The sequence below is a fragment of the Nocardioides sp. SRI_004 genome (assembly GCF_057586415.1).
The window spans coordinates 1-113,074 of sequence record NZ_JBYCZV010000016.1; the positions used below are offsets into that span (position 1 = coordinate 1).

Consider the following 113,074-nt stretch of genomic DNA (forward strand, 5'->3'; position numbering starts at 1 on the left):
GCGGGCGGGACGCTCGGCGCGGTCATGGCGTCCCCGCTCGGCGGCCGACGAGCTGCGAGACCACCGAGCTGGCGATGGCGAGGCCACCGACCAGGAGGAGGACCGGCAGCAGGACGTTGCCCAGCGACGACGTCGTCTCCTCCGTCGTGGCAGCCGTGGGCGTCGTACCGTCCGTCGTGGTCGGGGTCGCGCCGGGACCCGCCTTCGACGGCGTTCCCGCCGGCGGCGCGGCGGCGTCACCCGAGGCCGGCGGCGCGGCGTCCGACGGCGGCGGCACGTCCTCCGGGGTCGTCGTACCGGCGCCCTTCTGCGCCTCGATCGCGCTGGCCGTCTGCTGCGCGGCGCGCCACAGGGGTGCGGTGACGCCGGTCTTGCGGATCGGGAGGTAGCCGCCCGGCAGGTCGCCGTTGCCGCGGCCGCGGACCTGTCCCTCGGAGGTGGCGATCCTGATGAAGGACGCGACCTGGCGGGCCTGCGGGCGGGCGAGGCTCTCGAGCTTCGCGGTCGTGTAGACGACCATCGTCCCCGGGTAGGCGTCGCCGGCGGCCGTGACCGCCTCCTGGGTCACGGTGAACGGGCGATGGGCCCCCGAGCGGCGCATCAGGCCGACGGCCGCGGACAGGCTCCGGTCGGTCGGCGCGACGTACCGGCCCTTGCTGGTCAGCAGCGCGGCCGACCGCATCCCGAACCGGTCGGCGTCGCCGAGGCTGACCAGGCCCAGCATGAATCGCGTCCCGTAGTTCTGCCGGTCCTTGCGGCCCAGCTTGTACGTCGACGTGGCGGTGTCGTAGTCGCAGCGGGTCTGCACGTAGGGCCACGCGTCGATGAGCGCGTCGGCGATCGTGCGCAGCGTCGAGACCGGCGACGCCAGCTGGGTGAAGTACACCGTCGGGTTCTGCTTGAGGCACTCGTTCTGCGTCTCGGGGATGTAGCTGTCGAGCAGCGGCCACTCGTCGCGCGGCAGGTCGAGCGACCGGTACGCCGGGTTGACCTTCATCCCCCACGGGTCCGGCGTCCCGGCCACGAAGGCCATCGCGTCCGCGTCCTGGGCGATGTAGGACGTCAGCTGGCGGATCAGGTCGGAGGAGACCGAGAGCGAGAGCAGGGTCGCACCGGCCTCCTGGACGTTGCGGCTGAGGCCGGGGTTGAGCCTCACGAACTCGGGGTCGTCCATGATCGCCATCGGGTTGTCGCCGATGCCGGGGTGGCCGCGGCCGAGGTCGGACCCGAGATAGCTCTGGGTGAGCAGCTTCGCGAGGAGGCGGGGGTTGAGCCGCAGCCGGTCGTACTCGCCGCCGTTGTCGGGCCGGTCGATCGTGTAGCCGATGCTGAACCCGCTGATGGCGGTGGGCGCGTAGCCGACGGGGTCGGCGCCCGCCTGCTGGTGCTCGGAGGACACGAATGCGGCCGGTCCGGCGCCGTTCTCCATGTTCTCCCAGCCCGCGTTGTCGGGCATCTGGCTGAGCGCGAAGTTGAAGCGGTCGTCGCGCAGGCAGTAGGCCGGCGCCCACTGCAGCGCGGCCTGGGCCATCAGCTCGGAGCCGAAGAACTTCGTGGGCGCACGCGGGTCGAGCACGTCGCAGACGCCGGCCGGGAGGCCGAAGGTGACGGGGATGCTGAACCGGTTGCGCCAGTTGGACGCCGACCACCACAGCGACGGCGAGACCGCCTGGTCGACGCCCTCCTCCGCGAAGTTGCTGGAGCCGGCGGCGAAGCGGCCCGCCTTCCGGCAGGCCCGGTCGGTGGAGGTCATCGGCGAGGAGGGCCGGTCGCAGCTGATGCCCAGGATCGGGACCACGACGATCGAGCAGGCCACCTCGTGCGAGCAGCCGAGGGACTCGTTCTCGACGGAGGAGCGCACCTCGAACTGCACGGATCCCTTGCCGTCGAGGTCCGTGTACGCCGCCAGCTCCGAGGGCGGGAACGCCGCGTCCACGGCGGCCTCCGGCGGCATCCTGTCCGCGGCGCAGGCCGGGTAGGTCCGCCCGGCCTGCGAGACGAACTCGGTGAGGTGGGTGTTGGCGACCGTGGTGTCGAGCCCCGGGCAGTCGGCACCGGGGAACGGGTCCATCCCGGACACGGGCTGGCGGTCCGCCTCGTCGGCGTAGCGGTCGACGAGCCAGGTCGACTCGCTGCGCGAGCGCAGCCGCTGCGAGCGCTGGGCGACCGATGACGTCCAGCAGGTCTCGGGCCGGACCCGCTTCGCCAGGGGCAGGTCGGCGTCGTCGGTGCCGCGGCACTGCAGCACCATGACCGGGTACTCCTGCAGGAGCCCCTTCTCGCCGTACGGGTTGCTCGCCCGGCCACCGCTCGGCGCTGCCCCGGTCCAGCTGATCGCGACGCGCTCGCGACCGCGGAGGTCGGTCGTCCGGTCGGCCCTGACCGTCATCCGGTAGGACGTGGACAGGGTGGCGTCGACACCTCCGTCGGCGTCGAGGACCTCGCGGGTGACGGTGCGCGTGCGGGAGTAGCCGCCCTCGGCGGCGGGTGCTGCCGCGCCGGCGGCCTCCGTGGTTCCGCCCGCGGAGGGCGCACCCGGCAGCAGCCCGAGCCCGACCGCCCCGACGGCGAGCGCCAGGGCGAGCCGGCGGCGGGCGCTCATCGGCCCGCCCCTGCTGCGCGGCGCCGGCGCAGGACCGACACGAAGAGCCCGGGCAGCACGACCAGGCCGATCAGCTCGATGACCGCCAGCCAGCCGAAGGTGCGGCTGTCCGCGGGACGGTCCGAGACGAGCAGCGGGTTGGCGTAGACCTCGCCGCCGGCCGTCGACCCGCCGGTGCTGCCGGCGGCGACGACCTCCCCGGTCTCCGGGTCGACCACCGGCGGGGCGTCACCGCTCGCCGGGGCGTCACCGGGGCCACCGGCGCCACCCGTGCCGCCCGTGCCCCCGGTCCCACCGGCTCCGGGCTCGTCCGTGGACGGCGCCCCGGTGCCGGTGCCCGTGGTGCACGGGCCCTGGCCGTCCTTGTCGCACGCCGCCGGCTGTGGCGCCTTGTCGGCCAGCACGTTGTGGTTGAGGTTCTTGCCGTCGAAGGTCGGGTTGTTGCAGCTCTTCACGTCCCGGTTGGTCAGCACGACGGCGGGATCCGCCGCCTTCAGCTTCTTGACCTGCGTGAACCCGGCGGAGACGAGGTTGAGGGTCAACGGCGAGTAGCCGTAGTCGCCCGCGTCGCCCTGGCCCGCGCACAGCGAGTGGTAGAGGAAGTCGGCGAGCGTCTGGCGCTTCGCCGTGGTCATCCGCGGGTCGTCGGCACTGGTCGGGATGATCATGTACGAGTACGACGACAGCGGGTAGGCCCGCGGGTCCGGGTTGCGGTAGACCGCGTCCAGCACCTGCGTCAGCGTGGCCGGGTCGATCTTCGCCCTCGTCAGCGCGACCGCCACGTTGAAGGTCGTCGGCTCCACGTAGTAGCCCGCCTTGTTGCTGACCTTCACGACCGGGTAGCCGGCGTTCTTCGGATAGGCGTACTCGACGTACCCGATCGTGCCGTTGCCGGCGAAGCCCTTGATCGTGTTCATGACCTGGTCGGAGCCGGCCTGCGCGATCTGCCGGCCCTTCTTCGGGAAGTACGACGTCAGGCCGCTCTTGCCGAAGTAGGGGCGCCAGATCGAGGGGTACTCCGCGTCCATCCAGCGGGTGAACTGGGCCGTCGTGCCCGAGCCGTCCGAGCGCACCACGGGCGTGATCGGGATCTTCGGGAACTTGCGTCCGTTGTTGTCCCGCGTGATCTGCGCGTCGTCCCAGCTGGTGATCTGGTTGGTGAAGATCTTGGCGACCGTCTCCCCCGAGAGGCGGAGGTTGCGCACCTGCTGGGTGCCGATCTTGAGCTGGTAGGTGAACGAGGTGCCACCGGCCACGATCGGCAGGTAGGCGTAGTCGCGGTCGCTCTTGTCGGCCTGGCCGCTCTTCTCGTCGACGCCCTGGTAGGGGATCTCGGAGATCGCGTAGTCGACGGTGCCGTCGGCGAACGCCTTGCGGCCCGCGCTCGAGCCGACGCCGCTGTAGACGACCTTCATGCCCTTGCTGTCGACGTCGCCGATCCACTTGTCGACGATGAGCTTCGACCAGGTCGAGCCCTTCCCCTCGATGGTCGCGTACGCCGCCGCACGCGACGCGACGCCGTCGCGCGGCGTCTCCTCGGGGACGCTCGCCGCGGCCGTGCCGGCGAGGACGGACAGGAGTCCGAGGCCGGCGAGGATCGCGAGCGTCGTACTGCGGGCGCGGGACATCATGAGCTGCTCCGGGACGTGGGGATCTTGCGGACGGCGGTGCCGAGCGCGCGGACGAACGGTCGGACGAGGCCGCGCCGGTTGCCGCCGGCGGGTCGGGCGACAAGGCGGGCGATGACGAACAGCACGAGGACGAGGACCATCAGCACCGCGGCGGCACCGAACGCGCGGTCGATCAGCGCCGGCTCCCCGCTGCGGGCGCCGTTGTAGATGTAGAGCGGCAGCGAGTTCATGGCGCCCTCGAAGGGGTTGGTGACCAGGAAGTTGGCCGCCCCCGACGTGAGCAGGACGGGACTGGTCTCACCGATGCCGCGCGCGACGCCCAGGATCACCGCCGTCGCCAGGCCCGGTCGGGCGGTCGGCAGCACCACGTGCCACACGGTGCGCCAGCGGCTGGCGCCGAGCGCCAGGCTGGCCTCGCGCAGGGTGCCCGGCACGACGCGGAGCACGACGTCCGCGGCGCGGGCGATGATCGGCAGCATCATGACCGCGATCGCCATGCCGGCCGCGAACCCGGAGGGCGGGAAGCCGAGGGTCAGGATCAGCACGGCGTAGACGAACAGGCCGGCCACGATCGAGGGCAGCGCCGTCATCGCCTCGACGACGGTGCGGACCACGCGGGAGAACCGGCCGCCGACCTCGGTCATGAAGACGGCGGTGCCGATGCCGAGCGGCAGCGTGATGACCAGCGCGATCCCCAGCTGGATCAGGGACCCGGTGATCGCGTGCGCGACGCCACCGGCGTCGAAGGACGCCTTCGGGTCGACGCCCGCCATGTCGTCGAGGAAGAAGTTGGTGTGCAGCAGGGCCCGCCAGCCGCGGAGGAAGACGAAGGTGATGGTCGAGACGAGCGCCGCCCCGACGACGAGCGCGCCACCGGTGATCACCGCTCCCGCGACGCGGTCCTTCACCTCGACCCAGGTCCCCGTCATGGTCGTGAGCAGCGCGGTCATCGCGACGCCGCCCACGAAGAGGACGATGAGGAACCACGGCAGGCCGGCGAGCGGCAGGAAGCGCTGGGTGATCAGCCAGGCGATCGCGACCGCGGCCACCCAGGCGCCGACGCGCACGAACAGCTCGTCCGCGTTGGGCGCGCCGATCGCGAGGCGCGGCACCGGCGGCGGCGCGTCGTCGTCGCGGACCGGCAGGTGGGTGCGGGGCGTGGTGGTCGACCGCGGCGTGCTGGTCGTCGTACTCGTGCTCATGCGTCGGCGTCCGCCCCGGACCGGCTGCGGTTGACGATCATCGCGGCACAGGTGTTGACGACCAGGGTCAGCACGAAGAGCACGAACCCGGCCGCCAGCAGGGCCGACAGCTGCGACGGGCTCGCCTCGCTGAACTGGATCGCGATCAGGGAGCTCACCGAGATCGCGCCGACCTCGAGCACGTTCCACTTGATCTCGAAGGCGGGCGAGATGATCAGCGCGACCGCGATGGTCTCCCCGAGGGCGCGGCCGAGGCCGAGCATCGTGCCGCCGATGATGCCGCCGCGGCCGAAGGGCAGCACGACGGACGTGATGACGCCCCACTTCGTCGCGCCCAGCGCCAGCGCCGCCTCCCGCTCCCCCGGCGGGGTCTGCGAGAAGACCTGCCGCATGACGGCGCACGCCATCGGCAGCACCATCATCGCGACGGGCACGGAGGCGCAGAACGAGCTGGCGATGTAGCGGGTGGTGTCCCACACCGGGCTGTCCGGGTCGGTGTCGCGGATCTCGAAGAAGGGCACCCAGCCGAAGTGGCGCTGCAGCCAGTACGACAGCTCCGCGACGTGCGGCATCATCAGGAAGAAGCCCCACAGGCCGTAGACGATCGACGGCACCGCCGCCATCAGGTCGACGAGGGACACCAGGAAGGGCTTGACCCGCGCCGGCGCGTACTCCGTGATGAACAACGCGGTCAGCAGGGCCAGCGGGAACGCGAAGACCATCGCCAGCAGGGCGATCGAGACCGTGCCCACGACGACGCCCGCGATGCCGAGCAGGTCGACCTCGGGCTCCCAGCGCGCGGTGGTGAGGAAGTCGAGCCCGTAGTGGCGCAACGTCGGCACGGTCTGCACCGCGAGGAAGACGCCGACGCCGCCGGTGATGACGAGCACGGACGCGCCGATGACGCGGAAGACGTTGACGAAGGCGGCGTCTCCGCCGGACGGCCTGCGCGAGATCCGGCGGGGCTCGGCTACAGGCGCGCCCGGGTCCGAAAGGGGCAGGCTGGTCACTCATCGTCCTCGGTCGTGGCCCACCCGAGAAGGCCGGTCACACGGCGCGCGGGACCGCGCGACCAGAGGAACCGTGACGGCAGTGCGCGTCCGGACGGTGCGAGTCAGGTGAACGACGGCGGAACGCCAGCCCCGCTGCGGTTGAAATACCGCGGCCGGGATCCACCGGCCGGGTGTTTGCCCCGGACGCCAGGCGGAGAGACCGACCTTCGTGTCACGAACCCGCCGCCTGCCCGGCCTGGTCTGCGCCGCCGTCGGCGCCCTCCTTGCCGCGTGCGACGACGGGACGGTGGGCGGGAGCGCGGAGGAGCTCCCCTACGACCCCGGGTCGCACACGGGGACCGAACGCTCGTCCTTCAGCGAGCCCGCGGTCGTCGCCCACGTCGACGACGAGCAGCTCGGCAGCCTCGAGGTGACGCCGACATCGGCGGAGGAAGGCTCGATCGACGACTTCGACAGCGTGCGCGACGACCACGCCGATGCGGCCACCCTCGCCGCCTCCCGCGTGTACTACGTGCGCTTCCGGATCGAGTACGTCGATGGCGTGGCCGCCACCTTCGTGGCCCCCGGCTTCGGACTCGCGTCGGGCAGCACCGACCTCCCCGCACTCCACCCGACGACGTCCGGCGGTCCGTGCACGACGCCTGAGGTGACCGAGCCCTTCGGCCGGGGCTCACGCCTCGAGGGCTGCGTCCCGATCTTCCTGCCTGCCGACTCCGCGGAGCCCGACACCTTGACCTGGAGCGACTCGTTCGAGGGCGTGGTCGAGGTCCTCGCGCGTTGGCCGCTGCCCGGGACCGACTGACCCGCGGCGCGCTCGCGCCCCCTACCTGCAGTGTCGGCTTGCCGCCAGGCGGAGGCGGGACCTACGCAAGGCAACCGCGGCGCGGCAGCGCGGCGCCCCGCGGCGCGCTCGCGCCCCCTACCTGCAGTGTCGGCTTGCCGCCAGGCGGAGGCGGGACCTACGCAAGGCAACCGCGGCGCGGCAGCGCGGCGCCCGCGGCGCAGCCGCGTCGTGCGAAGCCCGCGGGCCGAGCGGAGCGAGCGCCCGTGCGGTGAGCACGACCGGCGACGCGCTCGCGCAATTCAACGCCGGCGCTCCCGCCCGTTACCTGCAGTGTCGGCTTGCCGCCAGGCGGAGGCGGGACCTACGCAAGGCAACCGCGGCGCGGCAGCGCGGCGCCCCGCGGCGCAGCCGCGTCGTGCGAAGCCCGCGGGCCGAGCGGAGCGAGCGCCCGTGCGGTGAGCACGACCGGCGACGCGCTCGCGCAGTTCAACGCCGGCGCTCGCGCCATCTAACGGTGGTAGTTCGGCGCTTCCACGGTCATCTCGATGTCGTGCGGGTGGCTCTCCTTGAGCGAGGCCGAGGTGATCCGGATGAACCGGCCCTTGTCCTGCAGCTCGGGGATGGTCCGCGCGCCGACGTAGAACATCGACTGCGACAGGCCGCCGAGCAGCTGGTGGGCGACGCCGGCGAGCGGGCCCTTGTAGGCGACCCGGCCCTCGATGCCCTCGGGGACGATCTTGTCGTCGCTGGTGACCTCGGCCTGGAAGTAGCGGTCCTTGGAGTAGGACTTCTTGCCGCGCGAGGACATCGCGCCGAGCGAGCCCATGCCGCGGTAGGCCTTGTACTGCTTGCCCTGGTGGAAGACCACCTCGCCCGGCGACTCCTCGCAGCCGGCGAGCATGGAGCCGATCATGACGGACTCGGCGCCGGCGACGATCGCCTTGGCGATGTCGCCGGACTGCTGCAGGCCGCCGTCGGCGATGACCGGGACGCCCGCGGGCTTCGCGGCGAGGGACGCCTCGTAGACCGCCGTCACCTGGGGTACGCCGCAGCCGGTGACGACGCGCGTCGTACAGATGGAGCCGGGGCCGAAGCCGACCTTGACCGCGTCGGCGCCGGCGTCGACGAAGGCCTGGGCGCCTTCGCGGGTGGCGACGTTGCCGCCGATCACCTGGACGTGCTTCGTGGCGGGGTCGGACTTGAGCCGGCGGACCATGTCGAGCAGCAGGGTGACGTGGCCGTGCGCGGTGTCGGCGACGAGCACGTCGACGCCGGCCTCGATCAGGCCGGTGGCCCGCTCCCAGGCGTCGCCGAAGTAGCCGATCGCGGCGCCGACCATCAGGCGGCCGTCGCCGTCCTTGGAGGCCAGCGGGAACTGCTCGGACTTCACGAAGTCCTTGACCGTGATCAGGCCGCCGAGGCGGCCCTCGGCGTCGACCAGCGGGAGGCGCTCACGCTTGTGCTTGCGCAGCAGCGCGGTCGCCTCGTCACGGCTGATGCCGACGCCACCGGTGACCAGCGGCATGGGGGTCATCACCTCGTCGACCTTGGTGGTCGCCCACTCCGCGACGGGCGTGAAGCGCAGGTCGCGGTTGGTGCAGATGCCGAGGAGGCGGTTGTCGGCGTCGACCACGGGGAGGCCGGAGACGCGGTACTCGCCGCAGATCCGGTCGAGGTCCTCGAGCGTCGCGTCGGGGCCGATGGTGACCGGGTTGGAGATGATCCCGGTCTGGGTCCGCTTGACGAGGTCGACCTGGTAGGCCTGCTCCTCCGCGGACAGGTTGCGGTGCAGGATGCCGATGCCGCCCTGGCGGGCCATCGCGATCGCCATCCGCGACTCGGTCACGGTGTCCATCGCGGCGCTGATCAGCGGCGACCTCAGCGAGATCTCACGCGTCAACCGCGAGGTGGTGTCGATGTCGTCCGGCGCCAGGTCGCTATGACCCGGGAGCAGGAGGACGTCGTCGTAGGTGAGACCGAGCGCTGCGAACTTGTCAGGGACCTCCACCACACCATCGTAGTGCGTGATCCGGCTCACCCCCTTGGCCGGTGCCCACTTGTCCGGGAGGCTGGGGCCGTGAGCAACGAGCTTCCCCCACACGTCCTCGTCCTCTTCGGCGCGACCGGCGACCTCGCCGCCCGCAAGCTCTTCCCCGGCCTCTACCGGCTGGCTGCCGCGGGACGGCTGCCGGAGCACTTCGCGGTGATCGGCAGTGGGCGCCACTCCCCCGGCTCCGACGACGAGTTCCGGGGCCAGGTCCGGGCCGCGCTGGACGAGTTCGTCGGCGACGTGGACGCCGAGGTGGCCGACCGGCTGCTCGAGCGGACCACCTTCGTGACCTCCTCCGCCGACGACGGCAGCGCGCTGGCCCAGGCGGTCCGCGACGCGGAGGACCGGCTGCTCGACGAGGGCCACTGCCTGCTCGGCGACGTGCGGCGGCTGCTCTACCTCTCGGTCCCGCCCGGCGCAGTCAAGGGCATGGTCGGGATGCTCGACCGCGAGGACCTCGTCGCCCGCTCGCGCCTCGTCGCCGAGAAGCCCTTCGGCACGGACCTCGCGACCGCCCGCGAGCTGCACGCGGTCCTGTGCTCGGCGTTCGCCGAGGACCAGGTGTTCCGGATCGACCACTTCCTCGGCAAGGAGGCGGTGCAGAACATCCTCGCCCTCCGCTTCGCCAACGGCCTGTTCGAGCCCGCGTGGAACCGCCACTCGATCGAGTCGGTGCAGATCGACGTGCCCGAGAAGCTCACGGTCGAGGGCCGCGGCAGCTTCTACGAGGGCACCGGCTGCCTCAAGGACATGGTGACCACCCACCTCGCGCAGCTGCTCGGGTTCGTCGCGCTCGAGGACCCGCACGCGTTCCGTGCGTCGGCGATCCGGGCGGCGAAGGCGGCGACCTTCTCCGCCGTACGGCCCATCGACCCCGAGCGCGTCGTCTTCGGCCAGTACGACGGCTACCGGGAGGAGCCCGACGTCGCGTCCGACTCCGAGGTGGAGACCTTCGTCGCGGCCGAGGTCTGGATCGACAACGACCGCTGGCGCGACGTGCCCTTCTACCTGCGCACCGGCAAGGCGATGGCCGACGGGCGGCGCACGATCACCGTCCGGTTCCGCGACCCGCGCCACCGCTGGCTCAAGCCGGAGGGCGGCGGCAACCCCGAGCCCAACGAGCTGGTCATCGAGCTCGCCGACCAGCCGCGGATCGCGATCGACGTGCGGGCCAAGCGCCCGGGTCCGGACATGGCGCTGGTCGAGGGCGTCTTCCGGCTCGACCTCGTCGGCGACGCGCCGGGCTCCGACCCGCTCGAGGCCTACGAGCGGCTGCTGCTCGACGTGATGCGCGGCGACCGGACCCTCTTCATCAGCTCCGAGGAGGTCGACCGGCTCTGGGAGATCTTCCAGCCGGTGCTGGACCGCCGCCCGCGGACGCAGCCCTACGAGCAGGGGACGTGGGGCCCGGCCGCCGCGCTCGACCTGCCGATCGGCGGTTGGCGGCTCGGCAACCACCCGCCGGACCCGAGCCTGGGTCACGCCCCGGCGCACCAGGGCTAGCGCGGCAGCGGAATCCGCATCAGGTCCTCGCCGACCACGACCCGGCCGCCGAAGCCCTGCTGTGCGCGCCTGCGCCAGCGGCCGGTGCTGACGATGGAGTGGGCCGCAGGGACGAGGTGGCTCAGGACCAGCGTGTCGACGCCGGCGGCCTCGGCGACCGCACCGACGTCGGCCACCGAGGTGTGCGACTGCTTGAGGTGGTCGAGCGCGGCGGGCGGCAGCTCGCCCAGCGCCTCGAGGTCGATGGCCTCGTGCACGAGGATGTCCGCGCCCCGCGCGAGCGTGACGATGTTCGGAGTCAGCGAGGTGTCGCCTGAGAACACGACCGACCCGTGGTCGGTGTCGAAGCGGTAGGCGTAGCTCGGGAAGGCCGGGCCGTGCGGCACCAGGACGGCGGTGACCCGCACCCGGTCGTCCTCCATCACCAGGAACGGGTCCATCGGCGGCGCCGTGTCGCCCAGCACGTCCGCGGGGACCTCGCTCGGGACCTGGAGCTCGTGGACGTCGATCAGGTCCCTCGGGTCGGGACTGCCCGAGTCCCGGATGAAGAGGTTCGAGCTGTAGGCGTAGGCCGCGACCAGGTGCTCCGTCATGGCGGCGAGGCCCGGCGTCGGGTCCTCGGGCGCGACGGTCGGGACGTCGCCGCCCTTGAACGGCGGTCGCAGCGCGCCGGCCGGACCCGGGCCGTACACACCCACCCGCTGCGTCAGCGCATCGTTGTCGTCGGTGAGGCCCCAACCTGCGAGCAGGAAGACGTTGTAGTAGTCGGCGACATGGTCGGCGTGCAGGTGCGTGATGAACACGGAGTCGAGGTCGGCGTACCGCAGGCCCACGTTGTAGTAGTTCGTCACCGAGCTCCGACCACAGTCGATGAGGTAGTTGCGCCCCTCGATGTGCAGTGCGCTGGCGATCCCCGCCCGATCGGGCTCGGGCGGCGGACCCGCGGCAGTGCCGAGGATGACGAGCTCGGCCGCGCCGAAGCGCTTCGGGGGCGTGATCGGACGGCCCTTGGCGGCCGCGCTCGGCGCCAGCACCGCCGCGCCGAGCCCGACGGTTCCCACGGCTCCACCCCGGAGCAGGCTCCTGCGGCGTACGCCGGCCTCGGAGGCGGTGGGCAGGTCGTCCGGCTTCCCAGTGGTCTGGCACATGCCGGGCATGTTAGTTCGGACCCAAACGATCTGTCGATGGGTTCAGCTTCGGATGTCAGTGGTCGGGACGGGTCCACTCCTCCGACTGCGTGAGCCGGAAGAGATAGGCCAGCGGCGGTACGACGACCAGGACGGCCAGCCCGACCGCGACGAGCAGTCCCTGCAGGGTCGCCGTGGCACCGGCCGCGTCGGTGATCGTCACCTCGTCGACGAGCAGCCACGGGTACTGCCCGACGCCCCAGCCCGACACGACCGACGCGACCGCGAGGACCGCGGCGATCCGGGCGACCGCGTAGCGGCGGCGCCAGAGCAGGTACATCGTGGCCACGCCGGCGATCGCGGCGAGCACGACGAGCGGTGCGGCGCGGCCCTCGAGCCCGTCGGCCAGCGTGGGCGCGTCGTGCTCGATCGGCACCAGCGCGGCGAAGACCAGGGCACCGGTGACCAGGCCGACGAGGAGGGCCCGCACCCGGATCTCCCCCGCCAGGCGGTGGTTGCCGCTGCGCTCGGCGTCGGCCACGAGGAAGGTCCCGGCGAGGAAGGCGCAGGTGCCGACGGCGATCAGGCCGCCGAACAGCGACGTCGGGTTCACCCACGACGACCAGCGGTCGCCGGCGCCGTCCATCGGCACCCGGCCCGAGGCGATCGCCCCCGCGACGGTGCCCAGGAAGAACGGGGTGATGATGCTGGAGGCGGCGAAGACGACCCCGAATAGCCGGGCCTGGCCGAGCGTCTCGGCGTACTTGCGGAAGGCGAAGCTGGCGCCGCGCAGCACGATGCCCAGCAGGGCCAGCAGGAGCGGCAGCACCAGCGTCGACATCGCGGCGGCGAAGGACTCGGGGAAGCCGGTCCACCAGATGACCAGCACGTAGATCAGCCAGACGTGGTTGGCCTCCCAGACCGGGCCGATGCTGTGGTCGACGAGCGTGCGCAGCTCCGCGCCGCGGCGACTGCTGCCCGCGGTCAGGTCGAAGAAGCCCGAGCCGAAGTCGGCACCGCCCAGCACGGCGTAGGCGACGACCCCGACGAAGAGTGCGGCGGCGACCGCGACCTCGATGCTCATCGGCGCTCCCCCTCGCCCGGAGTGGCGGTGGCCGGCGCGTAGGGGCTCGGCAGGTCCACCGCGCCCTCCCGCCAGCGCCGGGCCATCGACCGGAGTACGACGACCGCGCCCACGGTCATGCCGGTGTAGACCACCGTGCTGATGCCGAGCAGCCACCACAGGCTGGCGGTGTAGTCGCCGACCGCGTCGGTGGTGCGCATGACGTCATACACGATCCAGGGCTGGCGGCCGACCTCGGTCGCGATCCAGCCCGCCTCGAGCGCGACCACCGCGAGCGGGCCGGCGACCGCGGCGAAGCGCAGGAACCACCGCTTCTCGAGCAGGTCGCGGCCCCGCCGGCGCTGCACCCAGAAGAACGCGACGACGGCCGCGAGGAGGGTGCCGATGCCGACCATCGTCTGGAAGGCCAGGTGGGTCATGTTGACCGGCGGGTGGTCCTCCTCGGGGATCGTGTCGAGGCCGGACACCGGCTTGTCGGGCGAGTTCATCGCGATCAGGGAGCCCAGGTAGGGGATGTCGATCGAGCCCTTCACCTCGCCGTCGACCAGCACTCCCCCGAGCCGCAGCGGCGACGGGCTCTCGGTGGTCTCGGCGAGCTCGAACGCCGCCAGCTTCGCCGGCTGGCGCTCGTCGAGGCCGAAGCCGAGCACGTGCCCGACGAACGGCTGGGTGACGGCCGCGACCGAGGCGAACACGAACGGCACCATGAAGCCCAGCCGGTGGTGGGCGTCGCGGCGGCCGCGGAGCATGCCGACGGCGTACACGCCGGCGACGGAGAAGCCGGCCAGCATGTAGGCGCCGACCCACATGTGCGCGAACTGCAGGAAGGCGTGGCCGTTGAAGAGCACCTTCCACGGCTCGACGTCGGTCACCTCGCCGTCGACGATCCGGAAGCCGGTCGGCACGTTCATCCAGGCGTTGACCGCGAGCACGCAGTAGGCGCCGATGATCCCGGTGACCGCCATCGGCAGCACCATCAGCACGTGCCGCTTCGGGGGCATCCGGTTCCAGCCGTAGAGGTAGATGCCGAGGAAGATCGCCTCGAGGAAGAACGCGAGCCCCTCGAATGCGAAGGGCAGGCCGAGCACGTCGCCGTACGTCCCCATCAGGCCGGGCCACAGCACGCCCATCTCGAAGCTGAGGACCGTGCCGGAGACGGCGCCGATCGCGAAGAGCACCGCCGACACCTTCGCCCAGCGCTGCGCCAGGCCGAGGGCGACCGGGTCGTCCTTGCGGATGCCGCGCAGGTGCATCACGAAGATCATCGCGGGGAACGCGACGCCGAAGCAGGCCAGGATGATGTGCCAGCCGAGCGAGAGCGCCATCTGCTCGCGGGCCGGGAGCAGGCCGGCGGGCTCGGCCTCGGCGGCGATCCGGCCGGCGACCTGGCTGGCGACCTGGCTGGCGACCTGGCTGGCGTGGGCGAGGGTGGCGGTGACGACGTCGGGGGTCAGCACGTCCCCGACGCTACCGCTTGTGAATGTGTTCACAAAGCCTCCGGGGGTGAGACCATCCTCACCCCCGGAGACCCGGGACTACTCGGAGCCGTCGTCCTTCCGCGCCTCGTCGAGCACGTCGTTCAGCTCGTCGAGGGCGTCGCCGCTCGGGGCGTTCGCCACGCCGGTCCAGTCCGGCGAGGGCAGGACCTGCTCGGTGACCTCGCCCTGCTGGACCCGGCGGATCGCGTCGACGATCTCGTCGATGTTGTTGGGCACCGCGCGCTGGCACGCCTTCAGCTCCGACTCGAGCTTCAGCGTCAGGCGCGGCTTGCCGTCCGCGACCGCCTCGGCCGTCGTACCGCTGGTGACGGCACTCTTCGAGAGGTCCGGGACGTTCGCGCAGACGTGGTAGACCTCGCCGCCGCCGGCCCAGTAGACCTTGTCCTCGCCGAGCAGCTGGACGACGGCCTGCTTCTCCGCGGTGTACTTCTCGATCGACGGCGGGTCGTAGTTCACGCCGAGCGCCACCGCGACGAGCGCGAGGACGACGCCGACGCCGCCGGCCCAGCCCTTCTGCTGCTTCGACATGTCCTTGTTGAGGAAGATCAGCACGATGATCGGCACGAAGGCGATCAGCGGGATGATCGCGCCGAGCTGGCTCTTGAGGAAGAACGAGATGCCGTTGGCGCTCGACGGCGGGTCGAGCTCCTGCGCCTTCTTCCACAGCTGCGAGCCGATGATGGTCAGGATCGCCATCACGACGAGCAGGCCGATAAGCGTCACGAAGGCCCAGGTCGGGAACTTCTCGTCGGCGACGAGGACGCCCCGGTCGTCGACCGAGGTGCTGGCCTCGAGGATCCCCTTGTTCAGGAGCAGCCCGAAGATGCCACCCAGCTCGGCCGCGATCGACAGCGCCCAGAGGACGAGGGCGATGATGCGGTAGGTCTTGGCCTTCGACTTCGCCTCGGGCGTGGCATGCCACGTCCGGTCGTCGGCGCCGTCCGAGCCGGCAGCCTTCTTGCTCGCATTGCGAACCATGGTGTTCTCCCCCGGGATTCTGGATCAGGTGGCAGAACCCTAGGGCCTTTCGTCGCCTACGCGCGCAGGTCGGTGATCGCGATCCGCACCGTGAGCGTGTCGCCGGCCATCCGGATCCGGCCGCGCATGCCCGCCGCGAGCACCATCGGCAGCACCGCCTTGGTGTCCGACGGCGCGGTCAGCACGATCTCGTCGGCGCCGGCGCCGCGGGCGGCGCGGGCGACGTCGGCGAGCAGGCGGGTGCCGACGCCGCGTCGGTGCCAGGCCGGGTCGACCCAGAGGTCCACGGGCCACGGCTCGCCGCCGGCAGGGGTGTACTCCGCGCGGCCGGCGACCTTGCCGCCGGCGAGCGCCGACACGACGGCTCCCGTGGTCACGAACTCCGGGTCGCCCGCGCCCGGCTGCTGCGGCGAGGGGGGTGCCTGCGCGTCGAGGACCTCGCCGACGAGCTCGGCGAGGGCCGCCGCGCGCTGCCGCTCGGTGGTCGTGAACGGCGTGTCACGGCGGATCTGGATGGTCGCGGAGCCGCCGACGGTCATCTCGAGGACGTCGACGTGGGCGGTGCTCGGCGCCACCTCTGCGTCGAACAGGTGCGCCGCGACGTCCGGGAAGGTCGCCGGCTGGGCGACGATCGACCGCACCGCCTGGACGTAGCGGGTCGGCTGGTCCTCCAGCGCCGCCGTCGTGACCGGTACGGCGGACACCGTCTCGCCGCCCGCACCGTCGACCAGCTCGCGGAGCTGGTCCTGGGTCCAGTCGTGAGGGACCTGCAGCACCAGCTCGTCGGTGACCGTCGCCTCGCCGGGGAAGACCTGCACGGTCTGGATGTTCACGCCCGCGCGGCCGCACGCCGCCGCGAGCTCGGCGAGCGCTCCCGGTCGGTCGGGCAGTCCGGCGCGCACTCTCCACAACATGTGCCCACTATGCCGGAGGGATGTGACCGGATGCGATCACGAAGATTTCTTGGGAGGACATCGCGAAGCCCTGCTCCGCGTGCGAATCTGGCCCCGAGCCCGAGGACGAGGACGCCGTCCGGGTGATCATGCTCGCCGCCCCGGCCGTCCAGGCCGGCCTGATGACGCCCGAGCTGCGCCCGATGCGGGTCAGCTTCCTGCGCGGCCGGGACTGAGCCCCGGCCGCGAAAAGCGGACCGGCCCGCCGTACCGGAGCGGTACGACGGGCCGGGCTGCTGCTGCGGAGCGCAGGTCTCAGTGACCGTGCCCGTGGCCGTGACCGTGGCCGGCGTCGGCCTCGGCCTCGTCCTCGGGCTTGTCGACGACGAGCACCTCGGTGGTGAGGAGCATGCCGGCGACCGACACCGCGTTGGCGAGCGCCGACCGGGTCACCTTGACCGGGTCGATGACGCCCTGGGCGACGAGGTCGCCGTACTCGCCGGTGGCGGCGTTGTAGCCGTTGCCGACACCGAGCTCGCGCACCTTGTTGGTGACGACGTAGCCGTTCGCGCCGCCGTTCTCGGCGATCCAGCGCAGCGGCTCGTCGACGGCCTTGCGGACGATCCGCACGCCGACGGCCTCGTCGCCGCTCAGGCCGAGGTCACCCTCGAGGGCCGCGGCCGCGTGGACGATGGCCGAGCCGCCGCCGGGCACGATGCCCTCCTCGATCGCGGCGCGCGTCGCGGAGACGGCGTCCTCGATGCGGTGCTTCTTCTCCTTGAGCTCGACCTCGGTGTGCGCGCCGACCTTGATCACCACGACGCCGCCGGAGAGCTTCGCGAGCCGCTCCTGGAGCTTCTCGGTGTCCCAGTCGGAGTCGGACGCCTCGATCTCCTTCTTGATCTGCTCGACGCGACCCGCGACCTGGGTCTCGTCGCCGGCGCCGTCGACGATCGTCGTGTTGTCCTTCGTGACGACGATGCGGCGGGCCTGGCCGAGCTCCTCGAGGCCGATCTGGTCGAGCTTGAGGCCGACCTCCGGCGAGATGACCGTGCCACCAGTGAGGATCGCGATGTCCTGCAGGATCGCCTTGCGGCGGTCGCCGAAGCCGGGGGCCTTGCCCGCGACGGCGGTGAACGTGCCGCGGATCTTGTTGACGACCAGGGTGGAGAGCGCCTCGCCCTCGACGTCCTCGGCGAGGATGAAGAGCGGCTTGCCGGTCTGGATGACCTTCTCCAGCAGCGGCAGGAGCTCCGCGATCGCCGAGATCTTGCCCTGGTTGATCAGGATGTACGGGTCGTCGAGGACGGCCTCCTGGCGCTCCGCGTCGGTGACGAAGTACGCCGAGTTGAAGCCCTTGTCGAACTGCATGCCCTCGGTGAACTCGAGCTCGGTCGAGGGGGTGTTGGACTCCTCGACCGTGATCACGCCGTCCTTGCCGACCTTGCTGAAGGCCTCGGCGAGCAGCTCGCCGATGTGGCCGTCACGCGAGGAGACCGTCGCCACCGAGGCGATGTCCTTCTCGTCGTCGACCTCACGGGCGGCGTCGCGCAGGGCGTCGCCGAGGGCAGCCGCCGCGGCGTCCATGCCCCGCTTGAGGCCCATCGGGTTCACGCCGGCCGCGACGGCGCGCAGGCCCTCGTGGACGAGCGCCTGCGCCAGCACGGTCGCGGTCGTCGTACCGTCACCGGCGACGTCGTTGGTCTTGGTCGCGACCTCCTTGGTGAGCTGGGCACCGAGGTTCTCGAACGGGTCGTCCAGCTCGACCTCACGGGCGACGGTCACGCCGTCGTTGGTGATGGTCGGCGCGCCCCACTTCTTGTCGAGGACGACATAGCGACCCTTGGGGCCGAGGGTCACCTTGACGGTGTTGGCGAGCTTGTCGACGCCGCGCTCGAGCGCGCGACGGGCATGCTCGTCGAACTCCAGGATCTTGGGCACTGTGTTGCTCCTTGGTGTGGAAAGGCGAAACCGCCCGCGACGTCATGCGACGTGGTCGCCGGGGCGACCGATGCGCATGACGTCCCGGGCGGTTCGAGACTCGAAGGTCAGGCGAGGACCGCGAGGACGTCGCGGGCCGAGAGGATGAGGTACTCCTGGCCGGCGTACTTGACCTCGGTGCCGCCGTACTTGCTGTAGATGACCTTGTCACCCACGGCGACGTCGAGCGGGACGCGGTTGCCGTTGTCGTCGATACGACCGGGGCCGATCGCGAGGACCTCGCCCTCCTGCGGCTTCTCCTTGGCCGTGTCGGGGATGACCAGACCGGAGGCGGTGGTCTGCTCGGCCTCGAGGGGCTTGACGACGATCCGGTCCTCGAGCGGCTTGATGTTGACCGACACGATGTCGACCTCCACTTTCTAGGCTGATGCGGTGAGTACTTCTGTTCGTGGTCCGGTCGCGAGCACCTGGGCACTCTGACCGGCGTTGGCACACTCGGACCGAGAGTGCCAGTGACGAAACTAGCACTCACCGCAAGCGAGTGCCAGAGCCACCCGTCCCCAGGATCTGGAGAGTCCCTACCAAAGTCGGTTGACCCCGCTCCGCCCGACACGGAAGCGTTGGCGCCATGTTCGCTGCGCTCGGCCGCTTCGTGACCCGTTTCCGCTGGTACGTCATCGGGGCGTGGCTGCTCCTGGCGGTGCTCGTCACCGCGACGGCACCCGCCCTGGAGTCCACCCAGGACAACTCGGAGTTCCTGCCCGACCACTACGAGTCGATCCAGGCGCTCCAGCTCCAGGAGGACAAGTTCTCCGACGCCTTCTCACCGGGCGCGATCCTCGTGATCGAGCGCGACGGGGGCGGCAAGCTGACCGCAGCCGACCAGGCCGAGGTCGCGACGATCGCCGAGGAGCTCGCGCCCGAGCTCGGCAGGAAGACCTTCCAGCAGCTGGTCATCGCGCAGGGCGAGGACGGCAGGCCCAACCTCTCGGCCGACGGCACCGTGATGTTCGCGGTCATCCCGCTGGCCGACGGCGCGACCGGCTACGACACGCAGGCGATCGACGACGCGAAGGACCTTCGCGCCGACATCAAGGAGCTGACGAAGGACTCCGACCTCGACGTCCGCGCCACCGGCGCGGTGCCGCAGAGCCTCGACTCCCAGGAGTCCAACGAGGACACGCTGCTGATCGTCGGCATCGCCACGATCGTGCTCATCGTCGGGCTGCTCGCGCTGATCTTCCGCAGCGTGCTGATCTGCGTGCTGCCCGTCGTGGTCGTCGGCATCGTCTCGACGATCGCCACCGGCGCCATCGCCTGGGCCAACGACGTCTTCGACCTCAAGGCGGACGCCTCGGTCCAGCAGATCCTCGTCGTCGTCCTGTACGGCGTCGGCACCGACTACATCCTGTTCTTCCTGTTCCGGCACCGCGAGCGGCTGCGCCAGGGCGCGAGCGTGCGGGACTCGGTCGTCCACAGCCTCGACCGCGCGGGCGAGGCGATCGCCTCGGCGGGCGGCGCGGTGATCGTGGCCTTCATGGCGCTCATCCTCAGCTCGCTCAGCATCTTCCGCGCGATCGGCCCGGCCCTCGCGATCGCCGTCTTCGTGACCCTGCTGGCCGCGCTGACACTGGTCCCGGCCGCGGTCTCGCTGTTGGGCAAGGCGCTCTTCTGGCCCTCGAAGTCGTGGCAGAAGGAGCCGAAGCACGGCACCTTCATCAAGCTGGGCAAGGCCGTCGGCCAGCGTCCGGGCATCACCGCGCTCGTGTCCGGCGGCGCGATGACGGTCCTGGCGATCTTCGCGCTCAGCTTCAACCCGTCCTTCGACTTCAACTCGAGCCTGCCCGAGGGCGTCGAGTCCACGGAGGCGCTGGAGACCTTCCAGGAGCACTTCTCCGCGGGCGCGGCCGAGCCCGTCCCCGTGCTCGTCGACGCCGAGGGCGCCGACGTGACCGACGACCAGCTCGCGGCGTTCGGCAAGGCCCTCGGCGAGGCCCAGGGCGTGGACAGCGTCGCCGGTCCGGTGCCCTCGAAGGACCGCACCGCCTTCCAGTTCTACCTGACCCTGTCCGACGACCCCGTCTCCGACGCTGCCCAGGACAACGTCGCCGGACCGATCCGCGACGCGGCGCACGAGGCGGCGCCCGATGGCACCGAGGCGTACGTCGGTGGCACGCCCGGCATCTTCGCCGACATGTCGAAGGCGATGGCCCGCGACTACAAGGTCGTCTTCCCGGTGGCCGCAGCCGTGATCCTGCTGATCCTCGCGCTGCTGCTGCGCAGCCTGGTCGCACCGTGGTTCCTGATGGCCGCCGTCGGGCTCGGCTTCGCGGCCACGCTCGGCATCACCGTGATCGCCTTCCAGAACATCGGCGGCGAGGCCGGCCTGATCTTCATGCTGCCGATCTACATCTACCTGTTCGTGACGGCGCTGGGCACGGACTACAACATCCTGATGATCGCCCGGCTCCGCGAGGAGGCCCGCGAGGGACGCGACCCGCACAGCGCGGCCGCCCAGGCCGTCACGCACGCCGGCCCGACCATCGCCGCAGCCGGCGTCATCCTGGCCGGCACCTTCGCCTCGCTGATGCTCGGCGGCAACACCCTGATCGTGTCGATGGGCTTCGCGCTGGCGGTCGGCATCCTGATCGTGTCGTTCGTGATGTCGATGTTCTTCACGCCGGCGCTGACCTCGCTGCTCGGCCACGCTGCCTGGTGGCCGGGCCACGGCGACGAGGCGAAGGACGGGGACAACGCCGGCCACGCCGACGACACCGACGGGGTCGTCCTCACCAAGTGACGCCTGCCTGACAGGATCGGGGGGTGGACCTCGCGACCTTCCAGTGGCTGCTGACCGATGACGGGCAGGCGCTGCTGGCCGAGGCCACCGCCCTGGTCGCCGGCGGCGCGACACCGCTCGCGGCCGGCTCCGCCCTCCGTCGTACGACGACGGGCGAGCGAGCCGCCGCCGCGCTCTCGCAGGTGGAGCTCCGGGAGCGGGCCGCGGCGAAGTTCGGCGAGTCCGCCGCCCGGATGTACTTCACCCCCGACGCGCTCGAGCAGGCCACCCGGCAACGGGTGGCGGCCCACCGCGCGGGCCGGGCCGCCGCCTTCGGCGCGCAGACGCTGGTCGACCTCGGCTGCGGCATCGGCGGCGACCTCGTCGCGGCGGCACGGGCCGGCATCATCTGCGCCGGCGTGGACCTCGACCCCGTGCGGGTCGCGATCGCCGCGGCGAACCTCGCGGCGCTCGACCTGCCGGGTGCGGTCCAGGTCGCCGACGCGACGACGGTCGACCACACCGGCTTCGACCTCGCCTTCGCCGACCCGGCGCGGCGCTCGGGTGCCGGCCGCACCTTCCGCGTGGAGGACTGGACGCCGCCGTGGACCTGGGTGGAGGGCCTGCTCCGGCGCAGCGCCTGCGTCAAGGTGGCGCCCGGCATCCCGCACGACCTGGTGCCCGCCGGCGTCGAGGCCGAGTGGGTCAGCGACGACGGCGAGGTGAAGGAGGCGGCGCTCTGGTCCGGCCTGACCGCCACCGTCGCCCGCCGCGCGACGGTCATCGGCGACGGCGGGCTCGCGACCATCACCGACGAGGAGGACCCGGGAGCGGCGGAGGTCGGCACCCGCGAGGTCGGCGGCTACCTCTACGAGCCCGACGGGGCGGTGATCCGAGCCGGACTGGTGACCGCGGTCGCGGCCGGCGTCCACGGTGGCCTGGTCGACCCGAGGATCGCCTATGTCACCGGTGACGAGGCGTTCCGCAGCCCGTTCGCCCGCGGCTACCGCGTCCTCGAGCAGCTCCCCTACCGCGAGAAGCAGCTCAAGGCCGCCCTGCGCGAGCGTGGCGTCGGTCGGATCACCATCAAGAAGCGCGGCGTCGACGTCGTGCCCGAGCAGCTGCGCAAGCGGCTCGCCCTGACCGGGGACGCCGAGGCGACGGTCGTGCTCACCCGCGTCGCCGGCGAGGGCACCGCCCTGCTGGTGGAGCCCTTCTGACCATCGGGCCGGGCACGCCGCTGGACGCCGGACGCCGGGAGTCAGCGGCCGAGGGCGGCCGCCTCCGCACCGATCGTGGTGTCCTCGCCGTGCCCGGTGTGGACGACGGTGTCGTCCGGGAGCGAGAAGAGCGTCGCTCGGATCGACGCCTCGAGGGTCGGCCGGTCGCTGTACGACCGCCCGGTCGCGCCGGGGCCGCCGTGGAAGAGCGTGTCGCCGGTGAAGACGCAGCCGAGGTCGGCGGCGTACAGGCACACGGCGCCGGGCGCGTGTCCGGGCGTGTGCAGGACCCGCAGCGTGGTCCCCGCGACCGGGATCTCCAGGCCGTCGGCGAGGTCGACGTCCCAGAGGTAGCCGTCGGCGTCGTCCGGCCCGCCGTGGACGAGCTCCCAGAGCGGGCGGTCGTCGGGGTGCAGCAGGACCGGCGCCCCCGACCCGCCGTTGACCCGTTCGCGCAGGGCCGGTGCGACGCGGACGTGGTCGTCGTGGGCGTGGGTGCACACGATCGCCACGACCCGCCTCTCCCCCACCACCGCGAGGATGTCGTCGACGGAGTGCGGCGCGTCGACCACGACGCACTCGTCGTCGTCACCGACCACCCAGATGTTGTTGTCGACGTCGAAGGTCTCGCCGTCGAGGGAGAAGGTGCCGCTCGTGACGGCGTGGTCGACCCTGGGTGCGCCGCCCATCAGAGCACCACCACGGACCGGAGTACGTCGCCGTGGTGCATCCGCTCGAAGGCCGCCTCGACGTCGCCGAGGCCGACCTCCTCGGTGACGAAGGCGTCGAGGTCGAGCCGGCCCTGGCGGTAGAGGTCGACCAGCATCGGGAAGTCGCGCGAGGGCAGGCAGTCGCCGTACCAGCTGGACTTGAGGGCACCGCCGCGGCCGAAGACGTCGATGAGGGGGAGGTCCGGCACCTTCATGTCGGGTGTCGGCACGCCGACGAGGACCACCGTTCCGGCGAGGTCGCGGGCGTAGAACGCCTGCTTCCACGTCTCCGGGCGGCCCACGGCCTCGACCACCACGTCGGCGCCCTCGGCACCGTCGTAGGTCGCCGCGCAGATCCGCTTGATCTCCTCCGCCGGGTCCAGCGCTGACGAGTCGACCGTGTGCGTCGCGCCCATCTCCTTCGCCTTGGCGAGCTTCTTGGCGTCGATGTCGACCGCGATGATGGGGTTCGCGCCCGCGAGCGCGGCGCCCGCGATCGCGGCCACCCCGACGCCGCCGCAGCCGATGACGGCGATCGAGCGGCCGCGGGTGATGCCGCCCGTGTTGATCGCGGCGCCGATGCCGGCCATCACGCCACACCCCAGCAGGCCGACCGCCGCCGGACGGGCGTCCGGGTCGACCTTCGTGCACTGCCCGGCCGCGACGAGGGTCTTCTCCGCGAACGCGCCGATGCCCAGCGCCGGGGAGAGCTCCGTCCCGGCGTCCGGCCCGTCGGCCAGGGTCATCCGCTGCTTCGCGTTGTGGGTGTTGAAGCAGTAGTGCAGGTCTCCGCGCCTGCAGGCCCGGCACTCGCCGCAGACCGCGCGCCAGTTGAGGACGACGAAGTCGCCGGGAGCGACTCCGGTGACGTCCGGACCCACAGCCTCGACGATGCCGGACGCCTCGTGGCCCAGCAGGAACGGGAAGTCGTCGTTGATCCCGCCCTCCCGGTAGTGCAGGTCGGTGTGGCACACCCCGCAGGTCAGCACCTTCACGACCGCCTCGCCCGGCCCCGGGTCCGGCACGTTGATCGTGGCGATCTCCACGGGCGCACCCTTGGTGCGGGCGATGACGGCGCGGACCTGCTGCATGGCGACTCCTTGCACGGTGACGGGGGTGTCCCCCGAACCTAGCGAGCCGGAGGTTGGCCGCCGGTCACTTCCACTCGACGCTGGCGAGGATCGACTCGATCCACGCCTCGCCCTCGGCGTCCTTGCGCGGGAACACGAAGTCGATCGTCATGACGAGACCCTGGTGGATCGCGACGATGCCGTAGTAGTAGCCACGGTCGTCGACACCGCTCAGCACGGCGGTCTCGACACCGGCGATGTCGCGGTCCTCGGCCCGCGCGATCTCGGGACGCGGCCCCTGCACGGTCGGCAGGACGGCAGCGACCGCGGTGTCCAGGTCGTCGGCCTTGCCGAGGCCGTGACTCAGGTGGACCTCGTAGGAGTTGCGCGCGTCGATGTCGAGATGTCCGGACAGGCCGCCGCGCCCCTCGGCCCAGGGCTGGCCGGCCGGGAGGTGGAGGGAGGCGAGCTCGCTGCTCAGGACCTTGCCGGTGGCCGCCTCCGGGCCCTCGGTCTGCTCCGCGGAGGGGCTGCCCGTGCCTCCCGACGGATCGCCGGCGCTCGACGACCCGTCCGTGGGGCTCGCGCCCGGGTCGTCGTCGGTCGAGCACCCGCCGAGCACCACGGCGAGCGCCAGCGCCGCCCACATCTGTCGAGAACGCACCCGAGACCCCTCTCCTGATCGGACCGGTGCAGCCTAACCGTTGCCTCCGTCGCCGTGGTTTGCCGACCCGGGCGCCGGGGTACGCGCACCGCACGCAGCCCGGCACTGACCACCTCGGGATCGAAAGGCCACACCAGCGATGAATTTCCCCACGGAGTTCCGCACCGACCTGATGGCGCGACCAGCCGACGCGGAGGCCCTGGAGGGGCTCAAGCTGGTCGAGGAGAAGATCAACGACGTCATCACCGCGATCAACAGGGAGCTCGACCAGTTCGACCCCGCGATCTTCCAGAAGGACGGCGAGATCAAGCCGCAGTCCTTCGGTGACACCGACCGTGCGCCCCTGCTCGCCCTCCACCACCGCCGCGCCCACCAGGTGACCGCGGAGACGCTCTCCGGGGTCCGCGAGGACCTGATCGCGTTCCGCCAGGCCTGCCGTGACGCCCGCGGCTTCGTGGAGCAGGCCGACCAGGACGCGGCCGCGGAGATCACCCTCACCCACAAGGCCGTCGAACGGCTCAACGAGGGGTCGGCCACGTCCCACGGCGAGTCGGCCAACCAACAGGCGCAGCAGGCGGGCGTGGGATCGGAGCCCACGAGCGACGACGGCACGGGCACCCCGAGCGGCAGCACGCCGACGACCGCCGACACCACCGGCACGGACGGAGAGACGTCATGAGCGGGGAGAACATCCGCCGACTGCAGCGAGCCGTGGCCCCGATGAGCCTGGGCGACGTCAAGACGTCGAAGTCGGCCTGGAGCGACGGCGCCACGAGCCTCGGCAAGGTCGAGGCCGCCCTCAACCTCGCCGAGCCCGGCATCATCGCGGGATTCGGCGCAGGCACCGACATCGCCACGGCCGCGCAGAAGGCGATCGCCGGCATGCGCACGAAGGTGGTCGAGCGCAAGACCGACATGACCAACGCCCACGACGCCCTCGACACCGTGCAGGTCGCGATGGAGGACGCCAAGGAGATCGCCCTCGCCCAGGAGGACATCGAGGCTCCGGGCGCCGCACCGACCTTCCCCACCGACGTCGGCCCCGACGAGGACGACCAGATCCGGGCCGTCAAGCAGTTCGGCGCGCAGACGCGGGTCCACAACCAGCGGGTCGCGTCCTACGACCACGCGGACGTGGAGGCGCTCAAGGCGCTGGCCGCCCTCGACACGGCCTATGACCACGCGATCCCGGTGTTCCAGAAGATCCACGGCGAGCCGGTCGAGGAGCCGGGCGGCACGCCGACGGGCACCGGACCGGGCGGCACCCCGCGTGGGGTGCGCCCGCCGACGTACACGCCTCCCCCGGGCGGCCTGATCGGCATCGACGACAACGACCCGCGCGACCCCGACTTCGGCGATCCCGACGACGGCGGCACCGACGACCCCGACTTCCCCGACATCGACCCGGGCGATCCCCGCGACCCCGGTGTCATCGACCCGGGCGGCCCCGGCGGTCCGGGCGGCCCCGGCGGCTCGGGCATCGGTGGCCCCGGTGGTCCCGGAGGCATCGGCGGTCCCGGCGGCATCAACCCCGGACTGGTCGGCGGCGGGCTGCTCGCCGGTGGGCTGGTGGGTCCGGGAGCCATCAACGGCATCCGCGGCCTGCTCTCGCGCGGCGGCCTGAGCAGCGGCGCCCCGGCGATCGGCGCCTCGAGCCGCGCGGGCGGCCCCGGCTCCCTCGGTCGCGGCGGGCTCGCGCCCGGTAGCCAGGTCGGTCGTGGTGCGGGCGGTCGTGGCGCCGGCGGTCGTGGTGCCGGTGGCCGTGGCGTTCCCGGATCACAGGGCGGGCGTGGTGGCCGCGGCGCGGCGGGAGCCGCCGGGGGCCGCGGCGGTCGCCGCAAGGACGAGGAGCGCGACGGCGCCGCCCAGGAGCTGTACGACGACGGGCAGGACTGGCTCGACGACGAGGGCACCGCACCCGGGGTCCTCGGCTGAGCACGCCCGCCGCGCGAGGCAGCGCGGCGGGGCGGGGCCGGTCAGCCCGCGAGCACGTCCGTGACCGGGAGGCTCGAGTCGGCCGGGAGGTCCAGCGACGACGGGGTGCGCCCGCGGGCGACCATCGTGGACCCGAGGGCGGCGACCATCGCGCCGTTGTCGGTGCACAGGCCCGGCCGCGGGACGCGGACCCGGACGCCGAGCTTGCCGGCCCGCTCCTCCGCCATCGCCCGCAGGCGGGAGTTGGCGGCGACGCCGCCCCCGATCATCAGGTCCTCGATGCCCTCGGCGGCAGCCGCGTCGAGCGCCTTGCGGACCAGCACGTCGCAGACCGCCTCCTGGAAGGACGCGGCCACGTCGGCGACGGGCACGGGCTCCCCGGAGCGCTCACGGGCCTCGACCCAGCGCGCGACGGCCGTCTTGAGCCCGGAGAACGAGAAGTCGAAGCGGTGCCGCTCGAGGTCGCGGCGGCTGGTGAGCCCCCGCGGGAAGTCGATGGCGACCTGGTTGCCCTCGCGTGCGGCCCGGTCGATGTGCGGGCCGCCGGGGAACGGCAGCCCGAGCAGGCGGGCGACCTTGTCGAACGCCTCGCCCGCGGCGTCGTCGATGGTCGCGCCCATCGGGTCGACCCCGCTGTCGGTGCCGGTGATGTCGGTGACGCGCAGCAGGCTGGAGTGGCCGCCGGACACGAGGAGCGCCAGGCAGGGCTCCGGCAGCGGGCCGTGCTCGAGCTGGTCGACCGCCACGTGCGACGCGAGGTGGTTGACGCCGTAGATCGGCTTGCCGAGCGAGAGGGCGAGCGCCTTGGCCGACGCGACGCCGACCAGCAGGGCACCGGCCAGGCCGGGGCCGTGGGTGACCGCGATGGCGTCGACGTCGGACAGCGCGATGCCGGCCGTGTCGCACGCACGCTGGATCGTCGGGACCATCGCCTCGAGGTGGGCGCGGCTGGCGACCTCCGGCACGACCCCGCCGAACCGGGCGTGCTGGTCGACGCTGCTCGCCACGGCGTCGGCGAGAAGGGTGTTGCCCCGGACGATGCCGACGCCCGTCTCGTCGCAGGAGGTCTCGATGCCCAGCACCAGCGGTTCGCTCATCACCACCGCCCCATTGTGACGGGTGTGGCGAGGACGAGCGCGGTCGCACCGTCGCGGTAGTAGCGCGCCCGCCGACCGAGCTCGGTGAAGCCGTGGCGCTCGTAGAACATCCGGGCGGCCAGGTTGTCCTCGCGGACCTCCAGCAGGAGCCGCTCGGCGCCGCGGCTCGCGGCGTGCACGTGGACGGCCTCCAGCAGGGTGCGCGCGATGCCCGCGCGCCGCAGGTCCTCGGGGACGGCGATCCGCTGCAGCTCGGCGTCGACGTCGACCACGCTCACCACCGCGTAGCCGACGAACTCGTCGTCCCGCTCGGCAACGAGGACCCCGACGGTGGGCACCGTGCCGTCGACGGCCTGCTCCAGCAGCACCGGCGACCACGGGTCGAGCGGGAACGCCAGCTCCTCGAGCGCGGCGACGTCCTCGACGTCGGCCCGCCCGGCGGCGCGGACCAGGACCCCGGTCACGGCGTCGGGGTCACGTCGGGCAGCACGGCCTTCGGGGCGTGCGGGATCTCCGCGTCCGGGCGGCGCAGGTACATCGGCTCGGGGTCCAGCAGGGTCACCCGGTCGGCGACGACGGCGCGGGCCAGCCAGGCGGCGTCGGGGCGCAGCGGCCCCCGCCCACCGGGGAACGCGTCGGGGTAGAGCGAGGCCCCCTCGCCCACGACGGGGCGGTCGGTCGCGAGCGCCGCCGGCCGGTCGACGACGGGCTCGCTGGTGCGCCGCCCCTCCCCCGAGTACGACGCCAGGTAGACCTCCTTGCGCCGGGCGTCCGTGGCGACGAGGAACTCGCCGTCGACGGCCCCGGTGTCGACGGCCTCGACGGCGAGGGCGTCGAGGGAGCAGACACCGAGCACGGGGACGTCGAGGACGTGGCCCATGGTGCGGGCAGTCACCAGTCCGACGCGGAGCCCGGTGAACGGGCCGGGTCCCGCGCCCACCGCGATCCGGGTGAGGTCGGCCGGCTGCGCGCCCGCCAGGCCGAGGACCTTCGCGATCAGCGGGGCGAGCTGCTCACCGTGCCGCATCGCGACGCCCGCCGTCTCGGCGGCGACGACGTCGGTGCCGTCGTGGAGGGCGACGGTCACCGTCGGGGAGGCGGTGTCGAGGGCGAGCAGCACGGAGGCGAGGCTACCGTCCGCCGCCCCCGGGACGGAGCGCCAGGCTCAGCGCCAGGCCTTCACCCAGTCGACCTCCATGGTCGCGGGCAGGGACACCCGGCCGTCGTACAGGTTGTTGCCGCCGCCGAGGTACTGGCTGATGTTCATGATCATCCGCTTGCGGAAGCTCGGCGCGGCGTGGGTGCTGGTGAGGCAGGTCCGGCCGTCGACCTTGATCGAGAGCTGGCTGTAGCTCCACTCGAGGACGTAGGTGTGCCACAGGCCGCGCTGCGACTTGCAGCTCCACGAGGTGTTGAAGCCGTCGACCGCGCCGTAGCTGTCGGCCCAGTAGTGCAGGAAGGGCACGTTGAGCGAGGGCTGGTAGGAGTAGGTCTCCATGACGTCGATCTCGCCCGTGTTGGGCCAGTTGTCGTCCGAGGAGTAGCGCGTGTCCGGCCACAGCCAGAAGGCCTCGTGCAGGCCGGGCAGGCTCGTGTTCCGCACCTTGATCCGGGCCTCGAACCGGCCGTACTGCTGGCTGAACCGGTAGTAGCTGCTGACCGTCGCGCCGGCGTACTTCGCGCGGGTGCCGTTGGCGCGGGCAGGGCAGCGCACGGTGCTCGTGGTCCTGACGGCGCTGAGCCGCAGCCTGCCCATGCTGACCCCGATGGTCCGCGGGCTGTTGAGCGTGCACAGGTCGCCGGTCCCCGGCTGGTTCAGCCCGATCCACTTCTTGGTGTCGAGCGTCGAGCCGCCGAAGTTGTCGACGAAGGTGCAGGTCCAGTAGCCGCCGGTGCTGCGCGCGACGACGGTCCCGCACGCATCGGCGGCGGCCGCCCGGGGAGCCGGGGCGACCGGTGCCAGCGGCACCGCGAGCGCGGCGGCCAGCAGGCACACCGTGACCAGGGCAGACCTCAACGAGCGCATCGCATCCCCATGTCCGTCGTGAGAGCAGGCGGGCGGGGGGTGGAGCTCCCCCGAGTTCGCAGGTAAAGGTAGCCGTCGCGGGCGACAAGTGGAACCTGTACCAGTTCACAGGTTCGGCACAGGTCCCCCGGGCCGGCCTCCGGTCAGCGCCACACCTTGACGTAGTCGACCTGCATCGTGGCGGGCAGCGGCACCTGGCCGTCGTACTGGTTGCTTCCGCCGCCCAGGAACTGGGTGAGGTTGATGATGAACGGCTTCTGGTAGCTGCTCGCGCCGCGGGTGTTGGTCAGGCAGGTCCGGCCGTCGACGTAGATCGTCAGCCGGTCGGCGAACCACTCCAGCGCGTAGGTGTGCCACTCGCCGCGCGACGACGGGCAGTTCCAGGCCGTGTTGACGCCCTGGACCCCGCCGTACTGGTCGTCGCTGTAGTGCAGGAACGGGATCGCCAGGTCGGGCCGCGACGAGAAGGTCTCCGCGATGTCGATCTCGCCGGACTCGGGCCACGGCGAGTCGGAGGTGTACCGGACGTCGGGCCACAGCCAGAACGCCTCGTGCAGGCCCGGCGCGGAGGCGGCCTGGACCTTGATCCGCGCCTCGAACCGGCCGTACTGCTGGCCGAACCGGCGATAGGTGGTCGCCCATCCGGAGGCGTACGACGCCCGGGTGCCGTCGGCGCGCAGCGGGCACTGCGTGGTCGCGTCGGTCCTGATCGCCGACAGGCGCAGCGCGCCGTTGGACACCGAGATGGTGCGCGGGCTGTTGAGGATGCACAGGTCACCGGTGCCGGGCTGGCTGAAGCCCAGCCAGCGCGACGGCTCGAGGCTGGTCCCGGAGAAGTTGTCGACCATCGTGCAGGTCCAGCTGCCGCCGCCCGGCTTCGCGACCCGGGCACCGCAGTCGAGCTTGGTGGACCCGCTCGGGGCGGAGGAGGCCGCCGGCACCGGCGCCGACGGCGTCAGCGGCACGGCCAGGGCGGCGGCCAGCAGGCCGGCCGCCAGCAGTGCGGCAAGGCGGATCGGACGCATGACTTCCCCCTGGTGGACGTGCGCGAGATCCCGCGTGACGAAGGCTCCCGGGGAGGAAGGTAGCGCCTTGCACGTGCCGCCGGACAGGGGTCTCGGGACCGGATCCGGGTTCAGCGCCAGGCCTTCACCCAGTCGACCTCCATCGTCACGGGCAGGGCGACGCGGCCGTCGTATGCATTGGCGCCGGTGCCCGTGAACTGGGTGAAGCAGATGATGAAGCGCTTGTGGAAGGCGTCGCCGGAGACGTTGTTGACCAGGCAGGTGTCCCCGTCGACGAGGATCTCCAGGCGCTCGGCGGTCCACTCCAGGGTGTAGGTGTGCCACTCGCCGCGGGTCGTCTCGCACCCCCAGGCGGTGTTGACGCCGTTGTTCGGCTTCTCGCCCGCCTCGTAGTGGAGGAACGGGATCACCCGGTCGGGCTGGTGGGAGTAGGTCTCCATGATGTCGATCTCGCCCGACTGCGGCCAGGGCTTGTCGGCGCCGTACCGGACGTCGGGCCAGAGCCAGAAGGCCTCGTGGACTCCGGGGCCGTCGACGTCCTGGACCTTGATCCGGGCCTCGAACCGGCCGTACTTCTGGCTCCAGCGACCGTAGGACGTCACCCAGCCCGAGGCGTACGACGCCCGGCTGCCGTCGGCGCGTGCCGGGCAGGTCGTGGCTGCGTCCGTGCGCAGCACCGACAGCCGGAGGCTGCCGTCGGCCACGGACACCGTCCGCGGGTCGTCGACGGCGCACAGGTCGTCGGTGCCGACGACCTCGGAGACCTTCCAGGTGTCGGGGTCGAGCCGGTCACCGGAGAAGTCCTCGACGAGGGTGCACTCCCAGGCGCCGCCGCCCGGCTTCGCGAACCTCTTGCCGCACTCGTCGCTGCCCTCGATCCGCTCCCGGGTCGCCCACAGGGCCACGCCGACGCCCGCGACGAGGACCACGAGGGCCACGGCGACGACGAGGACGGGACGGGAGGGACGCACGGGGTGCCACGGTAGTGGCCGGTTGGTCGCCGTGAGGGCGGGTGCGAGAAATCAGGACCAGGCCTTCACCCAGTCGACCTCCATCGTGGCGGGCAGCGGGACCGAGCCCGTCCACAGGTTGGTGCCGACGCCGAGCAGCTGGCTGAGGTTGATGATGAACGGCTTGCGGAAGCTGGCCGCGCCGGAGGTGTTGACCAGGCAGGACCGGCCGTCGACGAACACCTCGAGCCGGTCGGCGGTCCACTCGAGGGCGTAGGTGTGCCACTCCCCGCGCTGGGCGCGGCACTTCCAGGCGGTGTTCAGCCCGGGCACCGGCCCGCCGCTGTCGGCGCTGTAGTGGAGGAACGGGATCGCGAGGTCCGGGTGCGACGAGTAGGTCTCGGCGATGTCGATCTCGCCGCTGTTCGGCCAGTCGGCGTCGGAGGAGAAGCGGATGTCCGGCCACAGCCAGAAGGCCTCGTGCAGCCCGGGCAGGTCGCTCGCCTGCGACCTCATCCGCGCCTCGAAGCGGCCGTACTGCTGGCTCCAGCGCCCGTAGGTGGAGATCCAGCCGGCGGCGTAGCTGCCCCGCGAGCCGTCGGCGCGCTGCGGGCACGGCTCCTCCTCGCTCGCCTGCACCACGCTGAGCCGGAGCGTGCCGTCGGCGACGGCCACCGTGCGCGGCCCGGCCGCGACGCAGCGGTCGCCCTGCCCGAGCATGTTCTGGCCGAGCCAGCGGTCGGTGTCGAGGCTGCTGCCGGTGAAGTCCTCGAGGAAGGTGCACGCGTAGTAGCCGCCGGTGCGCCGCTTCGGGCGCGCACCGCAGGCGTCGGTCGGCGGCGCGGGCGGCTTCAGCGGTACGACGCGCCGCACCGTGCTGGCCCGCCGCAGCGAGACCGAGCGGAACGACCGCGTCGTCGCCGGAGCCGGTACGACGACCCGGTACCTCCCGGTGCTCGCGGCGCGGACCCGTCGCACCGTCACCCAGCGGCTGGTCCGCACCTGGACGGAGACCAGGGCACGCGGCCGGGCCCGGCCGGTCAGCACGACGCTCTTGGTGGTCGTGGTCGGCCGGTCGAGGACGGGGGCCGGGGCGCGTCCCGCCTCCGCGGCCGGAACGCCGTCGGGCACGAGGCCCACCGACAGCACGACGGCCAGCACGGCCGTGACCATCACTCGCAGAGCGCGCATCTTCGACCTCCCTGTCCCGATCCGCTGCCCTTCGAGGCTAGGAATCGGGGAGGGGTCTCAGGAACCTGCGCGCGGGCCGACCTGACCGGTCCCGGAGGACCAAGCGGCTGGGACGGGGGTCCGCGGGACCGGGTCCCAACGCGGGGGTCAGGCCCGCAGGTCGACGCCGAGCCAGCGCAGGCCGACGGGGTCGATCTCGACCACCCGCGGGTCGGCCTCCGGGTCGACGTCGGTGGCCGCGGTCGCCCGCATGATCCGCACCTCGAGCCGGGCGTCGGCGAGGCCCTCGGCCAGTCCGGTCCCCCACTCCACGACGGTCACGGCCTCGTCCAGGTCCGTGTCCAGGTCGAGGTCGTCGAGCTCGGCCTGCCCGCCCAGCCGGTAGGCGTCGACGTGCACCAGCGCCGGCCCGTCGCCCAGCGACGGGTGCACGCGCGCGATCACGAAGGTCGGCGACGTGATCCCGCCGCGCACGCCCAGCCCGGCCCCGAGGCCCTGGGTGAAGGTCGTCTTGCCGGCGCCGAGCTCGCCGCTGAGCACCAGCACGTCACCGGCCCGCAGCAGGCCCGCGACGCGCTCACCGAGGTCGCGCATGTCGTCGGCCGACGGGACCTCCACGGCGAGCGGCACGGGTCGCGCCATCTCGATGTACGGCGGGTGGCGGTCGGTCTCGACGAAGCCCATGTCGCGCCAGAAGCCCGCCGTGCGCGGGAGCTCCTGGCGGGCGAGGATCACGGCTCGTCGTACACCGGGACGACGGGAGGCGGCGGCGAGCGCGGCCCTCACCAGCTCGCGCGCGAGCCCGCGCCCCTGGGCGGACGGGTCGACCCCGAAGCGGCGCAGGTAGATCGCGTCGTCGACCGGGTCGAGGACCACGGTGCCGACCGGCCGGCCGTCGTCGAGCGCCAGCAGGCCGCCCCCCGGCGCGAGCATCGCGCCGATCGTGTCGACGGTCTCGGCGAGCGCGTCGGCCGGCGGATCGAGCACGGGGCGCGCGGCGAAGGCGGCCTTGACGACGGCCAGGACGTCGTCGGCCCGCTCGGGGCCGACCTCGATGATCTCGATCACGATGCCGTCGCCCTCGCTGCGGCGGCGGTGATCAGCTGGTCGAGCTCGGCGTTGACGAGCTCGTGCCGCTCCATGATCACCATGTGGCCGGCGCCCTCGCACTCGAGGAGCCGCGAGCCCGGGATCCGCGACTGGAGCTTGCGGGAGTGGCCGATCGAGGTCAGCTTGTCGGCGGTGCCGCAGATGACCGACACGGGCACGGCGCCGAGCGCGGCCACGGTGTGGAACTTGTCGAGGCCGGCGAAGTTCGGGAAGAAGTCGGCGACCACCTCGAAGGGCGTCGCGGCGAGCATCTCGTCGACGAACTCGACGTACCCCTTCGGAACGGCCTCGCCGAAGGCGAACCGGTCGGTCGCCACGGTCGCCACGGCGGACCCGGCGCGGCGCAGGCCGTCGATGGCACGGTGGCCCAGGTGCAGCGTGCGGACCGCGCTGCTCGCCAGCGGTCCGGTCAGGCGGGCGGGCAGCATCGGCAGCAGCATGCGGCCCGGGTCGAGGCCGCCGGCGGTGGTCGAGATCAGGCCGATGCCGACGACGCGGGTGCCGATCAGCTCGGGGAACTGCTCGGCGAACGCCACGATCGACATGCCGCCCATCGAGTGGCCGACGAGGACGACCGGTCCCTCCGGGGCGACCTGGTCGATCACGGTGTGGAGGTCGCGGCCGAGCTGCTCGATCGTGGAGTGCGCGCGGTCGGAGTTGCCGGAGCGGCCGTGGGAGCGCTGGTCGTAGTAGACCGCCCGGACCAGGCCGCGGTAGGCCGCGCGCTGGAAGTGCCAGCAGTCGAGGTTGAGGCAGTAGCCGTGGACGAAGACGACGGTGACCCGCGGCGCCGCGTGGGTACGACGGAGAAGCCGGTCCATCGCGCCGGTCGCCGCCGGCGCCTCCAGCTCGTCGACCTCCACGTGCAGCGCCACGCCGTCGTCCGCCACGACCGTGACCGGCTCCGAGCGCAGGGTGCCGAACGGGATCGACTCCCCCGCCCTCCGGCTGATCTGCCGCTGCTTGCGCACGATCCCGACGGCAGCCGTGCCCGCCGCCAGGCCGAGGGCACCCGCGAGCGAGCCGGCGACCTTCCCTCGGCGGCTCATCGGGTGGGCTCCGTGGCGTCGCCGTCGACGTACCTGCGGGTCATCCGGCCCCCGATCCTCGTCACGATCTCGTAGTTGATGGTGCCGCAGGCCTCGGCCCAGTCCTGGGCGCTGGGCCCGCCGGCGGCGGGCGGCCCGAAGACGATCACCTCGCTGCCCACGGGCGGGTGGTCGCCGCCGAGGTCGACGACGACCTGGTCCATGCACACGGTGCCGCGGATCGGGCGCCGCTTCCCGTCGATGCCGACCTGGGCGGCCGCCTCGGGGGCGTCGCGACGGAAGGCGTGGCGCGGGATGCCCTCCCCGTAGCCGACCGGGACGAGACCGACGGTGGTCGGGCGGTCGGCCGTCCAGAGGTGGCCGTAGGAGACGGAGTCGCCGGCGGAGAGCTCCTTGACCATGACGAGCGGGGCCCGGACCGTCATCGCGGGGACCAGCCCGATCTCGGTGGCCTCCCCGGGCGCCGGATCGAGCCCGTACATCGCGATGCCGCAGCGGACGGCGTCGAAGCGGGACGAGGGCCGCAGGATCGCCGCGGCGGAGTTGGCGAGGTGGCGCAGCTCGGGGCGCAGGCCGGCCTGCTCGGCGAGCGCGAGCGCGTCGCGGAAGGCCTGCTCCTGGCGGTCGTTGGCCACATGAGCGGGCTCGTCGGCGCAGGCGAAGTGCGACCAGATGCCGGTGACCCGCCAGAGGCCGGCCTCCTCCCCCGCGCGGGCGCGGGCGAACACCTCGGCCCAGGCCGCGCGGGGCGCGCCACCGCGGGACAGGCCGGTGTCGACCTTGAGCTGGATCCGGGCCGGCTCGGCGCGGCCCTCGAGGGCGGCCGCGATCGCGTCCAGCTCCTCGACGGAGTAGGCACTGACGTCGATGCCCGCGTCGGCGGCGGCGCGGTGGTCGGAGTGCTGCGTGGTGATCCAGCACAGCAGCGGTCCCTCGACGCCGGCCGCGCGCAGCGCGAGCGCCTCCTCGATCGTGGCCGTCGCGAGCCACTCCGCGCCGCCCTCGAGCGCCGCCCGGGCGCTCTCGACCATGCCGTGCCCGTAGCCGTCGGCCTTCACCACAGCGATCAGCGGCACGCCGGCGGTCTGCCGCAGGAGGCGAGCGTTCGCGCGGATCGCGGCGAGGTCGACGACGATCTCGGCGGGGCCGAGGGGCGGGCGGTGCATGTCTCTCATCGTCCCATCACGGGGTGGTCAGGGTGCGGTCAGGCTCGCGATGAGGTCCGGGAGCGCCGCCGCGACGTCGCCGGCGACGATCGGCCCGTCCTGGGACGCGAGCGTTGCGGCCGCGCCGTGGAGCCACGAGCCGACCGAGGCTGCATCGAAGGGGTCGAGCCCGGTCGCGAGCAGGGCGCCGACCAGCCCGCCGAGCACGTCACCGGCCCCGGCGGTCGCCAGCCACGGGGTGCCCGTCGTGGTCACCCGGACCCGCCCGCCGGGTCGCGCGACGACGGTGTGGCGGCCCTTGAGCAGCACCACGGCGTCGTACCGGTCGGCGGCGGCGCGGGCGTGGGCCAGCGGCTCGGCCTCGATCTCCTCACGGTCGACGCCGAGCATGCGGGACAGCTCGCCGGCGTGCGGGGTGAGGACGGCGTCACGCCCCCGCGCGAGGTCGGCGAAGGCGAGCGCGTCGGCGTCGACGACCACGGGTACGTCGTCGGCGAGGGCGTCGCGCAGGGCCGGCTCGGCGGCGGCGTCGCTGCCCGAGCCGACCACCCAGGCCTGCACCCGGCCCGGCCCGACGACCTCCGGGTGGGCGGCACGGACCAGGTCGAGGACGGACTCGTCGCCGTCGTACCGGACCATGCCGGCGAGCCCGCAGGCCGCGCCCGCGACGCTGAGCAGGCCGGCGCCGGGGTAGGCGTCGGAGCCCGCGCGGATGCCGACGACGCCGCGGGTGTACTTGTGCCCGTCCGGGTCGGGCACCGGCAGCATCGCGGCGACGTCCTCGGGCTGCAGCGCCTCGATCGCGGCCGGCGGCAGGAACGGGTCGAGCCCGATGTCGACGAGGTCGACGGCGCCGCACGCCAGGGCCGCGGGGTCGAGCAGGTGGCAGGCCTTGTGCGTGCCGAAGGTGACGGTCAGGTCGGCCTCGACGTGCTCACCGGGCGTGGCGCCGGAGTCGACGTCGACGCCCGAGGGCGTGTCGACCGCGACCACCGGGATGCCGGCCGCGGCGGCCAGCGCCTCGACGGCGCCGTCGCGCAGGCCCGGGCGCCCGCCGATTCCGACGATGCCGTCGACGACCACGTCGAAGCGCACGGCGGCCCGGGGGGTGCCGACGCGGCCGCCGGCCGTGCGGAGCGCGGCCAGCCCGGCCTCGTGGACGGTCGTGGACAGCAACCACGCCTCGACGAGCGCTCCGCGCCGGGCAAGCACCGCGCCGGCGTACAGGGCATCGCCGCCGTTGTGGCCCGGGCCGACCAGCAGCAGCACCCGGCGGCCGTAGCCGCCGCCGAGCAGGTCGAGGACCGCGTTCGCGAGGCCGTACGCCGCCCGCTGCATGAGCGTCCCCTCGGGGACCGTCGCCATCAGGGCGGCCTCGGCGGCGCGGACCTCCTCGACGGTGTGGGCGCGGAGCACGACGGCCTCAGGACTCCAGGACGACGACGGCGGAGGCGATCCCGCCGTCGTGGGTCAGCGACAGGTGGACCGAGCGGACGCCGAGGCGGTCGGCGACGGCGAGCACCGAGCCGCGCATGACGAAGCGCGGGCGGCCGGTCTCCTCCGACACCACCTCCGAGTCGTGCCAGTGCATCCCGCCGGGCGCGCCCAGCGCCTTGGCCAGAGCCTCCTTGGCCGCGAAGCGCGCCGCCAGCGAGCTGATCGGGCGGTCCCGCTCGGCCTCGACGAAGAGCTTGTCGACCAGCGCGGGAGTACGACGGCACGACTCCTCGAACCGGGCGATCTCGCACACGTCGATCCCGACGCCGACCACGGCCATCGGCTACTCGACCGTGACGGACTTGGCGAGGTTGCGGGGCTGGTCGACGTCGTGGCCCAGCGCGGTGGCGAGCTCGCAGGCGAACAGCTGGAGCGGCAGGATCGCGACGAGGGGCTGCAGGAGCACGGGCACCTTCGGCAGCCGGATCAGGTCGTCGGCGTACGGCTCGATGGAGGTGTCGCCGGCCTCGGCCAGGCAGATCGTGCGGGCACCACGGGCCCGCACCTCCTGGATGCCGCTCAGCATCTTGCCGTGCAGGCTGTCGCGCCCCTTCGGGGGCACGACGCACAGCACCGGCAGGCCCTCCTCGACGAGCGCGATCGGGCCGTGCTTGAGCTCGCCGGCGGCGAAGCCCTCGGCGTGCAGGTAGGCGAGCTCCTTGAGCTTGAGCGCGCCCTCGAGCGCGACCGGGTAGCCGGCGTGGCGGCCGAGGAAGAGCACGGAGCGGGTCGTCGCGTGGGCGCGGGCCAGCTCGTAGACCGCGTCGGCGCCCTCGAGCACCGTCTCGATGTGCCCGGGCATCGCCTCGAGCTGCTCCATGATCTCGTCGATCTCGTCGCCGAAGCGGGTGCCCTTGACCTGCGCCATGTAGAGCGCGAGCAGGTAGCAGGCGACCAGCTGGGTCAGGAAGCCCTTGGTCGACGCGACGCCGATCTCGGGGCCGGCGTGGGTGTAGATCACCGCGTCGGACTCGCGCGGGATCGAGGAGCCGTTGGTGTTGCAGATCGCGAGCACCTTGGCCCGCTGGCTGCGCGCGTGCCGGATGGCCTGCAGGGTGTCGGCGGTCTCGCCGGACTGGCTGATCGCGACGATCAGCGTCGTGGAGTCGATGATCGGGTCGCGGTAGCGGAACTCCGACGCGAGCTCGACCTCGACCGGGGTGCGGGTCCAGTGCTCGATGGCGTACTTGGCGACCATGCCGGCGTAGAAGGACGTGCCGCAGGCGATGATGATGATCTTGTCGACGTCGCGCAGCTCCTCGTCAGCGAGGCGCATCTCGTCGAGCTGCAGCTGCCCCGCCGCCGTACGACGGCCGATCAGCGAGTCTGCGACAGCCCGCGGCTGCTCGAAGATCTCCTTGCGCATGAACCAGTCGTGGCCGTCCTTCTCCGCCGCGGACAGGTCCCAGTCGACGTGGAACTGCTTCGCCTCGACCGGGCGGCCGTGGAAGTCGGTGACGAGGACCTCGTCGCGCGTCATCACCACGATCTGGTCCTGGCCGAGCTCGAGCGCCTCGCGGGTGAACTCGATGAACGCGGCGACGTCGGAGCCGAGGAAGTTCTCCCCCTCGCCCAGGCCGACGACCAGCGGCGAGTTGCGGCGGGCGGCGACGACCTTGTCCGGCTCCTCGGCGTCGATCGCGACGAGCGTGAACGCGCCGTCGAGCTGCTGGCACACGCGCTGCATGGCGGTGGTCAGGTCGACCCCCGACTGGACCTGCAGCTCCACGAGGTGGGCGACGATCTCGGTGTCGGTGTCGGAGAGCAGCACGTGGTCGTCGGCCTCGACGCGCTCACGGAGCTCGATGAAGTTCTCGATGATGCCGTTGTGCACCAGCGCGACCCGGCGGGAGCCGCCGGTGTGCGGGTGGGCGTTGACGTCGTTGGGCGGGCCGTGGGTGGCCCACCGGGTGTGCCCGATCCCGGTGTGGGCCACGGGCAGCGGCGTCTCGTCGAGCACCTTCTCGAGGTTGGCTAGCTTGCCGGCCCGCTTCTCCAGGGCGATGGCCCCGCCGTCCACGACCGCCACCCCGGCCGAGTCGTAGCCGCGGTACTCCAGCCGACGCAGGCCGTCGATGACCGTGTCCGTGGCCGACCTGGGCCCGACATATCCGACGATCCCGCACATGGGCCGACAGTCTAGTTGGGACGCGGCCGTCGGCCGACACGGCGCGACTGGAAGAATCGCCACATGGTCACGGCCACCGAGACGCCGGGGGCCCACGGCGAGGACTCGCCGCGGGAGTCCTCGCCGTACGTCGAGCTCGACCGTGCCACCTGGGCGATGCTGGCCTCGGAGACCGAGAGCCCGCTGACGAGCGACGAGGTGGCGCGGCTGCGCGGCATCGGCGACCAGCTGGACCTCGCGGAGATCCGCGACGTCTACCTGCCGCTCTCCCGCCTGCTCAGCCTCCGCGTGCGCGCCGCCACGGCGCTGCACCACGCCCAGCAGGAGTTCCTCCACGGCCTGACCCCGCCGCGCACCCCGTTCGTGATCGGTCTCGCGGGCTCGGTGGCCGTCGGCAAGTCGACCGCCGCGCGCGTTCTCCAGCAGATGCTCGCCCGCTGGCCCGAGCACCCCAATGTCGCCCTCGTCACCACCGACGGCTTCCTCTACCCCAACGCCGAACTGGTCAAGCGGGGCCTCCTCGAGCGCAAGGGCTTCCCCGAGTCGTACGACCGCAAGGCCCTCATGCGCTTCGTGATCGACATCAAGTCCGGCAAGGACGAGGTCGAGGCGCCGGTCTACTCCCACCTCGTCTACGACGTCCGCCAGGACCAGAAGGTCGTCGTGAAGAAGCCGGACATCGTCATCGTCGAGGGCCTCAACGTCCTCCAGCCGGCCCGCGTCCGGGGCGACGGCCGGGTCGGGCTCGGGCTGTCGGACTTCTTCGACTTCTCCATCTACGTCGACGCCAACACCAACCACATCCGGGAGTGGTACGTCGACCGCTTCCTGCGCCTGCGCGAGACCGCCTTCCGCGACCCCGACTCCTACTTCGCCAAGTACGCCGCCCTGAGCCACGACTCGGCGGTCGACGAGGCCCGCCGGATCTGGGACACCATCAACGGCCCCAACCTGGCGCAGAACGTCCTGCCGACCCGGTCGCGGGCGACGCTCGTGCTGCGGAAGTCCGCCGACCACTCGGTGGACTGGGTGCGGTTGCGCAAGATCTGACGCCGTCGGTGGTCGCGGAGGTCGCGGGTGGTCGAGGAGGTCGCGCAGCGACCGTCTCGAGACCTCTTGCTCCGGTGCACCTGCTGTGCCCTGCGGTTTGTCCGTGGTCGGGTCTTCAAGCGCAGCGACGAGGACAGTGGGCGCGGGGCTGGGTTCCGGCTGTCGGGTGCCGTCCGCCCGGTGGTCGAGGAGGTCGCGCAGCGACCGTCACGAGACCTCTGGCTCCGGTGCACCCGCTGTGCCCTGCGGTTTGTCCACGGTCGGGTTCTCAAGCGGCAGCGACGAGGACGGTGGGCGCGGGGCTGGGTTCGGTTGTCGGATGCGGTCCGGCAGCTCCGCCGTCACTTCTTGCGCCGCCTGTCGTCCACAAGGCCCGGCGGGCGCGCCGTTGTGCACAGGCAAGTCCCGCGCCAACCGGTTGTGTCGGTCCTCCGTGATCCAATACACGTATGGCCACGCAGGACAGACACCACCAGCTCGCGGACATGTCCGCCGACGCCGTGCTGTCCTTCGCCGAGCAGCGCCACGCGGCCCGACTCGATGCCGAGCGCGACATCCTCGAAGCCGCCTACCAGTGGGCCGTCCTCCACTCACCCGACGCACTGCCGCCCGGCGACAAGCGCGGTCGCGAGCGCGCGAAGCCCGCGGGTGCGGCCGGTACGCCGCGGATCACCGAACACGCCGCCGCGACCTTCGGCGCCCGCATCCAGACCTCGCCGTACGGCGCGAAGAGGCTGATCGCCGACGCCGCCGACCTCCACCACCGCCTCCCCAACCTCTGGGCAGGCGTGAAAGCCGGGACCGTCCGCTCCACCCACGCCCGGCACGTCGCCGACGCCACCCGCGAACTGACTGCGGACGAGGCCGCCTGGGTCGACGCCGAGGTCGTGGAGATCGCTGACGGCCGGTTGGCCTGGACCCGGTTCGAAGCCATCGTCGAGGGCAAGGTCGCCGCCGCCTGCCCCGAGCTCGCGAGGGCCAAGGAGGAGGCCGCGGCGAAGGACACCTTCATCCGCCGCTCCCGCGTCGACAAGCACGGCATCATGACGATGACCATCCGCAACCACGCCGCCGTGATCCTCGGCTCCGAGGCCGGCCTCGACGCCACCGCCGACGGGCTGAAGGACCAGATGCCCGACGCCACCAAGACCGAACGGCGCCTGGCGGCGTTCGCGCTGCTCACCAACCCTGAGGCCCACGTCGATCTCTCGGTCGGGCCGGTGAAGCCGAAGGTCCTCATCCGGCTGCACTGCACCCCCGACTCCGCCATCGCCCGGATGGAGGGCCACGGCCCCCTGACGATCGAGTACGTCCGCCACCTGGTCGCCCACTTCGCTAGCCAGGTCAAGGTCCAGCCGGTCATCAATCTCAACCAGGGCGCCGCCGTCGACGCCTACGAGATCCCGCACCGGCTCCGCGAAGCGGTGCACCTGATCCACCCCGGCGACACCTTCCCCTTCGCCGCCAACACGACGAAGAACGTCGACCTCGACCACCAGATCCCCTACGCCGAGAGCGGACCCACCTCCACCGACAACCTCGGCCCCCTCACCCGCACCCACCACCGCATCAAGACCCACACCGGCTGGCAAGTACGACAACCCTTCCCCGGGATCGTCATCTGGCGAGACCCACACGGGGCCCACTACCTGGTCGACCAGACCGGAACACGACGAGTCGACGGCAACCACGCCGCCTGACCGTTGGCTGCCTCGCCCCTCAGGCCCAGAGGCCCTCAGCCGCGATCCGGCGCGGGTCGACGCCGTCGTCGAGCAAGGCGACCAGCCGTGCCGCCAGGATGTCCGGTGCCCCGGGTGGGACCAGCAGGTGGGTCGACCACACCATCCGGTCGTCGCGGTGGTGGATGGTGATGCGATCGCCCTCCCGTGCGGCCCAGTGGGTCGTCGCGGGCCTGAGCTCCTTCATGTGCCGGATCACCGCCCGCGGCCGTGTCTCCCAGCTCCGGTCCGCCATGGCGTCGCGGACCACGGCCACATAGCGGTCGCGCTCGAAGCTCAGGGTGGGCAGGTCGAGAGGTTGCCGCCATTCCGGCTCCAATCCCGTAGCAGGATCGGGTCCGCTGCCGGATTCGGGGAGGGCCGCGTCATAGACCCCCGTCAACGTTCGGAAGTCGGTCCACTCGACCTGCTCGCCTCGTCCGATGACCAGTCCGGCGACATTCGCGCAGCCGAACTCGCCGCAGGCGCAGCCGTAGAAGGCGATCCGGCGCGGCGGATCCTGGGGAAGCAGCGCGCCGCTGTCCAGGATGTCGGCCGGGTCGTTGCCCTCGTCCGCGCCGGACGAGGCGAGGAGGTCCTCACCGTCGACGAGCAGCCGCACGCTCGGGTAGTTGGGGACGCGGGAGTCGATCCGGATGGTCAGCTCGTTCACTCGACCACCACGCCGCGCATCTCCGACGGCGGCCGGAACCGGACCTTGCCCTCGTCGATCGCCTGCTGCGGGTCGGAGCCCTTCCGGACGTACACCGTGAAGCCGAAGCGGTAGTCGATGTACAGGACGGCCAGCTTCTCCAGCTCCTTCGAGGCGTCGTAGTAGCTCCACCGGTAGTACGCCGGGCGGCCGTCCACCTCGACGGTCTCGGGCTCGTCGCCGGACTCCTCGCGATAGTGCGGCAGGCCGCCGGCGTCCTGGCTCCACAACGAGTAGTTGACCTCGACCGGGGTTCCGTCCGACAGGTTGACATTGCACTTCCACAGTGCCGGGCGCTTCACCGCCCCACCGGCGTCGTAACAGGGACCCGAGCGGGTCAGCTCCGGGTACGCCCAGAACAGGCCGGGCAGGCCGAACGGCTCGGTGCAGGTGTCGAGCGAGGCGACCACCCGGTCGGGCTCGTTCCAGCAGCGCGGTCCCGGCTCGGCGACCGGGGAGGTGGCGGGCGACGTGGCCGGAGAGGTCCCCACGGTCATGCCGGACGTCGTCGTACCGGCTGCTCCTCCGCCGTCCCCGTCGTCACCCGAGAAGACCCCGGCCGCCGCGAGCGCGCCAGCCGTGCCGGCGACCACCACCAGCACCGCGAGGACGATGCCGACGAGCCTGCCCCGCGACCGCCGGCCCCGATCCGGACCCGACGGCGCCCGAGGCGCCGGGGGTGCGGGCGGCCCGACGGGTGGCCGGGGCGGGGGTGCGTCCCGGTCACGGGTGGACTCGCGGGTGCGCCCGGGACCGACCGGCACGCTGGGCGAGGTCATCGTGGGCGCTGCGGGGCCGGCCTCCGCCACCGTCCGCACCGAGCGCAGGAAGGACTGCATCTCGGGGGCACTGGCGAACCGGTCGGCCGGATCCTTGGCCATCGAGCGGCGGACGAGCTGGTTGACGGCGTGGCTCCACGGGTCGTCGCCGGGCAGCTGCGGGACGGGCGCCGACTGGTGGGCCACGGCCAGCTGGACCATGGTGCCCTCGTACGGCAGCCTGCCGGTCACGAGGAACCACAGCAGGCAGCCCACGGCGTAGAGGTCGGTGCGCTCGGTCGCCGGGTGCCCGTCGAAGCGCTCCGGCGCGAGATAGGCCCAGGTGCCGATCACGCCCTGCGTCTGCTCGGTGTTGACCACATCGGCCGCCTGGGCGATGCCGAAGTCGCAGAGGAACGCCCGGACGCCGCTCGCCTCGCGGCGCAGCAGCACGTTGCTCGGCTTCACGTCGCGGTGCACCAGGCCGACGGCGTGGGCGTCGGCGAGGCCGTCGAGCACCTGGTCGACGAGCCCGAGTGCCTCGGCGGGCGGCAACGGGCCCCGCGCCTCGACGAGAGCCGTCAGGTCGCCGTCGGGGATGAGCTGCGTGGAGATGTAGAGCCAGCCGTCGTGCTCTCCCGTGTCGTAGACCTGGACGACGTGCGGCGAGTCCAGACGGGCCAGGGCCTGCGCCTCCCGCCGGAAGCGCGCGACCATGTCGGGCGAGCCGACGAGCTGCGGCGCGAGCAGCTTCAGCGCGACGCGGCGCCCCAAGTCCTCGTGGACGGCGGTGAGCACGACGCCCATCCCGCCGTGGCCCAGCCGGTCGACGACGCGGTAGCGCCCGAAGACCTCACCCGGTTCCGGCAACGCGCCCATGGCTGGAACTCTAGGGCGATGCGCGGTGGACCGGGCGTGGTTCGGCGCTACTCCCCGCCGGCCGCTCACACCTGCGGCAGGTCCAGCGGGCCGTCGTAGTCCTCGACCTCGCCGGGCACCGGCTCGACGGCGTACTCACGCGAGCCGTCGAGGCCGATCCGGACGACGGCCCAGCGCTGGTCGACGTGGTCTCCGTCGCCGTCCTCCGCCCAGTCGCTGACGACGGCGAGCAGGTGCGCGTCGTCCTCCTAGACCACCTCGAAGATGCCGACCTGCTCCGCCGTCCTCAGCCGCAGCCGCTCCGTGCCCGTGCGGGCGTCGAGCACCGTGAGCTCGTGGTCGCCGGAGCCTCCGTACGTCGATGTGCCGGCCATCACCCGGGAGGAGTCCGGGGAGAACGAGACGAGACGGTCCTCGCAGGTCGTCCAGAGGACGGAGCCCTTCGGGTCGGCCACCCCCGCGCACGACCCGTCGCCGTCCTCGATGATCTCGGTGGTGCCGGCAGTGAGCCCGTTCGCAGCGACGGCCTCCACGTCGGGGATCCCGCGGTCGGTCGCGACGGGTCGGCGGCCGGGACGCAGGATCCACGCGCTCCCCGACGGACCTCCGTCGCCGATGGCCTCCCAGCGCTTCAGCAGGACGACGCAATCCGCGTCGGCGCCCGTGCAGTCGGTGCCGGTCACGGTCACCACGGTCATCGGCAGGCCGAGGTCGGTCGCGGGGATGGCGAGCTCGGTGGCCACACGACCTCCGTCCTGCACGACCACCGCCTTCCCGCCGGCGATGAAGGCGCCGAGCCGGCCGTCGGTCGAGGCGACCACACCCCCTTCCACGGCGTCCAGCTCGGTGACCCACTCCGCAACGCGGGAGCCGTCGGCGTCCAGGGCGAAGACCCGACCCTGCCCCATGTCGTCGGGAGTCGTGCCCACCAGGAAGCCGTCGTCGAGGGCGACGAATTCGGCGACCTCGACACCGGAGTCGACCGCGAGGGTCAGCCGTTCGGCTCCCCGCCGGAGCTCCGCGCCGGCGAGGTAGCCCTGCGCCGGCCCCTCGCCCACCGGCAGGTCACCCAGCGTCAGCGCACCGTCGGCGGCAGGACCACCCCGGCGGTGCTCGTCGTCGCCCGCCAGCACCACCGGTGCGGCGACCGCGACCGCGACGACACCCACCACGCCGGCCACGACGGCCCAGGGCCTCAGCGACCTCGACGACATCGACGACATCGACGACATGGAGCGAATCCTCCGCGACCGCCCCTGCCGCCGTCCCGGGAACCCGGAGATCTCCCCCGGCAGTCGGCTACAGCGCCAGCCGCTCCCGTACGACGTCAGCGAGCTGGTTCGCGACCGACTCCGCCTGCTCGGCGGTCGGCGCCTCGACCATGACGCGCACGAGCGGCTCGGTCCCCGAGGGCCGGAGCAGCACCCGTCCGGACGAGCCCAGCTCGGCCTCGGCCTCCTGGACCGCGGCGACGAGCGCGACGTCGTCGGTGCGGGTGCGGTCGACGCCGCCGACGTTGACCAGGACCTGCGGGAGGCGGGTCATCACGCCCGCGAGGTCCTGCAGGGACGAGCCGGTGGCGACCATGCGCTGAAGCACGTGCAGGGCGGTCAGCAGGCCGTCGCCGGTGGTGGCGTGGTCGCGCAGGATGACGTGGCCGGACTGCTCGCCGCCGAGCGAGTAGCCGCCGGCGCGCATGTCTTCCAGCACGTAGCGGTCGCCGACGGCGGTCTGCCGGACGGTGACGCCGGCGGCGGTCATCGCCTGCACCAGGCCGAGGTTGCTCATCACGGTCGCGACGAGGGTGTCGTCGACGAGCCGGCCGGCGGCCTTCAGCGCCAGCGCGAGGATGCCCATGATCTGGTCGCCGTCGACGACCTCGCCGGTGTGGTCGACGGCCAGGCAGCGGTCGGCGTCGCCGTCGACCGCGAAGCCCGCGTCGGCGCCGTGCTCGAGGACCGCCTTGCGCAGCGGGTCGAGGTGGGTGGAGCCGCAGCCGTCGTTGATGTTGAGGCCGTCGGGCTCCGCGCCGATGGTGATCACCGTGGCGCCGGCGAGGCGCAGCGCGTGCGGGCCGACCTCGCTGGCCGCGCCGTGCGCGCAGTCGAGTACGACGGTCAGCCCGGCCAGGGGGCGGGCGTCGGGTGCGTCGAGGGTGCCGACGAGGTGGGCGGCGTACTCCTCGACAGTGGGGCCGTAGGGGGTGACCCGGCCGACGGCACCGCCGGTGGGGCGATCCCAGTCCTGGCCGAGGTGCTCCTCGATCTCCCGCTCCAGGGCGTCGTCGAGCTTCACGCCACCGCGGGCGAGGAACTTGATGCCGTTGTCGGGCATGGCGTTGTGCGAGGCGCTGATGACGACACCGACGTCGGCGTTGAGCGCGTCGGTGAAGTAGGCGACGCCGGGGGTCGGCAGGACCCGCAGGCGGAGCACGTCGACGCCGGCGGAAGCGAGGCCGGCGACGACCGCGTGCTCCAGGAACTGTCCGGAGATCCGGGTGTCGCGGCCGACGACGGCCAGCGGGCGCGGCCGGTCGAAGTCACCGTGCTCGACGAGCACGCGGGCCGCGGCGACGCCGAGGCCGAGCGCCAGCTCGGCGGTGAGCTTGTCGTTGGCCAGGCCGCGGACCCCGTCGGTCCCGAAGATGCGGGTCACGTCGTACTCCCTCGTGTCGTGCAGGTGCTGCGGTGCAAAACGGGCGACGGGGCCACGGACCGCAGCAGCGGTGCGTGGCCCCGTCGTGGTGATCGCCTCGCGGCAGATCAGCGCTTCGAGTACTGCGGCGCCTTGCGGGCCTTCTTGAGACCGGCCTTCTTGCGCTCGGTCGCACGGGCGTCGCGGGTCAGCAGACCGGCCTTCTTCAGGGTCGGGCGGTTGGCCTCGACGTCGATGCCGTTGAGCGAGCGGGCAACGCCCAGGCGCAGCGCGCCGGCCTGGCCGGTGATGCCGCCGCCGTGGATGCGGGCGATCACGTCGAAGCGGCCCTCGAGGCCGAGAGCCGCGAAGGGCTCGTTGACGACCTGCTGGTGCAGCTTGTTCGGGAAGTAGTCCTCGATCGTGCGGCCGTTGATGGTCCAGGTGCCGGTGCCGGGCACCAGGCGGACGCGGGCGACGGCCTCCTTGCGACGGCCGGTGGCCGCGCCGGGGGCGATGGTCGCCGGGCGGGCGTCGATCGCGGCGGACGGGGAGGTCTCGCTGGTGTAGGCGACACCCTGCTCGTCGGTCTCGAAGGTCTCCTCGACCTCGGTGGTGTTCTCAGTCATCTCTGGATCCTCGAAGTCGATTACTGGGAGATCTGGGTGATCTCGAAGGGAACGGCCTTCTGGGCCTCGTGCGGGTGAGCCGGGCCGTTGTAGACCTTCAGCTTCTTGATCATCTGCCGGCCGAGGCGGTTCTTCGGCAGCATGCCCCACACGGCCTTCTCGACGGCCTTGCGGGCGTCCTTGTCGATGACCTCGCCGATCGGGGTCGCGGTCAGACCACCCGGGAAGCCGGAGTGGCGGTAGACCATCTTGGCGTTGCGCTTGTTGCCGGACAGGGCGACCTTGTCGGCGTTGACGACGATGACGTAGTCACCGGTGTCGGCGTTCGGCGCGAAGATCGGCTTGTGCTTGCCGCGCAGCAGGTTGGCGGCGGTGACCGCGAGCCGGCCGAGGACGACGTCGGTCGCGTCGATCACGAGCCAGGCGCGCTCGACGTCACCGGGCTTCGGAGCATAGGTACGCATGGAGGATTCCATTCGTTCGTGTCGGACACGTCCGAAGGCTCCGGACGTGGCATCTTCTGACGAACACTGCACCCACCTTCTGGTGGGCGACTGCCCTCGCGAGGAGAGCGGCAGGAGACGCATCGAGAAGGGTACGGCGGCCCGGACCCCCGGTCCAAATCAGGACCGGCCGCCAAGCTACTGCCCGGTAGCTCCGTGGAGCAGGAAAACCTCGCGGCTCGTGCCGACGCCACGGTTCGGGACACCGGGTTCCGGCCTCCATGACCGGCGGGCTAGGTTGCAAGGGTGACTGACTCTCTCACCGTTCGCGACAACCGCACCGGCGCGGAGTACGAGATCCCGATCGTCGACGGCACCATCAAGGCCGCCGATCTCGGGCAGATCAAGCTCAACGACGACGAGCCCGGCCTCGCGACCTACGACCCCGGATTCGTCAACACCGCCTCGTGTCGAAGCTCCATCACCTACATCGACGGTGACAAGGGCATCCTCGAGTACCGCGGCTACCCGATCGAGCAGCTCGCGGAGAAGTCGAACTTCCTCGAGGTGGCCTACCTGCTCATCCACGGTGAGCTGCCCTCCAAGGAGCAGTACGACTCCTGGGTGCACGAGATCACGTTCCACACGTTCGTGCACGAGAACGTCAAGGGCTTCATGCAGGGCTTCCGCTACGACGCGCACCCCATGGGGATGCTGATGGCGTCGGTGGGGGCCCTGTCGACGTTCTATCCCGAGTCCAGCAAGATCGCCGACCCGGACAACCGCCACATCCAGATCGTCCGGATGATCGCGAAGATGCCGACCCTCGGCGCCTGGGCCTTCCGCCACGCGCAGGGCAAGCCGTACGTCTACCCGGACAACGAGCTCTCCTACGCCGAGAACTTCCTCTCGATGCTCTTCAAGATGAGCGAGACGAAGTACGCCGGCGACCCGCGCATCGTCAAGGCGCTCGACACCCTCTTCATCCTGCACGCCGACCACGAGCAGAACTGCTCGACCAACGCGGTCCGCTCGGTGGGCTCCTCGCAGGTCGACCCGTACTCGGCCGTCGCGGCCGGCATCGGCGCCCTCTTCGGCCCGCTGCACGGCGGCGCCAACGAGGCCGTGCTCAAGATGCTGCGCCGGATCGGCACCGTCGAGAACATCCCCGCCTTCATCGAGGGCGTCAAGGCCGGCAACGAGCGGCTGATGGGCTTCGGCCACCGCGTGTACAAGAACTTCGACCCGCGCGCCAAGATCATCAAGAAGGCCTGCGACGACGTCTTCGAGGTCACCGGGGTCAACCCGCTCCTCGCCGTCGCCAAGGAGCTGGAGAAGATCGCGCTCGAGGACGAGTACTTCATCAAGCGCAAGCTCTACCCCAACGTGGACTTCTACTCGGGCCTCATCTACGAGGCGCTGGAGTTCCCGCCGGAGATGTTCACCGTCCTCTTCGCGATCGGCCGGGCCCCCGGCTGGCTCGCGCAGTGGCTGGAGCTCGTCCAGGACAAGGAGCAGAAGATCGCGCGGCCGAAGCAGATCTACACCGGCCCGCGGACCCTCGACTTCGTCCCCGCCGAGGAGCGCTGGGCGTAGTCGCGACGGGCTGAGCGCGCAGCATGCGCGTGGCCGTGGTCGGCCTCGGTACTGCCGGGGCCACCACGGCCTGTCTGCTTTTCGACCAGGGTCATGACGTCACCGTCGTCGAGCAGGCCGACGACCCGCGGCCGGTCGGCGCGGGCATCTGGCTCCAGGGCCTGGGCCAGCAGGTGCTGGACCGGCTCGACCTGCTCGGCCCGATGCGCGAGGCCTCCCGGGTGGTCCGGCGGGTCCGGATGGAGGGCCGCGGCGGGCGCCGCCTCGTCGACATCGGGTACGACGCCCGGCCGGCCTCGTCGCCGGCGCTGGGGGTCCACCGCGGCGACCTGTTCGGCCTGCTGTTCGGCGCGGTCCGCGAGCGCGGCATCCGCCTCGAGCTCGGGGCGCGGGTCAGCGCCGTCGAGCCGCGCACCGGCGGGATCGCGCTCACCGTCGACGACCCCGGCGGGCCGGACGCCCGCGACCTCGGCCGCTTCGACCTCGTCATCGGCGCCGACGGCAGCCGCTCACGGGTCCGGGCCGCGCTGGGGCTGGCCACCCGCGACCGGGAGTACCGCTACGGCGCGCTGTGGGCGATCGTGCCCGACCGGCACGGGCTGACCGGCGACACCCTCTTCCAGCGGATGGACGGCACCCGGCGCTATCTCGGGGTGCTGCCGACGGGGACCGACCGAGCGTCGTTGTTCTGGTCGGTGCGCACCGCCGACGCCGCCGCCGTGGTCGCCGGCGGACTCGACGGCTGGCGCTCGGAGGCGCGCCCGCTGGCAGGCCCCTACGCGCCGCTGGTGGACGAGGTGACCGAGCTGCTGCCGGCGTCCTACCGCACGGTGGCCGTGCGGTCGTCGTACCGGGTCGTGGGCGGGGGCCGCAGCGCCGGCGTCCTGGTCGGCGACGCCGCGCACGCGATGAGCCCCCAGCTCGGCGCCGGCACCTCCCTGGCGCTGGCGGACGCCTGGACGCTCGCGAGGGCCGTCGAGCGGCACGACGACCTCACCACCGCGCTGCAGTGGTACGACGACCAGCGCCGCGCCCACGTGCGGTGGTACCGCTGGTGGACCCGCGCGATGACCCCGGCGTTCCAGGGCGACCTGACCGCACTGGCGCTCCCCCGCGACCTGCTCGCGCCGGTGGTGGCCCGCACGCCGGGGATGCCGCGCCTGCTGGTGGGCACGCTCACCGGCGACCGGCGCTCGCTCCTCCGGACGTGGGACCTGCCGTAGCGCCCCGCTTCCGTGCCCGCCACCGCAGCCGCTCCTCCTGGAAGCGCGCCCAGTGCTCGAAGCGCCGACCGGCCAGCAGGTCGGCGGTGAGCCGCACCTCGGCCTCGTGGTAGAGCCGGCCGAGCAGGGCGTCGTACTCCGGCTTCCAGAGGTCGGAACGGCTGGGCACCGAGCTGAACTCGCAGAAGACCAGCTCGTCGGGCGCGTTGTGGAAGTCGATCCGCATGAACGGCACCGGGAGCTCGAGGCTGAGCGCCCGCGCCTGGGCCAGCTTGGCCGGGCACAGGCCGCCACGGTCGAGTGTGGTGTCCGCCGGGTCGGCGAAGGCGGGCAGCGGCTTGTGCCCGGGCACCACCGGCTGGAGGTCGGCGGTGAAGTAGGCGTACTCGACCCTCGGGAAGCGACGGATCTCCACGAGCAGCGCGACGTCGCCGTAGAAGCAGTAGGCCTTCACGTCGCGGGCCGGGAGGCCGTCGGCGCCGAGGACCAGCTCCTGAACCCGCCAGCGGTGCTCCTTGGGCGGTCCGCCCAGCTGGCGCGCGGCGACGGCCCTGATGTCGGCGATCGAGCCGAGCCGCTCCGTGGTCGCGACGCTGACCACCTCGCCGTCGCCCAGCACGAAGAAGACGCCCGCGGACTCGTTCGCCCGCAGCGGCTTGAGCACCGTGCCGGGCCGCAGGTGCGCCAGGGACTGGGTGAAGCCGCCCGCGAAGAGCACCTCGGCCACCGGCACGCCCGCCGCGGTGGCGAGCTCCCGGTCCCACGACTTGTCGACGCCGAGGAACTGCTCGGGCAGGACGCCCAGCTGCTTCTTCCGGCGGCGCGAGACGATGCTGCGCCAGAACGAGTCGGCCGGGACGAGCTCGCCGCGCCGGGCCAGGTGGGACATCGCCGGCTGGGTGAGGTCCTCCGGGGCGGCGGCGGACAGCGCGCTCAGGTAGACGTCGGGGTCGCCCTCGGCGAGCTGGTCGAGCAGCGCGCGGACCTCGGCGGAGGCGGCGCCGCGGGCGTCGAGCGCGCGGTCGAGCTCGTGGTGGGGGCTGGGCATGCGGAGACCTCGGGACGTGCTGGGGGAGCGGCCCCAGCCTCGCAGTGTCGGCCGACCGCCACCCGAGGTTCGCGGATTCTTTACCCGGGGAAGGGCGGCAGCGCCTCGTCGTACAGCCACGGGGCCAGCATGGACGCGACGTCGGTGCCCGTCCGCTCCCCCGCGAACGCGAGGAAGTCGTCGGTGGTGACATTGCTGCCGTCGTACGCCTCGACCCAGCCGGAGAGCAGGTCGAAGAAGGCGTCGTCGCCGACGGCGACCCGCAGCGCGTGGAGGGCGAGCGCGCCGCGCTTGTAGACGCGGTCGTCGAACATCAGCTCCGGGCCCGGGTCGGCGAGGACGAGGTCCTGGCCGGCCTCCGCGAGCCGCTCGTGGTGGTGGCGCGCCCAGCCGTCGCAGCTGCGCGGGCCGCCGGACTCCTCCGACCACAGCCACTCGCTGTAGCAGGCGAAGCCCTCGTGCAGCCAGATGTCCTGCCAGCGGCGCAGCGTCACGGCGTTGCCGAACCACTGGTGCGCCATCTCGTGCGCGACCAGCCGCACGTGCGACCACTCCGCCGTGCAGAAGTTGCGGCCGAAGGTGGACAGGCTCTGGCTCTCGAGCGGGATCTCGAGGTCGTCGTCGGTGATGACGGCGGCGTACTTCTCGAACGGGTAGGTCCCGAAGACCCGCTCGAAGTACTCCAGCATCGCGCCCTGCTGGTCGAAGGAGCCCGCGAGGTCGGCGTCGGACGGTGCGATCGTGGTGACCGTCGGGCCGTGGGTCGTGGAGGCGTAGCGGCCGATCTGCACGGTGGCGAGGTAGGACGCCATCGGGCGGTCCATGACATAGGTCCACTCCTCGACGCTCGCGCGGCGGCGGTGCTCGACCAGCTCGCCGTTGGAGACCACGACGTAGCCCGCGGGGGCGCCCAGGGAGATCCGGTAGGTGGCCTTGTCGTCGGGCCGGTCGTTGCAGGGGAACCAGGTCGGCGCGCCGTGCGGCTGGGCCGCGACGATCACGCCGTCGGCGAGCTCCTCCCAGCCGGCGTCGCCGTGGTGGCGGTCGATGACCGGCTTGGGTACGCCGCCGTACGCGATGGTCAGCCGCAGCTCCGCGCCGGACGGCACCGGGCGGTCGAGCTGCAGGACCAGCCGCTCGGAGCGTGCGCTCCACTTGCGCAGCCGGGCGCCGTCGACGCGGACCTTGGTGGCCCGCAGGTGCGCGAGGTCGAGCACCAGCCGGGCGGTCTCCTCGAGCGTCACCACGTCGAGGGTGGCCGTCCCGGAGAGGCGGTTGCCCTCGAGCGCGTAGACGAGGTCGAGGTCGTAGTGCCGGACGGAGTACGACGGGTCGCCGTGGCCCGGCAGGTAGGGGTCAGCGGTCGGCAGGTGCGGCATCGTCGCGCGCTACTCGGCCCACGGGCCGATCGGGTTGCCGATCCACCGCGTCTTGTCCGGCACCGTCTCGCCCCTCATCACCAGTGACACCGGCCCGACGGTAGCGTGCTTGCCCAGCGTGGCGGCAGGCAGCACCACGGAGTTCGGCCCGAGCGTCGCCCCGCGACGCAGCCGCACGGCGTCGGTCGCGAGCAGCCGGTCGTGGAAGAGGTGGGTCTGCACGACGCTGCCCTGGTTGACGGTCGCGCCGTCGCCGAGCTCGACGAGGTCGGCCTCGGGCAGCCAGTACGACTCGCACCACACGCCGCGACCGACCCGTGCGCCCATCGCCTTGAACCACAGCGTGATCAGGGGCGAGCCCGTCGCGAGTCCGGCGAACCACGGCGTGGCGAGCACCTCGATGAAGGTGTCGGCCAGCTCGTTGCGCCACACGAACGAGCTCCACAGCGGGTGCGAGCCGGCGCGCACCTTGCCGACGAGGAGCCACTTGGCGGCGATCGCGACCAGCGCGGCCACGGCGCCGGCCGCCCACAGCAGGAGGGGTACGGCGACCAGGCCGGCCACGGCGCCGTACTCGCTCCACGCCGCGAGGGTCCCCGCCACCACGGCGACGTGGAGCCCGACGGCCAGGGCCAGCGGGATGACACGGGCCAGCTCCCAGCAGGCACGGGCGACCTTGAGCCGGCGCGGCGGCGCGTAGGTGCGCTCGTCGGCGGAGCCCTGCTCGGCGCGGCGCAGCGGTGCGGGCGGACTGCCCAGCCACGACTCGCCGGCCTTGACGGTGCCGCGCGCGGGCGCGGCGGACAGCACGGCCACCAGCGAGCGCTTCGGCACCTTGCGGCCCGGCGCGGCCATCGCGGAGTTGCCGACGAACGCGCGCTTGCCGACCTTGACCCGCTCGGCGCGCAGCCAGCCGCCACCGAGCTCGTAGCCGCCGATGAGGGTGTCGTCGGCGAGGAAGGCCTGGTCGCTGACCGTCGTGAGGGACGGGATCATCAGCACCGTCGACGCCTCGACGTCGCGGCCGATCCGGGCGCCCAGCAGGCGCAGCCAGGTCGGGGTGAGCTGGGAGCTGTAGAGCGGGAACAGCCAGGTCCGGGCCTCGTCGAGCACCCGGATCGTCGACCACACGCACAGCGCGGGCCGGCTCTGCAGCGGGTGGGCGCCGGCCTTGACGCCCCGGCCCAGCAGGCGCACGACGGCGAGGACGAGGACGGCGAGGGTCACCGCGCCGAGCACCACGCCGGGGACCAGCCACGGCAGCACCGCCCGCACGGCGTCGCCTACGCCGTCGGTCCCGCCGAGGTCGGCGAGCAGCAGCGCGGGCACCAGCGCGGCGGCGATCGCGAGGGCCGGGAGCAGCGCGAGCCCGGCCGCGGCGGCGGCGTACGAGACGGCCCAGAGGCGGAGCGTGCGCCTCGTCGCGGCCGGGCGTTCGGCCCACGGGCCGCGGGCGGCCGAGCTGGCGCGGGTCGCGGGGGCGCCGGACCAGAACTCGCCGGCCGGCACCTCGCCGAACACGGCGGACCCGGGCGCGACCTCGGCGTCGTCGCCCACGACCGCGTCCGGGCCGAGCATCGAGCGGGTGCCGACGCGGGCGCGCGGACCGACCCGGATCCCGCCGACGTGCAGCGTGTCCCCGTCGATCCAGTAGCCGGTGAGGTCGACCTCGGGCTCGATCGACGCGCCCTTGCCGACCGTGAGCAGCCCGGTCACCGGCGGCAGCGAGTGGAGGTCGGCGCCCCGGGCGACCTTCGCGCCCAGCAGGCGGGCGTACCAGGTCATGTACGGCGCCCCGGCGAGCCGCGTCGCGCCGAGCTCGTCGGCGATCCGCTCGGCCATCCAGATGCGCAGGTGCACCTTCCCGCCACGGGGGTACTCCCCCGGCCGGACGCCGGCCCGCACCGCCTGCACCAGCTTGGCCGCCAGCAGCATCCGGCCGGGAGGGGTCACGAAGACCACCAGCAGCAGGGCCAGCAGCCACCACGGCACGGCCGGCAGCCAGTCGACGTCGAGCAGGTCGTGGACGACCCGGGAGAAGGCGAGCGTGCCGGCGAGCCAGCGCGGCGCGGCCAGCGCCCGCAGCAGCGGGACCGCGACCACCTGTCCGAGCTGGGTCTTGCGCGGGATCGGCAGCACCTTGCGGCTCTGCTCGGCGAGCGCGGTCGGCTCGAGCGCGTCGAGGAAGCGGGCGAGGCCGTCGACGGTCGGGTGCTCGTAGAGGTCCGCGACCGTCAGGTCGGGGTGGTCGGCGCGGAGCAGGGTGACGACCTGCGCGGCCGTCAGGCTCCCGCCGCCGAGGTCGAAGAAGTCGGCGTCCGGGCCCTCCGGGACGGCACCGACCACCTTCTGCCAGACCTCCGCGATGACGGCGGCGGTGCCGTGCAGGCCGAAGTCGGCGGGATCGGCCGTCGGCAGCGGCCACGGGAGGGCGTCGCGGTCGACCTTGCCGGAGGTGCGGGTCGGGATGTCGTCGACGACCGCGAGCCGCGGGACGAGCGCGGCGGGCATGGTCGCCCGCAGGTGGGCGGTCGCCGCGGCGCCGTCGTACGCGGGGGTGGTGGCGAGGTAGCCGACGAGGAGCTGGTTGCCGGTCGTCGTACGACGCACGGCGGCGGCCGCCGCGGTGACACCCGGCAGGGACAGCAGGGCCGAGTCGATCTCGCCGAGCTCGATCCGGCGCCCGCCGAGCTTGACCTGGTCGTCGGCGCGCCCCGCGAAGAGCAGCCCCGCGGCGTCGTTGACGACGATGTCGCCGCTCCGGTAGGCGCGGTCCCAGCCGAGCGTCGGCATCGGGGCGTACTTCTCGGCGTCCTTGGCCGGGTCGAGGTAGCGGGCGAGCCCGACGCCGCCGATGATCAGCTCGCCCCGCTCACCCTCCCCCACGGGCTCGCCCGTCGCCGGGTCGACGACCACGAGGTCCCAGCCGGCGAGCGGCAGGCCGATCCGGACCGGGCCCTGCGCGGTGACCAGCGCGCCGCACGCGACGACCGTCGCCTCGGTCGGGCCGTAGGTGTTCCAGACCTCGCGCCCCTCACGGACCAGGCGGACGGCGAGCTCGGGCGGCAGCGCCTCGCCGCCGAGGATGACCATCCGCACCCTCTCGAGCGCGTCGTCGGGCCAGAGACTGACGAGGGTCGGGACGGTCGAGACGATGGTGATGTCGTTGGCGGTCAGCCACGGGCCCACGTCGACCCCGCTGCGGACGAGGGCGCGCGGGGCGGGGACCAGGCAGGCGCCGTACCGCCAGGCCAGCCACATCTCCTCGCAGCTCGCGTCGAAGGCGACGCTGAGGCCCGCCATCACCCGGTCGCCCGGGCCGATCGGGGCGTCCTGCAGGAACATCAGCGACTCGGCGTCGACGAAGGCCGCGGCGCTGCGGTGGGTGACGGCGACCCCCTTCGGCGTGCCCGTCGAGCCCGACGTGAAGATCACCCACGCGTCGTCGTCGACCGTCGGGTCCTGCCGCTGGCGGGGCGCGGCGTCGCGGCGGGGCTCGATGACCAGTCCGGTCCCGACCAGCGCGGCCACGGCGGCCTCGCCGAAGACGAGCCGGGCGCGCTCCTCGGGGTCGTCGGCGTCGACCGGGACGTACGCCGCGCCCGCGAACAGGATGCCCATGATCGCGACGTAGAGGTCCGTCGTGCCGGACGGGAGCCGGACGCCGACCTTGTCGCCCGGGCCGATGCCGAGCTCGGCGAGGTCGGCCGCGACCGCCTCGGCCGCCTCCGCGAACTCCTCGTAGGTCACGGTGTCGTTGCCGCTGTCGAGGGCCATCGCGTCGGGGTGCTCCGCCGCCGTACGACGGAACACGTCGACGAGGGTGCGGGGGGCGGGTGCCTCGTCGCCGCGCAGCAGGGGGGACGGGGCGTTCACCTCTCCATCGTTTCGGATCGAGGTGAACGGTGGGTGGCGCGCCCGCGGTCGCTTCGTTGTGCCGGCTTGTGATGTGGGCCACAATCTGCGGGGTGAGCGCGACAACGACGTCCCCGTCCACCCACCAGGCCTGGCCCCCCGCGGTCCCTCCCGAGCCGACCTACGTCGACGACCGGCTCAACCACTGGGCGGAGGCCACGCCCGACGCCGAGGCGATGAGCTATCTCGGGCGGACCTGGACCTGGGCGCAGTGGCACGACCGGGTGCACCGCGCCGCGGGCGGCCTGCGCGAGCTCGGCATCGCACGCGGCGACGTGGTGTCCTTCCTCGACAAGAACCATCCGGCGTGCGTGGAGATCAGCCTCGCCGCCGGCTCGATCGGTGCCGCCAACGCGATCATCAACTGGCGCTCGGCCGGCGACGAGATCGACTACGCGGTCAACGACTCCGGCGCCAAGGTGCTCTTCGTCGGACGCGAGCTGATGCCGACCATCGAGGCGATCCGCGACCGGCTGCCCAACGTCCAGCACATCATCGAGGTGACCCCCGAGGGCGGGGAGGACGACGCCTACGAGCAGTTCCTGGCGTCGTCGACCCCCTGCGCGGACGGGCCCGACGTGCTCGAGGACGACGTCTGCCTGGTCATGTACTCCTCGGGCACCACCGGGCGCCCGAAGGGCGTGATGCTGACGCACCGCAACATGGTCAAGCACACGATCAACGCCCACGACGGCTGGGGATTCGAGCCCGGCGACAAGTCGATGGTCGCCATGCCGCTCTTCCACGTGGGCGGGTCGTCGTACGTCCTGTTCGGCATCCACGACGGCGTCCCCAGCGTGATGACGCGCGAGCCGGACGCCGCCTCGCTCGCGGGCGCGATCCTCGCCGGCGCCAACCGGACCTTCCTCGTCCCGGCCGTGCTGGCGCAGGTGCTCCAGGCCGGACCCGACGCGGTCAAGCTGTTCGGGGCGCTCAAGACCTACACGTACGGCGCCGCGCCGATGCCGCCGCCGCTGCTCCGCGCGGCCATGGAGGCCTGGCCGGACACCGACTTCATCCAGGTCTACGGACTGACCGAGGTCGCCGGCGTCGCCACCCACCTGATGCCCGAGGACCACCGCACCGCCGAGGCCGACGGCCACCCCGAGCGGCTGGTCTCGGCCGGGAAGCCGGTGCCCGAGTGCGAGGTCCGCATCGTCGACCCGGCCACGCTCGAGGAGGTGGCCACCGGCGAGCACGGCGAGATCTGGCTGCGCACCCCGCAGCTGATGAAGGGCTTCCTCAACAAGCCCGAGGCGACCGCCGAGGTGATCACCCCCGACGGCTGGTTCCGCACCGGCGACATGGGCCACGTCGACGAGGACGGCTTCGTGTTCGTCTCCGACCGACTCAAGGACATGATCATCACCGGCGGCGAGAACGTGTACTCCCCGGAGGTGGAGCGGGTCCTCTCCGAGCACCCGGGCGTCCTCGAGGTCGCTGTCATCGGCGTCCCCGACCCGACGTGGGGCGAGTCGGTCAAGGCGGTCGTCGCGCTCAAGGAGGGCTCGGACGCCAGCGAGGTCGAGCTCATCGAGTGGACCCGCGAGCGCCTCGCCCACTTCAAGGCGCCCAAGTCCGTCGACATCATCAGCGCGCTCCCCCGCAACCCGACCGGCAAGATCCTCAAGCGGGAGCTGCGCAAGCCGTACTGGGAGGACCAGCAGCGCCAGGTGTGACCGGCCCCGGTGGTCGAGGAGGTTGCGCAGCAACCGTCACGAGACCCCTGGCCATGGTGCGCTCACGGTGTCCGGCACCGTCCCAGCACCGGCTCGCCGGGTCTCGAGACGGGCGCCAGGGCGCCCTCCTCGACCACCGACTCGGGTCAGTGCGCGATGGCCGCCCGCACCCGGGCGGTCGTCGCCGCGAACTCCGGCAGCGCGCGGACCTGGTCCGGCGTCAGCGAGGCGTCGGCGGAGAAGGGCACCTGCTCGTCGAAGACGATCCGCCCCGGGCGCGGGCTCATCACGAGCACCCGCGAGCCGAGGAAGACCGCCTCGTCGACGCTGTGCGTGATGAACAGGATCGTCTTGCCGGTCTCGCGCCACAGCGTGAGCAGCTCGTTCTGCAGCCGCTCGCGGGTGAGCGCGTCGAGGGCGCCGTAGGGCTCGTCCATCAGCACGACCTCGGGGTCGCCGGCGAGCACGCGGGCGATCTGGGCGCGCTGCTGCATGCCGCCGGACAGCTCGTAGGGCCGCCGGTCGGCCGCGTCGGTGAGGCCGACGAGCGACAGGTAGCGGTCGGCCGTCGCCAGCCGCTCGGCCTTGCCGATCCCGCGCAGCTTCGGGCCGAGCGCGACATTGCGGCGTACGTCGAGCCACGGGTAGAGCGTCGGCTGCTGGAAGACGACGCCGCGGTCCACGCCGGGGCCGCGGACCGTCGTACCGCCGACGGCGATGGAGCCCGACGACGGCGCGACGAAGCCGGCGATCATCCGCAGGAAGGTCGTCTTGCCGCACCCGGACGGCCCGGCGAGCGTCACCAGCTCGCCGGGCTCGATGGCGAGGTCGATCCGGTCGAGCGCGGGCACGGCGCCGCCGCGGGCCCGGAACTCGTGCGCCAGGCCCGCCACGTCGATGCCCTTGCTCATCGGCTCGTCCCGCCCGTCATTCCGCCGAGGCGGCGACCGAGGCGTCCACCCCGTCGTCGTACGTCGCCGCGGGGGCCACGGCCGAGATGCCGTCCTGCTGCAGCAGGAACTTCGCCGTGCCCAGCAGGTCGGTGCCCAGCTTCTTCCCCAGCCAGTCGTCGCCGGCCTGGTCGGCCGCCCGCAGGTAGGTCAGCCCGGCGAACTGCGCCTTGGCCTCGTCGGTGCTGACGCCGACCTCGATCGCGACGCTCTCGGCCGCCTTGTCCGGGTCGTCGAGGATCTGCTCGACGGCGTAGTCCTGTGCCTTCGCCCAGGCCTCGAGGACCTTCGGGTTCTCCTCGATGAAGCTGGTCGACGCGAGGCCGAGGTCGTAGGTCGGCTTGCCGGCCTCGGCGGTGTCCTTGCTCGAGAGGATGACGGTGCCGCCCTGCTTCTTCAGCTCCGACAGGGTCGGGTCCCAGATCCACGCCGCGTCGATGTCGCCGTTGGCCCAGGCGGGCGCGATCTGCTCGGGCTCGCTGTTGATCAGCTTGTAGTCGGCCGGGTCCTCGCCCGCGTCGGCGATCGCCTGCAGCAGCGAGTAGTGGGCGGTCGAGCCGAACGGGGTGGCGATGGTCTTGCCCTTGAGCCCCTTGATGTCGGTGGCGGCGCCGTCGCGCACGACGAGCGACTCGGCCTCACCGATGACGTCGTGGATCCAGATCACCTTCACCGGCAGGCTCAGGGGTGCCGAGAGCGCCTTCGTCGACGGCGACGAGCCGGCGAGGCCGATGTCGATGCTGCCGGCGCCGAACGCCTGGACGACGTCGCCTCCCGAGGCGAAGTTGTTCCACTCGATGGTGGCGTTGGGCAGGCAGTTCTCGAGGAGCTTCTGGTCCTTCACGACGACGTCGCCGTTGGGGATCTTCTGATAGCCGATCCGGACCGTGCCCTCGACCGACTCGTCGGCCGTCCACGGGCAGTCGCTGGCGGCGGCCTCGGTGTCCTCGCCGAGGCTGCAGGCGGAGAGCGGGAGGACGACGGCGGCCAGCGCGGCGGCGGCGGTCCAGCGGGAGGTCTTCATGGTCAGGCCTTTCCTCGCCACGGGACGACGAGCTTCTCGATGGAGCGGATGACGGCGTCAAGGGCGATCGCGGTGAGGCCGATGACGAGGATGCAGGCGACCGACAGCGCGATCTTGTTCTGCGTCCCGGAGAGGTAGGCCAGGCCCCCGATGCCCGGCAGACCGTTGACGAGCTCCGCGGCCACGACCGTGGTCCACGCGAAGCCCACCGCGACGCGCAGCCCGGACAGGATGTCCGGCAGCGTCGCGGGGAGGACGACCTGGGTCGTCAGCTGCAACCCGGAGGCCCCGAGGCTCCGGGCGGCATTGAGCTGGTCCTGCTTCACCCCGCGCACCCCGTTGATGGTGGCGAGCGTGATCGGCGGGAAGGCCGCGAGGAAGAGCAGCCACACCTTCGAGGTGTCGTAGATGCCGAACCACGCGACGAGGAAGCCGATGTAGGCCAGCGGCGGCAGCGAGCGCAGGAAGTCGACGTACGGGCCGACCAGGTCGCCGACCCACCGCACGGTGCCCATCAGCAGCCCCAGCGGTACGCCGACCACGACGCCGAGCACGAGGCCCAGCCCGATCCGCCGCAGGCTCACCACGAGGTGCTCCCACAGGAAGTAGTGCTCCTCGCCACGCACGACGCGGTCCACCCCGCCACCGACCGGGTGGTAGCTGTTGGCGCGGACGAACGCGTCCCACACCTCCAGCGGACTGGGGGTCAGGTAGTGCGGCTCGACCAGGTCCGCGGCGGCGACCACCGACCACGCCACCAGGAGCACGACGAGGCTGGCCAGGAGCCCGAGCCATCGGCGCGGGCCACGGACCACATCGGGGTGCGAGGAGGACATGGCCGGGTAATCTACAGTGTCTCACTCGACATTGTTCACTTGGTATGCTGACGCGGCATCCCACCCACAGCAGAGCGGAAGGTGCGACTCGACCATGGCGCCCCGGAGCCATCGATCCCTGCGGCGCTTGGCCCGCCCCGCCCGCGCCGCCGTCCGCAGGCTCCGGCAGCGGCGGGCCGCACCCCCCACCCCGGCCGAGGAGCAGCGCGCGGCCTGGCTGGCCGAGAGCGCGGCGCACGTCGAGGCCCGTCGCTTCGAGGACGCCGAGCGGGTGCTCGACAAGGCCCTCGCCTCCGAGCCCGACGAGATCACGCTGCTCGCCGCGCGGGCCCGACTCGAGGGCCGGCGCGGCGACTGGGCCGCAGCCCGCGACCGCTGGGCCGAGCTGGTCGCCACCCGCGCCGACGACCTCAACGCGCCGGGCTGGGTCAGCGCCGTGCACAGCCACCGACGCGCCCGCGACATCGACGCGGCCGAGGCGATCGCGACCCAGGCGCTCGAGCGCTACGCCCACCGCCGGATCGTGCTCTGGGAGACCGCCCACGTCGCGATGGCGCGCGCCGACTGGGACCAGGCCGTCGTGCGCTGGGTGCGCTACTGGCGATCGGCCGCCCGCGACGACCCCGACCCGCGCCCGCTCCCCCGCCGCGCCTCGCAGGCCGACTGGTTCGAGGCCGCGTGGCACGAGGTCGTCAACCACCTCGACTCCGCCGACGCCCTGCTCGACCGGCCCGCGGGGCCCCTCTTCCACCGCGCCCTCGCCCGCGTGCTCGGCAAGTCGAGCATGGACGACGACCGGATCCGGGTCCTCGAGCGCGCGGCGCGGCTCTACCCCGACGACGCCCCCGTGGCCTACGAGCTGGCCGCCGCCCGTCTGGAGTCCGGTACGACGCCGGGCGCCCTGCCGATCGGCGCGGACGAGGTCGCCGAGGTGCGCGGAGCGCTGCCGTCGTACACGGCGACGGGGACGGGCCTGGGCCCGGTCCGGCTGGTCCGGGTGCCACGGCACTCCTCGCTCGAGCTGGCGCTGCGGTCCGGCCACTACATCGACCGTCCGGCGGTCGGCCGGCTGGTGCAGGAGATCAGCGAGCGCGACCGCTGGCCCGAGCCGCTGAGCCCGACCAACATCCTGCTGGCGCAGGCACGGGCGTGGGCGGACGAGTTCGGCGCGCGGTTCGCGTCCCCGCCGCACCTGCCGGCCGAGACCCTGTCCGACGCGGTGATGGTGAACGTCTACCACGAGTCGGCGCTGTTCGTGCCGATGCAGCGCCTCGCCGCCGAGCTGGCCGCGCGGGCCGCCGGCGAGCCGGTCCTGATCGAGGTCCTCGGCACCGAGCTCGGCTACCTCGAGGGCTACGCGTCCGGCGACTTCGACCTGGTCTTCCTCTACTTCGCGCTCCTCGAGCGGGGCGCCAACGCCTTCCTCGTGCGGATCGAGAACGAGTCGGTCGGCCGGGCGACGGAGACGGTGCGCTTCGTCCCGAAGTGGCGCTCGGTGATGGCCGCGCTCGACGTGGTCGAGGATCCGGCGCCGCACACGCGAGCGGTGGTCCCCGCGGGCATCCGCCGCGTCGTGCCGCTCGTCGAGGAGCTCGACGACGTCGTCGTCTACCAGTCCGGCTCGGTCGTCAAGGAGTTCGCCTACGACCGCTCGATCGAGCAGCAGTACCCGATCCACGCCACCGCCCGCCTCCACCCGGAGGAGAGCGTCCTGCAGACCTTCGAGTACCCGCTCACCCGGGTCGCCCGGCTCACCGGTCGCGCCCTCGGCGCCGAGGGCGGCAGGGCGAGGGGGTCGGTCGAGGTCGGCGAGCCGCTGGGCGGCACCTGGCAGGAGTGGTTGCACCGCGCGACGTCACCGCTCCTGGAGCACCTCGCCCGCACCGCCGCGGCCGACATCGAGCGGCGCGGTGTCACCGAGGCGCACATCGGCGACCACCTGTACGCCGAGAGCGTGATCGTCGGCGACACGGTCCGCCGTGCGGGCGGCCGGGTCATCGTGTGGCCGCACTCGACCAACCCGGTCCACGTCGACCTGCGCCGCGCCGACTCCTTCGACGAGGTGCACGCGGTGACGCACAGCGGCGCCGAGGCCTGGCGCCGGGCGTTCCCCGACAAGGTCGTGCACCACTCGGCCGACTCGATGCTGTCGCCGTCCCCGCCGCGGCCGTTCGAGCCCGGCAAGCCGGTCTCGCTGGTGATCTTCGGCGGTCGCTCGACACTCGGCAACATGCCGACCCTCGACACCGCCGCCCACCGCGAGCTCTACATCCGGCTCTTCGACGAGCTGGCCGCCCTGCGCGAGCACCACCCGGTCGACGTCTACTTCAAGCCCCGAGGCCTCACCGGCGAGCACGAGCACTGGCTCTTCCAGACGGTCGGCAAGACGGCCGGCTGGAAGCCGATCTACCAGCACTCGCTGCGCCTCGAGCTGCCCAACATGGTCTTCGCGTCGGTCTCGATGGGCACCTCCGCACTCATCGAGGGCCTCACCCGCGGCGTCCCGGGCTTCGTGGTCCGCGAGTTCCCCGTGCGCGACTACACGACGCTCGACGCCGAGGCGTTCCCGATCGTCCCGGCCGCCGAGGCGATGGAGCTGCTCGCGAAGGCCACCACCGCCGAGGGGTACGACGAGCTGGTGGCCCGGGAGCTGCACCACATGAAGGACGAGCTCGGGCTCTGACGCCTGCGCCGGAGGAAAATCCCGCGCGCGGGGTCGCGACGTCCGATAGGGTCGCCTGCAGGAGCGCCGGGAAGCCTGGTCGGCACAGTGTTCGTCGACCCCGAAGGGCTTCCCGTGACCGTCTTCCTCATCCTCGGCATGGTCGGGATCGCCGTCGTCCTGGCCTCGCTGGTGGCCGGTGACCTGCTCGACGGTGCCTTCGACGCACTCGAGGCCGACTGGATCTCCACGGCGGCCCTCGGCGGCTTCACCTCCGCCTTCGGATTCGGCGGCGCGATCGCCGACGGCGCGGGCGCGCCGCTGCCGGCATCGATCGCCGTCGGGGTGGTCTCCGGTGTCGTCGTCGCCTGGTTCGCCTGGTGGTTGACCCGGCTCGTCAAGGACGGCCCCAGCGACGGCACGGTCGCGATCAGCGACAGCGTCGGCCAGGTCGCCCGGGTGATCACCGCGATCCCCGCCGACGGGTACGGCGTCGTCCGGGTCGTCGTCGGCGGCCATCCCCTGCAGCTCAACGCCAGCGCCTACCAGCCCATCGAGGCGGGCGCCGAGGTCAACGTGACCGGCGTCCTGTCGCCGACCGCCGTGAGCGTCACCGAGGTGTGGCAACCGCCTGCCCGGCCGGCCTGAGCGCCCCTCCCTCCCCGAACCCCCAGCAGTCCCCACCGACAAGAAAGTCGAGACACATGAACACCGCCGTCTGGGTGCCGGTCGCCGGCATCGTCGTCCTCCTGGTCCTCCTCGTCCTGCTGGTCACCAGCCGCTACAAGGTGGCCGGCCCCAACCAGGCCTTCATCGTCACCGGCCGCAAGGGCAAGGCCGTGGTCAACCCCGAGACCGGGGAGCTGACGACGGACCTGTCCGGGCAGAAGGTCGTGCTCGGCGGCGGCGTCTTCGTCGTCCCGTTCGTCCAGAAGCTGGCGACGATGGACCTGTCCAGCCGCCGGATCTCCGTGCAGATCCGCGGCGCGGTGTCGGGCCAGGGCATCAAGCTCAACCTCGACGGCGTCGCGATCGTCAAGGTCGGCGGCAACGCCGACCAGATCCGCCTCGGCGCCCAGCGCTTCCTCTCGCAGCAGGCCGACATCGAGACCTTCACCCAGGAGGTGCTCGCCGGTGCGCTGCGCTCGATCGTCGGCGGCCTCACGGTCGAGCAGATCATCCGCGACCGGGCCGCCTTCGCCCAGCGCGTCGCCGACGAGTCGGAGAGCTCGCTCACCGGCCAGGGCCTGATCCTCGACGCGTTCCAGATCCAGGACGTGACCGACGACGGCACCTATCTCGCCGACCTGGGCCGGCCCGAGGCCGCTCGCGCCAGCCAGGCCGCCCGGATCGCTGAGGCCAACGCCCGGCAGGCCGCCGAGCAGGCGCAGATCGCCGCGGAGCAGGAGATCGCCATCGCGCAGCGGGCGCTCGCGCTGAAGCAGGCCGAGATCAAGGCCGAGACCGACGCGGCCTCCGCGCAGGCCGCGGCGGCCGGACCGCTGGCCCAGGCCGACCGCGACCAGGCGATCCTCACCGAGCAGGAGAAGGTCGCGGTCCGCCAGGCCGCGCTGACCGAGCGCCAGCTCGAGACCCAGGTCCGCAAGCCGGCCGACGCCGAGCGCTACCGCGTCGAGCAGGAGGCCGAGGCCCGTCGTACGGCGGAGATCGCGGCCGCCGACGCCCGCAAGGCCGCGACCATCGCAGCCGCGCAGGCGAAGGCCGAGGAGACCAAGCTGAGCGGTGAGGCCGAGAAGGGCCGCCGCGCGGCGCTGGCCGAGGCCGAGGCGATCGAGGGCATCAAGCGCGGTGAGGCGGAGAAGGGCCGCCGCCTCGCCGAGGCCGACGCCACCCGGGCCGAGGGTGAGGCGCAGGCCGCCGCGACCCTCGCGATCGGCCAGGCCGAGGCCGAGGCGATGGACAAGCGCGCCGAGGCGTTCGCGCACTACAACGACGCCGCGGTGCTGCAGATGCTGATCGAGGTGCTGCCGCAGATCGCCAAGGAGGTCGCCGCACCGATCGCCGCGATCGACCAGCTCACCGTGCTGTCCACCGACGGTGCCGGCGCCCTGCCGAGGCAGGTCACCGACAACGTGGCGCAGACCCTCCAGATGCTGAGGACCTCGACGGGTCTCGACCTCGAGGCCCTCATCCAGAAGTCGGTCGGCAAGGCGGGCAGCGGTACGACGCCGCCCGCCCTCGACGGCGTGGGGGCCTGACGGCGACGCTCGGCCCGGGGCCTGCTCAGTCCGCGAGCAGGTCCCAGGTCAGCGGCGTACCGCGCGGGGCCGCCTCGCGGACGCGGCGGCCCAGGACCTCGTCCCAGTGCTTCGGCGGCAGGCCGGAGCCCGGGCGGATGCTGCGGAGGTTCTGCTCGGTCAGCACCTCGCCGGCGGCGACGTCCTCGACGAGGTAGAGCGAGCGGCGACGGCCGCGGGCGCCCTCCTCGGCCTCGGTCGGCTGGTAGCGGACCTCGCCGAGGGCGACCCGCGCGGCCGCCGTCTCCGTGACGAGCTGCGCGAACTCCGGCGGCTCGAGCGAGAACGGGCTGTCGACGGCGCCGTCGTTGCGGTCGAGCGTGATGTGCTTCTCGAGGACGACGGCACCCAGCGCGACGGCCGCGACGGCGACGCCCACGCCGAGGCTGTGGTCGGACAGCCCGACCTCGCAGCCGAAGCGCTCGCGCAGGTCGGGGATCGTCAGCAGGTGCGAGTCCTCGGGCCGGGCGGGGTAGCTGGTGGTGCACTTGAGCAGCACCAGGTCCTCGCAGCCGCCCTCCCGGGCCGCCGCGACGGCGTCCTCGATCTCCTCCAGCGTGGCCATGCCGGTGGAGATGATGAGCGGCTTGCCGGTGGCCGCGGTGTAGCGGATGAGCGGGATGTCGATGATCTCCGACGACGCGATCTTGAAGCAGGGCACGTCGAGCCCGAGCAGGAAGTCGACGGCGGTGCGGTCGAAGGGCGAGCTGAAGCAGAGCATCCCGTGCTCGCGGGCGCGGGCCATGATCGGCTCGTGCCACTCCCACGGCGTCATCGCCTCGGAGTAGAGGTCGTGCAGGGTCCGGCCGTACCAGAGCGAGCCGGGGTTCTGGATCGTGAACTCCTCGCGGTCCACGTCGATCGTCATCGTGTCCGCGGTGTAGGTCTGCAGCTTCACCGCGTGCACGCCGGAGCCCGCGAGCGAGTCGACGATCGCGAGCGCCCGGTCGAGCGAGCCGTGGTGGTTGCCCGAGATCTCCGCGATCACGAACGGGTCGGCGTCGCGGCCGACCGGGATGCCACCGATCTGCATGGCCACGCCCTCAGGCCCGCCGGAGCACGACGAGCTCGCCGGCCGACTGGATCAGCGGCTCGCCGTACCGGCCGGCGACCTCGAAGCCGTGCCGGGCGAACGCGTCGACGATGAACTGCGAGGTGACCGGCTCGATCGCGCCACCGGCCCGGCCGGCCTCGGCGCGCCGCTTGCCGGCACGCGAGTTCAGCGAGACGGCGTAACGCACGCCGCGCGCGGCGACCAGGTCGACGTAATTGCTCACCACGTCGGGCTCCATCTCCTGGAAGGAGAAGGAGTTCACGAACACCTCGTAGTCGCTGCGCAGGTCGGGCAGCCGCCAGCTCGGGATGGTGCCGTGGGCGGGCACCTCGAACCCGCCGTCCGGCAGGTCGGCGGGCGTGAGGACCGGCCGGTCGAGGATCTGGGTGAGGTACCACGCGGTGATCACGACCAGCGGCGGGATGTCGGCGTCGACGTACCGGGCGTCCGGGTCGCGCTGGGTGACGATCTCGCCGAGCACGCCGAAGCCGCCGCCGATCTCCAGGAAGGAGCGCGGTGGCGCGTCGACGTGCTTGCTCAGCGCGGTGAGGCAGAGCAGGTAGTTGAGGTAGGGGCGGCTCCAGCCGACGTCGGTGCCGGTGAAGCGGAAGCGCTGGGCGTTGCCGAGCTCGTTCTCGCCGTACGACAGCAGGTCGAAGGGCCAGCGCTCCTGGTCCCAGGCGAGCTGGACGGCGTGGTAGTCGCGGCGGGCCTCGATGCTGCCGCCGAGGATGGAGCGGATCCGGGCCTCGCTGACCGCCGGGTTGGCGACCTGTGACGCCTCGATCATCTTCTGCATCGCCTTGCCCGGGTACCCGTCGCCGTAACGCGGGTAGAACCAGCTGCGCGAGGACGGCCACGACTTGAAGGTCGGCAGGCCGCGCTTGCGGAGGTCGCCGAGCAGCTGCTCGACGCCCGGGCCCCAGAAGTTCGTGGGGGTGTAGAGCGGGTCGCGCTGCTCGATGCCGGCGAGGAGGTCGTCGACCATCCCGCTCCAGTCGGTCAGCTCCGTACTCGTGTCGACCATCGCGCACTGTCCTTCAGCTTGAGGAACTTGGATTCGATCAGGTGGTAGGAGAGGGTCGCCACCGCGACGGAGAGCAGCACCTCGACGACGACGCGGGTCCAGACCTGCGAGGTCTCGGCGCCCGGCAGCTGCTGCTTGACGACGTAGTAGACGGTGTAGTGCCACAGGTAGAGGCCGTAGGAGATCTTGCCGAGCCCGCGCAGCGGCGCCCAGGTGAGCACGGCGTGCACCCAGCGCGGCCCCTTCCCGTCGCGTACGACGACCAGGATCGCGACCGCGGAGGCGAGCGTGGTCGCGGGCACCATCAGCCCGTAGACCCACACGCCCTTGTCCTGCCCGCACAGCGAGACCAGCACGGCGAGCGAGGCGGCGAAGGCCAGCCCGCCGAGGAAGCGCCAGCCGCGCCAGGCGACGACGACGGCGAGCAGGCAGCCGACGAGCAGCGAGAACGACACGACGAGGGGGTCGTTGTGCAGCCGCTGGAGGCTGGCGCCGGTGTCGATCAGCCAGTAGCGGTAGGCGAGCGACAGCCCGATCATCGCGACCAGCGCGAGCGCCAGTCCGCGCCGGCTGAGGCGCAGCACGCTGAGCAGCCCGATCAGCAGGGCCGGCCAGACGAGGTAGAACTGCTCCTCCATGGCCAGCGACCAGGTGTGCGGCGTGAGGGTGACGTACTCGCCGAGGGTGCGCACGATGTTGGTGACGTAGAGGCCCGCCCAGAGCACCTGCTCCAGCCGCTCGTCGTACCGGATCGCGACGACGGCCGTGACGATGACGTAGAGCACCATCGCCGGCATCAGCCGCAGCGCGCGGCGGATGTAGAAGCGTGAGAGCGAGATGTCGTCGCGGGTGTCCCACTCCTCCAGCAGCAGCCGGGTGATCAGGAAGCCGGACAGCACGAAGAAGACCGTGACGCCCACGGTGCCGGCGGTGCCGCTGTGGGGCAGCGCGGTGTGGTTGAAGAGGACCATCGCCACCGCGATGGCGCGCAGGCCGTCGAGCGCCGGGCGCTGGCCGAGGCGGTAGCCGTCGGCGGTGACCGCGGCCGGACGGGTGGCGGTGGCGGTCTGCTCAGCCATGGCCGACCCGCTCCCGCACCATCGCGGAGAGCCCGTACGACGCCGTCCAGCCCAGCAGGTCGCGGGCGCGCGTCGTGTCGAGGCGGTACTCCGAGGTGTCCTCCCGGTCCACCGGCTCGAAGACGACCGCGTCGTCGCCGAGGCCGCACTGGGCGGCGACCTCGCGGGCCATCTCGGCGACCGAGAAGCCTCCGGTGCCGATGTTGGCGACCAGCGGGCTGGGCAGGCCGGGGCGGGTGGCGGCGAGCTCGAGCGCCGTCGCCACGTCGCGCACGTCGACGAAGTCGCGGACCACGGCGCCCTTGCCGGACACCGTCAGCGGACCGCCGGCGAGCCCTTGGGCGGCGAGGCGCGGCAGCGCGCCGCGGCCCCCGTCACCGGGTCCGACGACCTGCGCGATCCGCAGCGCGACCGTGCCGATGCCCGAGGTGCGGGCGTAGAGCGCGAGGACGTCCTCGCCCATCCGCTTGCTGAGGCCGTAGAAGGTGTCCGGGCCCTCCGGCTCGTCCTCGCGGATCGGCCCGCGCAGGTGGCCGGGGTAGGCCAGCCGGGAGGAGGCCAGCACGAAGCGGCCGACACCGGCCGCCACGGCCGCGCGGAGGAGCTCCTCGGTCAGCGCCACGTTCGCCGGGAGGTACGACGCCAGCGGGGTCGCGAGGCTGTCGACGCTCCGGGCCGCGAGGTGGACCACCGCGTCGGCGCCGGCGAGCAGCTCGGCCGGCGCCGGGGCGGGGCTCGCCGTGAGGGCCGGCTCGTCGAGCCGGCGGAGCAGGCCGTCCTCACCCCGGCCGAGCGGCACGACGTCGTACCCCTGGGCGCGGAGGTGGGTGACGGCGTGGCCCCCGAGGAAGCCACGCGCGCCGGTGACGACGATCCTCAAGCGCGGGCCCTCAATCGTTGTCGCGCGTGATCGCGTAGCCGAGCCGCGCGACCGTGCCGTTGACGTCGCGGGCGAGCTCACCCGGCTCGGTGTGGAACTCCTCGAAGACCACCTCGCCGAGGTCGGCGAAGCTGTGGTCGGCCGGCTCGAAGGGGATCTTCGGGTCGGTCAGGTGGAAGCGCAGCGTGTGGTGCACGCCGGTCGGCAGCTCGGGGTCGCCGGGCCACTCGCCACCGGACAGCACGTCGAAGACGGTCATCATCAGGTCGAAGCCGGTGTGCACCTCGATCAGGCGCCACAGGTGGCAGCCGTCGAGGCGCGGCGCGACCTCCACGATCCGGGGACCGTCGCTGGTGAGGATCATCTGGAAGTACAGCGGTCCGTTGGTCACGCCGAGGGCGGCCACGAAGGCGTCGATGAGGCCCTTGACCTGGGCGGAGGTGACGTCGTCGAGCTCACGCGAGGGCATCGTGTGGCTGCTGGGGATCCCGGTCAGCGGCCCCTCCCAGACGTGCCGGTCGGAGGCGAGCAGCAGGTGGGCGACGCCGTCGACGACGAAGACGTGGACGGAGAACTCGGGGCCCTCGAGCAGCTGCTCGATGACCGCCGCGCCGTTGCGCGACGACGCGAGCGCGGCGGGCAGGGCGGCGACGGCCTCGTCGTGGTCCTGGACGATGGTGATGCCGCGCTGGCCCTGGTTGTCGACCGGCTTGACGATCGCCGGGTAGGCGACGAAGCCGGTGAGGTCGGCGGCGGTGCGCACGACCTGGTGCGGCACCGGGCTGAGGCCGTTCTTGGTGAGGAAGCCCCGCAGGAGGTCCTTGCGGTGGAGCGTCTCGGTGACGGCCGGCGAGTGGAACAGCGGCAGGCCGAGCTGCTCGCTGACCGCGGCGACGGTCGGCATCGCGATGTCGGAGCCGACGGAGTAGACGACGTCGACGGCCAGCTCCTTCGCGAGCGCGGCGACACCGGCGGGGTCGAGGATGTCGACGACGAAGAACTCGTCGGCGGCCGCGACGCCGGCGCCCTCGCGGACGTGTCCGCACGCGTAGACCCGCCACCCGGCAGCGCGGAGCCGGTGCATGGCGTCCGCCTGTCCCGGCAGCGCTCCGAGAATGAGCGCGGAGCGCGGCATCCTGCTCCCTCGTTCCTGATCCGTCATCGCCCGCCCTGTCCCGGAACGAGCGCTGCGAGCCGTGTCGGCTCTCCTTCGCTGCACGGCCACACTAACCGATCGAGGACGTCGTCCATGATCCCGGCGGCACGTTTGTCGAGTATATCGATATGGTTTATCGAGTCCACATCGGGGCCGTCCCGGGTGACCCGGAGACAGGCCGAGGGCACGCCGTCGACCTCGACCACGACCACCACCACGTCCGGAACGACGAGATCCGACGCGAATCGGTTCCCTGCTGCGACCCACCCCGCCGGGTCGTCGCCGCGCGCGACGGCGACCGGCGCGTCCTCCGGCCCCGCGAGTCGGAGCCGCAGCCCGTCGTCGGGACCGGTCGGACGCGTGGGGAGCACGGCGTGGGCGACCCGCGCGGCGCCGTACCCGTCGACGAGCGGGGGCGGGAGGGGCAGTGCACCCTCCGCGGCCCGGTCGAGCAGGGCGCGGTAGCCGTCGACGCCGACCTCGCCGACGAGACCTGCCCAGGTCGTCAGGCCCGCCTCCGCGAGCGCCCGGGTCACGCCGGACTGGTGCGGTGCGGTCGTCGTGACGATCGCCGGCACCTGCAGGCAGATCCGCTCCCAGGTCGCGGTGCCGCTCGCCCCGATGGCGAGGTCGGCGCGCTGCAGGCTCGGCGCCAGCGAGCGCAGCGCGACGTGCAGCTCCGCCCCCGGTACGTCGGCCACCAGGTCCTCGAGGCCGGGCGCGAGCGCCGCGCGCGAGCCCACGACCACCTCGACCCGCTCGAACGCCGGGCGGCCGCGCAGCGCCTCCAGGACGGTCCGGGTCTCCCCCGCCGGGTCGGTGCCGCCGAAGGACACCAGCAGGCGTCGCGGCGGCACGGCGGCCGGGGACGACTCCTTCCGGAGCTCGGCGTAGGCCGGGTGCAGCAGGGCGTAGCGCGGACCGAGCAGCAGCTCGCAGCCGTCGGGCACGGTGCCGTCGTAGCGGCCGGCGCTGCCGGCGCCGTACCAGTTGTGGTCGACGAGCAGGTCCACCTCGCGACGCCGCCCGGCGAGGTCGTCGACCGCGACGACCCGGTCCGCGATGCGGCGTACCTCCGCCTCCCAGACGTGGTCGAGGCCGTAGTGGTCGACGACGACCACGTCGACCGCTCCCCCGGCGCGCTCGATGGTCGCCCGGGCGTCGGCGAGCTGGGCGGCGACCGGCCACGGGCGTCCGGTGGCGTCGGCCTGCTCGGGCACGGTGAGGTTGCGGTGCCCGGCCGCCGTGATCCTCGGGTCGTCGCCGGTGGTCACCACGACGACCTCGGCGCCGCGGGCGGCCAACAGGTCGGCGAGCGCGAGCTGGCGGACCAGGTGGCCGCTGCCGATGCGGGGGCCGGCATCGGCACGGACCAGGACGACCGGTGCCACGAGCGTCAGTCCTCGGACTCCGCGAGCCGGTGGATCAGCTCGGCGCGCTCCCAGTCCTCGGGGGTGTCGATGTCCTGGACCCGCCAGTGCGGCAGCACATGGGGCACCGTGCGCGCGGCGAGCACCGAGGGCCCGGTCAGCCAGGCGTCCACCGTGCCCCAGTAGAACTGCCCGGCGTCGTGGTAGGCCTCGACCAGGTCCTGGCTGCGGGTGAGCGCGAACTCCGGCCAGAGCATGTGCATCCAGCCGTCCTCCCCGACCGCCAGGGCGCGCTGCACCGGCGCCGCGTACGACGCCGCGGACATCACGAACTGCGCGCCGGACGACCTCAGCCTCTCCCGACCCGCGGCCAGGTCGTCGCCGCTGACGAACACCGCCGCGGGGTAGACCACGCACAGCTCGTCCACCGCCTGGCCGGCAGCCGTGAGCTCGCGGATCGCGTGCTGGATGACCGGCCGGGTGCCGGTGTGGTCGTCGGACAGCTCGGCCGGCCGGCGGAAGGGCACGTCGGCGCCCGCGGCCTCGGCGATCGCGGCGATCTCGTCGTCGTCGGTCGAGACCACCACCCGGTCGAAGATCCCGCTCTCGACCAGGGTGCCCACGACCCGGGTCAGCAGCGGGACGCCGCGGAACGGCTTGACGTTCTTGCGCGGGATCCGCTTGCTGCCACCGCGGGCCGGGACCAGGGCGACCACGCCCGCGTCGGGGCTCGGCTGGGGGTCGGACACGCCCCCGACCCTAGTGGGAGGAGAGTCTGGGTGAATGCTCAACGGCGTCTCAGGGCGCTCACAGGCCCCGTCGCCACAGTAGAGGACATGACCCAGGTCCTGCCCCCGTCGCCGTCCTCGCAGCCGCCGACCCCGCCGGCACCGCCGTTCCTCCCGCCGTTCACCGCGCCGCCGACCCCGAACTCCCAGCGGCCCGGTCGATCGACGTTCGCGGCCCTCGTGCTGTCCGGTGCGCTGCTGGTCGGGGGCGGGGCCGGGGTCGGCGGGGCGGCGATCTACGACGCCGTCAACGGTCCCGACAGCTCCGGTGGAGGCGGCTCCGCTCCGCTGCAGGTCGCCGACAACGGCAATCAGCCGGCAGCCTCCGGCAGCGTCGAGGCCGTCGCCTCGAAGGTGCTGCCCTCCGTCGTCGCCCTCGAGGTCTCGGGGTCCGGCTCGTCGGGGAGCGGCTCGGGCGTCGTGCTGGACGACGACGGGATGATCCTCACCAACGACCACGTCGTGACCCTCGGCGGCCAGATCTCCGCCCAGCAGGCTGAGGTCACCGCCTCGTTCAGCGACGGCACGAAGGCCAGGGCGACGGTCGTCGGCACCGACCCGCTGACCGACACCGCGCTGGTCAAGGTCGAGGGGGTCAAGGACCTGACCCCGATCACGATCGGCAAGTCCGGCAACCTCGACGTCGGCGAGCAGGTCGTCGCGATCGGGTCGCCGTTCGGCCTCGACGCGACCGTCACCAGCGGCATCGTCAGCGCCCTCGACCGCCCGGTCGAGGTGGCGCGCGACCAGGACGGCAACGTGACGGCCTACCCGGCCATCCAGACCGACGCCGCCATCAACCCCGGCAACAGCGGCGGTCCGCTCGTCAACATGGACGGCCAGCTCGTCGGCATCAACGCGTCCATCCGCTCGACGTCCTCCGGCGCCGGTGCCGAGTCGGGCTCGATCGGGCTCGGCTTCGCGATCCCCATCGACGAGGTGCTGCCGATCATCGAGCAGCTGCGCGCGGGCGACACCCCGACCCACGCCCGGCTCGGGATCCAGGTCTCCGACGTCGCCGGGCGTGCCGGGTCGAGCGACACCACGCTCACCGGTGCTCGGATCGAGGAGCTCGAGAAGGGCTCGGCCGCGGCCAAGGCCGGTCTGGAGTCCGGTGACGTGATCACCGCGATCGACGACCACCGCATCGACGACACCGAGGCGCTCATCGCCACGGTCCGGTCCTACCGCCCCGGCGACACCGTCAAGGTGACCTACCTCCGCAACGGCAAGGAGGACACGACCGAGCTCGAGCTCGGCTCGGACGGCTGATCCACGGCTCCGTCAGGAGCCGCCGCCACCGGCCTTGCGGCGGTGCATCTTCGGGGCACCGCCGACGACCTCGGAGCCGTGCGCCTTCTCGCGGACCGGCCCGTCCTCGTGGACGCCCTTCTCCTTGCGGTTCTTGCGGTCGAGGGCCTCGCGCATCCTGGCCTTCAGGTCCTCGTTCGCTTCGTTCGCAGCCATGGGGCGGTCCTTCCGTCGCGGTCGGTGACTCCGTCCACCGTCGCACTCGCCCGGGGCGGAACCAAGTGATTTAGCGGGCGAGCCGCTTCTGCATCTCCGCCATCCGCGCCGTGGGGACGAAGCCCATGCGCTCGTTGATCGCGATCATCGGGCCGTTCTCCTCGGCGTTCCACGTCACCACGCGCCGCCCGCCCACGTCGGCGCCGGCCTGCAGGGACCGGTGGTTGGCGACCTTGACCGCGACGCCGAGACGGTGGCCGCGGTGGTCGTCGCGCACGAGCGTCCCCCACTGGTAGACGAAGCGGGGATCGTGGTCGGGGACGACGATCTCGGTGTACGCCACGACCTCGCCGGCCGCCGTCAGCGCCACGGTCCGCCAGGACGTGCGGCCCTGGGCCGCGACCAGCGCCTCGTCGTCGCGGTGGGCGGCCACGTCGACCGTCTCCGCCTCGCGCTGCATGTCCCCGGTCGGCGCCTCGGTGCTGAGCGTGCTGGCGACGGCGAGCCAGCCCTCGACCAGCTCGTCCGGCACCGGGCCCGCCCACGACCGCAGCCGGTAGCCCTCGTGGTGGGGCGCGGCCTCGGCCGCCAGGGCGTCGAGCACGTCGTCGGGCATCGGGAGCGGGGCGCTGCGCTGCACGTTGCCGATGCCGAACGTGTAGCCATGGGCGACGAGGAACTCCCGGCCCGAGGTGCCGGCGCCGTCGGCCGGAGCGTCGTGGGCGAACTGCGCCTCGGCGTCGACGAGGGTCCGCCCCGCGTCCACGGCGATCGACTCCGCCCGCGCCAGGAGCGCAGAGCCGATGCGACGGCGGCGCAGGGCGGGGTCGACGTGCACGTCGAGCATCGCGCTGTCGAGGTTGTCGAGCAGGGGCATCGCGAGCCAGGCCGTACCGACGAGCCGTTCGCCGTCGTACGCCGCGAGGAAGCGCTCGTCGCGCTTGCTCGACGGGTTGCGGACGACCGCCAGGAGCTCCTCGAACGCCCACGCCGTCGCGCTGTCGCCGACCTCGTGGCGCAACGAGGCCTCGGTCACCGCCGCCCAGGTGCGGATCGCCTCCGGGTCCTCTCCGGTCAGCTCGACGATCCTCGGCCCGGCGCTCACCGGACCCGCTCCACGCGACCCTCGTCCCACACCGGCTCGTCGGACTCGTAGACCGAGCCGTCGGACCCGAACACGCAGAAGCGGTCGAAGCCGCGGGCGAACCAGCGGTCGTGGGTCACCGCGACCACCGTGCCCTCGAACGCCTCGAGGCCCTCCTCCAGCGCCTCGGCCGACTGCACGTCGAGGTTGTCGGTCGGCTCGTCGAGCAGCAGCAGGGTGGCGCCGGACAGCTCCAGCAACAGGATCTGGAAGCGCGCCTGCTGGCCGCCGGACAGCGACTCGAAGCGCTGCTCGGAGCTCGCCGCGAGCTCGTAGCGGTCCAGCACCCGCGCCGCCTGCTCGCGCCCCATGCCCTTGCGGCCGTTCGGGTCGCCGTCACCGCGGTGCAGGATCTCCAGCAACGTGCGGCCGGTCAGCTCCGGGTGCTCGTGCGTCTGCACGAACCAGCCGGGCCGCACCCGCGCGCCGAGCCGAGCCCGGCCGCTGTGCCGCACCGGCGCGATCTCCACCTCGCCGACCGGGCGGTGCTCGACGTCGGGATCGCTGCCTCCCGCGGCGAGCAGGCGCAGGAAGTGGGACTTGCCGGAGCCGTTGGAGCCCAGCACGGCCAGCCGGTCGCCGTACCAGACCTCGAGGTCGAAGGGCTTCATCAGCCCGGTGAGCTCGAGGTCCTCGCAGACTACCGAGCGCTTGCCGGTGCGGGCGCCGGACAGGCGCATCGTCACCTGCTGCTCGCGCGGCTGCTCCGTCGGCGGACCGGCCTCCTCGAACTTGCGGAGCCGGGTCTGCGCCGCGCGGTACTGCGACGACATGCCGTCGTTGTACTCCGCCTTGATCTTCAGCCGCAGCACCAGCGCCTTGAGCTTCGCGTGCTCCTCGTCCCAGCGGCGCCGGAGCTCCGCGAAGCGGGCGAAGCGGTCCTTGCGGGCCTCGTGGTACGACGTGAAGCCGCCCGCGTGCGTCCAGGCACTGTTGCCCGCGCCGCCTGCGCCGAGCTCGACGGTCACCACGTGCGTCGCCGTGTTCGACAGCAGCTCGCGGTCGTGGCTGATGAACAGGATCGTCTTGTCCGAGGCGGCGATCCGCTGCTCCAGCCAGATCTTCCCGGGCACGTCGAGGAAGTTGTCCGGCTCGTCGAGGAGGAGCACCTCCTCCGGCCCGGCGAGGAGGTACTCCAGCACGACCCGCTTCTGCTCACCGCCGCTCAGGGTGGCGAGCCGGCGGTACTTGGCACGGTCGTAGGGCACGGCGAGCGCCTTGACGGTGCAGACGTCCCAGATCACCTCGATGTCGTAGCCGCCCGCGTCGGCGTACTCGGCGAGCGCGGTGGCGTAGGAGAGCTGGGTCGCCTCGTCGTCGGTGTCCATCAGGGCGAGCTCCCAGCGGTCCACCTCGGCCGCGGCGCGTCGTACCCGCTCCGGCGCGAGGGCCAGCAGCAGGTCCGCGACCGTCGGGTCCTCCCCCAGCCCGCGGTCGACCATCTGGCTCATCACGCCCAGCCCGCCACTGCGTACGACGGCGCCGGCGTGCGGGGTCAGGTCGCCCTTGATGATCCGGAACAGCGTCGTCTTCCCCGCCCCGTTGGCACCGACCAGCGCGACCTTCGCCCCCTCGCCGACTCGGAAGGAGACGTCGTCGAGGAGCACCCGACCGTCGGGAAGCTCGTACCGGACGCCGGCGACCTCTACGTGACCCACAAGCCACGATTGTCCGTGGTGCGGTGGTCGGGCGCGACCGATTTCGTCCGCTGGTCGAGGAGGTCGCGCAGCGACCGTCACGAGACCCCTGGCCCCGGTGCACCCGCTGTACCCCGCCCGCCGGTGGTCGAGGAGGTCGAGCAGCGACCGTCACGAGACCCTTGCTCCGGTGCACCTGCTGTACCCCGCCCCCCGGTGGTCGAGGAGGTCGCGCAGCGACCGTCACGAGACCCCTGGCCCCGGTGCACCTGCTGTGCCCTGCGGTCGGGTGAGTGGTCGGGTCTTCAAGCGCAGCGACGAGGAGGCTGGGTGCGGGGCTGGGTTCCGGCGGTCGGGTGCGGCCCGAAAGCCTCGTGTTCACTCGTTGCGCCACTTGTTCTGCACACCCCGGCGAGGCACTTTCCCCTGTCCACAGTCGGGTTTCCGTCGCCTCGTTGTGTCGGACGTGGATGGGAGAATCCAGTCATGGATCTCGGAACCAGCGGTACCGCGACAGCTGTCTCGACAGCCTCGCTGCTGTCCGAGATCCGTGACGGTGTCGACCTCCGCGACGCCCTCATCGTCCGCGAGTGGAAGGCCATCACGTCGTGGGCCGACGCCAACATCGTCCACACCGTCGAAGGCGCCGCGACCCTGACCGAGGGCTACCTCGACACCGGTGTCCCGATCGCCGGCCCCGGCGCACCCCTCGTCAGCGAGTTCCAGCTGATGGAGCTCATCGCCGTCCTCGGCAGGTCACCGGACGGTGGACGTGCCTACGTCGGCAAGATCATCGAGTGCGCGTGGCGGCTTCCCGACCTCTACGCCGCCGTCCTCGCCGGGAAGGTCGAGCCCTGGCGTGCGCTGCGAGTCGCTGAGCTCACCCACGGCCTCGCCGCCGAAGCAGCAGCGTTCGTCGACCACCAGCTCTCGATCGCGGTCGGAACCGTGTCCTGGGCACTCATCGAACGCCTCGTCACCGAGGCGATGCTGCGGTTCGACCCCGAACGCGCCGAGGCCGAGCGGCAGAAGGCGAACGAGCACCGTCACTGCGACGTCCACATGGACGAGGTCGACGCCCACGGCGGCGTCCACCTCGACGCCTACCTCGACGCCGCTGACGGCCACGACTTCAACCAAGCCGTCGCCCGCGAAGCAGCACTGCGCGGACGGCTCGGCGACACCGACTCCCTCGACGTACGGCGAGCGAAGGCGGTCGGTGCGATCGCCCGCCGCGACCTCGCGCTCGACCTGTTGATCACCGACGACGACACCGGCGAGGTCATCGCCCAATCACCCGGACGACGAGTCGAGCTGAACGTCCACATCACCGACACCGCCCTCACCGGCGACAACACGGTCGGGCGGTGCGAGGAGACCAGGTCACCGGTCCAGCTCGAGCAGGTCAAGGAATGGCTCCAAGCCCCGACGACCACCGTCATCGTCCGGCCGGTCATCAACCTGGCCGACTGCATCCCGGTCGATTCCTACGAGATCCCCGACCGCCACCAACGCCGCGTCCGACTGAGGGACCACACCTGCCGGTTCCCGAACTGCACCCAGCAGGCAGTCCGCTGCGACCTCGACCACGCGAAACCCCACGGCCAGGGCGGCGAGACGTGCCCCTGCAACCTCACCCCCCTCTGCCGACGCCACCACCGCGCCAAGACCCACAGCCAATGGCGCTACCTCGTCATCACGCCCGGCCACTACCTCTGGACGTCACCACACGGCCACCTGTTCCACGTCGGCCCGGCCGGCACGACGATCCTCGACGGCTACTGACCACCAAGCCCCACACCCCGCCCGACCCGGCGGGGCATGAGGCATGTCCGGCTCAGCGGACCAGGCCGAGCAGGGTCTGCGCTGTCTCCTTGTCGGGGTGGACGACGAGCACGGCCCATCGCCCCCGCAGCACGTAACCGGCCCACAGCCGCCTCGCGCTGGAGCCACCAGGGCGCAGGACCCCTTCATCCATCGCCGGCTCGAAGGAGCTCGCGTCGAGGAACTGGATGCCGTCGCTCTGCTGGATGCTCCGACAGGCAGGGCCCGGTGTGTACTGGACCAACCCTCCACAACTCTTCTCCCGCCAGCCGTCGAGGATGCCGAAGGTGACGCCGTCGTGTTCGACCTCGACCACCGACACACCCGAGGGCTCGGCGGTCCCGGCGCCCGGAGTCGACTCGCCCGGCAGCAGTCCAACGGAGAAGTCTTCAGGTGCACAAGACGCGTCACTGCGGGCGCGCCCGTCCACCTCGACCGTCGCCAGCACCAGCTCGGCGACGGCCTGGGTCGGCGCCGAGGCCGTCACCATCCGGTCTCCGACCACCTGACGAACCACCACGTGCGAGGCGTCGACCTGCTCGGGCGCCGGCGCCTCCTGCCCCTTCGCCGGTACGGCGCAGACTGAGTAGCCCCTCCTGTCGGCGTCCTCACCGAGGCCCCACCAGGCCGGGACCTCGTACGACAGCGCGCCCCGGTCGAAGGAGACCCACGTGCTGCCGTCGACGACCGGTTGGCCGCCGACCCGCGCCGTCGCGAGGATCCGGCGGGCGAGGTCGCGGTCGACGGCACCGACGCTCAGGACGAGGTCTCCCGCGGTCACGTAGCCGCTTGAACGTCCGTCCTCCCCGTCCGCCAGGACGCCCGGGCCGACCATGCTGTCGTAGAGCGCGCTGCCGAAGAAGGCAGCACCGCGCCACTCAGCGCACGGATCCGCCGAAGGCGGCGACCACCGTGGCACCTCCCCCTCGCCACACGTCACCTGCCGCCAGTCCGCGGGCACCTCGGCCCGTACGTCGTCCTGGCTGATCGTCTGCCACCCCTGCGGAGCGGGGTCGTCGACGGGATCCACGGCCCGGTCGTCGCCGAGCCCGCCGACCAGCACCGCGCCGAACCCGACGACCAGCGCCACCGCGGCCCCGCCGACCGCGAGCCGCCGCTGGCGGCGTCCCCGGTGGCGGCGCCGCGCGGCGTCGGCAAGCCCGACCGCACCCGGGGCCTGCTCGGCGACGCCGGCCAGCACACCGGCGAGCTCCTGCTCGAGGTCACTCATCGAACCCACCTCCATCGGCGCCGTACCCGGCGCGCAGCACCGCGAGGCCGCGGGAGACCCGCGAGCGGACGGTGCCCTCGGCGACGCCGGTGAGCGCCGCGATCTCGTCGTACTCGAGCTGTTCGTAGTAGCGCAGCACCACCGCGGTGCGCTGCGCCTCGGGGAGCGCCCGGCAGGCGGCCCAGAGCCGCTGGCGCTCGTCGTGGGCGGGCCCGTCGCCGGGGCCGGCCACGGTCCCTCCGGGCTGGACCGACGACGACGGCGACTCGCGGCGCCGGAACTTGCGCCACCAGGACGTGTGCGCGTTGACGACCATCCGCTTCACGTAGGCATCGACGTCGTCGGCCTGCACGATCCGCTCCCAGCGCGGGAGGGCGCGCGAGAGCGCGTCCTGCACCACGTCCTCGGCGTCGGCCGCGTTGCCGGTCAGGACGTAGGCGAGCCGCAGCAGCGCGGGCCCACGGGCCGCCACCCAGCTGTCGAACGCAGGCGGGCCGGTGCGGGCCACCTCGTCCGGGATCAATGCCTTCACACCCTTCCGACGCTGGTTCCGCCGATCCTGTTGCGACCCTCCCACAGCCCTCGCCCGGGCCACCCTGCGAGGATCGCGCCATGGAGTGGATCGACCTGCTCGAGAGCACGACCGGACGGTTCGCCGACGTGCTCGCCACGGGCGACCTGGACGCCGACGTACCGACCTGTCCGGGGTGGACGCTGGCCGACCTCGGCGAGCACACCCGCTGGACCCATGCCTGGGCGGCCCACGCCGTCACCGCTGGTACGCCGGACGGCGACTCCCCTCCGCCCGGCCTCGACCGCGACGCGCTCGTCGCCGGCTACCGCGCGGCCGCCGGGGTGCTCCTCGACGCGCTGCGGGGGGCTGCGCCGGACGCCCCGGCGTGGACCTTCGGCGCCGACCGGACCAGCGGCTTCTGGCGTCGCCGGCAGGTCCACGAGGTCACCATGCACCTGTACGACGCCCTCGCCTCCCAGCGCGCGACCGACGCCTGGGGCATCGACCCCGAGCTCGCGTGGGACGGCGTCGAGGAGGTCGCGACCGTGTTCTACCCGCGCCAGGTGCGGCTCGGGCGCACCGATCCGCTGCCCGCGCCGGTCCGCCTGACGGCGACCGACCTGGCCCGGTCCGTCGTCCTCGAGCCGTCCGGGGACGGCGCGCAGTCCGACGAGGTCGAGCTCGCCGCACCCGCGAGCGAGCTGCTGCTGCTCCTCTGGGGACGCCTGCCGGCGACCGGCCCCGCGGCGGAGGCGCTCGCGCAGGCGCGGGTCACTCCCTGACCGACGACCTGGCCCACTCCGCCGGGCAGTGCTCGTGCTCGCGGCAGCAGGCGTGCGGGTACATCTCCTCGTCCGGCCACGGGTGCGACCAGCCGGCGCCGCCGAGCTCGGGGTGCGTGCACTTGTAGCGCTCCGCACGGTCGGGAGCCGTCGCGAGCTGCAGGACGGCCGCGCGCTCGTGGGTGAGCTCGCCGCGGCGGTCGAGCAGCCGCGCGACGTCGGAGAGGGTGGGAGCAGGCATCGGTGGACAGCTCAGCCGGCGACGAAGCGGGCGTCGACCTCGGCCGACACCTCGATGTCCTCGGGTGAGAGCTCAAGCTCGGCGCCGCCGGAGCTGTCCTTCGCCGCTGCCATCCGGGCGTAGGGAGCGGCACCGCCGCCGGCGACGTGCAGGCCGTTGCCGAGCATGCCGGCGTCGGCGACCGCGACCGGCCGGACGGGACCGAGGTCGAGCGCGTCGGCGTACTCCTGGGCCCGGCGGGCGGCGTCCTGCACCGCGCGGGTGCGGACGGCGCGCTCGAGGTCCTGGCGGTTGTTCTCGGTGAGGGCCCAGACCACGCCGTCGAGGCCGAAGCCCTGCGTCGAGGAGACGTGCTGGCTGACCCAGCGGCCGAGGGCGTCGAAGTCGCGGAACTTCACCTCGACGCCGACGCTCGCATGATGGACGAGCGGGAGCTGCTTGCCGTCCTGGTTCCAGGGCCGCTGCGCCCACGTGCGCACGTGCTTCGTGGACCACCAGGTGACGGGTCCCTGGTTCGGGTCGTGGAGCGCCTTGATCGAGGACTTCACGGCGTCGAGGTCGGCGACGACCCGGTCGTACACGGGCTGGGGCTTCGGACCCTCGCACGACAGGGTGACGTGGGCGGTGCCGCGCTCGGGGCGCTGGAAGGCGCTGTAGGACCCGCGCACGGTGAACTCGGTGGCCATGGCGCCACTGTAGGAGCAGCGCGGTCAGGCGCGGCGGGTCTCGAGCACCCGGAAGCCCTTCGCGCTCGCGACCCGCTCGGTCGGGAAGCCCTGCTCGCCCAGCCAGCGCTGCAGCGAGTCGGCGCCGAGGTTCTTGCCGACGACCATCACCGCGCGACCGCCCGGCGCGAGGCGCGGCAGCCAGGTGAGCAGCAGCTCGTGCAGGGCGGCCTTGCCGATCCGGATCGGCGGGTTCGACCAGATCTCGTCGAACTCCGCGTCGGCCGGCACCTCCTCGGGCACCGATGCCGTGAACCGGTCCGCGACCCCCAGGGACTCCGCGTTCTCGGTGGCGAGGAGCACCGCGCGCTGGTTGACGTCGACGGCGGTCACGACGGCCGACGGAGCGGCGATCGCGCAGGCGAGCCCGATGACGCCGTACCCGCAGCCGAGGTCGAGGATCCTCCCGCCCGCGGGCGGCTCGGTCTCCCGGAAGAGCACCGACGTGCCGATGTCGAGCCGACCCTGGGCGAACACGCCGGAGCCGCTGGCCAGGCGCAGCTCGTGTCCCCAGACCTCCGTCTCGACGGGTGCGCGCTGGAAGGCGACCGAGGGATCGGCGGAGAAGTAGTGCTCGTCGCTCACTCGTGGTCCCCGCTCTCCCCGACGCCGGTACGACGCGCCGACGTGAGCTCCACCCGGGCGGCCAGGTCGGCGTCGGCCGGGTAGGCAACCTCCTCCAGCGTGAGCCCGTGGGCAGCGACGACCACCACGCCCGGGTCCCGGCGCCGGCCGGTGAGGATCTCCCGCGCCCAGGCGGGGTCCTTGCGCCCCTCCCCGATCGCGACCATGCAGCCCACCAGCGCGCGCACCATCGAGTGGCAGAACGCGTCGGCCTGCACGTGGCCGGTCAGCAGGCCGTCGTCGGACCGGGTCCAGCCGAAGGCGAGCAGCGTGCGGATCGTCGTCGCGCCCTCGCGCTGCTTGCAGAAGGCGGCGAAGTCGTGGAGGCCGACCAGCGACGCGGCGGCCTCGTCCATCGCCGCCACGTCCAGCTCGCGCGGCCACGCGAGCACGTGGTTGCGGGTCAGCGGGTCGACACGGGCCGGGTCGTCGACGATCCGGTAGGCGTAGCGGCGCCACAGGGCGGCGAACCGCGCGTCGAAGCCCTCCGGCGCGGGCGTGATGCGGCGTACCCGGACGTCGCGGGGCAGGAAGCCGTTGACCCGTCGGACGAGCACGTCGAGCTGGGTGAGATAGCGCGCCGCCGCCGGCGAGCCCTCCTCCGGGTCCTCCGGTACGTCGACGTGGACGACCTGGCCGCGGGCGTGCACGCCCGCATCGGTGCGGCCGGCGCAGGTCACCTGGAGCGACCCCTCGGGGACCCGCAGCACGGTGGTGAGCGCGATCGTCAGCTCGCCCTGCACGGTCCGCAGGCCCGGTTGGGCCGCCCAGCCACGGAAGTCTCCGCCGTCGTAGGCGAGGTCGATCCGCAGGCGCACCCGAGAATCCTAGGAGGTGCGGACGCGATCAGTCCCACGGAGTCGCGCCGCTGCCCTCCTTCACCTTGCGGTGGTGCGCCTCGAGCGCGTCCTCCGCGTCGGTGTCGGCGCGGCCGATGTCCTCGATCGCGAGCTCGAGGGTCTTCGCGCCGTTGCGGGTCTCCCACGAGAGGTCGCGGATCAGGTCGATGAGGATCCACTGGAAGTCGGAGAACTCCGAGCTGATGCCGTTGTAGCCACGACCGATGCTGCCGTCGCGGTAGGCCTCGTACGTCGCCAGGTAGGCCTGGCTCCGCGCCGAGTCGAGGTCGTCGGCGATGAGGGGCAGGTAGGTCCTGGTGATCTCGTCGACGAGCGCGCGGGTGATGATGATGATGTTCGCCTGCGAGTCGTCGCTGATGTCGAGGAGCGCCGGCCGCTTGAGGTCGTAGGAGCTCTGGTCGGCCCGCACCTTGCCGATGTTGGTGGTGAGGTTCTCGGCGAGGGCGTCCTCCTCGGCCTTGATCGCGTTCGACAGGTCGTCGAGCGCCTTGCCCAGGCCCTTCATCAGGCCCTCGTAGTCGAGCGAGGGCGTGGTCGCCTTCTCGCCCTTCTTGGTGGTGGTGTCGGTCAGGATCTTCAGGCCCTGCCCGGCGCCCTTGAGCGCGGTCGAGGCACCACCGGTCGCGAAGAGGCCGACGCCCTCGACGGCGTACCCGGCGACCTGGAGGACCACCTCCCAGCTGATCCCGCCGCCGTTCGCATAGGCGTCGAGCGCCTTCTGCGTCTCGCCCACGATGTCGGCGACCGTCTTGCGGGCACGGATCCAGATCTCGTTGGTGGCCGCCAGGGCCCCGCCGAGGATCACGGTGATGCCGTGGTGGCCCCCGATGGCCTTCTCCAGCTGGAGCAGGAACTCGGCCTTGAAGGTCGCGATGGTCGTGCCCGACATCGCGTGCAGGTTGGAGTTGATGCCCTGCAGGTAGCCGGGGATGTTGCCGCCGCCCGTGCCGCCCGACGGGGAGAAGGACAGCAGCCGGTTGGCCTGGCGCATCTGCTCGATGTCGTCGGCGAGGAGCGTCGCGGTGTCCGGGAGGTCGAGCCACTTCTTCAACGTCGAGTCGATGTTCGAGCGGACCGAGTCGAAGGCGGCGCGCCACTTGGCGTCCTGGCCCTCGTTGCCGATGTCCCAGAAGCCGCTCCAGCTCCAGTCGCCGCCACCCTGGCCGTCCCCGCCCGGACGGGTGACGTAGTTGTCGCCGAGGTGGTACTTGTTGCCGTCGTCGATGTGCCAGCCCTGCGACTTCATGTAGGCGTCGATCGCAGAGCGCTTGAGCTCGCCGATCAGGGTGGGCAGGTTCTCGTACGTGCGGTCGGTCATCTCTTGCTCCCTGGCTCGATGTCGTGACGTGCGGCCGGCGTCTCCCGGAGCGACCACGGCGGAACCGTCACCCTCTCGAGCGTCTCCAGCACCGCGCGTCCCAAACGGCGGCGGCTAGGCTCGCCGCCGTGGCGCTGGAGACCTCCCTCGAGAAGCCGGCTCCGGTCCGGGCGATCGCGAATGCGATCTCCGGCTGGATCGACCGGCTCGGTCCGGTGTGGGTCGAGGGCCAGGTGACCCAGGTGAGCCGCCGCCCGGGGCTGCAGACGGTGTTCCTGACGCTGCGCGACTCGGTCGCCGACATCTCGGTCCCGGTCACCTGCTCGCGGGTCCTCTTCGACGGGTTGCCGACCCGCGTCGAGGAGGGCGCGAGCATCGTCATCCACGCCAAACCGTCGTACTACGCCAACCGCGGCTCGATGTCGCTGCAGGCGCGCGACATCCGGCTGGTCGGCCTCGGCGAGCTGCTGGCCCGGCTGGAGCAGCGCCGGCAGCTGCTGGCGGCCGAGGGCCTCTTCGCCCAGGAGCTGAAGCGGCCGCTGCCGGCGCTGCCGGTCCGGGTCGGGCTGGTGACCGCGCCGAAGTCCGCCGCCGAGCGCGACGTCGTCGAGAACGCCACCCGCCGGTGGCCGGCCGTCCGCTTCGAGATCGCGTACGCCGCCATGCAGGGCCACCGCTCGGCCGCCGAGGTGATCGAGGCGGTCCGCCGCCTCGACGCGCACCCCGAGGTCGACGTCATCGTCATCGCCCGCGGCGGCGGATCCGTCGAGGACCTGCTGCCCTTCTCCGACGAGGGGCTGATCCGCGCCGTGGCCGCGGTGCGGACGCCGGTCGTGTCGGCCATCGGCCACGAGCCCGACTCGCCGCTGCTCGACCTCGTCGCCGACCGGCGCGCGTCCACGCCGACCGACGCGGCCAAGATCGTGGTGCCCGACATGGCCCAGGAGCGCGCCCGGGTCGTCGAGGCCAGGGTGCGGCTTCGCCAGGCCGTGGTCGCCCGGCTCGACCGCGAGCAGGCCCAGCTCGACGCCCTCCGCTCGCGGCCGTCCCTGGCGGACCCGACCTCGCTCCTCGACGTCCGCGCCGCCGAGCTCGACGACTGGCGGGCCCGGATCCGGCGCCAGCTCGAGTGGCAGCTCGACCGCGCCGCCGACGACGTCCACCACCACCGTGCCCGGGTGCAGGCGCTGTCGCCGCTCGCCACCCTGCAGCGCGGCTACTCCGTGCTGCAGGACGCCGACGGCCACGTCGTCACCAGCGTCGAGGGCATCGCCGCCGGGGCCGCCCTCAGCGTGCGGGTCGCCGACGGCCGCATCCACGTGACCACCACCGCCATCGAGGAGAGCCATGACTGACGCGACCACCGACGCCGCGACCCCGTCCTACGAGGAGGCGCGCGCCGAGCTCGTCGAGGTGGTCCGCCAGCTCGAGGCCGGCGGTACGACGCTCGAGGAGTCGCTCGCGCTCTGGGAGCGCGGCGAGCGGCTCGCCACGGTCTGCCAGGACTGGATCGACGGGGCGCGCGAGCGGCTCGAGGCGGTGCTCGGCCAGGGCGACGAGGACTGAGGGCTAGGGGCGGATCTTCGCCGCGGTGAGCGCGTCGATGACCGCGTGCAGGTCCTTCGCGGGCGCCGAGCCGAAGACCATCACGGTCTGGTCGCCGACCTCGGCGAGATAGGCCGTGTCGCCGCCGGCGTCGGTGTAGCCCTCCCAGTCGCGGGCCACCGGGCGTCCCACGGAGGCGGGCACGGTGTAGCCGTCGGCCGGCTCGGTCTCCTCGTCGACGGAGCCGGCGAGCATCGCCCCGAAGGAGGCGTCCTCCTGCCGGACGGCGACGAACTCGTCGTCGTCGTTGAGCATGCCGACCATGAAGAAGGGCTCCTTCTCGGTCGGCACCGTCACCGAGGTCGCGATCCAGCCGTCCGGCAGCGCCGCCGGGTAGACCGGGTGCTGGTCGGACAGCTGCAGCGCTTCGACCGTGTCGAGGTAGTCGACCGCGGTGGGCTTGGCCTCGAAGTCGGGCCGGAAGGCGCCCATGAAGTAGAGCAGCGCGCCGATCGCCGCGACGGTGACGACCAGGGAGACGACCAGGCCGGCCGCCGACCGCTGGTAGCGCCCGGGGGTGCCGGTGGACTGGGTCTGCTCGCTGCTCATGACGTCGCCAGTGTCCCAGCCGTCGACGATCGCACCACAGCCAGGGGCGGACATCGACGCAGATGCGTCGCCGATAGGTGATTTTCTGCCGCAGATGCGCCAAGGTGGGTGCCATGACCGACTACCGGGTGGCCGAGGCAGCCGAGCTCCTCGGCGTCAGCACGGACACCGTACGGCGCTGGATCGACGGTGGCCGTGTCGCCGCCGCCACCGTCGAGGGCCGTACGACGATCGCCGGCACCGACCTCGCCGCGTTGGCCGCCTCGCTGGTCGACGAGGCCGAGAAGGAGCGCACGCGGGCCGGCCAGGTCAGCGCGCGCAACCGGATGACCGGCATCGTCACGCGGGTCGTCGCCGACACCGTGATGGCCCAGGTCGAGATGGTCTGCGGCCCCTACCGGGTCGTCTCGCTGATGAGCGCCGAGGCCGCCACCGAGCTGGGCCTCGAGCCCGGCGTACGCGCGATCGCGTCGGTCAAGTCCACCAATGTCGTCGTCGAACGACCCGTCCCGAGGAAGCACGCCTGATGAAGAAGCCCCTCGCGCTGGCAGCGACCGTCCTGCTGACCCTTCCCCTCGCCGGCTGCGGTGACGACGGCGCGGGCGACTCCGGCGGCGGTGACGGGACCACGCTCACCGTCTTCGCGGCCGCCTCGTTGACGGCGCCCTTCGAGGAGCTCGAGAGGACCTTCGAGGCCGACCACCCCGGCGTCGACGTCAAGCTCTCCTTCGGCGGCTCTTCCGACCTCGTCGCGCAGATCATCGAGGGCGCCGAGGCCGACGTGTTCGCCTCCGCCGACACCAGGAACATGGACACGCTCGTCGACGCCGGCCTCGCCGCCGGCGACCCGGCCGAGCTCGCCACCAACACGCTGGAGATCGCCGTCCCGCCGGGCAACCCGGGCGACGTGAAGGGCCTCGCCGATCTCGCCGACGACGACCTGAACGTGGTGGTCTGCGCACCCGAGGTGCCGTGCGGCAACGCCGCGGTCGAGGTCGCCAAGGCCGCCGGCGTCACCCTCGCCCCCGACAGCGAGGAGCAGTCGGTCACCGACGTGCTCGGCAAGATCGAGTCGGGCGAGGGCGACGCAGGCCTGGTCTACGTCACCGACGTGACGGCCGCCGGCGACGAGGTCGAGGGCATCGAGTTCCCGGAGTCCGCCGACGTGGTCAACCACTACCCGGTCGTCGTGGTGAAGGACTCCGCGCACGCCGACCTCGCCCAGCAGTGGGTCGACCTCGTCCTCGGTGACGGCCAGGCCGTGCTCGGCGCGGCCGGCTTCGGTCCCCCGTCCCCGTGATGTCCGCGCCCACCCGGCACGTCGGCCTGCCGCGCTGGATCCACGTCCCCGCGCTGCTGGCCGGCGTGTTCGTGGTGCTGCCGGTCGCCGCGCTCGCCACCCGGATCGCCTGGTCCGACTTCCCGGGGCTGGTGAACTCCCCGGCGGCGCGGACCGCCCTCGGGCTGAGCCTGCGCACCTCGACCGCCAGCACGCTGCTGTGCCTGCTCCTCGGGATCCCGCTGGCCGTCGTACTCGCCCGGAGCGAGGCGCGGTGGCTCGGCGTCGCGCGCTCGCTGGTGCTCCTCCCCCTCGTGCTGCCGCCCGTCGTGGGCGGCATCGCGCTGCTGGCGGCGTTCGGCCGCCAGGGCCTGCTCGGGGCGCAGCTGGACGCGTGGGGCGTCCAGGTCGCGTTCTCGACGATCGCCGTGGTGATGGCGCAGACCTTCGTGTCGCTGCCCTTCCTGGTCGTGAGCCTCGAGGGGGCGCTGCGCACCGCCGGGGAGAGGTACGACGTCGTGGCGGCCTCGCTCGGCGCCGCACCGACGACGGTACTGCGCCGGGTGACGCTGCCGCTCGTGCTGCCCGGCCTGGCGTCGGGGGCCGTGCTCGCGTTCGCCCGCTCGCTCGGGGAGTTCGGCGCCACGGTCACCTTCGCCGGCAGCCTCGAGGGCACCACGCGCACGCTGCCGCTGCTGATCTACAACCTGCGGGTGACCGACGCCGACGCGGCCGTCGCCATGTCGCTCCTGCTGGTCGTCGTGGCCGTCGTGGTGATCGGCCTGGTCCGGCCGCGGGGTGCGCTGTGAGCCTCGTCGTCGACGTGCGGGTCGCCGACCGCGACGTGGAGATCGCCTTCGAGGTCGCCGCCGGCGAGACGGTCGCGATCCTCGGCCCCAACGGGGCCGGGAAGTCGACCACCCTCGACGTCGTCGGCGGGCTGCTGCGCCCGGACTCCGGCCGGGTCGTGCTCGACGGGAAGGAGCTGACGGGTGCCGACCGGTGGGTCGCGCCGCACGCCCGCCGCACCGCCCTGCTCGCCCAGGACCCCCTGCTCTTCCCCCACCTCTCCGTGCTGGAGAACGTCGCCTTCGGCCCGCGCAGCCGTGGCGCCGGCCGCGCGGCAGCGCGGGAGACCGCCCTGGCCTGGCTGGCCGAGGTCGACGCCACCGGGCTGGCCGAGCGCCGGCCGGCGCAGCTCTCCGGCGGCCAGGCCCAGCGCGTCGCCGTCGCCCGCGCCCTCGCCGCCGACCCGCAGCTGCTGCTCCTCGACGAGCCGATGGCCGCGCTCGACATCGCCGTCGCGCCCGCGCTGCGCCAGCTGCTGCGCACCGTGCTGGCCGACCGGACCGCCGTGGTCGTCACCCACCACGTGCTGGACGCGCTCCTCCTGGCCGACCGGGTGGTCGTCCTCGAGGGCGGGCGCGTCGTCGAGCAGGGGCCCGCCGGCGTCGTACTCTCCCGGCCGCGGAGCGCCTTCGCCGCCCGCTTCGCCGGCCTCAACCTGGTCAGTGGGGTCGCCACCCCCGACGGTGTACGACGCCCCGACGGCTCGGTCCTCCACGGCACCGCCACCGACCCGGCCCCGCGCGAGGGCAGCGAGGCCGTCGCGGTGTTCCGTCCCTCGGCCGTCGCCGTGCACCGTGAGCCGCCCGGCGGCAGCCCCCGCAACGTGCTCTCCGTCCGCGTCGAGGAGCTGGAGCCGCTCGGCGACGTGGTCCGGGTCCGCGCGGGCGACCTGGCCGCCGACGTCACCGTCGCGGCGGTCGCCGAGCTCGGCCTCGCGCCCGGCCAGGAGGTCAGCTTCGTCGTGAAGGCGACCGAGGTCGACGTCTACCCACGGTGAGACGCGGACGTCGCGAGTCACGTCACACCCGGCACGAACGATAAAGTTCGCCCCATGAACGACGCCCTCGCCGTGGAGCCGCCCGCCCCCGACCGCAACCTCGCCCTCGAGCTGGTGCGCGTCACCGAGGCTGCCGCCATGGCCGCCGGCCGCTGGGTCGGCCGGGGCGACAAGAACGGCGCCGACGGTGTGGCCGTCCAGGCCATGCGCGTGATGATCTCGACGATCGGCATGAACGGCACCGTCGTCATCGGCGAGGGCGAGAAGGACAACGCCCCGATGCTCTACAACGGCGAGTCCGTCGGCGACGGCACCGGCCCGGAGTGCGACGTCGCGGTCGACCCCATCGACGGTACGACGCTCACCGCCAAGGGCATGGCCAACGCCGTGGCCGTCCTGGCCGTCGCGCCGCGGGGCACGATGTACGACCCGTCCGCCGTGTTCTACATGGAGAAGCTCGTCACCGGCCCCGAGGCCGCCGACGTCGTCGACATCCGCTACCCCGTCGCCGAGAACATCCACCAGGTCGCGAAGGCCAAGGGCTCGAACACCTCCGACGTCACCGTCGTCGTCCTCGACCGGCCGCGTCACAACCAGCTCGTCGAGGACATCCGGGCCACGGGTGCGCGGATCAAGTTCATCACCGACGGCGACGTCGCGGGCGCCATCATGGCGGCCCGCGCCGGCACCGGCATCGACCTGCTGATGGGCATCGGCGGCACCCCCGAGGGCATCATCGCGGCCTGCGCGATGAAGGCCATGGGCGGCACGATCCAGGGTCGGCTGTGGCCGACCGACGACGAGGAGCGCCAGCGTGCGATCGACGCGGGCCACAACCTCGACCCCGACCACATCCTCACCACCGACACCCTGGTGACCGGCGACGACTGCTTCTTCGTGGCCACCGGCATCACCGACGGCGAGCTGGTCAGGGGCGTCCGCTACCGCGCCGGCGGCGCCATCACCGAGTCGCTGGTCATGCGCTCGCGCAGCGGCACGATCCGGACCATCACGTCCGAGCACCAGCTGTCGAAGCTGCGCAGCTTCAGCTCGATCGACTTCGACTGATCCGAGTCAGGCCTCGGGTCAGGCCCGGGGTCAGGCCGTCTCGACGACGCTGAGGGGCGTCGACGAGGCGGCGCCGTGGCGCAGCAGCGACGACGACACCACGTCGATGACCCGCGGGTCGACGGCCATGCCGATGTGCGACGCACGCACCTCAACCGCCTCGCCCTGGGGGTCGATGCACGCCTTCCAGTCGACGATGCCGTCGCGCCGGGAGTAGATGTTCGTCATCGCGACGTCGGCGCGCAGCGGCTCCTGCGACTCGGTGAAGGACAGGTGCGCGCACTCACCGCCGACGCAGTCCGCCGACATCAGCGTCGAGAAGCCGGCGTCGGAGAGCCGGTTGAGCACGCGCACGCCGCGAGTCAGCACGGCGTGGTGGGCGGCGGGCGCCCGCATCGGGCTGCCCATGGTGACGATGCCGGCGACCAGGTCGGGGCGGCGGGCGGCCAGGCCCCGGGAGATCATCCCGCCGAGGCTGTGCCCGACGAGCTGGACCCGCGCGCCCCGGCGCTCCGCGATCTGCTCGATGCGCGCCTCGAGGGTGAGCGCCGAGTTGAGGGTGCAGCCGATGTTGGCGTGGATCTGCGAGCGGTAGGTCCGGAAGCCACGGGCACGCAGCTCGGCGGCCATCGCGGTCAGCGTCCAATCGCCCGCGAGGAATCCGGGGATGAGCAGGACCGGCTCGGCCGCGCGGGCGGCGGCGCGGGCGGCGTACGGCGTCTGGCGACGCGTGCGACGGGTGGCGCCGCGTCGTACGGCGAAGCGGCCGGCCTCGGTCACCAGACTGCCCTCGCGCAGCAGCGCGGCCAGCGCCGGACGGCCGTAGCCGTCGGGCAGCAGCCAGGGCGCCAACGTGTTGCTCACGTCACAAACGGTACCCAGTTGAAACGGCAACTACACGGGATTGGGCACACTGGTTGACATGTCCCACCGTCCGACCAGCCCCGAGTCATCAGATGTGATCATCTCCGGCGAGCTGCTCGCACCGATCTGCTCCGGCGTGGAGATCTGCTACCAGACCTTCGGCGACCCCGAGGACCCGCCGCTGCTGCTCGTGATGGGTCTCGGCGGGCCGATGACGTGGTGGGACGCCGAGCTGTGCAGCCAGCTGGCCGCGGCCGGCTTCTACGTCATCCGCTACGACAACCGCGACACCGGCCGCTCCACGAAGGTGGACGGACGGGTACGCCGCTCGCAGCTCGTGCGCGCCTTCGTGGGGGCGCCGGCCCGGGCGCCGTACTCGATCGACGACCTGGCCTCCGACGCCTTCGGCCTGCTCGACCACCTCGACATCTCCGCCGCGCACGTCGCCGGGATCTCGATGGGCGGCATGATCGCCCAGACGATGGCGCTGCGCGCTCCGGAGCGGGTGCTCAGCCTGGCGAGCATCATGTCGACGACGGGCCGGCGCAGCGTCGGCCGCCAGCACCCGAGCCTGCTTCCCGCCCTCCTCGCCACCCGTGGGCCGGGCCGCGAGGACTACATCCGCGGCAGCCTCGCCGTCTGGAAGCTCATCGGGTCCCCTCGCTTCCAGCAGCCCGAGGACAAGCTGCGCAAGCGCGCCGGGGAGACGTGGGACCGGGGCGTGAGCCGCGCCGGCGTGATGCGGCAGATGATGGCGGTCCTGACGCAGCCGGACCGCACGGCGGCGCTCGGGCACCTGGTCGTGCCGACCCTGGTGATGCACGGCCTCGCCGACCGGATGGTGCACATCTCCGGCGGCCGCGCCACCGCGGCAGCGGTGCCGGGAGCGCGGGTGGTGTTCATCGAGGGGTGGGGCCACGACCTGCCCGCGCCGCTCTTCACGACGTTCACCCGGGCGATCCGGAGCAACGCCGACCGGGCGGCCTGAGTCGTCCCTCCTGTCGCAGATGCGGCCCGTCGTCCTCCACAGAGCGCCCCCTCCGGGGCGTCCTCCACAGGCCTGCGAGCGAGCCCGGCCTCCCGTCGCCGTCCCCTCCTAGCGTCTGACTCCCGCGCCGGACCTGCCGGCGCACACCACCACTCGGGAGTGCAGATGAGGATGAGGACGATCGGCCTGATGGTCGCGACGGGGCTGGTCACCGGGCTGCTGGCCCTGGCCGGCGGAGCCGCCGCGCAGGAGCGGCCCCGGGCGCCGCGCTGGGAGCCGGCCGGCGACACGATCGTGGCGGTCGAGGGCGACGCCGACCTCGGCTTCACGATCCACCACTACGACGGCACCGTGCTCTCGCCCCCGACGCTGTCGGAGACCACCGCGGAGTGCGGCGAGTACGACACCGAGGTCGCGCGGACGGCGTGCCAGGTCGAGGCCGAGACCTGGTTCCGCGACCTCGCCGACGTGCAGGCCGCCATCGCCTGGGCGCGGTACGACGCCGGGCGGCCCCGACCGGGTCGGTGACCTCGGCGGGGTGGGCCGGCGGGCTCAGCCCGCGGCGACCTCCGCGCCGGGGATGCGGCCCGCCCGCTCGTGGTCGACGGTCAGGTTCTCGCCCGTCGCGGGGTCGAAGAGGTGGATCTGGCGGCCGTCGACCCAGATCTCGGCCCCCTCCCCCTCCGTGATCCGGCTGGCGCCGTCGAGGGACACCACGAGCTGGGTGCGCATCGCCTCGCCGTCGAGGTCGCGCTCGAGCTGCTGGAGCTGCTGGGTCACCTCGGGCGGTGCCTCGAACGGGATGTAGGCGTAGGTCTCGTTGCCCAGCCACTCGACCGCGTCGACCGTGGCCGAGAAGGTGGAGCCGCTGCGGCCCTCGGCGCTCGCCAGGGAGGCGTCCTCGAAGTGCTCGGGACGGATCCCGGCGATGAGCAGTCCCCGACCGGCGGCCCGCTCGGCCTTGTCGGCCGGGATCTCGACACTGCCGAAGGGCAGCTTCACGGCGTTGCCCTCGACGGTCGCGGGCAGGAAGTTCATCGGCGGCGAGCCGATGAAGCCGGCGACGAAGAGGTTGCCCGGGTTCTCGTAGAGCTCGCGCGGCGTGGCGAGCTGCTGCAGGACGCCCCGCTTGAGGACGGCGACCCGGTCACCGAGCGTCATCGCCTCGGTCTGGTCGTGGGTGACGTAGACCGTCGTGATGCCCAGCCGCTTCTGCAGCCGCGCGATCTCGGTGCGCATCTGCCCGCGCAGCTTGGCGTCGAGGTTGGACAGCGGCTCGTCGAAGAGGAAGGCGTCGGCCTGGCGCACGATGGCCCGGCCCATCGCCACCCGCTGGCGCTGACCGCCGGACAGGTTGCCGGGCTTGCGCTCGAGGTGCTCGTTGAGCTCCAGCGTGCTCGCCGCGTCGCGGACCAGCTTGTCCACCTCGGCGTCCGGCATCTTGGCCAGGCGGAGGGGGAAGGCGATGTTCTCGTAGACCGTCAGGTGCGGGTAGAGCGCGTAGTTCTGGAAGACCATGGCCAGGTTGCGCTCGCGCGGGGCGAGGTCGTTGACCCGCCGGTCGCCGATCATCATGTCGCCCGAGGTGATGTCCTCCAGGCCGACGATCATCCGCAGCAGGGTCGACTTCCCGCACCCGGAGGGACCGACGAGGATCATGAACTCCCCGTCGGCGACGTCGATCGAGACGTCGTTCACGGCAGGGAAGCCGTCGCCGTACTTCTTGACGATGTGGTTCATCGTGATGGCAGCCATGACAGGTTCCCTCCGTTAGCCCTTCACCGCACCGGAGGTGAGGCCGGCGACGATCTTGCGCTGGAAAATCAGGACGATGACGATGATCGGGATGGTCGCGATGACCGCTCCCGCGGCGAGCAGGGACGCCGGCCGGTTGAACGGGTCGGCGCCCACGAAGAACGACAGTGACGCCGGGATCGGCCGGGCGTTCTCCGTCGAGGTGAGCGAGATGCCGAAGACGAAGTCGTTCCAGGCGAAGAAGAAGGTCAGGATCGCCGCGGTGAAGACACCGGGCGCGGCCAGCGGCACGATCACCTTCCGGAACGCCTGCCACGACGTGGCACCGTCCACCTGGGCGGCCTGCTCCATCTCCCACGGGATCTCGCGGAAGAAGGCCGAGAGCGTCCAGATCGCCAGCGGCAGCGTGAACGACATGTACGGGATGATCAGGCCCGGCCACGTGTCGTAGAGCCCGATGGCGCGCCACATGTCGAACAGCGGGCCGATGAGCGACACGACCGGGAACATCGCGATCGCCAGCGAGATCGTCAGCACGAGCTTCTTCCCGCGGAACTCCAGCCGCGCGATCGCGTACGCCGCCAGCGTCGCCACGATCACCGACAGCAGGGTCGCGATCAGGCTGATGCCGATCGAGTTGAGGATCGCGCGGCGGAACTGCTCGTTGTCCCAGACCGCCTTGTAGTTGTCCCAGCCGGCGCCCGCCCCGTCGGCGGGGAAGAAGCCGGGGCTGCCGGTCGTGATCGCGGCCTCGGACTTGAAGGACAACGAGATGATCCAGGCCACCGGCAGGAGGCACCAGACGAGGATCAGCAGGCACCCGACGACGGTTCCGATGCGGTTCTTCATGATCAGGACTCCTGCCGTGCCTGCGCCAGGTCGACGCGGAAGAGCTTGACGATGAGGAAGGCGACCAGGAGCACCGACAGGAAGAGCAGCACCGAGAGCGCGGAGCCGAGCCCGAGCTGGAACTGCTCGATGGTCTGGCGATAGGTCAGGAAGCTGATCGACTCGGTCCGTTGCGCCCCGGCCGTCATCACGAAGATGTTGTCGAAGATGCGGTAGGCGTCGAGGGCCCGGAAGAGGACGGCGACCATGATCGCCGCCCGCATGTTCGGGAGGATCACCTTCGTCAGCCGCTGGGTCCAGGTGGCGCCGTCGACCTTGGCCGCCTCGATCATGTCCTCGCTGACCTGGGCGAGGCCGGCGAGCAGGAGCAGCGACATGAACGGCGTGGTCTTCCAGATCTCCGAGACCATGATCGCGATCACCGCGGGCGTGGTGTCCCCGAACCAGTTGAACTCGTCGCCGACGAACGGCAGCCACCCGTTGATGAAGCCGTTCTGGAACGAGAACGCGAACTGCCAGGCGAAGCCGGAGACGACGGTGATGATGCCGTAGGGCACCAGGATCGAGGTCCGGATGACGCCCCGAGCGAAGATCACGCGGTGCATCACCATCGCGAAGATGAAGCCGATCACCAGCTCCACCGCCACGGTGACGACCATGTACAGGACCGTCACCCCGGTCGTCTGCCAGAAGAGCGGGTCGGTCAGCGCCGTGAGGTAGTTGCCCAGCCCGACGAAGTTGCGGTCGTCGGGGGCGGTGAGCGCGTAGTCGAAGGTCGACAGGTAGATCGCGCGGAGCATCGGGAACGCCGTGACGACCAGCATCAGCACGATGGCCGGGGCCACCAGCTTCTGCCCGAGCCGGGTCTCGGCCCGCGCGCGGTCGCTGGGCCCGGACTTCTGCGCCGGCAGCGCGGCGGCGGGAACGCTTGTCGAGCTCACAGCAGCGACTTCCCTTCGAGCACGTCCTGCAGGTACTTGCCGGACTTCTCGGGCGTGCTGTCCGGGTCGACCGAGGTCGGTGAGTGCCAGCGGGCCTGGATCGCGCCCGAGATCATCGCGTAGAACGCGCTCTTGGGCCGGGGGCCGCCTTCGTCGACGCTGGTGCGGAACAGCTCGATGAGGTCCTTCGGGTAGTTGCCGCTGGCCGCCACCTCGTCGTACGCCGAGTTGGTCGACGGCATCAGGCCGGCGTCGAGCGCGAGGTCGACCTGGGCCTGCTTGGAGGTGATGCACTCGGCGGCCTCCATGGCCCAGTCCGGGTGCTCGGAGTAGGCGCCGACCCCGATGTCGATCCCGCCGACCGGCGGCTTCGACTCCTCGCCGGCGACGGTCTGCGGGTAGCGCGTCCAGCCGAGGTCCTTGAACTGCTCCGGGGTGGTGGGCTTGCCGTCGCCGGGCTCGTAGTTCTTGTAGACGAAGGTCCAGTTGACCATGAACTCGCCCGGGCCCTCGGCCGGGAACATCTGGCCGAGGCTGGTGCCCTCGTTGGAGACGGACAGGTCCGGCTGGGCGGCCGGGGAGTCGGCGAGCTTCTGGATGATCGCGGCTGCCTTGCGCCCGGCGTCCGAGTCGAGGTCGACCTTCGCGTCGCGGCCGGCCTCGGTGTCGGAGACGATGTCGCCGCCGGCTCCCTGGACGAGGGCGTTGATCCACACGACGTAGGCCTCGTACTTGTTGGCCTGGACGCCGACGGTGCCGCCCTCGGCGGCCGCTGCCTCGATCACCTGGTCCCACGTGACCGGCTTGGTCATGTCGAGGCCCGCCGCCTCGGCGAGCGACTTGCGGTACCAGAGCACCTGGGTGTTGGCCCAGAGCGGGATGGCGAAGACCTTGTCGTCCCAGGTGACCGTCTCAGCCGCGCCCGAGAGGTAGTCGCCCTCGCCCTCGACGCTCTGCTGGACGCTGTCGGCGATCGGGCCCTCCACCTCCTGGAGCCAGCCGGCGTTGGCGAACTCGGCCACGAACACGGGGTCGAGGTTCATCAGGTCGGTCGACGAGTCCTCCGCCGCGAGGCGCCGTGCCAGCTGCGTCCGCTGGTCCGTGGCGCCCGAGGGCAGCAGCTGGACCTCGAGGTCGTAGTCGCCGGTGCTGCACTCCTTGGCGTACTTCTCGAAGACCGGCACCCCGTCCGGGTTCACGTACCAGTTCAACCTGGGCTTGCCCGAGTCGCTGCACGCAGCCAGTGCAGTGCTCGCCAGCACGCCAGCGACCGCAACCGCAGCTGCGCGCCCTGGCCTGGTTCGTCTCGACGTCATTGTCCAGCTCACCCCTCCCGAGGATGTGGCCTGCGTCACTGGGTCTACCCCAGAGAGAGGGCACTTGTCCACGTTGTTGCAGGAGCCCAGTGCCCGTGACGGCGATTCCCAGACGTCGTAGGTTCTTCGTCATGGCGCTCCACGTCGTCGCCAGTCGCACCGATCCGGCCCTGTTCCGGCTGCCGTGGTCGCGCCCGCTCGCGGAGTGGGACGACTGGTACGTCGTGCCGCTCCCGCTCGGCCTGTCGCGCCACGTCGTGCGCGTGGTCCAGGTGAACCGCCAGTTCCTCGCCGTCAAGGAGACGACGGAGGAGCTGGCCCTGCGGGAGTACGAGCTGCTGCGCGACCTGCAGCGCCTCGACCAGCCGGCCGTCGTACCTCGTGGGGTGGTGACGGGGCGCACCGACCTCGACGGCAACCCGCTGCCGGCGGCCCTGCTGACCGAGCACCTGCACTACTCGCTGCCCTACCGCACGGTCTTCCAGCACGGCCTCCGGGCCGAGCAGGTCCCGGCCCTCGTCGACGCCCTCGTCGTGCTGCTGGTGCGGCTGCACCTGATCGGCTTCTTCTGGGGCGACGTGTCGCTGTCGAACGCCCTCTTCCGCCGTTCTGCCGGGGGTTTCGCCGCCTTCCTCGTCGACGCGGAGACCGGCGAGCTGCGCGAGAGCGTGTCGGACGCGATGCGCGAGCACGACCTGACGGTGGGGGTCGAGAACATCTTCGCCGAGCTGCTCGACCTGCAGGCCAGCGGCGACACCGATATCGACGTGGACGGCCAGGCCGTGGTCGCGCACCTCGCCGAGCAGTACCACTCGCTGTGGGACGAGCTGACCGCCGCGGAGGAGTTCGGGACCGACGAGTGGTCCCGTGTCGAGCAGCGGATCGCGCGCCTCAACGACCTCGGGTTCGACGTCGACGAGCTCGACGTGCAGGCCGACTCCGACCGGGTCAGGATCCAGCCGAAGGTCGTCGAGGCCGGCCACCACCGGCGCGAATTGCACGACCTGACGGGCCTTTCGGTCGAGGACAGCCAGGCGCGCAAGCTCCTCAACGACCTCGCCGCGTTCACCGCCCACTTCGGGTACGACGACGAGGACCGCGCCGTCGTCGCGCGACGCTGGCTGCACACGATCTACAGCCCGATCGTCGCGCTGCTGCCCGACGAGCTGGCGCGGCGGATCGCCCCGGCGGAGTACTTCCACGAGGTGATGGAGCACCGGTGGGCGCTGTCCGACGAGGCCGGCCACGAGGTCGACATCTTCGACGCGGCACGCGACTACGTCGCGAACGTCCTCCCCCACCGGCCGCCGGACTCCCCGTCGGACCTGCGCTGACGGGGAGCCCGGCGGGCGTCCTACGACGGACGCACGAGGATCTTGACGTTCTCCTCCTTGTTGCGGATGAGCTCCTCGAAGCCGCCCACGACGAGGTCGTCGAGACCGATCCGGCCGGTGATGAACTGGTGCGGGTCGACCTTCCCCCGGGCGATCAGGTCGATCGTCGGACGGTGGTCGTCGGCGTACGCGAGGCTGCCGAGCACGTTGACCTCGCGGAAGACGAGGTCGTTCATCGCGACCGACGCCTCGTGGCCCCAGATCGCGACGTTGACGCACGTGCCGCCGGCCCGGGTCGACTGGATCGCCGTCTTCAGGACGACGTCGACGCCCGCGCACTCGAAGGTGACGTCGGCGCCGCGCCCCTTGGTCAGCTCCATGACCTCCGCGACGACGTCCGTCGACGTCGGGTCGAGCACGTGGGCGGCCCCCGCGACCGCGGCCTTCTCCTTGCGGACCGCGGCCGGCTCCACCACGATCACGTCCTCGACGCCCACGGCTCGCAGCGCGGCGGTGGTGACCAGGCCGATCGGCCCGGCGCCGTACACGACGGCGGTGTGGTCCGGGCGCGTGCCGGCGAGGCGGACCGCGTGGTAGGCGACCGCGAGCGGCTCGACGAGCGCGCCGACGTCGGTGCCGAGCTCACCGAGGGGGTGGATCCAGCGACGCTCGGCGACGACGTACTGCGAGAAGCCACCGCCCATCCCCGAGAGCCCGACGAAGCCGAGCGACTGGCACACGTTGTAGCGGCCGTTGGTGCAGGCGTCGCACCGCCCACAGATGATGTACGGCTCGACGACCACGCGGTCGCCGACCCGCAGGTCCGTCACCCCCTCGCCCAGCTCGGCGACGACGCCGGCGAACTCGTGGCCGAGGGTGATCGGGACGGTCTCGCCGGTCAGCGGGTGCGGCGCATCGGCCGGGGGCGCGAAGATCGGGCCCTCCAGGTACTCGTGGAGGTCGGTGCCGCAGATGCCGCACCACTCCACCTCCACCTTGACGGTGCCGGGCCGGACCGCCGGCTCGGGGACGTCCTCGATGCGGATGTCCCCGCGACCGTGGAATCGGGCTGCCTTCATGGTGCTTCCTCTCGTGGTGGGTGGATCGTGGTGGCGGCGGTCAGCCGGCCGGGACGGGGGGCACGTCCGCCGCGGGCGCGACGGGAGCGTGCAGCTCGGCGGGTGGCTCCTCGGGCTGTCCGGCGGCCTCGGGAGCGCGCAGCGGGTAGGAGCCGAAGCCCACGACGTAGAGCAGCGTCACGAGCGCGAACCAGTCGAGGAAGCCGAGTGCATTGCCGTGCAGCGCCCCCGCGACGGGCGGCTCGTGCAGCACGTGCTCGGCGAGGACGTAGTAGTAGGCGACGAAGGTCACCACCGCCAGCCCGAAGGTGATCGCCGCCCGGCACACCAGGTTGACCGCGGTGCCGTACGACGTGGGCCGGTTGCCGAAGGCGTTGCCCCAGAAGATCATCCAGGCGACCCAGCACACGCCGATCTGCGCCGGGAACTGGTCGAGCGCGGCGCCGAGCTGGTCAGCCGTCACGCTGCCCACGACGACCTCCACGACGAGGCGAAGAGCGAGGAAGAGCACCGTGCCGAGGACGACATTCCCGACCAGCGACGCGAGGGCCACGCTCGCCCGGCCGCCGGCGAGCCGCCAGGGCCAGTTCTCCCAGCACAGCCCGGTCAGGACGATGGCGATGACCACGCTGTAGTACCAGCCGAGCAGGGCGTTCAGCTCGAGGACCGGCCCACCCTCGGGGACCCGCGCAGCGACGGCCGGGATGCCGAGGACGACGTACAGCAGGATCGTGGGGCCGAGCAGGAAGGCGATCTCGCAGAGCCCCACCATCGGCTGGCGCAGCCCGCGGTCGGTCCACGGCCAGTGGTTCCAGTTGACCACCGCCATGACGTAGGTGGAGAACCCGAAGAGGACGAAGAGCGCGCCCGTGAAGTAGCCGAGCCCGCCCTCACGCCCGCCGGCGAAGTTGGGGTCCAGGGCGCCGAGGCCGTGGGCCAGGAGCCAGGTCACCGCCACCGCGAAGGTCGCGGTCGCCGTGGTGAAGGCGACACCGCGCCACGGCTGGGGGATGCGGTCGAACCCGGCGAGCTCGAGGTTGAAGCCCGTCCAGACGACGAACATCAGGGCCCAGAAGAGCGCCGCGTTGAACGGGAGCGGGTAGACGCCGAGGGGACTCGTCTCGGGGTCGGCCAGGAGGTACCAGCCGAGGAGGCTGGCGGTGACGACGACCGCCAGGTTCGCGAGCCCGAAGGCCCACCACGCCATGGGGCGCTGGGTGCTGTGCTGCATGTGGGACCACCTTGTCGATGTGTGACCTGCAGCACATCGACGCCACCCCGTGCCCCGGAACCGTTGCACGCAGTTGCAGCCCGGAAACCGTCCGAACGGACGGGGTCGTCACACCTCGGGAGTCCGCTAGGGGCGACCGCGCAGCTCGAAGGCAGCAGCGACGTCGGCGCGCGGGACCGGCCCGCCGAGCGACAGCGCCCACAGCAGCAGGCGCGCCTTCACCGGTGACAGCCAGCCCGCGCCCACGGCGCCCCGCGCGACCAGGTCGATCTCCGAGCCCGGGTAGCCGTACATCGCGCGGCCGGTCGGGCCGGAGCCGGTCCGGGAGGCGAAGACCACGGGCACCTGGCGGGCCAGGCGGCCGATCGCCTCGGCCATCGACGCCGACACGTGGCCCGCGCCGAAGCCCGCCACCACGAGGCCGTCGACGTCGTCGGCCCGGATCGAGTCGACGATGAAGCCGTCGTCGCCGAGGTAGGTGGCCAGCAGCGGCACCCGGGGGTCGCCGCCGGCGTGGCCGGGCAGGAGCTTGAGCGGCGGGATCCGGTCCGCGGGGACGCCGTACACGACCTCGGCCTCGACGCAGCGGCCGATCGGCCCGAAGACCGGCGAGCGGAAGGCGCTGGTGGACATCGAGTCGGTCTTGGCGACCCACCGCGCCTGGTGCACCTCGTCGTCGAAGGCCACCAGCACGCCACGCTCGCGCGAGCCCTCCGCCGCCGCGCACCGGACCGCGGTCAGCAGGTTGGCCGGCCCGTCGGCGCCCGCCGCCTCCGGCGAGCGCATCGCGCCGGTGACCACGAGCGGCTCGGGGCGGTCCCAGAACAGGTCGAGGAGGTACGCCGCCTCCTCGAGCGTGTCGGTCCCCTGGGTGACCACGACCCCGGTGGCCCCCTCGTCGACCGCCGCCTGCGCCCACTGCAGGGTGCGCAGGATGGTCGGCTCGTCCAGCGACGGGCTGGGCAGCCGGGCCAGCGTCTCGGCCCGGACGGTCGCGACCTCGTCGAGGCCGGGCACGGCGGCGACCAGCAGCTCGGCGGTCAGGGTCGGCACGACCTCGCTGCCGTCGGCGCTGCTGGAGGTCGAGGCGATGGTGCCGCCGAGGGCGCCGACGGCGACCGTGGGGGTGGTCATGGGTCCATCATCCCTGTCGGTGACGTCTGCCAAGGTGAAGGCATGGTGAAGGACGAGGAGCCCGGCCGGATGGGTGGCAGCGCGGAGCGGCCCGCCCGCTTCTTCGCCGACGAGGCCGAGTTCGAGGCCTGGCTGGCCCGCCACCACGACACCGAGACCGAACTGTGGATGGGGATCTACAAGAAGCACGTCCCCGAGCAGGGGCTCACCTGGGCGCGCGCGGTCCCCGTCGCGTTGTGCTGGGGCTGGATCGACTCGGTCGCCCAGCGGATCGACGACGACGCCGTCCGCCAGCGCTGGAGTCCCCGCAAGAGGACCAGCAACTGGAGCAAGGTCAACCTCGAGCTCGTCGAGCAGCTCCGAGCCGAGGGCCGCATGCAGCCCAGCGGGCTGGCGATCTGGGAGCAGCGCAAGCCCGACCCGGCGCCGTACACGCACGAGGTCGACGGCGAGCTCGTGCTCCCCGAGCCCTACGCCGCCCAGCTCGCCGCGAGCCCTGCCGCCACGGCGTTCTGGGAGGCCGCGACCCGCACCTACCGCCGGATCTGCGTCAACTGGGTGCTCAGCGCCAAGCAGGAGGCCACCCGCGACCGGCGGATGGCCCAGCTGGTCGTCTGCTCGGCAGCCGGCGAGATGATCCCGAGCCAGCGCTACGGGGAGATCCCGAAGTGGGTCGACCGGGCGGCAGCGGCGGCTCGCGACGCCTGACCGGTCGTACCGGACTGAATGGTCGTGAATTCGCCGCAACCACCGCCACTCAGTCCGGTACGACGCCGCGCCCGGTTCAGGAGGCGTCGGGCTCCACGTAGACCGTCCCGCCGAGCTCGACGAACTCGGCCGACTTCTCCTTCATCCCGAGCGCCGCCTCCTCGGGCGTGAGGTCGGAGCCGAAGCGGTCACGCACGTCCTGACTGATCCGCATCGAGCAGAACTTCGGGCCGCACATCGAGCAGAAGTGCGCGGTCTTGGCGTTCTCCGCAGGCAGCGTCTCGTCGTGGAACTCCTCGGCCGTCACCGGGTCCAGCGACAGGGCGAACTGGTCGCGCCAGCGGAACTCGAAGCGGGCCTTCGACAGGGCGTCGTCCCAGTCGCGGGCGCCGGGGTGCCCCTTGGCGACGTCGGCTGCATGGGCGGCGAGCTTGTAGGTGATGACCCCGGTCTTCACGTCGTCGCGGTTCGGGAGGCCGAGGTGCTCCTTCGGGGTGACGTAGCAGAGCATCGCGGTGCCGTGCATGGCGATCGTGGCCGCGCCGATCGCGGAGGTGATGTGGTCGTAGCCGGGCGCGATGTCGGTGGCCAGCGGGCCGAGCGTGTAGAAGGGCGCGCCGTGGCACCACTCCTGCTGGAGGCGGACGTTCTCCTCGACGAGGTCGAGCGGCACGTGTCCGGGGCCCTCGACCATCACCTGCACGTCGTGCTCCCAGGCCCGCGTGGTCAGCTCGGCGAGGGTGCGCAGCTCGGAGAGCTGGGCCTCGTCGTTGGCGTCGGCGGTGGAGCCCGGGCGGAGGCCGTCGCCGAGGGAGAACGAGACGTCGTACCGGCGGAAGATCGCGCAGAGCTCGTCGAAGTGCGTGTAGAGGAAGTTCTCCTCGTGGTGGGCCAGGCACCAGCCGGCCATGATCGACCCGCCGCGGCTGACGATGCCGGTGACCCGGTTGGCGGTGAGGGGAACGTAGCGCAGCAGCACGCCGGCGTGGATGGTCATGTAGTCCACGCCCTGCTCGCACTGCTCGATGACGGTGTCGCGGAAGACCTCCCAGGTCAGCTTGTCCGCCTCGCCGTTGACCTTCTCCAGCGCCTGGTAGATCGGCACCGTGCCGATCGGGACGGGCGAGTTGCGGATGATCCACTCGCGGGTGGTGTGGATGTCCTCGCCGGTGCTGAGGTCCATCACCGTGTCGGCGCCCCAGGTGATGGCGTGGGTGAGCTTGTCGACCTCCTCGGCGATGCTGGAGGTGACGGCGGAGTTGCCGATGTTGGCGTTGATCTTCACCAGGAAGCGGCGGCCGATGATCATCGGCTCGGACTCGGGGTGGTTGACATTGGCCGGGATGATCGCGCGGCCGGCCGCGACCTCGCTGCGGACCAGCTCGACGTCACACTGCTCGCGGGCGGCGACGTAGCGCATCTCCTCGGTCACGATCCCCGCGCGGGCGTAGGCCATCTGGGTGACGGGCGCGTCACCGGCCGCCCGGCGGGGAGCCCGCCGCTCACCGCGCCACTCCCCCTGCGCGGCACCCCGCCGGAGTGCCGAACGGCCGTTGTCGAGGAGCTGGACCTGGCGGCCGTCGTACACGGCGGTGTCGGCGCGGCCGTCGATCCAGGCGGCGCGCAGTGGCGGCAGGCCGACCTCGGGGTCGGAGCCGGGGCCCTCGGTGCAGTAGCGGTCGAAGGTCTCGCCGTTGGTCAGTGCGACGCGCGTGAAGGGGACCTTCAGGTCACCGGTCTCGATGCGGGTGTGGGCGGGGTGGACGGTCATGCGGGGACTCCTTGGGTGGGTGGGACGGGGGTGTGGACGTGGGCGACCGGGCCCCGGCCGCGGCCGAGGGTCCAGTTCCTGCTCACGTGCAGCTGTCGGGCGACGAAGGCGTCGGCGCGGGCCGCGGCGGTCGCGAGGTCGTCACCGAGGGCGAGGTACGACGCCAGGGCGCTGCTGTGCGTGCAGCCGGTGCCGTGGTCGTTGTCGGTCTCGATGTCACCGCCGCGGGTGACCAGCACGTTCGCCCCGGACGGCCGGCCGAGCGCCTCGAACTCGTCCTCGTTGGGCGTCGCCACGGTGGCCACCGGCAGCAGGTGCTCGCGGTAGGCGGCCGCGACCGCCGCCGAGCCGAGGACGGCGCCGGAGGTCGCGACGAGCACCGGGTCGACGACGAGGATCCGCCCGGCGCACCGGCGCGCGACGAGGCGCACCACGTCCGGGCCGGCGAGCATGCCGGTCTTGACCGCGATCGGGTCCAGGTCCTCGAGGACGGCGTCGAGCTGGGCCGCGACCACGTCGAGTGGCACCGGGTGGACGGCGCGGACGCCCGTCGTGTCCTGCGCGGTCACGGCGGTGACCACGCAGGCGCCGTGCACCCCCAGGGCGGCGAAGGTGGTCAGGTCGGCGGCGATGCCGGCCGCTCCGCCGGAGTCGCTGCCGGCGATCGTGACGACGACGGGAGGGTTGACCACTAGGCCACCGCCTCGAGCAGCGCGGCCACCACGGCGCCGGGGTCGGCGGCCCGCATCACGGCACCCATCACGGCGACACCGTGCGCGCCGGAATCCCTCGCCGCACGGGCGTTCCCGGGCGTGATGCCCCCGAGCGCGAAGGTCGGCAACGGCAGCCCGGCGAAGGCATCGGGCGGCAACGGCGGGCCGTAGCCGGGCTTGCTCCCGCTCGCCGTGTACGGCGACAGGGTGGCCCAGCTCGCGCCCTCGTCGGCCGCCCGGGCGACCTCGTCGCGTGAGTGGCAGGAGCGACCGAAGGTCCCGGCGGGCGCGGGCTGGTCGGCCGCGAGGTGCAGCCCGACCGCCGCGGCGAGGTCGCGGCGCGCCGCGACCACCGTCAGCCCCAGGTCGGCCAGGTCGGCGGCCAGCTGCTCTCGCTGCGGGTCCTCGAGGTCGAGCTCGCGCAGCACGACGTGGCTCAGCCCGGCCTCCCGGCAGGCCGCCATCTGGGCGCGCAGGCACCGGCCCAGCGACAGCTGGGACCGGTCGGTCAGCACCACCAGCCGCGGCATCACGAGACCCTCCCGACCATCGGGCTGGACGCCCGCGCGACGGCACGCCGCGGGATCCGGCCGGCGCGGTGGGCGAGCCGGCCCGCCTCGACGCCGAGCCGCAGGGCGTGGGCCATCGCGACCGGGTCGTCTGCGCGGGTGACCGCTGTGGCCGCGAGGACGGCGTCGCAGCCGAGCTCCATCGCGAGCGCGGCGTCGCTCGCCGTACCGACGCCGGCGTCGAGGACCACCGGCACGTCGACCGCGGCACGGACCGCCTCGATCGCGTGCGGGTTGAGGACGCCGAGCCCGGAGCCGATCGGTGAGCCGAGGGGCATGACCGCGGCACAGCCGGCGTCGACGAGGCGCCGGGCCACGACCGGGTCGTCGGTCGAGTAGGGCAGCACCGTGAACCCGCGCCGCACCAGCTGCTCGGCGGCGTCGAGCAGCTCGACGACGTCGGGCAGCAGCGAGCGCTCGTCGCCGATCACCTCGAGCTTGACCCAGTCGGTGCCGAGCGCCTCACGGGCGAGCTCGGCGGTGAGCACCGCCTCCCGCGCGGACAGGCAGCCGGCCGTGTTGGGGAGCAGCCGCACGCCCGCGGTCCGCAGCGCGGCGAGCAGGCTGCCGTCGCCGACCGACGAGGTGCGCCGCATGGACACCGTGACCAGTCCCGGCCGGGCCGCCTCCAGGACCGGCCCGACCAGCGCCACGCGGGGCAGGCCGCCGGTGCCGAGGAGGAGCCGAGAGCCGAGGGCGACGCCCGCGACGACCAGGCCGTCCGTCGTACCGCTCATCCGCCCTGCACCGCCGTCACGACCTCGACGACGTCGCCGTCGGTGAGTACGACGCCCGGCCAGGTCGCGCGCGGCACGACCTCCCCGTTGACGGCGACCGCGATGCCGGACCTCGGTGGGTCGCCGAGGCGGGCCCGGAGCAGGTCGGCGACGGTCCCCTCGGCCGTCAGCGCCTCGCCGTTGCAGGTGATCGTGCAGGTGGGGTTCATCGGTCTCCTCCGTTCACGGGGATGGGCGCCTCGAGACGGCGCGGGTCGAGGGCGGCATCGACCGCCCCGGTCTCGAGGTGGTCGGCGACGAGCTGCGCCGTGAGCGGCGCCAGCAGCACGCCGTGGCGGTGGTGGCCGGCGGCGAGGACGACCCCGTCGACGCCGCTCGGCCCGACGAGCGGCAGCCCGTCGACGGTGGCGGGCCGGTCCCGGGCGGTGGCCTCGACCAGCTCGGCCCGGTCGAGCGCCGGCCAGAGCTCCCGGGCCGCGGCCAGCAGCCGGAGCGCGCCACCGGCGGTCACGACGGGCTCGCCGTCATGCTGCTCGGAGGTCGCCCCGACGACCACCCGGCCGTCGCCGCGCGGCACCAGGTAGACCGGCTCCCCCGCGACCCAGCCGCGCACGGTGCGCTCCGGTGGGTCGTCGGAGCGGAGTCGGAGGATCTCGCCGCGCACGCCGGACACGAGGTGCGTCCACGGCTCCGGGAGCCGGGCCCCGGTCGCGACGACGGTGACGTCGGCGCCCGCCGGCTCGCCCCGCACCGGCACCCGTGCCAGCAGCGCGTCACACGCGGCCCGCGGGTCGACACTCGCCTCGCCGGGCAGCAGCGCACCCCCGGCCACGCGGGCCAGCGCCGGCTCCAGCTCCCGCACGCCGGCGCGGTCGAGCAGCCGAGCGTCGTGGCCGTGCCGGGTCAGCAGCTCGGCCTGCCTGGCGACCTGCTGGAGGTCCGCGGCGTCGTACCCGACCAGCAGGGTGCCGGCGCGACGCAGCTCGAGCCCCAGGCGGTCGGCCAGCGCGGGCCACAGCCGCAGCGACGCGGTGCCGAGCCGCAGCACGTCCTCCTCGCCGTACCAGACCTCGGCAGCCGGGCTCAGCATCCCCGCCGCCGCGTACGACGCCCCGCGGGCGGGCCGCGGGTCGACGACGACCACGTCGTGGCCACGGCGGAGCAGCTCGTCGGCGACGGTGAGCCCGACGATGCCGGCGCCGAGCACCTCGACCCGCATCAGGCCATGCCTCCCACGTCAGCGCCGTCGCGAGCGGCGTTTGCGGCCGATCTGGCAAGGCGGGGACGCGAAGGCATGCTGGATCGCACGTCGAGCGACCCCAACGCAGCCAGATCGAGTCGGAAACGTCGCGCAGCAGGCGGTGGCGTGGGAGACATGGCCTAAGCGACTGCCTGCACGAGCTCCTTCGCTGCTGCCACGGGATCGGGATGTCGCCAGATCGCGCCGATCACGGCCACGCCGTGCGCGCCTGCGGCCCGGGCGCCGGTGGCCGTGGTGGCCGTGAGGCCGCCGATCGCGACGAGCGGGAGGACGCCGGCGGCCTCGCGGACCGCGTCCACGCCCAGTGGGGCGGGCAGCCCCGCCTTGGACGTCGTCGCGAGCAGCGGGCCGAACCCGGCGTAGTCGGCACCGTCCGCGGCGGCCGCCTCCGCACCCGCGCGGGTCCGGCAGGTCGCGCCGACCAGGAGGTGCGGCGCCAGCCGCCGGGCGTCGGCGACCGCGAGGTCCTCGGCGCCGAGGTGGACGCCATCGGCACCAGCGGCGAGGGCGACGTCCAGCCGGTCGTTGACGAGCACCCGGGCGTCGTACGGGCGGACGGCGTCGAGCACCGCACGGCTCAGCGCGACGAGGTCGCGGGTCGTCAGGCCCTTGGCCCGGACCTGGAAGCCGTCCACGCCGGCCCGGGCGAGCGCCGGCAACAGCGACAGGTCGTCGGCATCGGACACGAGGCAGGTCAGCCTCGGCACATCGAGGGGAACAGCACGCAGCACAGTCATCTCATCCGTTCCTTCGCCGGCATGATCCGGATCAGGTGTGACGGTCGGAGCGGCTCCAGCTCCCTCTCAGCCCGCTGCCGCGGACTCCCGTGGGTTGTCGACGATCACGCTAGCGCACGGTCCCCGGCGCGCAACTGCGCGTCCAGGAAGCGGCGGACGGCGAGCGCCGCCGCGCGTCCCGCACGGTTGCCCCCGATCGTGCTCGCGGAGGGCCCGTAGCCGACCAGCTGGACCCGCGGGTCGCGCTCCGCGGTGGTCGCGGTCTGCACGTCGGACCCGCTCTGCAGCAGGGCGATCCCGCCGTGCGGGCTGCGCAGGTGCAGCGGTGCGAGGTGGGCCACCGCGGGCCGGAAGCCGGTGGCCCAGAGGATCACGTCGACCCGCTCGAAGCGGCCGTCGGCCCAGCGGACGCCGTCCGGCTCGATCCGCTCGAACATCGGCAGCCGCCGCTCGTAGGCGCCCAGCCGCGCGGCCTCCTGCTCCTGCGGACGCAGGGCGAGGCCGGTCACGCTGACGACGCTCGCGGGCGGCAGGCCCTGCCGCACCCGCTCCTGCACCATCTCGATCGCATGGCGACCGACGTTCTCGTCGAAGTGCTCGCGCCAGACCGGCGGGCGGCGGGTCGCCCAGAGCACGTCGGTCCGCGGTGCCAGCTCGCCGATGAACTGCACGGCCGAGGCCCCGCCACCGACGACGAGCACCCGCTTGCCGTCGAAGTGCTCCGGCCCCGGGTAGTCGGCGGTGTGCAGCTGCTCGCCGCGGAACTCCCCCGCCCCCGGGTACGACGGCACGAAAGGCTGCGTCCAGGTGCCGGTCGCGTTGACCAGCGTCCGCGTGGTCCACTGCCGCGCGCCGGCGTGCACCACCAGCAGGTCGCCCTCGGAGGTCACCCGGTCCACGCGCACGGGCCGGACGACGGGCAGCCGGTGGTCGGCCTCGTAGCGCGCGAACCAGTCGGCGAGGACCGCGTTCGCCCGGTCGGCCGAGCCGCCGGGGGCGGGCGCGTCGGGCAGGTCGGCGACGCCGTGGACGTCGTTCATCGTGAGCGAGTCCCAGCGGTGCTGCCACGCCCCGCCCGGGCGGGGGTTGGCGTCGAGGACCACGTGGTCGAGGCCGAGCCGGCCGAGGTGGTACGACGCGGACAGGCCGGCCTGGCCTGCCCCGATCACCACGGCGTCGTACACGTGCATGGTGGGAGGAACGCTCGCGAGCGCGAAACACGTCCCGGTACCCACTGCGAGTTTGGTCACCCCTCTCACGCGAGCCGGACGGAGGCGATAGCCTGTCGCCATCTGTGCGTGACCTGCGGGGGGATTGCTCCGTTGATACTGCGGGAACGGCATGGCTTTTACCCCCTCTCGGGGCGGAGCGTGGGTTCTGCCGGGGGACACGACAACGAAAAACACTGTGGGAATGGGGTCCCGTGAACGTCCGTAAGCTCTTGAGCCTGTTCGCCTTCCTGGCGACGGTCTTCGCACTGGTGGCGGTCCCGTCGCCGTCCGCGCAGGCCGCACCGGTCGACGACTGGAATTATTCCGCCAACACCGGCGCCACGTACGTCAAGGCGCTCGGCAGCACCGTCTCGTCCGACCTGACCGCGGCGACCGCGATCAGCGGCGGTCCGGCCCGAACGTCCAGCAACAGCACCGCCGCGGCCAATGTCACCGGCCTGCTGAGCGTCGGCGCCGCCGAGACCAAGACC

General features: G+C 72.6%; 103 protein-coding genes and 1 riboswitch (1 of these 104 cut by a window edge). Of the genes, 29 read left to right on the plus strand and 74 right to left on the minus strand.

Annotated features, from left to right (window positions below; genetic code table 11):
- Positions 1-22 precede the first annotated feature (22 nt).
- The 4 genes from AC2YHB_RS19855 to pstC are packed head-to-tail and all read right to left on the minus strand — an operon-like array spanning position 23 to position 6,445.
- Complete coding sequence (locus tag AC2YHB_RS19855; protein WP_487354514.1) at positions 23-2,602, minus strand: hypothetical protein; 2,580 nt, start codon at positions 2,600-2,602, stop codon at positions 23-25.
- On the minus strand, positions 2,599-4,230 hold the full coding sequence (locus AC2YHB_RS19860; protein WP_487354515.1) for a phosphate ABC transporter substrate-binding protein PstS: 1,632 nt from the start codon (positions 4,228-4,230) through the stop codon (positions 2,599-2,601). The genes AC2YHB_RS19855 and AC2YHB_RS19860 overlap by 4 nt, the downstream gene beginning before the upstream one ends.
- On the minus strand, positions 4,230-5,435 hold the full coding sequence (gene pstA / locus AC2YHB_RS19865) for a phosphate ABC transporter permease PstA (protein ID WP_179647896.1): 1,206 nt from the start codon (positions 5,433-5,435) through the stop codon (positions 4,230-4,232). Before pstA ends, AC2YHB_RS19860 begins: the two co-directional genes overlap by 1 nt.
- Positions 5,432-6,445 carry a phosphate ABC transporter permease subunit PstC gene (gene pstC / locus AC2YHB_RS19870; protein ID WP_487354516.1) on the minus strand — a complete coding sequence of 338 codons (1,014 nt, stop codon included), beginning with the start codon at positions 6,443-6,445 and terminating at the stop codon, positions 5,432-5,434. The genes pstA and pstC overlap by 4 nt, the downstream gene beginning before the upstream one ends.
- A 211-nt stretch (positions 6,446-6,656) precedes the next feature.
- On the opposite strand from pstC, the gene AC2YHB_RS19875 reads away from it, so the two are divergent.
- Positions 6,657-7,250: a hypothetical protein gene (locus tag AC2YHB_RS19875; protein ID WP_207006634.1), complete on the plus strand. Its 594-nt coding sequence runs from the start codon at positions 6,657-6,659 to the stop codon at positions 7,248-7,250.
- 490 nt (positions 7,251-7,740) lie between these two features.
- Here the strand turns inward: AC2YHB_RS19875 and guaB are convergent, their stop codons facing one another.
- Positions 7,741-9,240 carry an IMP dehydrogenase gene (gene guaB, locus AC2YHB_RS19880; RefSeq protein WP_036551301.1) on the minus strand — a complete coding sequence of 500 codons (1,500 nt, stop codon included), beginning with the start codon at positions 9,238-9,240 and terminating at the stop codon, positions 7,741-7,743.
- Between the two features lie 69 nt (positions 9,241-9,309).
- On the opposite strand from guaB, the gene zwf reads away from it, so the two are divergent.
- Positions 9,310-10,785: a glucose-6-phosphate dehydrogenase gene (gene zwf, locus AC2YHB_RS19885; protein ID WP_179647899.1), complete on the plus strand. Its 1,476-nt coding sequence runs from the start codon at positions 9,310-9,312 to the stop codon at positions 10,783-10,785.
- Here zwf and AC2YHB_RS19890 read toward each other — a convergent pair.
- The 7 genes from AC2YHB_RS19890 to groES all read right to left on the minus strand — a co-directional run bounded on the left by AC2YHB_RS19890 (position 10,782) and on the right by groES (position 18,708).
- The gene (locus tag AC2YHB_RS19890) at positions 10,782-11,933 is read right to left on the minus strand and encodes an MBL fold metallo-hydrolase (RefSeq protein WP_487354517.1); all 1,152 of its coding nucleotides are present in this window, start codon (positions 11,931-11,933) and stop codon (positions 10,782-10,784) included. The genes zwf and AC2YHB_RS19890 overlap by 4 nt on opposite strands.
- A 55-nt stretch (positions 11,934-11,988) precedes the next feature.
- Positions 11,989-12,996 (minus strand): cytochrome d ubiquinol oxidase subunit II, encoded by a 1,008-nt coding sequence (locus tag AC2YHB_RS19895; protein ID WP_487354518.1) that lies wholly within the window; start codon positions 12,994-12,996, stop codon positions 11,989-11,991.
- Positions 12,993-14,453 carry a cytochrome ubiquinol oxidase subunit I gene (locus AC2YHB_RS19900; protein WP_308645475.1) on the minus strand — a complete coding sequence of 487 codons (1,461 nt, stop codon included), beginning with the start codon at positions 14,451-14,453 and terminating at the stop codon, positions 12,993-12,995. Before AC2YHB_RS19900 ends, AC2YHB_RS19895 begins: the two co-directional genes overlap by 4 nt.
- Before the next feature lie 78 nt (positions 14,454-14,531).
- Positions 14,532-15,473: a hypothetical protein gene (locus AC2YHB_RS19905; protein ID WP_051933009.1), complete on the minus strand. Its 942-nt coding sequence runs from the start codon at positions 15,471-15,473 to the stop codon at positions 14,532-14,534.
- 56 nt (positions 15,474-15,529) lie between these two features.
- Positions 15,530-16,375 (minus strand): GNAT family N-acetyltransferase, encoded by an 846-nt coding sequence (locus tag AC2YHB_RS19910; protein ID WP_308645476.1) that lies wholly within the window; start codon positions 16,373-16,375, stop codon positions 15,530-15,532.
- Positions 16,376-16,681: 306 nt separating this feature from the next.
- Positions 16,682-18,307, minus strand: coding sequence for a chaperonin GroEL (groL, locus tag AC2YHB_RS19915; RefSeq protein WP_179647902.1), 1,626 nt, complete (start codon positions 18,305-18,307; stop codon positions 16,682-16,684).
- Between the two features lie 107 nt (positions 18,308-18,414).
- Positions 18,415-18,708 (minus strand): co-chaperone GroES, encoded by a 294-nt coding sequence (gene groES, locus AC2YHB_RS19920; RefSeq protein WP_028653828.1) that lies wholly within the window; start codon positions 18,706-18,708, stop codon positions 18,415-18,417.
- Between the two features lie 227 nt (positions 18,709-18,935).
- Between groES and AC2YHB_RS19925 the strand changes: the two genes are divergently transcribed.
- Positions 18,936-21,107, plus strand: coding sequence for an MMPL family transporter (locus AC2YHB_RS19925; RefSeq protein ID WP_487354519.1), 2,172 nt, complete (start codon positions 18,936-18,938; stop codon positions 21,105-21,107).
- Positions 21,108-21,130: 23 nt separating this feature from the next.
- Positions 21,131-22,306, plus strand: coding sequence for a class I SAM-dependent methyltransferase (locus AC2YHB_RS19930; protein WP_179647904.1), 1,176 nt, complete (start codon positions 21,131-21,133; stop codon positions 22,304-22,306).
- 41 nt (positions 22,307-22,347) lie between these two features.
- Here AC2YHB_RS19930 and AC2YHB_RS19935 read toward each other — a convergent pair whose 3' ends face one another.
- From AC2YHB_RS19935 to AC2YHB_RS19945, 3 genes are all read right to left on the minus strand, one after another.
- On the minus strand, positions 22,348-22,995 hold the full coding sequence (locus AC2YHB_RS19935; RefSeq protein ID WP_179647905.1) for an MBL fold metallo-hydrolase: 648 nt from the start codon (positions 22,993-22,995) through the stop codon (positions 22,348-22,350).
- Positions 22,995-24,107, minus strand: coding sequence for an S-(hydroxymethyl)mycothiol dehydrogenase (locus AC2YHB_RS19940; protein ID WP_179647906.1), 1,113 nt, complete (start codon positions 24,105-24,107; stop codon positions 22,995-22,997). Before AC2YHB_RS19940 ends, AC2YHB_RS19935 begins: the two co-directional genes overlap by 1 nt.
- A gap of 64 nt (positions 24,108-24,171) precedes the next feature.
- Positions 24,172-24,750: a hypothetical protein gene (locus tag AC2YHB_RS19945; RefSeq protein WP_179647907.1), complete on the minus strand. Its 579-nt coding sequence runs from the start codon at positions 24,748-24,750 to the stop codon at positions 24,172-24,174.
- 139 nt (positions 24,751-24,889) lie between these two features.
- Here AC2YHB_RS19945 and AC2YHB_RS19950 point away from each other — a divergent pair, with 139 nt between their 5' ends.
- Together AC2YHB_RS19950 and AC2YHB_RS19955 are read left to right on the plus strand one after the other, a co-directional pair.
- Positions 24,890-25,429, plus strand: a complete 540-nt coding sequence (locus tag AC2YHB_RS19950; RefSeq protein WP_179647908.1) for a hypothetical protein — start codon at positions 24,890-24,892, stop codon at positions 25,427-25,429.
- Positions 25,426-26,685, plus strand: a complete 1,260-nt coding sequence (locus AC2YHB_RS19955) for a hypothetical protein (protein ID WP_179647909.1) — start codon at positions 25,426-25,428, stop codon at positions 26,683-26,685. The genes AC2YHB_RS19950 and AC2YHB_RS19955 overlap by 4 nt, the downstream gene beginning before the upstream one ends.
- Positions 26,686-26,726: 41 nt before the next feature.
- On the opposite strand, the gene tsaD is transcribed toward AC2YHB_RS19955, so the two are convergent.
- The 13 genes from tsaD to glmS all read right to left on the minus strand — a co-directional run bounded on the left by tsaD (position 26,727) and on the right by glmS (position 39,924).
- The gene (gene tsaD / locus AC2YHB_RS19960; protein ID WP_036551261.1) at positions 26,727-27,782 is read right to left on the minus strand and encodes a tRNA (adenosine(37)-N6)-threonylcarbamoyltransferase complex transferase subunit TsaD; all 1,056 of its coding nucleotides are present in this window, start codon (positions 27,780-27,782) and stop codon (positions 26,727-26,729) included.
- The gene (gene rimI / locus AC2YHB_RS19965) at positions 27,782-28,246 is read right to left on the minus strand and encodes a ribosomal protein S18-alanine N-acetyltransferase (RefSeq protein ID WP_036551259.1); all 465 of its coding nucleotides are present in this window, start codon (positions 28,244-28,246) and stop codon (positions 27,782-27,784) included. Before rimI ends, tsaD begins: the two co-directional genes overlap by 1 nt.
- On the minus strand, positions 28,243-28,902 hold the full coding sequence (tsaB, locus tag AC2YHB_RS19970; protein ID WP_487354520.1) for a tRNA (adenosine(37)-N6)-threonylcarbamoyltransferase complex dimerization subunit type 1 TsaB: 660 nt from the start codon (positions 28,900-28,902) through the stop codon (positions 28,243-28,245). Before tsaB ends, rimI begins: the two co-directional genes overlap by 4 nt.
- Positions 28,903-28,947: 45 nt before the next feature.
- Positions 28,948-29,799, minus strand: a complete 852-nt coding sequence (locus AC2YHB_RS19975) for a glycoside hydrolase family 16 protein (RefSeq protein WP_487354521.1) — start codon at positions 29,797-29,799, stop codon at positions 28,948-28,950.
- A 152-nt stretch (positions 29,800-29,951) separates the two neighbouring features.
- A complete protein-coding gene (locus AC2YHB_RS19980) occupies positions 29,952-30,833 on the minus strand; it encodes a glycoside hydrolase family 16 protein (RefSeq protein ID WP_179647913.1) in 882 nt (293 codons plus the stop codon).
- Positions 30,834-30,943: 110 nt separating this feature from the next.
- Entirely contained in the window at positions 30,944-31,804 is an 861-nt protein-coding gene (locus AC2YHB_RS19985) for a glycoside hydrolase family 16 protein (protein WP_179647914.1), read from the minus strand.
- A gap of 51 nt (positions 31,805-31,855) precedes the next feature.
- On the minus strand, positions 31,856-32,974 hold the full coding sequence (locus AC2YHB_RS19990; RefSeq protein WP_179647915.1) for a glycoside hydrolase family 16 protein: 1,119 nt from the start codon (positions 32,972-32,974) through the stop codon (positions 31,856-31,858).
- A gap of 147 nt (positions 32,975-33,121) precedes the next feature.
- Positions 33,122-34,042 (minus strand): tRNA (adenosine(37)-N6)-threonylcarbamoyltransferase complex ATPase subunit type 1 TsaE, encoded by a 921-nt coding sequence (gene tsaE / locus AC2YHB_RS19995; RefSeq protein ID WP_308645477.1) that lies wholly within the window; start codon positions 34,040-34,042, stop codon positions 33,122-33,124.
- Positions 34,039-35,133 carry an alpha/beta fold hydrolase gene (locus AC2YHB_RS20000; protein ID WP_487354522.1) on the minus strand — a complete coding sequence of 365 codons (1,095 nt, stop codon included), beginning with the start codon at positions 35,131-35,133 and terminating at the stop codon, positions 34,039-34,041. The genes tsaE and AC2YHB_RS20000 overlap by 4 nt, the downstream gene beginning before the upstream one ends.
- A complete protein-coding gene (gene alr / locus AC2YHB_RS20005) occupies positions 35,130-36,299 on the minus strand; it encodes an alanine racemase (RefSeq protein ID WP_179647917.1) in 1,170 nt (389 codons plus the stop codon). Before alr ends, AC2YHB_RS20000 begins: the two co-directional genes overlap by 4 nt.
- A gap of 27 nt (positions 36,300-36,326) precedes the next feature.
- A complete protein-coding gene (locus tag AC2YHB_RS20010) occupies positions 36,327-37,715 on the minus strand; it encodes an NAD(P)H-hydrate dehydratase (protein WP_179647918.1) in 1,389 nt (462 codons plus the stop codon).
- Between the two features lie 7 nt (positions 37,716-37,722).
- Entirely contained in the window at positions 37,723-38,076 is a 354-nt protein-coding gene (locus AC2YHB_RS20015; RefSeq protein ID WP_179647919.1) for a holo-ACP synthase, read from the minus strand.
- A 3-nt stretch (positions 38,077-38,079) separates the two neighbouring features.
- Positions 38,080-39,924, minus strand: a complete 1,845-nt coding sequence (glmS, locus tag AC2YHB_RS20020) for a glutamine--fructose-6-phosphate transaminase (isomerizing) (RefSeq protein WP_036551240.1) — start codon at positions 39,922-39,924, stop codon at positions 38,080-38,082.
- Positions 39,925-39,987: 63 nt separating this feature from the next.
- On the opposite strand from glmS, the gene coaA reads away from it, so the two are divergent.
- Both coaA and AC2YHB_RS20030 read left to right on the plus strand, forming a co-directional pair.
- Positions 39,988-40,974: a type I pantothenate kinase gene (gene coaA / locus AC2YHB_RS20025; protein ID WP_036551237.1), complete on the plus strand. Its 987-nt coding sequence runs from the start codon at positions 39,988-39,990 to the stop codon at positions 40,972-40,974.
- A gap of 449 nt (positions 40,975-41,423) precedes the next feature.
- Positions 41,424-42,674 carry an HNH endonuclease signature motif containing protein gene (locus tag AC2YHB_RS20030; protein WP_487354523.1) on the plus strand — a complete coding sequence of 417 codons (1,251 nt, stop codon included), beginning with the start codon at positions 41,424-41,426 and terminating at the stop codon, positions 42,672-42,674.
- A gap of 19 nt (positions 42,675-42,693) precedes the next feature.
- Here the strand turns inward: AC2YHB_RS20030 and AC2YHB_RS20035 are convergent, their stop codons facing one another.
- The 6 genes from AC2YHB_RS20035 to rplM form a co-directional block, all read right to left on the minus strand.
- Positions 42,694-43,314, minus strand: coding sequence for a hypothetical protein (locus tag AC2YHB_RS20035; protein WP_179647921.1), 621 nt, complete (start codon positions 43,312-43,314; stop codon positions 42,694-42,696).
- 47 nt (positions 43,315-43,361) lie between these two features.
- On the minus strand, positions 43,362-45,041 hold the full coding sequence (locus tag AC2YHB_RS20040) for a serine/threonine-protein kinase (RefSeq protein ID WP_179647922.1): 1,680 nt from the start codon (positions 45,039-45,041) through the stop codon (positions 43,362-43,364).
- Positions 45,042-45,289: 248 nt separating this feature from the next.
- Positions 45,290-46,273, minus strand: a complete 984-nt coding sequence (locus tag AC2YHB_RS20045; RefSeq protein ID WP_179647923.1) for a hypothetical protein — start codon at positions 46,271-46,273, stop codon at positions 45,290-45,292.
- Between the two features lie 67 nt (positions 46,274-46,340).
- A complete protein-coding gene (gene glmM / locus AC2YHB_RS20050; protein ID WP_179647924.1) occupies positions 46,341-47,696 on the minus strand; it encodes a phosphoglucosamine mutase in 1,356 nt (451 codons plus the stop codon).
- Positions 47,697-47,803: 107 nt separating this feature from the next.
- Positions 47,804-48,304: a 30S ribosomal protein S9 gene (rpsI, locus tag AC2YHB_RS20055; protein ID WP_051933004.1), complete on the minus strand. Its 501-nt coding sequence runs from the start codon at positions 48,302-48,304 to the stop codon at positions 47,804-47,806.
- A gap of 20 nt (positions 48,305-48,324) precedes the next feature.
- Complete coding sequence (rplM, locus tag AC2YHB_RS20060) at positions 48,325-48,768, minus strand: 50S ribosomal protein L13 (RefSeq protein WP_036551228.1); 444 nt, start codon at positions 48,766-48,768, stop codon at positions 48,325-48,327.
- A 285-nt stretch (positions 48,769-49,053) separates the two neighbouring features.
- Here rplM and AC2YHB_RS20065 point away from each other — a divergent pair, with 285 nt between their 5' ends.
- Entirely contained in the window at positions 49,054-50,343 is a 1,290-nt protein-coding gene (locus tag AC2YHB_RS20065; protein ID WP_036551227.1) for a citrate synthase, read from the plus strand.
- Positions 50,344-50,366: 23 nt separating this feature from the next.
- Positions 50,367-51,566 (plus strand): FAD-dependent oxidoreductase, encoded by a 1,200-nt coding sequence (locus tag AC2YHB_RS20070; protein WP_179647925.1) that lies wholly within the window; start codon positions 50,367-50,369, stop codon positions 51,564-51,566.
- Here AC2YHB_RS20070 and AC2YHB_RS20075 read toward each other — a convergent pair.
- The 3 genes from AC2YHB_RS20075 to AC2YHB_RS20085 form a co-directional block, all read right to left on the minus strand.
- Entirely contained in the window at positions 51,520-52,614 is a 1,095-nt protein-coding gene (locus AC2YHB_RS20075) for an ATP-grasp fold amidoligase family protein (RefSeq protein ID WP_179647926.1), read from the minus strand. The two genes, AC2YHB_RS20070 and AC2YHB_RS20075, sit on opposite strands and share 47 nt — an antisense overlap.
- Before the next feature lie 80 nt (positions 52,615-52,694).
- Positions 52,695-53,993: a M1 family metallopeptidase gene (locus AC2YHB_RS20080; protein WP_179647927.1), complete on the minus strand. Its 1,299-nt coding sequence runs from the start codon at positions 53,991-53,993 to the stop codon at positions 52,695-52,697.
- Positions 53,994-54,002: 9 nt separating this feature from the next.
- Complete coding sequence (locus AC2YHB_RS20085) at positions 54,003-57,869, minus strand: Pls/PosA family non-ribosomal peptide synthetase (RefSeq protein WP_308645478.1); 3,867 nt, start codon at positions 57,867-57,869, stop codon at positions 54,003-54,005.
- A 92-nt stretch (positions 57,870-57,961) separates the two neighbouring features.
- On the opposite strand from AC2YHB_RS20085, the gene AC2YHB_RS20090 reads away from it, so the two are divergent.
- Positions 57,962-59,587 (plus strand): long-chain-fatty-acid--CoA ligase, encoded by a 1,626-nt coding sequence (locus tag AC2YHB_RS20090; protein WP_051933002.1) that lies wholly within the window; start codon positions 57,962-57,964, stop codon positions 59,585-59,587.
- A gap of 146 nt (positions 59,588-59,733) precedes the next feature.
- On the opposite strand, the gene AC2YHB_RS20095 is transcribed toward AC2YHB_RS20090, so the two are convergent.
- The 3 genes from AC2YHB_RS20095 to AC2YHB_RS20105 are packed head-to-tail and all read right to left on the minus strand — an operon-like array spanning position 59,734 to position 62,397.
- Complete coding sequence (locus tag AC2YHB_RS20095) at positions 59,734-60,498, minus strand: ABC transporter ATP-binding protein (protein ID WP_036551221.1); 765 nt, start codon at positions 60,496-60,498, stop codon at positions 59,734-59,736.
- A 16-nt stretch (positions 60,499-60,514) separates the two neighbouring features.
- Positions 60,515-61,561, minus strand: coding sequence for a taurine ABC transporter substrate-binding protein (locus AC2YHB_RS20100; RefSeq protein WP_179647929.1), 1,047 nt, complete (start codon positions 61,559-61,561; stop codon positions 60,515-60,517).
- A 2-nt stretch (positions 61,562-61,563) separates the two neighbouring features.
- Positions 61,564-62,397: an ABC transporter permease gene (locus tag AC2YHB_RS20105; protein ID WP_179647930.1), complete on the minus strand. Its 834-nt coding sequence runs from the start codon at positions 62,395-62,397 to the stop codon at positions 61,564-61,566.
- Between the two features lie 127 nt (positions 62,398-62,524).
- On the opposite strand from AC2YHB_RS20105, the gene AC2YHB_RS20110 reads away from it, so the two are divergent.
- The 3 genes from AC2YHB_RS20110 (at position 62,525) to AC2YHB_RS20120 (ending at position 67,278) form a co-directional block, all read left to right on the plus strand.
- Complete coding sequence (locus AC2YHB_RS20110; protein WP_179647931.1) at positions 62,525-65,080, plus strand: tetratricopeptide repeat protein; 2,556 nt, start codon at positions 62,525-62,527, stop codon at positions 65,078-65,080.
- A 114-nt stretch (positions 65,081-65,194) separates the two neighbouring features.
- Positions 65,195-65,707: a hypothetical protein gene (locus tag AC2YHB_RS20115; RefSeq protein WP_179647932.1), complete on the plus strand. Its 513-nt coding sequence runs from the start codon at positions 65,195-65,197 to the stop codon at positions 65,705-65,707.
- Between the two features lie 56 nt (positions 65,708-65,763).
- Positions 65,764-67,278: a flotillin family protein gene (locus tag AC2YHB_RS20120; protein WP_179647933.1), complete on the plus strand. Its 1,515-nt coding sequence runs from the start codon at positions 65,764-65,766 to the stop codon at positions 67,276-67,278.
- 25 nt (positions 67,279-67,303) lie between these two features.
- On the opposite strand, the gene pseI is transcribed toward AC2YHB_RS20120, so the two are convergent.
- The 7 genes from pseI to pseF all read right to left on the minus strand — a co-directional run bounded on the left by pseI (position 67,304) and on the right by pseF (position 74,632).
- Positions 67,304-68,350, minus strand: coding sequence for a pseudaminic acid synthase (pseI, locus tag AC2YHB_RS20125; RefSeq protein WP_179651980.1), 1,047 nt, complete (start codon positions 68,348-68,350; stop codon positions 67,304-67,306).
- Positions 68,351-68,360: 10 nt separating this feature from the next.
- Positions 68,361-69,398, minus strand: coding sequence for a putative sugar O-methyltransferase (locus AC2YHB_RS20130; RefSeq protein WP_179647934.1), 1,038 nt, complete (start codon positions 69,396-69,398; stop codon positions 68,361-68,363).
- A complete protein-coding gene (locus AC2YHB_RS20135; RefSeq protein WP_036551212.1) occupies positions 69,374-70,477 on the minus strand; it encodes an acyltransferase family protein in 1,104 nt (367 codons plus the stop codon). The genes AC2YHB_RS20130 and AC2YHB_RS20135 overlap by 25 nt, the downstream gene beginning before the upstream one ends.
- Complete coding sequence (locus AC2YHB_RS20140; protein ID WP_179647935.1) at positions 70,470-71,357, minus strand: NAD-dependent epimerase/dehydratase family protein; 888 nt, start codon at positions 71,355-71,357, stop codon at positions 70,470-70,472. The genes AC2YHB_RS20135 and AC2YHB_RS20140 overlap by 8 nt, the downstream gene beginning before the upstream one ends.
- Before the next feature lie 10 nt (positions 71,358-71,367).
- Positions 71,368-72,441 (minus strand): ATP-grasp domain-containing protein, encoded by a 1,074-nt coding sequence (locus AC2YHB_RS20145; protein ID WP_179647936.1) that lies wholly within the window; start codon positions 72,439-72,441, stop codon positions 71,368-71,370.
- A gap of 74 nt (positions 72,442-72,515) precedes the next feature.
- Positions 72,516-73,904, minus strand: a complete 1,389-nt coding sequence (gene pseG / locus AC2YHB_RS20150; RefSeq protein ID WP_179647937.1) for a UDP-2,4-diacetamido-2,4,6-trideoxy-beta-L-altropyranose hydrolase — start codon at positions 73,902-73,904, stop codon at positions 72,516-72,518.
- A 5-nt stretch (positions 73,905-73,909) separates the two neighbouring features.
- Positions 73,910-74,632 (minus strand): pseudaminic acid cytidylyltransferase, encoded by a 723-nt coding sequence (pseF, locus tag AC2YHB_RS20155; RefSeq protein ID WP_218864607.1) that lies wholly within the window; start codon positions 74,630-74,632, stop codon positions 73,910-73,912.
- An 87-nt stretch (positions 74,633-74,719) separates the two neighbouring features.
- On the opposite strand from pseF, the gene AC2YHB_RS20160 reads away from it, so the two are divergent.
- Complete coding sequence (locus tag AC2YHB_RS20160; RefSeq protein WP_179647938.1) at positions 74,720-75,943, plus strand: S1C family serine protease; 1,224 nt, start codon at positions 74,720-74,722, stop codon at positions 75,941-75,943.
- Positions 75,944-75,955: 12 nt separating this feature from the next.
- Here the strand turns inward: AC2YHB_RS20160 and AC2YHB_RS20165 are convergent, their stop codons facing one another.
- The 3 genes from AC2YHB_RS20165 to AC2YHB_RS20175 form a co-directional block, all read right to left on the minus strand.
- Positions 75,956-76,138, minus strand: a complete 183-nt coding sequence (locus AC2YHB_RS20165) for a DUF5302 domain-containing protein (protein ID WP_036551209.1) — start codon at positions 76,136-76,138, stop codon at positions 75,956-75,958.
- A 70-nt stretch (positions 76,139-76,208) separates the two neighbouring features.
- The gene (locus AC2YHB_RS20170) at positions 76,209-77,243 is read right to left on the minus strand and encodes a GNAT family N-acetyltransferase (RefSeq protein ID WP_179647939.1); all 1,035 of its coding nucleotides are present in this window, start codon (positions 77,241-77,243) and stop codon (positions 76,209-76,211) included.
- On the minus strand, positions 77,240-78,940 hold the full coding sequence (locus AC2YHB_RS20175) for an ABC-F family ATP-binding cassette domain-containing protein (RefSeq protein WP_487354524.1): 1,701 nt from the start codon (positions 78,938-78,940) through the stop codon (positions 77,240-77,242). Before AC2YHB_RS20175 ends, AC2YHB_RS20170 begins: the two co-directional genes overlap by 4 nt.
- A gap of 465 nt (positions 78,941-79,405) precedes the next feature.
- On the opposite strand from AC2YHB_RS20175, the gene AC2YHB_RS20180 reads away from it, so the two are divergent.
- A complete protein-coding gene (locus AC2YHB_RS20180; RefSeq protein WP_179647941.1) occupies positions 79,406-80,704 on the plus strand; it encodes an HNH endonuclease signature motif containing protein in 1,299 nt (432 codons plus the stop codon).
- 52 nt (positions 80,705-80,756) lie between these two features.
- On the opposite strand, the gene AC2YHB_RS20185 is transcribed toward AC2YHB_RS20180, so the two are convergent.
- Together AC2YHB_RS20185 and AC2YHB_RS20190 are read right to left on the minus strand one after the other, a co-directional pair.
- Positions 80,757-81,974, minus strand: a complete 1,218-nt coding sequence (locus tag AC2YHB_RS20185; RefSeq protein WP_179647942.1) for a hypothetical protein — start codon at positions 81,972-81,974, stop codon at positions 80,757-80,759.
- On the minus strand, positions 81,967-82,506 hold the full coding sequence (locus tag AC2YHB_RS20190) for a SigE family RNA polymerase sigma factor (RefSeq protein WP_179647943.1): 540 nt from the start codon (positions 82,504-82,506) through the stop codon (positions 81,967-81,969). Before AC2YHB_RS20190 ends, AC2YHB_RS20185 begins: the two co-directional genes overlap by 8 nt.
- A gap of 80 nt (positions 82,507-82,586) precedes the next feature.
- Here AC2YHB_RS20190 and AC2YHB_RS20195 point away from each other — a divergent pair, with 80 nt between their 5' ends.
- On the plus strand, positions 82,587-83,270 hold the full coding sequence (locus AC2YHB_RS20195) for a maleylpyruvate isomerase family mycothiol-dependent enzyme (protein ID WP_487354525.1): 684 nt from the start codon (positions 82,587-82,589) through the stop codon (positions 83,268-83,270).
- Here the strand turns inward: AC2YHB_RS20195 and AC2YHB_RS20200 are convergent.
- The 5 genes from AC2YHB_RS20200 to AC2YHB_RS20220 are packed head-to-tail and all read right to left on the minus strand — an operon-like array spanning position 83,260 to position 87,038.
- Positions 83,260-83,511: a hypothetical protein gene (locus tag AC2YHB_RS20200; RefSeq protein ID WP_036551200.1), complete on the minus strand. Its 252-nt coding sequence runs from the start codon at positions 83,509-83,511 to the stop codon at positions 83,260-83,262. The genes AC2YHB_RS20195 and AC2YHB_RS20200 overlap by 11 nt on opposite strands.
- Before the next feature lie 11 nt (positions 83,512-83,522).
- On the minus strand, positions 83,523-84,197 hold the full coding sequence (locus AC2YHB_RS20205; RefSeq protein ID WP_179647945.1) for an SIMPL domain-containing protein: 675 nt from the start codon (positions 84,195-84,197) through the stop codon (positions 83,523-83,525).
- Positions 84,198-84,221: 24 nt separating this feature from the next.
- The gene (locus AC2YHB_RS20210; protein ID WP_179647946.1) at positions 84,222-84,821 is read right to left on the minus strand and encodes a class I SAM-dependent methyltransferase; all 600 of its coding nucleotides are present in this window, start codon (positions 84,819-84,821) and stop codon (positions 84,222-84,224) included.
- Complete coding sequence (gene truA, locus AC2YHB_RS20215; RefSeq protein ID WP_179647947.1) at positions 84,818-85,678, minus strand: tRNA pseudouridine(38-40) synthase TruA; 861 nt, start codon at positions 85,676-85,678, stop codon at positions 84,818-84,820. Before truA ends, AC2YHB_RS20210 begins: the two co-directional genes overlap by 4 nt.
- Positions 85,679-85,706: 28 nt before the next feature.
- Positions 85,707-87,038 carry a hypothetical protein gene (locus AC2YHB_RS20220; protein ID WP_036551192.1) on the minus strand — a complete coding sequence of 444 codons (1,332 nt, stop codon included), beginning with the start codon at positions 87,036-87,038 and terminating at the stop codon, positions 85,707-85,709.
- Between the two features lie 128 nt (positions 87,039-87,166).
- On the opposite strand from AC2YHB_RS20220, the gene xseA reads away from it, so the two are divergent.
- A complete protein-coding gene (gene xseA, locus AC2YHB_RS20225) occupies positions 87,167-88,393 on the plus strand; it encodes an exodeoxyribonuclease VII large subunit (RefSeq protein WP_036551189.1) in 1,227 nt (408 codons plus the stop codon).
- A complete protein-coding gene (locus tag AC2YHB_RS20230) occupies positions 88,386-88,604 on the plus strand; it encodes an exodeoxyribonuclease VII small subunit (protein ID WP_036551186.1) in 219 nt (72 codons plus the stop codon). The genes xseA and AC2YHB_RS20230 overlap by 8 nt, the downstream gene beginning before the upstream one ends.
- A 3-nt stretch (positions 88,605-88,607) precedes the next feature.
- Here the strand turns inward: AC2YHB_RS20230 and AC2YHB_RS20235 are convergent, their stop codons facing one another.
- Positions 88,608-89,192, minus strand: coding sequence for a DUF4245 family protein (locus AC2YHB_RS20235; RefSeq protein WP_179647948.1), 585 nt, complete (start codon positions 89,190-89,192; stop codon positions 88,608-88,610).
- Positions 89,193-89,305: 113 nt separating this feature from the next.
- Here AC2YHB_RS20235 and AC2YHB_RS20240 point away from each other — a divergent pair, with 113 nt between their 5' ends.
- From AC2YHB_RS20240 to glpX, 5 genes are read left to right on the plus strand one after another with little or no spacing between them, the layout of a single operon-like run.
- Positions 89,306-89,719 carry a TOBE domain-containing protein gene (locus AC2YHB_RS20240; protein WP_179647949.1) on the plus strand — a complete coding sequence of 138 codons (414 nt, stop codon included), beginning with the start codon at positions 89,306-89,308 and terminating at the stop codon, positions 89,717-89,719.
- Positions 89,719-90,492, plus strand: a complete 774-nt coding sequence (modA, locus tag AC2YHB_RS20245; RefSeq protein ID WP_179647950.1) for a molybdate ABC transporter substrate-binding protein — start codon at positions 89,719-89,721, stop codon at positions 90,490-90,492. The genes AC2YHB_RS20240 and modA overlap by 1 nt, the downstream gene beginning before the upstream one ends.
- A complete protein-coding gene (locus AC2YHB_RS20250; RefSeq protein ID WP_179647951.1) occupies positions 90,492-91,280 on the plus strand; it encodes an ABC transporter permease in 789 nt (262 codons plus the stop codon). The genes modA and AC2YHB_RS20250 overlap by 1 nt, the downstream gene beginning before the upstream one ends.
- Positions 91,277-92,317, plus strand: coding sequence for a sulfate/molybdate ABC transporter ATP-binding protein (locus AC2YHB_RS20255; protein WP_179647952.1), 1,041 nt, complete (start codon positions 91,277-91,279; stop codon positions 92,315-92,317). The genes AC2YHB_RS20250 and AC2YHB_RS20255 overlap by 4 nt, the downstream gene beginning before the upstream one ends.
- Positions 92,318-92,371: 54 nt before the next feature.
- Complete coding sequence (glpX, locus tag AC2YHB_RS20260; RefSeq protein WP_179647953.1) at positions 92,372-93,385, plus strand: class II fructose-bisphosphatase; 1,014 nt, start codon at positions 92,372-92,374, stop codon at positions 93,383-93,385.
- Positions 93,386-93,415: 30 nt separating this feature from the next.
- On the opposite strand, the gene AC2YHB_RS20265 is transcribed toward glpX, so the two are convergent.
- Positions 93,416-94,249, minus strand: coding sequence for an esterase/lipase family protein (locus AC2YHB_RS20265; RefSeq protein WP_051932996.1), 834 nt, complete (start codon positions 94,247-94,249; stop codon positions 93,416-93,418).
- Positions 94,250-94,307: 58 nt separating this feature from the next.
- Here AC2YHB_RS20265 and AC2YHB_RS20270 point away from each other — a divergent pair, with 58 nt between their 5' ends.
- Together AC2YHB_RS20270 and AC2YHB_RS20275 are read left to right on the plus strand one after the other, a co-directional pair.
- Positions 94,308-95,237 carry an alpha/beta fold hydrolase gene (locus AC2YHB_RS20270; RefSeq protein ID WP_179647954.1) on the plus strand — a complete coding sequence of 310 codons (930 nt, stop codon included), beginning with the start codon at positions 94,308-94,310 and terminating at the stop codon, positions 95,235-95,237.
- A 165-nt stretch (positions 95,238-95,402) separates the two neighbouring features.
- Positions 95,403-95,765 (plus strand): hypothetical protein, encoded by a 363-nt coding sequence (locus tag AC2YHB_RS20275; RefSeq protein ID WP_179647955.1) that lies wholly within the window; start codon positions 95,403-95,405, stop codon positions 95,763-95,765.
- A gap of 24 nt (positions 95,766-95,789) precedes the next feature.
- On the opposite strand, the gene AC2YHB_RS20280 is transcribed toward AC2YHB_RS20275, so the two are convergent.
- Genes AC2YHB_RS20280 through AC2YHB_RS20295 form a run of 4 tightly spaced genes read right to left on the minus strand, consistent with a single transcriptional unit; the run spans position 95,790 to position 100,044 of the window.
- Positions 95,790-96,992, minus strand: a complete 1,203-nt coding sequence (locus AC2YHB_RS20280) for an ABC transporter ATP-binding protein (protein WP_179647956.1) — start codon at positions 96,990-96,992, stop codon at positions 95,790-95,792.
- A gap of 15 nt (positions 96,993-97,007) precedes the next feature.
- Positions 97,008-97,841: a carbohydrate ABC transporter permease gene (locus tag AC2YHB_RS20285; protein WP_036551167.1), complete on the minus strand. Its 834-nt coding sequence runs from the start codon at positions 97,839-97,841 to the stop codon at positions 97,008-97,010.
- Between the two features lie 2 nt (positions 97,842-97,843).
- Entirely contained in the window at positions 97,844-98,782 is a 939-nt protein-coding gene (locus tag AC2YHB_RS20290) for a carbohydrate ABC transporter permease (RefSeq protein WP_242530326.1), read from the minus strand.
- Positions 98,779-100,044, minus strand: coding sequence for an extracellular solute-binding protein (locus AC2YHB_RS20295; protein WP_179647957.1), 1,266 nt, complete (start codon positions 100,042-100,044; stop codon positions 98,779-98,781). The genes AC2YHB_RS20290 and AC2YHB_RS20295 overlap by 4 nt, the downstream gene beginning before the upstream one ends.
- 185 nt (positions 100,045-100,229) lie before the next feature.
- On the opposite strand from AC2YHB_RS20295, the gene AC2YHB_RS20300 reads away from it, so the two are divergent.
- Positions 100,230-101,432, plus strand: a complete 1,203-nt coding sequence (locus tag AC2YHB_RS20300; RefSeq protein WP_179647958.1) for a DUF4032 domain-containing protein — start codon at positions 100,230-100,232, stop codon at positions 101,430-101,432.
- Between the two features lie 20 nt (positions 101,433-101,452).
- Here AC2YHB_RS20300 and AC2YHB_RS20305 read toward each other — a convergent pair whose 3' ends face one another.
- From AC2YHB_RS20305 to AC2YHB_RS20315, 3 genes are all read right to left on the minus strand, one after another.
- Positions 101,453-102,511 (minus strand): 2,3-butanediol dehydrogenase, encoded by a 1,059-nt coding sequence (locus AC2YHB_RS20305; protein ID WP_179647959.1) that lies wholly within the window; start codon positions 102,509-102,511, stop codon positions 101,453-101,455.
- 40 nt (positions 102,512-102,551) lie between these two features.
- Positions 102,552-103,742: a hypothetical protein gene (locus AC2YHB_RS20310; protein ID WP_218864609.1), complete on the minus strand. Its 1,191-nt coding sequence runs from the start codon at positions 103,740-103,742 to the stop codon at positions 102,552-102,554.
- Positions 103,743-103,868: 126 nt separating this feature from the next.
- On the minus strand, positions 103,869-104,876 hold the full coding sequence (locus AC2YHB_RS20315; protein WP_036551156.1) for an asparaginase: 1,008 nt from the start codon (positions 104,874-104,876) through the stop codon (positions 103,869-103,871).
- Between the two features lie 42 nt (positions 104,877-104,918).
- On the opposite strand from AC2YHB_RS20315, the gene AC2YHB_RS20320 reads away from it, so the two are divergent.
- Positions 104,919-105,584 carry a YdeI/OmpD-associated family protein gene (locus AC2YHB_RS20320; RefSeq protein WP_218864610.1) on the plus strand — a complete coding sequence of 222 codons (666 nt, stop codon included), beginning with the start codon at positions 104,919-104,921 and terminating at the stop codon, positions 105,582-105,584.
- Between the two features lie 76 nt (positions 105,585-105,660).
- Here AC2YHB_RS20320 and thiC read toward each other — a convergent pair whose 3' ends face one another.
- The 8 genes from thiC to AC2YHB_RS20360 form a co-directional block, all read right to left on the minus strand.
- Positions 105,661-107,355: a phosphomethylpyrimidine synthase ThiC gene (gene thiC / locus AC2YHB_RS20325; protein WP_487354526.1), complete on the minus strand. Its 1,695-nt coding sequence runs from the start codon at positions 107,353-107,355 to the stop codon at positions 105,661-105,663.
- A complete protein-coding gene (locus AC2YHB_RS20330) occupies positions 107,352-108,047 on the minus strand; it encodes a bifunctional hydroxymethylpyrimidine kinase/phosphomethylpyrimidine kinase (protein ID WP_179647961.1) in 696 nt (231 codons plus the stop codon). The genes thiC and AC2YHB_RS20330 overlap by 4 nt, the downstream gene beginning before the upstream one ends.
- Positions 108,047-108,598 carry a thiamine phosphate synthase gene (locus AC2YHB_RS20335; RefSeq protein WP_179647962.1) on the minus strand — a complete coding sequence of 184 codons (552 nt, stop codon included), beginning with the start codon at positions 108,596-108,598 and terminating at the stop codon, positions 108,047-108,049. The genes AC2YHB_RS20330 and AC2YHB_RS20335 overlap by 1 nt, the downstream gene beginning before the upstream one ends.
- A complete protein-coding gene (locus AC2YHB_RS20340; RefSeq protein WP_036551149.1) occupies positions 108,598-109,374 on the minus strand; it encodes a thiazole synthase in 777 nt (258 codons plus the stop codon). Before AC2YHB_RS20340 ends, AC2YHB_RS20335 begins: the two co-directional genes overlap by 1 nt.
- Positions 109,371-109,583, minus strand: a complete 213-nt coding sequence (gene thiS, locus AC2YHB_RS20345) for a sulfur carrier protein ThiS (protein ID WP_179647963.1) — start codon at positions 109,581-109,583, stop codon at positions 109,371-109,373. The genes AC2YHB_RS20340 and thiS overlap by 4 nt, the downstream gene beginning before the upstream one ends.
- Positions 109,580-110,593: an FAD-dependent oxidoreductase gene (locus AC2YHB_RS20350; protein WP_179647964.1), complete on the minus strand. Its 1,014-nt coding sequence runs from the start codon at positions 110,591-110,593 to the stop codon at positions 109,580-109,582. The genes thiS and AC2YHB_RS20350 overlap by 4 nt, the downstream gene beginning before the upstream one ends.
- A 161-nt stretch (positions 110,594-110,754) precedes the next feature.
- Positions 110,755-111,372, minus strand: coding sequence for a thiamine phosphate synthase (gene thiE, locus AC2YHB_RS20355; protein ID WP_179647965.1), 618 nt, complete (start codon positions 111,370-111,372; stop codon positions 110,755-110,757).
- Positions 111,363-111,473: riboswitch (TPP riboswitch) on the minus strand. It overlaps the preceding gene by 10 nt.
- A 3-nt stretch (positions 111,474-111,476) precedes the next feature.
- Positions 111,477-112,562 (minus strand): NAD(P)-binding domain-containing protein, encoded by a 1,086-nt coding sequence (locus AC2YHB_RS20360; RefSeq protein WP_179647966.1) that lies wholly within the window; start codon positions 112,560-112,562, stop codon positions 111,477-111,479.
- Between the two features lie 233 nt (positions 112,563-112,795).
- Between AC2YHB_RS20360 and AC2YHB_RS20365 the strand changes: the two genes are divergently transcribed.
- Positions 112,796-113,074, plus strand: the 5' end (the start) of a protein-coding gene (locus AC2YHB_RS20365) for a choice-of-anchor P family protein (RefSeq protein WP_179647967.1). Its footprint extends 1,002 nt past the window's final position; only the first 279 of its 1,281 coding nucleotides appear in the window; the start codon lies at positions 112,796-112,798; its stop codon lies beyond the right edge, outside the window.

Excerpts from the sequence above, each read along its gene's own strand:
- AC2YHB_RS20195 (WP_487354525.1), top strand. The coding sequence starts at position 82,587 with ATGGAGTGGATCGACCTGCTCGAGAGCACGACCGGACGGTTCGCCGAC.
- AC2YHB_RS20160 (WP_179647938.1), top strand. The coding sequence starts at position 74,720 with ATGACCCAGGTCCTGCCCCCGTCGCCGTCCTCGCAGCCGCCGACCCCG.
- AC2YHB_RS20310 (WP_218864609.1), bottom strand. The coding sequence starts at position 103,742 with ATGCAGCACAGCACCCAGCGCCCCATGGCGTGGTGGGCCTTCGGGCTC.
- AC2YHB_RS20105 (WP_179647930.1), bottom strand. The coding sequence starts at position 62,397 with ATGTCCTCCTCGCACCCCGATGTGGTCCGTGGCCCGCGCCGATGGCTC.
- AC2YHB_RS19935 (WP_179647905.1), bottom strand. The coding sequence starts at position 22,995 with ATGGGCGGCGCACCCAGGGTCGACCACGCCGTCACGAGCGGCACCTTC.
- AC2YHB_RS20240 (WP_179647949.1), top strand. The coding sequence starts at position 89,306 with ATGACCGACTACCGGGTGGCCGAGGCAGCCGAGCTCCTCGGCGTCAGC.
- AC2YHB_RS20100 (WP_179647929.1), bottom strand. The coding sequence starts at position 61,561 with ATGAAGACCTCCCGCTGGACCGCCGCCGCCGCGCTGGCCGCCGTCGTC.
- AC2YHB_RS19895 (WP_487354518.1), bottom strand. The coding sequence starts at position 12,996 with ATGAGCATCGAGGTCGCGGTCGCCGCCGCACTCTTCGTCGGGGTCGTC.
- coaA (WP_036551237.1), top strand. The coding sequence starts at position 39,988 with ATGGTCACGGCCACCGAGACGCCGGGGGCCCACGGCGAGGACTCGCCG.
- glpX (WP_179647953.1), top strand. The coding sequence starts at position 92,372 with ATGAACGACGCCCTCGCCGTGGAGCCGCCCGCCCCCGACCGCAACCTC.
- AC2YHB_RS20360 (WP_179647966.1), bottom strand. The coding sequence starts at position 112,562 with ATGCACGTGTACGACGCCGTGGTGATCGGGGCAGGCCAGGCCGGCCTG.
- AC2YHB_RS19955 (WP_179647909.1), top strand. The coding sequence starts at position 25,426 with ATGAGCGGGGAGAACATCCGCCGACTGCAGCGAGCCGTGGCCCCGATG.
- AC2YHB_RS20135 (WP_036551212.1), bottom strand. The coding sequence starts at position 70,477 with ATGGCTGAGCAGACCGCCACCGCCACCCGTCCGGCCGCGGTCACCGCC.
- pstA (WP_179647896.1), bottom strand. The coding sequence starts at position 5,435 with ATGAGCACGAGTACGACGACCAGCACGCCGCGGTCGACCACCACGCCC.
- AC2YHB_RS20280 (WP_179647956.1), bottom strand. The coding sequence starts at position 96,992 with ATGGCTGCCATCACGATGAACCACATCGTCAAGAAGTACGGCGACGGC.
- AC2YHB_RS20070 (WP_179647925.1), top strand. The coding sequence starts at position 50,367 with ATGCGCGTGGCCGTGGTCGGCCTCGGTACTGCCGGGGCCACCACGGCC.
- AC2YHB_RS20220 (WP_036551192.1), bottom strand. The coding sequence starts at position 87,038 with ATGACCGACCGCACGTACGAGAACCTGCCCACCCTGATCGGCGAGCTC.
- glmS (WP_036551240.1), bottom strand. The coding sequence starts at position 39,924 with ATGTGCGGGATCGTCGGATATGTCGGGCCCAGGTCGGCCACGGACACG.
- AC2YHB_RS19860 (WP_487354515.1), bottom strand. The coding sequence starts at position 4,230 with ATGTCCCGCGCCCGCAGTACGACGCTCGCGATCCTCGCCGGCCTCGGA.
- AC2YHB_RS20350 (WP_179647964.1), bottom strand. The coding sequence starts at position 110,593 with ATGCGGGTCGAGGTGCTCGGCGCCGGCATCGTCGGGCTCACCGTCGCC.
- AC2YHB_RS19940 (WP_179647906.1), bottom strand. The coding sequence starts at position 24,107 with ATGCAGCAGGTCCGCGCCGTCATCGCCCGCACCAAGGGTGCGCCCGTG.
- AC2YHB_RS19990 (WP_179647915.1), bottom strand. The coding sequence starts at position 32,974 with ATGCGCGCTCTGCGAGTGATGGTCACGGCCGTGCTGGCCGTCGTGCTG.
- AC2YHB_RS20015 (WP_179647919.1), bottom strand. The coding sequence starts at position 38,076 with ATGGCCGTGGTCGGCGTCGGGATCGACGTGTGCGAGATCGCCCGGTTC.
- AC2YHB_RS20130 (WP_179647934.1), bottom strand. The coding sequence starts at position 69,398 with ATGGTCGACACGAGTACGGAGCTGACCGACTGGAGCGGGATGGTCGAC.
- AC2YHB_RS20315 (WP_036551156.1), bottom strand. The coding sequence starts at position 104,876 with ATGACCACCCCCACGGTCGCCGTCGGCGCCCTCGGCGGCACCATCGCC.
- AC2YHB_RS20080 (WP_179647927.1), bottom strand. The coding sequence starts at position 53,993 with ATGCCGCACCTGCCGACCGCTGACCCCTACCTGCCGGGCCACGGCGAC.
- AC2YHB_RS20285 (WP_036551167.1), bottom strand. The coding sequence starts at position 97,841 with ATGAAGAACCGCATCGGAACCGTCGTCGGGTGCCTGCTGATCCTCGTC.
- AC2YHB_RS20000 (WP_487354522.1), bottom strand. The coding sequence starts at position 35,133 with ATGAGCCGCCGAGGGAAGGTCGCCGGCTCGCTCGCGGGTGCCCTCGGC.
- AC2YHB_RS20180 (WP_179647941.1), top strand. The coding sequence starts at position 79,406 with ATGGATCTCGGAACCAGCGGTACCGCGACAGCTGTCTCGACAGCCTCG.
- AC2YHB_RS20335 (WP_179647962.1), bottom strand. The coding sequence starts at position 108,598 with ATGCCGCGGCTGGTGGTGCTGACCGACCGGTCCCAGCTGTCGCTGGGC.
- AC2YHB_RS20235 (WP_179647948.1), bottom strand. The coding sequence starts at position 89,192 with ATGAGCAGCGAGCAGACCCAGTCCACCGGCACCCCCGGGCGCTACCAG.
- AC2YHB_RS20270 (WP_179647954.1), top strand. The coding sequence starts at position 94,308 with ATGTCCCACCGTCCGACCAGCCCCGAGTCATCAGATGTGATCATCTCC.
- AC2YHB_RS20230 (WP_036551186.1), top strand. The coding sequence starts at position 88,386 with ATGACTGACGCGACCACCGACGCCGCGACCCCGTCCTACGAGGAGGCG.
- AC2YHB_RS20250 (WP_179647951.1), top strand. The coding sequence starts at position 90,492 with ATGTCCGCGCCCACCCGGCACGTCGGCCTGCCGCGCTGGATCCACGTC.
- thiC (WP_487354526.1), bottom strand. The coding sequence starts at position 107,355 with ATGACCGTCCACCCCGCCCACACCCGCATCGAGACCGGTGACCTGAAG.
- pseI (WP_179651980.1), bottom strand. The coding sequence starts at position 68,350 with ATGCAGATCGGTGGCATCCCGGTCGGCCGCGACGCCGACCCGTTCGTG.
- AC2YHB_RS20205 (WP_179647945.1), bottom strand. The coding sequence starts at position 84,197 with ATGGCCACCGAGTTCACCGTGCGCGGGTCCTACAGCGCCTTCCAGCGC.
- AC2YHB_RS20120 (WP_179647933.1), top strand. The coding sequence starts at position 65,764 with ATGAACACCGCCGTCTGGGTGCCGGTCGCCGGCATCGTCGTCCTCCTG.
- AC2YHB_RS19925 (WP_487354519.1), top strand. The coding sequence starts at position 18,936 with ATGTTCGCTGCGCTCGGCCGCTTCGTGACCCGTTTCCGCTGGTACGTC.
- AC2YHB_RS19890 (WP_487354517.1), bottom strand. The coding sequence starts at position 11,933 with ATGTGCCAGACCACTGGGAAGCCGGACGACCTGCCCACCGCCTCCGAG.
- AC2YHB_RS19950 (WP_179647908.1), top strand. The coding sequence starts at position 24,890 with ATGAATTTCCCCACGGAGTTCCGCACCGACCTGATGGCGCGACCAGCC.
- AC2YHB_RS20030 (WP_487354523.1), top strand. The coding sequence starts at position 41,424 with ATGGCCACGCAGGACAGACACCACCAGCTCGCGGACATGTCCGCCGAC.
- modA (WP_179647950.1), top strand. The coding sequence starts at position 89,719 with ATGAAGAAGCCCCTCGCGCTGGCAGCGACCGTCCTGCTGACCCTTCCC.
- AC2YHB_RS20305 (WP_179647959.1), bottom strand. The coding sequence starts at position 102,511 with ATGAAGGCAGCCCGATTCCACGGTCGCGGGGACATCCGCATCGAGGAC.
- AC2YHB_RS19980 (WP_179647913.1), bottom strand. The coding sequence starts at position 30,833 with ATGCGTCCGATCCGCCTTGCCGCACTGCTGGCGGCCGGCCTGCTGGCC.
- AC2YHB_RS20045 (WP_179647923.1), bottom strand. The coding sequence starts at position 46,273 with ATGTCGTCGATGTCGTCGATGTCGTCGAGGTCGCTGAGGCCCTGGGCC.
- thiE (WP_179647965.1), bottom strand. The coding sequence starts at position 111,372 with ATGACTGTGCTGCGTGCTGTTCCCCTCGATGTGCCGAGGCTGACCTGC.
- rpsI (WP_051933004.1), bottom strand. The coding sequence starts at position 48,304 with ATGACTGAGAACACCACCGAGGTCGAGGAGACCTTCGAGACCGACGAG.
- AC2YHB_RS20340 (WP_036551149.1), bottom strand. The coding sequence starts at position 109,374 with ATGAGCGGTACGACGGACGGCCTGGTCGTCGCGGGCGTCGCCCTCGGC.
- AC2YHB_RS20145 (WP_179647936.1), bottom strand. The coding sequence starts at position 72,441 with ATGCACCGGCTCCGCGCTGCCGGGTGGCGGGTCTACGCGTGCGGACAC.
- tsaD (WP_036551261.1), bottom strand. The coding sequence starts at position 27,782 with ATGAGCGAACCGCTGGTGCTGGGCATCGAGACCTCCTGCGACGAGACG.
- AC2YHB_RS19905 (WP_051933009.1), bottom strand. The coding sequence starts at position 15,473 with ATGGTTCGCAATGCGAGCAAGAAGGCTGCCGGCTCGGACGGCGCCGAC.
- AC2YHB_RS20040 (WP_179647922.1), bottom strand. The coding sequence starts at position 45,041 with ATGGGCGCGTTGCCGGAACCGGGTGAGGTCTTCGGGCGCTACCGCGTC.
- AC2YHB_RS20095 (WP_036551221.1), bottom strand. The coding sequence starts at position 60,498 with ATGAGCAAGGGCATCGACGTGGCGGGCCTGGCGCACGAGTTCCGGGCC.
- AC2YHB_RS20320 (WP_218864610.1), top strand. The coding sequence starts at position 104,919 with ATGGTGAAGGACGAGGAGCCCGGCCGGATGGGTGGCAGCGCGGAGCGG.
- AC2YHB_RS20275 (WP_179647955.1), top strand. The coding sequence starts at position 95,403 with ATGAGGATGAGGACGATCGGCCTGATGGTCGCGACGGGGCTGGTCACC.
- AC2YHB_RS20075 (WP_179647926.1), bottom strand. The coding sequence starts at position 52,614 with ATGCCCAGCCCCCACCACGAGCTCGACCGCGCGCTCGACGCCCGCGGC.
- alr (WP_179647917.1), bottom strand. The coding sequence starts at position 36,299 with ATGCACCGCCCGCCCCTCGGCCCCGCCGAGATCGTCGTCGACCTCGCC.
- AC2YHB_RS19855 (WP_487354514.1), bottom strand. The coding sequence starts at position 2,602 with ATGAGCGCCCGCCGCCGGCTCGCCCTGGCGCTCGCCGTCGGGGCGGTC.
- AC2YHB_RS20300 (WP_179647958.1), top strand. The coding sequence starts at position 100,230 with ATGGCGCTCCACGTCGTCGCCAGTCGCACCGATCCGGCCCTGTTCCGG.
- AC2YHB_RS20165 (WP_036551209.1), bottom strand. The coding sequence starts at position 76,138 with ATGGCTGCGAACGAAGCGAACGAGGACCTGAAGGCCAGGATGCGCGAG.
- rplM (WP_036551228.1), bottom strand. The coding sequence starts at position 48,768 with ATGCGTACCTATGCTCCGAAGCCCGGTGACGTCGAGCGCGCCTGGCTC.
- AC2YHB_RS20200 (WP_036551200.1), bottom strand. The coding sequence starts at position 83,511 with ATGCCTGCTCCCACCCTCTCCGACGTCGCGCGGCTGCTCGACCGCCGC.
- AC2YHB_RS20185 (WP_179647942.1), bottom strand. The coding sequence starts at position 81,974 with ATGAGTGACCTCGAGCAGGAGCTCGCCGGTGTGCTGGCCGGCGTCGCC.
- thiS (WP_179647963.1), bottom strand. The coding sequence starts at position 109,583 with ATGAACCCCACCTGCACGATCACCTGCAACGGCGAGGCGCTGACGGCC.